Source organism: Streptomyces sp. NPDC020490 (genome assembly GCF_044335305.1).
Lineage (GTDB): Bacteria > Actinomycetota > Actinomycetes > Streptomycetales > Streptomycetaceae > Streptomyces.
In genome coordinates this window covers 1-114,112 of the sequence record NZ_JBIRUY010000013.1, presented here as the reverse complement: position 1 = coordinate 114,112, position 114,112 = coordinate 1, and the positions used below count along the sequence as shown (strand labels likewise).

General features: G+C 71.9%; 100 protein-coding genes, 4 pseudogenes, 1 CRISPR repeat array and 1 riboswitch (1 of these 106 cut by a window edge). Of the genes and pseudogenes, 64 read left to right on the top strand and 40 right to left on the bottom strand.

All coding sequences use genetic code 11. The annotated features are described in order from the left end of the window. Both frr and ACH4ZX_RS16245 read left to right on the top strand, forming a co-directional pair. Positions 1–316 carry the 3' portion of a ribosome recycling factor gene (frr, locus tag ACH4ZX_RS16250; protein WP_324788892.1) on the top strand. Its footprint begins 242 nt before the window's first position, so only the last 316 of its 558 coding nucleotides appear in the window; its start codon lies off the left edge, out of view; it ends in the stop codon at positions 314–316. Beyond that, a complete protein-coding gene (locus ACH4ZX_RS16245) occupies positions 316–1,428 on the top strand; it encodes a phosphatidate cytidylyltransferase (RefSeq protein ID WP_398272629.1) in 1,113 nt (370 codons plus the stop codon). Before frr ends, ACH4ZX_RS16245 begins: the two co-directional genes overlap by 1 nt. Here ACH4ZX_RS16245 and ACH4ZX_RS16240 read toward each other — a convergent pair. The 13 genes from ACH4ZX_RS16240 to ACH4ZX_RS16180 all read right to left on the bottom strand — a co-directional run bounded on the left by ACH4ZX_RS16240 (position 1,349) and on the right by ACH4ZX_RS16180 (position 9,583). Then, complete coding sequence (locus ACH4ZX_RS16240; protein WP_398272628.1) at positions 1,349–2,665, bottom strand: PP2C family protein-serine/threonine phosphatase; 1,317 nt, start codon at positions 2,663–2,665, stop codon at positions 1,349–1,351. The two genes, ACH4ZX_RS16245 and ACH4ZX_RS16240, sit on opposite strands and share 80 nt — an antisense overlap. Before the next feature lie 331 nt (positions 2,666–2,996). Next, complete coding sequence (locus tag ACH4ZX_RS16235) at positions 2,997–4,259, bottom strand: tyrosine-type recombinase/integrase (RefSeq protein ID WP_398272627.1); 1,263 nt, start codon at positions 4,257–4,259, stop codon at positions 2,997–2,999. After that, positions 4,259–4,456: an AlpA family transcriptional regulator gene (locus ACH4ZX_RS16230; protein ID WP_109202808.1), complete on the bottom strand. Its 198-nt coding sequence runs from the start codon at positions 4,454–4,456 to the stop codon at positions 4,259–4,261. The genes ACH4ZX_RS16235 and ACH4ZX_RS16230 overlap by 1 nt, the downstream gene beginning before the upstream one ends. Before the next feature lie 2 nt (positions 4,457–4,458). Further along, positions 4,459–5,847, bottom strand: coding sequence for a replication initiator protein RepSA (gene repSA / locus ACH4ZX_RS16225; RefSeq protein ID WP_398272626.1), 1,389 nt, complete (start codon positions 5,845–5,847; stop codon positions 4,459–4,461). Further along, on the bottom strand, positions 5,844–6,014 hold the full coding sequence (locus ACH4ZX_RS16220; RefSeq protein ID WP_398272624.1) for a hypothetical protein: 171 nt from the start codon (positions 6,012–6,014) through the stop codon (positions 5,844–5,846). The genes repSA and ACH4ZX_RS16220 overlap by 4 nt, the downstream gene beginning before the upstream one ends. Positions 6,015–6,019: 5 nt before the next feature. Continuing rightward, positions 6,020–6,202 carry a hypothetical protein gene (locus ACH4ZX_RS16215; RefSeq protein WP_398272622.1) on the bottom strand — a complete coding sequence of 61 codons (183 nt, stop codon included), beginning with the start codon at positions 6,200–6,202 and terminating at the stop codon, positions 6,020–6,022. 93 nt (positions 6,203–6,295) lie between these two features. After that, the gene (locus ACH4ZX_RS16210; RefSeq protein WP_398272621.1) at positions 6,296–6,532 is read right to left on the bottom strand and encodes a hypothetical protein; all 237 of its coding nucleotides are present in this window, start codon (positions 6,530–6,532) and stop codon (positions 6,296–6,298) included. Between the two features lies 1 nt (position 6,533). Continuing rightward, positions 6,534–6,824, bottom strand: coding sequence for a hypothetical protein (locus tag ACH4ZX_RS16205; RefSeq protein WP_398272619.1), 291 nt, complete (start codon positions 6,822–6,824; stop codon positions 6,534–6,536). A gap of 15 nt (positions 6,825–6,839) precedes the next feature. Further along, complete coding sequence (locus tag ACH4ZX_RS16200; protein ID WP_398272617.1) at positions 6,840–7,022, bottom strand: mobile element transfer protein; 183 nt, start codon at positions 7,020–7,022, stop codon at positions 6,840–6,842. 21 nt (positions 7,023–7,043) lie between these two features. Continuing rightward, positions 7,044–7,709, bottom strand: coding sequence for a DUF2637 domain-containing protein (locus tag ACH4ZX_RS16195; RefSeq protein ID WP_398272615.1), 666 nt, complete (start codon positions 7,707–7,709; stop codon positions 7,044–7,046). A 5-nt stretch (positions 7,710–7,714) separates the two neighbouring features. Continuing rightward, on the bottom strand, positions 7,715–7,894 hold the full coding sequence (locus tag ACH4ZX_RS16190; RefSeq protein WP_398272614.1) for a hypothetical protein: 180 nt from the start codon (positions 7,892–7,894) through the stop codon (positions 7,715–7,717). Positions 7,895–7,910: 16 nt separating this feature from the next. Next, on the bottom strand, positions 7,911–9,251 hold the full coding sequence (locus ACH4ZX_RS16185; RefSeq protein WP_398272612.1) for an FtsK/SpoIIIE domain-containing protein: 1,341 nt from the start codon (positions 9,249–9,251) through the stop codon (positions 7,911–7,913). Between the two features lie 2 nt (positions 9,252–9,253). Continuing rightward, entirely contained in the window at positions 9,254–9,583 is a 330-nt protein-coding gene (locus ACH4ZX_RS16180) for a hypothetical protein (protein ID WP_398272610.1), read from the bottom strand. A gap of 157 nt (positions 9,584–9,740) precedes the next feature. Here ACH4ZX_RS16180 and ACH4ZX_RS16175 point away from each other — a divergent pair, with 157 nt between their 5' ends. Both ACH4ZX_RS16175 and ACH4ZX_RS16170 read left to right on the top strand, forming a co-directional pair. Beyond that, on the top strand, positions 9,741–10,535 hold the full coding sequence (locus tag ACH4ZX_RS16175) for a GntR family transcriptional regulator (RefSeq protein ID WP_398272608.1): 795 nt from the start codon (positions 9,741–9,743) through the stop codon (positions 10,533–10,535). After that, positions 10,532–11,197, top strand: a complete 666-nt coding sequence (locus ACH4ZX_RS16170; RefSeq protein ID WP_398272606.1) for a YdcF family protein — start codon at positions 10,532–10,534, stop codon at positions 11,195–11,197. Before ACH4ZX_RS16175 ends, ACH4ZX_RS16170 begins: the two co-directional genes overlap by 4 nt. Before the next feature lie 8 nt (positions 11,198–11,205). Here the strand turns inward: ACH4ZX_RS16170 and ACH4ZX_RS16165 are convergent, their stop codons facing one another. After that, on the bottom strand, positions 11,206–11,775 hold the full coding sequence (locus ACH4ZX_RS16165; protein ID WP_398272604.1) for a nuclease-related domain-containing protein: 570 nt from the start codon (positions 11,773–11,775) through the stop codon (positions 11,206–11,208). Between the two features lie 918 nt (positions 11,776–12,693). On the opposite strand from ACH4ZX_RS16165, the gene ACH4ZX_RS16160 reads away from it, so the two are divergent. Next, positions 12,694–12,951 (top strand): hypothetical protein, encoded by a 258-nt coding sequence (locus ACH4ZX_RS16160; protein WP_398272603.1) that lies wholly within the window; start codon positions 12,694–12,696, stop codon positions 12,949–12,951. Between the two features lie 793 nt (positions 12,952–13,744). Here ACH4ZX_RS16160 and ACH4ZX_RS16155 read toward each other — a convergent pair. Beyond that, positions 13,745–13,930, bottom strand: coding sequence for a hypothetical protein (locus ACH4ZX_RS16155; protein WP_398272601.1), 186 nt, complete (start codon positions 13,928–13,930; stop codon positions 13,745–13,747). A 207-nt stretch (positions 13,931–14,137) separates the two neighbouring features. On the opposite strand from ACH4ZX_RS16155, the gene rlmN reads away from it, so the two are divergent. The 4 genes from rlmN to ACH4ZX_RS16135 all read left to right on the top strand — a co-directional run bounded on the left by rlmN (position 14,138) and on the right by ACH4ZX_RS16135 (position 19,224). Beyond that, positions 14,138–15,244 carry a 23S rRNA (adenine(2503)-C(2))-methyltransferase RlmN gene (gene rlmN / locus ACH4ZX_RS16150; protein WP_398272599.1) on the top strand — a complete coding sequence of 369 codons (1,107 nt, stop codon included), beginning with the start codon at positions 14,138–14,140 and terminating at the stop codon, positions 15,242–15,244. 34 nt (positions 15,245–15,278) lie between these two features. Continuing rightward, positions 15,279–15,386: riboswitch (TPP riboswitch) on the top strand. A gap of 80 nt (positions 15,387–15,466) precedes the next feature. Then, entirely contained in the window at positions 15,467–16,540 is a 1,074-nt protein-coding gene (locus ACH4ZX_RS16145; RefSeq protein WP_398272597.1) for a thiamine ABC transporter substrate binding subunit, read from the top strand. Continuing rightward, positions 16,516–18,204 (top strand): ABC transporter permease, encoded by a 1,689-nt coding sequence (locus tag ACH4ZX_RS16140; protein WP_398272595.1) that lies wholly within the window; start codon positions 16,516–16,518, stop codon positions 18,202–18,204. The genes ACH4ZX_RS16145 and ACH4ZX_RS16140 overlap by 25 nt, the downstream gene beginning before the upstream one ends. Then, entirely contained in the window at positions 18,205–19,224 is a 1,020-nt protein-coding gene (locus ACH4ZX_RS16135) for an ABC transporter ATP-binding protein (RefSeq protein WP_398272593.1), read from the top strand. A 104-nt stretch (positions 19,225–19,328) separates the two neighbouring features. Here the strand turns inward: ACH4ZX_RS16135 and ACH4ZX_RS16130 are convergent, their stop codons facing one another. From ACH4ZX_RS16130 to ACH4ZX_RS16100, 7 genes are all read right to left on the bottom strand, one after another. Further along, a complete protein-coding gene (locus tag ACH4ZX_RS16130) occupies positions 19,329–20,030 on the bottom strand; it encodes an LAETG motif-containing sortase-dependent surface protein (protein ID WP_398272591.1) in 702 nt (233 codons plus the stop codon). Between the two features lie 159 nt (positions 20,031–20,189). Beyond that, entirely contained in the window at positions 20,190–21,311 is a 1,122-nt protein-coding gene (locus ACH4ZX_RS16125; RefSeq protein ID WP_398272589.1) for an LOG family protein, read from the bottom strand. 78 nt (positions 21,312–21,389) lie between these two features. After that, the gene (locus ACH4ZX_RS16120) at positions 21,390–21,797 is read right to left on the bottom strand and encodes a VOC family protein (protein ID WP_398272587.1); all 408 of its coding nucleotides are present in this window, start codon (positions 21,795–21,797) and stop codon (positions 21,390–21,392) included. Between the two features lie 94 nt (positions 21,798–21,891). Beyond that, entirely contained in the window at positions 21,892–23,412 is a 1,521-nt protein-coding gene (locus ACH4ZX_RS16115) for a hypothetical protein (protein ID WP_398272585.1), read from the bottom strand. Further along, positions 23,394–24,134, bottom strand: coding sequence for an ABC transporter ATP-binding protein (locus ACH4ZX_RS16110; RefSeq protein ID WP_398272583.1), 741 nt, complete (start codon positions 24,132–24,134; stop codon positions 23,394–23,396). The genes ACH4ZX_RS16115 and ACH4ZX_RS16110 overlap by 19 nt, the downstream gene beginning before the upstream one ends. Before the next feature lie 192 nt (positions 24,135–24,326). After that, on the bottom strand, positions 24,327–25,709 hold the full coding sequence (locus tag ACH4ZX_RS16105; RefSeq protein WP_360749899.1) for an aspartate aminotransferase family protein: 1,383 nt from the start codon (positions 25,707–25,709) through the stop codon (positions 24,327–24,329). Next, positions 25,694–26,209: an Lrp/AsnC family transcriptional regulator gene (locus tag ACH4ZX_RS16100; RefSeq protein WP_360749902.1), complete on the bottom strand. Its 516-nt coding sequence runs from the start codon at positions 26,207–26,209 to the stop codon at positions 25,694–25,696. Before ACH4ZX_RS16100 ends, ACH4ZX_RS16105 begins: the two co-directional genes overlap by 16 nt. Positions 26,210–26,378: 169 nt before the next feature. Between ACH4ZX_RS16100 and ACH4ZX_RS16095 the strand changes: the two genes are divergently transcribed. The 6 genes from ACH4ZX_RS16095 to ACH4ZX_RS16070 all read left to right on the top strand — a co-directional run bounded on the left by ACH4ZX_RS16095 (position 26,379) and on the right by ACH4ZX_RS16070 (position 30,943). Further along, positions 26,379–27,818, top strand: coding sequence for a gamma-aminobutyraldehyde dehydrogenase (locus ACH4ZX_RS16095; RefSeq protein WP_398272581.1), 1,440 nt, complete (start codon positions 26,379–26,381; stop codon positions 27,816–27,818). A gap of 254 nt (positions 27,819–28,072) precedes the next feature. Continuing rightward, positions 28,073–28,552 (top strand): sortase-dependent protein, encoded by a 480-nt coding sequence (locus ACH4ZX_RS16090; protein WP_398272579.1) that lies wholly within the window; start codon positions 28,073–28,075, stop codon positions 28,550–28,552. Then, on the top strand, positions 28,549–29,163 hold the full coding sequence (locus ACH4ZX_RS16085; protein WP_398272577.1) for a class F sortase: 615 nt from the start codon (positions 28,549–28,551) through the stop codon (positions 29,161–29,163). The genes ACH4ZX_RS16090 and ACH4ZX_RS16085 overlap by 4 nt, the downstream gene beginning before the upstream one ends. Further along, the gene (locus ACH4ZX_RS16080; RefSeq protein WP_398272575.1) at positions 29,160–29,651 is read left to right on the top strand and encodes an RNA polymerase sigma factor; all 492 of its coding nucleotides are present in this window, start codon (positions 29,160–29,162) and stop codon (positions 29,649–29,651) included. The genes ACH4ZX_RS16085 and ACH4ZX_RS16080 overlap by 4 nt, the downstream gene beginning before the upstream one ends. Next, the gene (locus ACH4ZX_RS16075; protein WP_398272574.1) at positions 29,635–30,168 is read left to right on the top strand and encodes a hypothetical protein; all 534 of its coding nucleotides are present in this window, start codon (positions 29,635–29,637) and stop codon (positions 30,166–30,168) included. Before ACH4ZX_RS16080 ends, ACH4ZX_RS16075 begins: the two co-directional genes overlap by 17 nt. Before the next feature lie 253 nt (positions 30,169–30,421). Beyond that, the gene (locus tag ACH4ZX_RS16070) at positions 30,422–30,943 is read left to right on the top strand and encodes a hypothetical protein (protein WP_398272572.1); all 522 of its coding nucleotides are present in this window, start codon (positions 30,422–30,424) and stop codon (positions 30,941–30,943) included. On the opposite strand, the gene ACH4ZX_RS16065 is transcribed toward ACH4ZX_RS16070, so the two are convergent. From ACH4ZX_RS16065 to ACH4ZX_RS16055, 3 genes and pseudogenes are all read right to left on the bottom strand, one after another. Then, complete coding sequence (locus ACH4ZX_RS16065; RefSeq protein WP_398272570.1) at positions 30,936–32,120, bottom strand: serine hydrolase domain-containing protein; 1,185 nt, start codon at positions 32,118–32,120, stop codon at positions 30,936–30,938. The genes ACH4ZX_RS16070 and ACH4ZX_RS16065 overlap by 8 nt on opposite strands. 190 nt (positions 32,121–32,310) lie before the next feature. Then, complete coding sequence (locus tag ACH4ZX_RS16060) at positions 32,311–32,997, bottom strand: glycerophosphodiester phosphodiesterase (RefSeq protein WP_398272568.1); 687 nt, start codon at positions 32,995–32,997, stop codon at positions 32,311–32,313. Between the two features lie 19 nt (positions 32,998–33,016). Further along, positions 33,017–34,179, bottom strand: a pseudogene (locus tag ACH4ZX_RS16055) (adenosine deaminase). A gap of 55 nt (positions 34,180–34,234) precedes the next feature. On the opposite strand from ACH4ZX_RS16055, the gene ACH4ZX_RS16050 reads away from it, so the two are divergent. After that, positions 34,235–35,005 (top strand): DUF4190 domain-containing protein, encoded by a 771-nt coding sequence (locus tag ACH4ZX_RS16050; protein ID WP_398272566.1) that lies wholly within the window; start codon positions 34,235–34,237, stop codon positions 35,003–35,005. Positions 35,006–35,443: 438 nt separating this feature from the next. On the opposite strand, the gene ACH4ZX_RS16045 is transcribed toward ACH4ZX_RS16050, so the two are convergent. Beyond that, positions 35,444–36,055, bottom strand: coding sequence for an NADAR family protein (locus ACH4ZX_RS16045; RefSeq protein WP_398272564.1), 612 nt, complete (start codon positions 36,053–36,055; stop codon positions 35,444–35,446). 209 nt (positions 36,056–36,264) lie between these two features. Here ACH4ZX_RS16045 and ACH4ZX_RS16040 point away from each other — a divergent pair, with 209 nt between their 5' ends. From ACH4ZX_RS16040 to ACH4ZX_RS16015, 6 genes are read left to right on the top strand one after another with little or no spacing between them, the layout of a single operon-like run. Further along, positions 36,265–37,800: a gamma-aminobutyraldehyde dehydrogenase gene (locus ACH4ZX_RS16040; protein WP_398272563.1), complete on the top strand. Its 1,536-nt coding sequence runs from the start codon at positions 36,265–36,267 to the stop codon at positions 37,798–37,800. Positions 37,801–37,859: 59 nt separating this feature from the next. Beyond that, complete coding sequence (locus ACH4ZX_RS16035; protein WP_398272561.1) at positions 37,860–39,107, top strand: spermidine/putrescine ABC transporter substrate-binding protein; 1,248 nt, start codon at positions 37,860–37,862, stop codon at positions 39,105–39,107. After that, a complete protein-coding gene (locus ACH4ZX_RS16030) occupies positions 39,104–40,270 on the top strand; it encodes an ABC transporter ATP-binding protein (RefSeq protein ID WP_398272559.1) in 1,167 nt (388 codons plus the stop codon). The genes ACH4ZX_RS16035 and ACH4ZX_RS16030 overlap by 4 nt, the downstream gene beginning before the upstream one ends. After that, the gene (locus ACH4ZX_RS16025; protein WP_398272557.1) at positions 40,270–41,205 is read left to right on the top strand and encodes an ABC transporter permease; all 936 of its coding nucleotides are present in this window, start codon (positions 40,270–40,272) and stop codon (positions 41,203–41,205) included. Before ACH4ZX_RS16030 ends, ACH4ZX_RS16025 begins: the two co-directional genes overlap by 1 nt. After that, positions 41,206–42,006 (top strand): ABC transporter permease, encoded by an 801-nt coding sequence (locus tag ACH4ZX_RS16020; protein ID WP_398272555.1) that lies wholly within the window; start codon positions 41,206–41,208, stop codon positions 42,004–42,006. A 31-nt stretch (positions 42,007–42,037) separates the two neighbouring features. Continuing rightward, positions 42,038–43,456, top strand: coding sequence for an NAD(P)/FAD-dependent oxidoreductase (locus ACH4ZX_RS16015; protein ID WP_398272553.1), 1,419 nt, complete (start codon positions 42,038–42,040; stop codon positions 43,454–43,456). Here ACH4ZX_RS16015 and ACH4ZX_RS16010 read toward each other — a convergent pair. Continuing rightward, positions 43,453–44,301: a phosphatase PAP2 family protein gene (locus ACH4ZX_RS16010; protein ID WP_398272552.1), complete on the bottom strand. Its 849-nt coding sequence runs from the start codon at positions 44,299–44,301 to the stop codon at positions 43,453–43,455. The genes ACH4ZX_RS16015 and ACH4ZX_RS16010 overlap by 4 nt on opposite strands. A gap of 203 nt (positions 44,302–44,504) precedes the next feature. Continuing rightward, complete coding sequence (gene gabT, locus ACH4ZX_RS16005) at positions 44,505–45,839, bottom strand: 4-aminobutyrate--2-oxoglutarate transaminase (protein ID WP_398272550.1); 1,335 nt, start codon at positions 45,837–45,839, stop codon at positions 44,505–44,507. Between the two features lie 409 nt (positions 45,840–46,248). On the opposite strand from gabT, the gene ACH4ZX_RS16000 reads away from it, so the two are divergent. The 6 genes from ACH4ZX_RS16000 to ACH4ZX_RS15975 all read left to right on the top strand — a co-directional run bounded on the left by ACH4ZX_RS16000 (position 46,249) and on the right by ACH4ZX_RS15975 (position 51,605). Continuing rightward, positions 46,249–48,375 carry an ATP-binding protein gene (locus tag ACH4ZX_RS16000; RefSeq protein WP_398272548.1) on the top strand — a complete coding sequence of 709 codons (2,127 nt, stop codon included), beginning with the start codon at positions 46,249–46,251 and terminating at the stop codon, positions 48,373–48,375. A gap of 163 nt (positions 48,376–48,538) precedes the next feature. Next, a complete protein-coding gene (locus ACH4ZX_RS15995) occupies positions 48,539–50,203 on the top strand; it encodes a PucR family transcriptional regulator (protein ID WP_398272546.1) in 1,665 nt (554 codons plus the stop codon). Positions 50,204–50,422: 219 nt separating this feature from the next. Next, positions 50,423–50,629: a hypothetical protein gene (locus tag ACH4ZX_RS15990; RefSeq protein WP_398272544.1), complete on the top strand. Its 207-nt coding sequence runs from the start codon at positions 50,423–50,425 to the stop codon at positions 50,627–50,629. Positions 50,630–50,781: 152 nt separating this feature from the next. Beyond that, a complete protein-coding gene (locus tag ACH4ZX_RS15985) occupies positions 50,782–50,910 on the top strand; it encodes a hypothetical protein (RefSeq protein ID WP_398272542.1) in 129 nt (42 codons plus the stop codon). 57 nt (positions 50,911–50,967) lie between these two features. Beyond that, entirely contained in the window at positions 50,968–51,231 is a 264-nt protein-coding gene (locus tag ACH4ZX_RS15980) for a hypothetical protein (protein ID WP_398272540.1), read from the top strand. Continuing rightward, a complete protein-coding gene (locus ACH4ZX_RS15975; protein ID WP_398272538.1) occupies positions 51,228–51,605 on the top strand; it encodes a PIN domain-containing protein in 378 nt (125 codons plus the stop codon). The genes ACH4ZX_RS15980 and ACH4ZX_RS15975 overlap by 4 nt, the downstream gene beginning before the upstream one ends. Before the next feature lie 19 nt (positions 51,606–51,624). Further along, positions 51,625–51,897: direct repeats of the CRISPR family, unit length 29 nt; unit sequence CTGCTCCCCGCACCCGCGGGGATGGTCCC. Between the two features lie 27 nt (positions 51,898–51,924). Here the strand turns inward: ACH4ZX_RS15975 and ACH4ZX_RS15970 are convergent. After that, positions 51,925–52,392 (bottom strand): ATP-binding protein, encoded by a 468-nt coding sequence (locus ACH4ZX_RS15970; RefSeq protein ID WP_398272536.1) that lies wholly within the window; start codon positions 52,390–52,392, stop codon positions 51,925–51,927. Positions 52,393–52,560: 168 nt separating this feature from the next. Here ACH4ZX_RS15970 and ACH4ZX_RS15965 point away from each other — a divergent pair, with 168 nt between their 5' ends. The 3 genes from ACH4ZX_RS15965 to ACH4ZX_RS15955 all read left to right on the top strand — a co-directional run bounded on the left by ACH4ZX_RS15965 (position 52,561) and on the right by ACH4ZX_RS15955 (position 55,264). Then, the gene (locus tag ACH4ZX_RS15965; RefSeq protein WP_398272535.1) at positions 52,561–53,472 is read left to right on the top strand and encodes a helix-turn-helix transcriptional regulator; all 912 of its coding nucleotides are present in this window, start codon (positions 52,561–52,563) and stop codon (positions 53,470–53,472) included. Next, the gene (locus ACH4ZX_RS15960; protein WP_398272533.1) at positions 53,472–53,657 is read left to right on the top strand and encodes a DUF397 domain-containing protein; all 186 of its coding nucleotides are present in this window, start codon (positions 53,472–53,474) and stop codon (positions 53,655–53,657) included. Before ACH4ZX_RS15965 ends, ACH4ZX_RS15960 begins: the two co-directional genes overlap by 1 nt. Before the next feature lie 161 nt (positions 53,658–53,818). Continuing rightward, positions 53,819–55,264 (top strand): aldehyde dehydrogenase family protein, encoded by a 1,446-nt coding sequence (locus ACH4ZX_RS15955; RefSeq protein ID WP_398272531.1) that lies wholly within the window; start codon positions 53,819–53,821, stop codon positions 55,262–55,264. A 79-nt stretch (positions 55,265–55,343) separates the two neighbouring features. Here the strand turns inward: ACH4ZX_RS15955 and ACH4ZX_RS15950 are convergent, their stop codons facing one another. Next, positions 55,344–58,208, bottom strand: coding sequence for a glycoside hydrolase family 3 C-terminal domain-containing protein (locus tag ACH4ZX_RS15950; protein WP_398272529.1), 2,865 nt, complete (start codon positions 58,206–58,208; stop codon positions 55,344–55,346). Positions 58,209–58,590: 382 nt separating this feature from the next. On the opposite strand from ACH4ZX_RS15950, the gene ACH4ZX_RS15945 reads away from it, so the two are divergent. The 6 genes from ACH4ZX_RS15945 (at position 58,591) to ACH4ZX_RS15920 (ending at position 67,321) form a co-directional block, all read left to right on the top strand. Beyond that, on the top strand, positions 58,591–60,270 hold the full coding sequence (locus ACH4ZX_RS15945) for an extracellular solute-binding protein (RefSeq protein ID WP_398272527.1): 1,680 nt from the start codon (positions 58,591–58,593) through the stop codon (positions 60,268–60,270). Next, positions 60,270–61,325: an ABC transporter permease gene (locus ACH4ZX_RS15940; protein ID WP_398272525.1), complete on the top strand. Its 1,056-nt coding sequence runs from the start codon at positions 60,270–60,272 to the stop codon at positions 61,323–61,325. Before ACH4ZX_RS15945 ends, ACH4ZX_RS15940 begins: the two co-directional genes overlap by 1 nt. Then, the gene (locus tag ACH4ZX_RS15935; RefSeq protein WP_398272523.1) at positions 61,322–62,248 is read left to right on the top strand and encodes a carbohydrate ABC transporter permease; all 927 of its coding nucleotides are present in this window, start codon (positions 61,322–61,324) and stop codon (positions 62,246–62,248) included. Before ACH4ZX_RS15940 ends, ACH4ZX_RS15935 begins: the two co-directional genes overlap by 4 nt. Before the next feature lie 161 nt (positions 62,249–62,409). After that, complete coding sequence (locus ACH4ZX_RS15930) at positions 62,410–64,401, top strand: beta-galactosidase (protein ID WP_398272521.1); 1,992 nt, start codon at positions 62,410–62,412, stop codon at positions 64,399–64,401. After that, on the top strand, positions 64,398–66,584 hold the full coding sequence (locus ACH4ZX_RS15925; RefSeq protein ID WP_398272519.1) for a glycosyl hydrolase family 95 catalytic domain-containing protein: 2,187 nt from the start codon (positions 64,398–64,400) through the stop codon (positions 66,582–66,584). The genes ACH4ZX_RS15930 and ACH4ZX_RS15925 overlap by 4 nt, the downstream gene beginning before the upstream one ends. 35 nt (positions 66,585–66,619) lie before the next feature. Then, positions 66,620–67,321, top strand: coding sequence for a hypothetical protein (locus ACH4ZX_RS15920; protein ID WP_398272517.1), 702 nt, complete (start codon positions 66,620–66,622; stop codon positions 67,319–67,321). A gap of 66 nt (positions 67,322–67,387) precedes the next feature. Here ACH4ZX_RS15920 and ACH4ZX_RS15915 read toward each other — a convergent pair whose 3' ends face one another. Both ACH4ZX_RS15915 and ACH4ZX_RS15910 read right to left on the bottom strand, forming a co-directional pair. Beyond that, positions 67,388–69,427: a TIM-barrel domain-containing protein gene (locus tag ACH4ZX_RS15915; RefSeq protein ID WP_398272515.1), complete on the bottom strand. Its 2,040-nt coding sequence runs from the start codon at positions 69,425–69,427 to the stop codon at positions 67,388–67,390. Between the two features lie 53 nt (positions 69,428–69,480). After that, on the bottom strand, positions 69,481–70,533 hold the full coding sequence (locus tag ACH4ZX_RS15910) for a LacI family DNA-binding transcriptional regulator (protein ID WP_398272513.1): 1,053 nt from the start codon (positions 70,531–70,533) through the stop codon (positions 69,481–69,483). Between the two features lie 425 nt (positions 70,534–70,958). Between ACH4ZX_RS15910 and ACH4ZX_RS15905 the strand changes: the two genes are divergently transcribed. Further along, the gene (locus tag ACH4ZX_RS15905; protein WP_398272511.1) at positions 70,959–72,893 is read left to right on the top strand and encodes an acyl-CoA dehydrogenase family protein; all 1,935 of its coding nucleotides are present in this window, start codon (positions 70,959–70,961) and stop codon (positions 72,891–72,893) included. Positions 72,894–72,912: 19 nt separating this feature from the next. On the opposite strand, the gene ACH4ZX_RS15900 is transcribed toward ACH4ZX_RS15905, so the two are convergent. Next, complete coding sequence (locus ACH4ZX_RS15900; protein WP_398272510.1) at positions 72,913–73,362, bottom strand: lamin tail domain-containing protein; 450 nt, start codon at positions 73,360–73,362, stop codon at positions 72,913–72,915. Between the two features lie 185 nt (positions 73,363–73,547). Between ACH4ZX_RS15900 and dxr the strand changes: the two genes are divergently transcribed. The 6 genes from dxr to ACH4ZX_RS15870 all read left to right on the top strand — a co-directional run bounded on the left by dxr (position 73,548) and on the right by ACH4ZX_RS15870 (position 80,923). Continuing rightward, a complete protein-coding gene (dxr, locus tag ACH4ZX_RS15895) occupies positions 73,548–74,804 on the top strand; it encodes a 1-deoxy-D-xylulose-5-phosphate reductoisomerase (RefSeq protein WP_398272508.1) in 1,257 nt (418 codons plus the stop codon). Between the two features lie 8 nt (positions 74,805–74,812). Further along, entirely contained in the window at positions 74,813–76,105 is a 1,293-nt protein-coding gene (locus tag ACH4ZX_RS15890; RefSeq protein ID WP_398272730.1) for a M50 family metallopeptidase, read from the top strand. Between the two features lie 240 nt (positions 76,106–76,345). Continuing rightward, complete coding sequence (gene ispG / locus ACH4ZX_RS15885; protein ID WP_398272506.1) at positions 76,346–77,503, top strand: flavodoxin-dependent (E)-4-hydroxy-3-methylbut-2-enyl-diphosphate synthase; 1,158 nt, start codon at positions 76,346–76,348, stop codon at positions 77,501–77,503. A gap of 149 nt (positions 77,504–77,652) precedes the next feature. Continuing rightward, on the top strand, positions 77,653–78,501 hold the full coding sequence (locus tag ACH4ZX_RS15880; RefSeq protein ID WP_398272504.1) for a GNAT family N-acetyltransferase: 849 nt from the start codon (positions 77,653–77,655) through the stop codon (positions 78,499–78,501). A 53-nt stretch (positions 78,502–78,554) separates the two neighbouring features. Continuing rightward, positions 78,555–79,127 (top strand): GNAT family N-acetyltransferase, encoded by a 573-nt coding sequence (locus ACH4ZX_RS15875; RefSeq protein WP_398272502.1) that lies wholly within the window; start codon positions 78,555–78,557, stop codon positions 79,125–79,127. 95 nt (positions 79,128–79,222) lie between these two features. Then, positions 79,223–80,923, top strand: coding sequence for a proline--tRNA ligase (locus tag ACH4ZX_RS15870; protein WP_398272500.1), 1,701 nt, complete (start codon positions 79,223–79,225; stop codon positions 80,921–80,923). A gap of 549 nt (positions 80,924–81,472) precedes the next feature. Here the strand turns inward: ACH4ZX_RS15870 and ACH4ZX_RS15865 are convergent. From ACH4ZX_RS15865 to ACH4ZX_RS15855, 3 genes are read right to left on the bottom strand one after another with little or no spacing between them, the layout of a single operon-like run. Next, positions 81,473–82,372 (bottom strand): aminoglycoside phosphotransferase family protein, encoded by a 900-nt coding sequence (locus ACH4ZX_RS15865; RefSeq protein ID WP_398272498.1) that lies wholly within the window; start codon positions 82,370–82,372, stop codon positions 81,473–81,475. A gap of 27 nt (positions 82,373–82,399) precedes the next feature. Then, positions 82,400–82,858, bottom strand: a complete 459-nt coding sequence (locus ACH4ZX_RS15860) for a ferritin-like domain-containing protein (RefSeq protein WP_360758502.1) — start codon at positions 82,856–82,858, stop codon at positions 82,400–82,402. Next, the gene (locus ACH4ZX_RS15855) at positions 82,855–83,424 is read right to left on the bottom strand and encodes a hypothetical protein (RefSeq protein WP_398272496.1); all 570 of its coding nucleotides are present in this window, start codon (positions 83,422–83,424) and stop codon (positions 82,855–82,857) included. The genes ACH4ZX_RS15860 and ACH4ZX_RS15855 overlap by 4 nt, the downstream gene beginning before the upstream one ends. A 731-nt stretch (positions 83,425–84,155) precedes the next feature. On the opposite strand from ACH4ZX_RS15855, the gene rimP reads away from it, so the two are divergent. The 9 genes from rimP to ACH4ZX_RS15810 all read left to right on the top strand — a co-directional run bounded on the left by rimP (position 84,156) and on the right by ACH4ZX_RS15810 (position 96,153). Then, on the top strand, positions 84,156–84,662 hold the full coding sequence (gene rimP / locus ACH4ZX_RS15850) for a ribosome maturation factor RimP (protein ID WP_398272494.1): 507 nt from the start codon (positions 84,156–84,158) through the stop codon (positions 84,660–84,662). Positions 84,663–84,664: 2 nt separating this feature from the next. Then, positions 84,665–85,654: a transcription termination factor NusA gene (gene nusA / locus ACH4ZX_RS15845; protein WP_351897543.1), complete on the top strand. Its 990-nt coding sequence runs from the start codon at positions 84,665–84,667 to the stop codon at positions 85,652–85,654. 101 nt (positions 85,655–85,755) lie between these two features. Next, positions 85,756–86,052, top strand: a complete 297-nt coding sequence (locus tag ACH4ZX_RS15840; RefSeq protein WP_398272492.1) for a YlxR family protein — start codon at positions 85,756–85,758, stop codon at positions 86,050–86,052. Positions 86,053–86,197: 145 nt separating this feature from the next. Continuing rightward, positions 86,198–89,296 carry a translation initiation factor IF-2 gene (gene infB, locus ACH4ZX_RS15835; protein WP_398272490.1) on the top strand — a complete coding sequence of 1,033 codons (3,099 nt, stop codon included), beginning with the start codon at positions 86,198–86,200 and terminating at the stop codon, positions 89,294–89,296. Between the two features lie 153 nt (positions 89,297–89,449). Beyond that, positions 89,450–89,743 (top strand): DUF503 domain-containing protein, encoded by a 294-nt coding sequence (locus ACH4ZX_RS15830; protein WP_324790263.1) that lies wholly within the window; start codon positions 89,450–89,452, stop codon positions 89,741–89,743. A 38-nt stretch (positions 89,744–89,781) separates the two neighbouring features. Further along, the gene (rbfA, locus tag ACH4ZX_RS15825; protein ID WP_324790264.1) at positions 89,782–90,228 is read left to right on the top strand and encodes a 30S ribosome-binding factor RbfA; all 447 of its coding nucleotides are present in this window, start codon (positions 89,782–89,784) and stop codon (positions 90,226–90,228) included. Continuing rightward, positions 90,225–91,130, top strand: coding sequence for a tRNA pseudouridine(55) synthase TruB (gene truB / locus ACH4ZX_RS15820; RefSeq protein ID WP_398272488.1), 906 nt, complete (start codon positions 90,225–90,227; stop codon positions 91,128–91,130). Before rbfA ends, truB begins: the two co-directional genes overlap by 4 nt. Positions 91,131–91,464: 334 nt before the next feature. After that, positions 91,465–95,076, top strand: a complete 3,612-nt coding sequence (locus tag ACH4ZX_RS15815; protein WP_398272486.1) for a trypsin-like peptidase domain-containing protein — start codon at positions 91,465–91,467, stop codon at positions 95,074–95,076. A gap of 129 nt (positions 95,077–95,205) precedes the next feature. Beyond that, positions 95,206–96,153: a bifunctional riboflavin kinase/FAD synthetase gene (locus ACH4ZX_RS15810; protein WP_398272485.1), complete on the top strand. Its 948-nt coding sequence runs from the start codon at positions 95,206–95,208 to the stop codon at positions 96,151–96,153. 79 nt (positions 96,154–96,232) lie between these two features. Here ACH4ZX_RS15810 and ACH4ZX_RS15805 read toward each other — a convergent pair whose 3' ends face one another. Next, on the bottom strand, positions 96,233–99,814 hold the full coding sequence (locus ACH4ZX_RS15805) for an SCO5717 family growth-regulating ATPase (RefSeq protein ID WP_398272728.1): 3,582 nt from the start codon (positions 99,812–99,814) through the stop codon (positions 96,233–96,235). 494 nt (positions 99,815–100,308) lie between these two features. Here ACH4ZX_RS15805 and ACH4ZX_RS15800 point away from each other — a divergent pair, with 494 nt between their 5' ends. Next, positions 100,309–101,805, top strand: a complete 1,497-nt coding sequence (locus ACH4ZX_RS15800) for a PQQ-binding-like beta-propeller repeat protein (protein WP_398272483.1) — start codon at positions 100,309–100,311, stop codon at positions 101,803–101,805. A gap of 204 nt (positions 101,806–102,009) precedes the next feature. On the opposite strand, the gene ACH4ZX_RS15795 is transcribed toward ACH4ZX_RS15800, so the two are convergent. Continuing rightward, positions 102,010–102,303 (bottom strand): DUF397 domain-containing protein, encoded by a 294-nt coding sequence (locus tag ACH4ZX_RS15795; protein ID WP_324790270.1) that lies wholly within the window; start codon positions 102,301–102,303, stop codon positions 102,010–102,012. Between the two features lie 266 nt (positions 102,304–102,569). On the opposite strand from ACH4ZX_RS15795, the gene rpsO reads away from it, so the two are divergent. The 5 genes from rpsO to ACH4ZX_RS15770 all read left to right on the top strand — a co-directional run bounded on the left by rpsO (position 102,570) and on the right by ACH4ZX_RS15770 (position 108,098). Further along, positions 102,570–102,857: a 30S ribosomal protein S15 gene (rpsO, locus tag ACH4ZX_RS15790; RefSeq protein WP_004982702.1), complete on the top strand. Its 288-nt coding sequence runs from the start codon at positions 102,570–102,572 to the stop codon at positions 102,855–102,857. A gap of 335 nt (positions 102,858–103,192) precedes the next feature. Then, the gene (locus tag ACH4ZX_RS15785) at positions 103,193–105,427 is read left to right on the top strand and encodes a polyribonucleotide nucleotidyltransferase (protein ID WP_398272481.1); all 2,235 of its coding nucleotides are present in this window, start codon (positions 103,193–103,195) and stop codon (positions 105,425–105,427) included. Then, complete coding sequence (locus ACH4ZX_RS15780; protein WP_398272479.1) at positions 105,424–106,803, top strand: M16 family metallopeptidase; 1,380 nt, start codon at positions 105,424–105,426, stop codon at positions 106,801–106,803. Before ACH4ZX_RS15785 ends, ACH4ZX_RS15780 begins: the two co-directional genes overlap by 4 nt. 76 nt (positions 106,804–106,879) lie before the next feature. Further along, positions 106,880–107,632 carry a 4-hydroxy-tetrahydrodipicolinate reductase gene (dapB, locus tag ACH4ZX_RS15775; protein ID WP_398272477.1) on the top strand — a complete coding sequence of 251 codons (753 nt, stop codon included), beginning with the start codon at positions 106,880–106,882 and terminating at the stop codon, positions 107,630–107,632. A 13-nt stretch (positions 107,633–107,645) separates the two neighbouring features. Then, the gene (locus ACH4ZX_RS15770) at positions 107,646–108,098 is read left to right on the top strand and encodes a hypothetical protein (protein WP_398272475.1); all 453 of its coding nucleotides are present in this window, start codon (positions 107,646–107,648) and stop codon (positions 108,096–108,098) included. Positions 108,099–108,395: 297 nt separating this feature from the next. Here the strand turns inward: ACH4ZX_RS15770 and ACH4ZX_RS15765 are convergent, their stop codons facing one another. Next, a complete protein-coding gene (locus ACH4ZX_RS15765; RefSeq protein WP_398272474.1) occupies positions 108,396–108,950 on the bottom strand; it encodes a hypothetical protein in 555 nt (184 codons plus the stop codon). 226 nt (positions 108,951–109,176) lie between these two features. Between ACH4ZX_RS15765 and ACH4ZX_RS15760 the strand changes: the two are divergent. The 5 genes and pseudogenes from ACH4ZX_RS15760 to ACH4ZX_RS15740 all read left to right on the top strand — a co-directional run. Continuing rightward, positions 109,177–109,467, top strand: a pseudogene (locus ACH4ZX_RS15760) (FAD-dependent thymidylate synthase); the annotation flags it as partial. Beyond that, positions 109,447–110,373: pseudogene (locus ACH4ZX_RS15755) on the top strand (HNH endonuclease); the annotation flags it as partial. The pseudogenes ACH4ZX_RS15760 and ACH4ZX_RS15755, both read left to right, overlap by 21 nt. 3 nt (positions 110,374–110,376) lie before the next feature. Beyond that, positions 110,377–110,826 (top strand): annotated as a pseudogene (thyX, locus tag ACH4ZX_RS15750) (FAD-dependent thymidylate synthase); the annotation flags it as partial. Between the two features lie 211 nt (positions 110,827–111,037). Continuing rightward, on the top strand, positions 111,038–111,937 hold the full coding sequence (dapA, locus tag ACH4ZX_RS15745) for a 4-hydroxy-tetrahydrodipicolinate synthase (RefSeq protein ID WP_398272472.1): 900 nt from the start codon (positions 111,038–111,040) through the stop codon (positions 111,935–111,937). A gap of 125 nt (positions 111,938–112,062) precedes the next feature. Next, positions 112,063–113,748 (top strand): ribonuclease J, encoded by a 1,686-nt coding sequence (locus ACH4ZX_RS15740; protein WP_398272470.1) that lies wholly within the window; start codon positions 112,063–112,065, stop codon positions 113,746–113,748. A gap of 154 nt (positions 113,749–113,902) precedes the next feature. On the opposite strand, the gene ACH4ZX_RS15735 is transcribed toward ACH4ZX_RS15740, so the two are convergent. Then, on the bottom strand, positions 113,903–114,112 hold a 210-nt coding region (locus ACH4ZX_RS15735; RefSeq protein ID WP_365262315.1), incomplete at its 5' end, for a hypothetical protein.

Sequence of the window (114,112 nt, the reverse complement as noted above, 5' to 3'; positions counted from 1 at the left end):
GATCCGCGACTCCGACCTGGGCGTCAACCCGAGCAACGACGGCAACATCATCCGCGTGGTGTTCCCCGAGCTGACCGAGGAGCGCCGCCGCGACTACATCAAGGTCGCCAAGCACAAGGCGGAGGACGCGCGCGTGTCCATCCGCTCCGTGCGCCGCAAGGCCAAGGACGCCATCGACAAGCTGATCAAGGACGGCGAGATCGGCGAGGACGAGGGCCGGCGCGCGGAGAAGGAGCTCGACGACACCACGCACAAGTACGTCGCCCAGGTGGACGAGCTCCTCAAGCACAAGGAAGCAGAGCTGCTCGAGGTCTGATGAACGACTCTTCCTGGGGGGCGCCGCCACAAGCCGGGTACTGGGGGCCCTCCGAGCAGGGGGCTGCCCCGGCGGGTCCCGCGTACGATGCGCCTGAGACGCAGCAGACCCGCCCCATGCCCATCGTGCCCGACGTACCCGCCCATGGCGGACACCAGGATGACGACCGGGGGGCCGCTCGGCTGAGCGGCCCCTTGTTCCGCGACGAGACCACGTCGGCGCAGCCGCGAGCGGCGGCGCCGCAGAATCCGGAGCCCATGCCCGACGCCCCTCAGCCCGCACCCCGGCGGCAGAAGAAGAGCGCGGGGCGCGACCTGAGCGCGGCGATAGGCGTCGGCCTCGGGCTCGGCGTGGTGATCATCGCGTCGCTGTTCGTCGTCAAGGCCGCCTTCGTGGGCGTGATCGCGGCCGCCGTCGTGGTGGGCCTGTGGGAACTGACGAGCCGGCTGGCGGAACGCAAGCAGATCAAGGCGCCCCTGGTGCCGCTCGCGGTCGGCGGCGCGGCGATGGTCGTCGCCGGGTACCTCAAGGGCGCCGAGGGCGCGTGGGTGGCGATGGCGCTGACCTCGCTGGCGGTCCTGGTCTGGCGCATGACGCAGCCGCCGGAGGGCTATCTCAAGGACGTCACGGCGGGCGTCTTCGCCGCCTTCTACGTGCCGTTCCTGGCGTCGTTCGTCGCGCTGCTGCTGACCGCCGCCGACGGCCCGTGGCGCGTCCTGACCTTCCTGGTGCTGACCGTGGTCAGCGACACCGGCGCGTACGCCGTCGGCTGGCGCTTCGGCACGCACAAGCTGGCCCCGCGCATCAGTCCCGGCAAGACCCGCGAGGGCCTGCTCGGGGCGGTGTCGTTCGCGATGGTGGCGGGCGCGCTGTGCATGCAGTTCCTGATCGACGACGGCACCTGGTGGCAGGGACTGGTACTCGGCCTCGCGGTCGCCGTCAGCGCGACCCTGGGCGACCTCGGCGAGTCGATGATCAAGCGGGACCTGGGCATCAAGGACATGGGCACGCTGCTGCCGGGGCACGGCGGCATCATGGACCGGCTGGACTCGCTGCTCCCGACGGCGCCTGTGGTGTGGCTGCTGATGGTGGCCTTCGTCGGATCCGGCTGACGGGGGACGGCCGGGTCCGACTGACGGGGGACCCGGCGGGCTCGCCGTCGAGCGAGTCCGACCGCGTGCTCGCGGGACGGCCGGCGGCCGGCGCCCGAGCCGGCTCGGGCGCCGGGGTGCGCTGGAGGGCCACCATGGCCACGTCGTCGGTGAGCGGGCCGTCCACGTGCCGGCGGAGGTCGGCGCGGACCGCGGCCAGCAGGGCCTCCGGGGGCAGGTCGGTCCAGTTCCGCAACCGGTCGGCGAGCGGGTAGAAGTCGCCGGCCGGGTTCCGTGCCTCGGTCACGCCGTCGGTGTAGAGCACCAGGGTGGCGCCCATCGGGAAGTCGGTGGTGTCGACCACTATTTCAACGCCGTTGAGGTCTTCGAGGCCCAACGGGGGCACCGGCACCGTCGGCTCCAGCGCGGTGACCTTCCCGTCGTGCAGCAGCAGGGGCTCGGGATGCCCGAGATTCACCAGGCGCATCGGCCCTTCGTCGGGCAGCTCGCACAGGACGGCGGTCACGAACGACTCGTCCGCGTACGCACCGGGACCGCAGGGGGACTCCTCGGCCGCGGCGGACAGCTCCCGGACGTCCTCCTGGAACCCCGCCGCCAGCTCCCGCACCACCGTGGGGAGCGTGCTGCCGTGCCGGACCGACTGCCGGAAACCGTTCAGCACCGAACTGACCATGTCCAGCGAGGCCAGTCCCTTGCCCTGCACGTCGCCGAGCAGGAGCCGGGAGCAGTTTCCGTGCCGGGCGATCGCGTACAGGTCCCCGCCGACGGCGGCCTCCTCGTCCGCCGACTCGTACAGCGAGGCCACGTCGAAGGACCCGACCCGGCGCGGCAGCGGATGCAGCAGCACCCGCTGGGTGACCTCCGCGACCCAGCGGGCCCGTGCCAGCTGGCGCTCCCTGTGCACCCGCACGGAGGCGGCGGCCGTGGCGGCCGCGATGATCAGGGCGGTGGTGATCATCTGGACCAGGAAGTTCTCGGTGGCCAGCTGCTGGTTGGACCAGGAGGCCAGGACCACGCACGGCAGCGTCACCGCGGACACACCGAGCACCCCCGCCGGAGCGCAGAACGCCGCCGCGAACGTGGGCGCCGCCACCATCAGCGGTCCCAGACGGACGGACGGCGTGTTGAACACGTCGATCACCAGGAGAAGCAGGGGGAAGAGCGAGATCGCCACCGCGGGGGGCGGGAGCCCCCTCCGGGTACCGGCGCGGGACCGCCTGCCGAGGATCTTTCGCATTGCGCCCACCTCCGGCCCCCACGCCCTGGTTGTCATCACGTTCGCCATCACCACGAACTGTCTCTTCAAGGGAACGGGCACCGCCCGCAGGATAAAAGGGCCTTTTGGTCCCCTAATCGGGAAATGCCCCGCAGCACTTCCCCTTCTTCGCGCACGGGCCGCACGGATGCGCGGACGCCGCAGGGATCAGGCACCGCCGGACCCGGACGGAGGGCCGGCGCCGATCTGCGACACTGGTACCACCATGCCCAAGCCCGGAGAACTCACAGTGAGCGGGCAGCAACAAGCCCCCCACCAGCGCATTCAGCGCAAGTAGGGGGCTTGGTATGGGTCATTGGGCCGTCCCTGGGCCGTCAGGCTCACGCGGGGCCGGAAGAAGGACCCGATCCACGGCCTTCCTCGTCCGTTCCTGGCTCGACGGCATCAGGTGCGCGTACACCCGCAGCGTCAGCCCAGGGTCGGAGTGCCCCAGGTACTCACTCACGGCCTTGATGCTTTCGCCAGCGTCCAGCAACACCGAGGCGTAGAAGTGCCTCAGGGCATGCATACCGTGCTCACGGGCGGAGGCGTACTTGCCGTCCTCCCCGGCTTCGGCGATCAGGCCGGCCGACGCGAGGGCGGGTTTCCACTCCTGGATGTTGAAGTTGCTGCGCCAGACGAGCCCGCTCGCGGTGTTCGTGAACAGGAGGCGGGCGGACACCTTCGGGCCGTCCGGCTTGCGCCAGGGCAAGGTGATCTCGACCGGCTTGAAGGCGTCCATGTGTGCTCGCAGAGCCTCAGCCACCGACGGCGGCAACGGTACGTCCCGCTCCTTATTGCACTTCGGCGGAGCGAACACGGCCTTGCCCCGAATCAGCTTCACCTGCCGGACCACCCGAATGATGCCACCGTCGAAGTCGAGGGCATCCTCAGCCAGCCCCACGATCTCACCCTGACGAAGCCCGCACCCAGCGCCCACGTCCACCATCGGCCGGTAGCGCTGAGGGAGTGCAGCACGAACCGCCTGAACCTGGGCAGGAAGCCACGGCACGACGCGGCGTTGCTCGGTGGCCGGCGGGCGGACGCACTTCGCGGAGCACGGGTTGCGGGGCAACAGCCCGTCGTCGACCGCCGCACTGAGTACGGCCCGCACGTCGCCGTAGATGTTCCGTGCGTAGCCGCCGCTCACGGCCGGGTCGTTCTCCAGCGCGCTCACCAGGGCGCGGATGTGCTCCGGGCGGAACGAGTCCAGCGGTCGAGAGCCGATCAGACGGAAGGCGTGCAGGCGTAAGCGCTGCTCGACCACCACCAGACTGGCCGGGTCGATGCGGTGGGTGTTGAGCCACTTCTCGGCGTAGCTCTTGAAGGTGATCCGAGCCGCACGCGGGTCGATGTACCGACCGCGGGACATGTCCGACGCGATGTCGGTCAGCCACTGCTCGGCGAGGCGCTTCTGACGGTCAGGGAAGCTCTTGGACTTCTCGGTACCGTCGGGGCCGATGTACCGGGCGCGGTAGCGCATGCCGGTGCCGTAGCGCTCGGTCTTGACCCTGACAGGCTTGCCGTTCGGCCCGGTCTCGGTCTTGTACCAGCGGTCTTGGATGTGGCCCGCCATCAGGCAGCCTCCCCGAGCTGGGAATCCACCCAGGCCCGTACGTCGTTCGGGTCGAAGCGCAGGTGCCGGCCGACGCGGAAGCCGCGGGGACCGGTGCGCTTCCGGCGCCACTGATAGACCGTCTCCACGCTGGGAAGCTCGAACATCTCGACCAGGTCCTCAGGGGTCAGGAACCGGTTCGGCAGCTCTGAGGCCATGGTCAGCAGTCCCTTTCGTCAGCGAGCAGGGCGGGTAGTTCTTCGCGGGCGATCTCGCGGTTGTGGGCGATGTCGCGGCGGATGTTGGCGGCGAGCCAGGATTCGCCGGGGGTGTGGCCGTGGCCGGCGTAGGACCAGTGGGCGAGGGTCAACGTGGTTGCCTCCGGGTCGCCGGGGTCCGGCAGGCCGAGGGCTTCGCGTTGCTGGGCCGCGCGATAGTCGGCGCGGGTCTGGCGCAGCGCGCCGAGGGTGGTGGAGTAGCGGCGGGACCGGGTGGAGAAGTGGCCGCGGAAGCCCAACATGTGAGCCCAGTCACGCAGCTTGCGGTCGGGGTAGAGCGGGTGCAGGTCGAGGCAGGCGGCGATGAGCCGGGCGGGGTGCTCGGCGACGCCGAGGAGCGCGAGCGCTTCCTTGTTGCCGATCCGACGGTCGACGGCGCCGGTGGTCTCAGCGGCCTTCGTGGCGTACTTCGCGACGTAGGAGGCGACCGCCTGCTCGGTGATGTCCTCGCCGTCGCCGAAGGCCCGGATGGGCCGGACGTCGAGCTGTTCGCCCCAGTGGAGGGTGCGCGCGGGTTGGTCACCGGACGGGGGCACGTCGACAGCGACGCGGGCGGCAGCGGCCCGGATCGCGTCGGTGAGCAGGTCGAGGGTGGCCCAGGCCGGGGGCGGGCTGTCGGGGCCATCGGGGCCGTCGAAGCGGATCACGGCGTGGAAGTGGACGGCGCCGCGCTTTTGGTATTCGGCGACCTTGCCGAAGGAGACCCGCGACTGTTCCTTGGCGTCCTTCTGGGTCAGGCCGGCGTGCTTGGCGATCTGGCGGCGGAGGTAGATCGTGAAGTAGCGCCACAGTTCGGAGGCGTGGTTGTTCCACAGCACGGCGCCCGCGTAGTCGTAGGTGTCCGGGTCGAGTGGTGTGCCCAGCTCGGGGGCGTCCTCGGGGTGGCGGGTGCCGCAGCGGCAGGGCCGGTTTCCGGGGCGATTGTGGACCGGGCCGAACGAGGGGGCGGTGAGGGTGGCGAAGACCCGCGGGTGGTCGCGGATGGTGTGCGGGGTGCCCTTGTCGGGGTCGCCGACCAGGCCGGCGCGGATCAGGTGGTAGGTGTCGCCGGCGTAAGTCCAGGCGCAGGACGGGCAGCGGGAGGCCCGCCGGTTGCCGCAGGCCACCCGCAGCACGCCGCCCGGTTCGGTGTCGGTCGAGTAGGAGTGCAGGACGTGCCCGGTGGTGGCGTCGCGGGTGACGGTGGAGCCTTGCAGGCGGATGGGGTCGGTGCAGCCGCCGGTGCGGCGGATCTGGTCTTGGATGCGGTCGAAGCCGGTGGACCCGGCCAGCCTCAGCAGATCGTTGAGGGTGGCCGGGTCCAGGCCCGCCGCGGTGGCGGGGTGGGTCACTTACCGTCCTCCTGGGGCGGGTGGCGGTCGATCCAGTCCTCGGCGCAGACCTTGTGGACGGGCTTGCCGCTGTCGGAGCGCAGCGGGGTGGGCTTGGTGCAGATCACGCACGGCTTGTCGCCGCTGTGGTCGAAGTGCTCGGGCGAGCGCCAGTCGAGGAGAGCCACCGCGCTCACCTCCCGGCGCGGGTGAGGGCAGCGGCGGGGGTGGTGTGGCCGGTGCCCTTGCAGGTCGGGCAGGCCACGGTGAGGGTGGCGCGGGTGCCGTCGGCGTGTCGGGGGCCGGTGGTGATGGCGGCGGTGGCGAAGCCGTCGCAGTCGCGGCAGACGCGCGTGTTCTGGGCGTGCTGGGGCATGATGAGGCTTCCCTTTCGGGTCCGTTGGATCTGGAAGAGGTGCAGCCGTCCGGGGCGGCGGATACTTGGCGGTTGAGGCCGCCCCGGAGGGCGTCAGCGTCGGCGGTTGCGACGCTTGGAGTACGCGGGCGGGATGGCGTCGTAGGACTCACGGCCCTGCTCGAACGATGCGCGCTCGCTGTCGCTGATGCCGGATGCGCCGATCTGCCGCTTGATCCGGTTAGCGGCCTTGCGGTCGCCGTGGCGTTTGGCGATCGCGTACTCACGGCCGAGTTCGGTCATCTCGGGATGGGCGGGGGTGTCGTTGTTCTTCCGGCTGAAGATGCCCATGTCAGGCTCGCTTCCTGGTCTTTGATGTGCGGTTGATCGTGTAGCTGAGTCCGCCGGTGGCCGACAGGACGGCGACGACCGCGCCGGCGATGACCTGGACGACGTAGGCGATCACCAGCAGGACCGCGATGGAGCCGGCGACGATGACGAGCGTCGTGACGATGGGGCCCTTGTAGGAGCGCGGGGCTTCCTGGACGATCACGACCTGTCGCATGTCGGTGCCGGGCGGGATACGCCGGTAGAGGTCGGCGGGGATGTGGCCGGCGCGGAGCTGGTCTTCGGGCAACTGCACGGCTCTGTCCTCCTCTCAGGTGCAGCGGTGGGTGCGGGCGGTCAGTTCGGCGGCCGAGCGGTCGCGGTGCTCGGTGGAGAAGCCGCAGCCGGGTGCGGTGCAGGCGGCGGTGTGCCGGGTCTGGCCCCGGCCGTTGTTGAAGCTGGCGACTTTGACCGGGCCGATGCGGAGCACGTTGTAGAAGCGGTTCGGGCGCACAGGGTTCACCTCCCTTCGCTGTCAGGTGAGTTGGAGGTGCGCGGCGATGGCCTGGCAGGTCGGCGCGGGAAGGCCGAGCCGGGCGGTCAGCGCGTCGGCGGTGATCGGCTCGCCGGTGGTGCTGTGGTGTGCGTCGGCGATCGAGCGGGCGTGGTCGAGCAGCGCCGGCGGGACGGCCGGGGCGTGGGTGGTCGGCTTGGGCGGTGCCGGGGACAGTTCCGGCGCAGACACCGCAGCCGGGGCGGGGGCCGGTTCGGGGGTGTCGGTGCGGTGCATCTCGACTTCCGGCGCCGCCGGTTCCTCGTCGTGCTCCAGCCCGGCGGTGACCGGTGCGGGGGCGTGGACCAGCAGGGTTCCGCCGAGGAAGGCGAGGGCAGGCCAGCCGGCGACGAGGATGCGCAGCCAGGCGGGCACGTGGTGCAGGTCGAGCAGTCCGGCGGTGGCGACGTTGGCGCCGAGCGAGGCGGTCAGGGCGATGGTGAACCAGGTCCAGGAGGAGCGGTCCCGGCCGGCGCGCAGCCGACGCCAGGCGGCGACCAACAGCAGGTCGACCGAGACCGGATACGCCCACGCCTTCCATCCCGACTGCCCGGCCGCCGCAGCCAGATCATGCAGGTGCGCGAACGACAGGGCACCGGCGATCACCGCTTGGATCAGAACGGCGTCGGGGCGGATCGAGCGTGCCACGGCGATCACTTCCCGTCCGCGGGCGCGTCGCCCGTTCCCAGGCAGGTCAGGCACAGGGCGGCTTGCCGGTCTTCGGTGGCCCGGCCCTTGCGTGCGCCGACCCGTACCGTCTCGGCGATCTCACCCTTGCCCCCGCAGTCCGGGCAGGTCACCGGCTTGGGCTGCGTCTTCTTGCGCGTGGCCATGACGGACCCCTTTCCTTTAGTCGGTGACGGGCCGCGGCTTGACCAGCGACGGACCCGGCTCCGGGGCGGTCGCGGGCAGATGCGGCCGGAACGGGTCAAGGGCGGGCAGCTCAGGGACGAGGTGAGCGAACTCCCGGCAGACCGCCGTCACGTCCTCGCGGGAGGTGTGCGGGGTGCGGATCTTCGCCCAGCCCCCGGAGGAATCGGCAGCGACCGCCGTTCCGGGACGCTCCGCCGGGATCAGGCCGGCCGCCATGACCGCATCCGGGGCCACGTCCGCCAGGCCCATTTCGGCGGTCTGCTTGTCGTTGACCCGGTGCACGACACGGCCGGTGAGCTGCGCGCGGAGCATGGTCGCGCCCTTGCCCAGCTCGGAGCCGAACCGCTGCCCGCACACCTCCAGATGGATCCCGACCGCGCGGGCCATCTGCGCCAGCCGGATCAACGCGGTCACGATCCGCTCCCGCCGCTCCTCGTCCTTCTTGGAGGAGATCAGGAACAGTTCCGCGACCTCGTCGACCAGGACGACGACGGGCACCGGCCGCAGGCGTTCGGGCAGGTCCCACATGTCCGAGACGCCGTGCCGGCTCAGCAGGTCGAAGCGGTCTTCCATCTCGGCCACCAGCACGTCCAGCAGCGTCGCGGAGTCGTCCGGCGTGGTCGCCAGCGCCGACAGCCGGGGTGCGTACGCGGACTGCTCGACACCGCGCTTGCAGTCGATCCCGACCAGGGCCACCGGCAGCCGCGCCAGGCCCTTGATGAGGTTGCGCTGGTAGACGGACTTGCCCGAGTTGTTCGCGCCCAGCGTCAGCGCCATGGGCATCTTGCGGTAGTCCCGGACGAACACCGTGCCGTCCTCGCGCAGCGCCACCGGCACCGCCAGACCCTCAGCACGGGCACCACGCGGGAGCCTCACCCGGCGCAGCACGTCATAGCCAGTCATGCGCAGCTCGACGTAACCGGGCTTGGTCTCGACGACGGTCACCGAGTGGACGCCCCAGGCGTGCCGCAGCCGCTCGGAAGCAGTCATCAGGTCGGCCGGTTCCAGGCCGGCGGGAAGCCGCAGCGTCACCCGCAGCCCCGTCGACGTGCCCCAGACCCGGCGGACCTTCGGCGGGACCGGCAGCACCTCACGCCGGGCCACGTTCCGCGCGAGGAACGCCCGCAGCCGCGACGGCTGCACCGTCAGCCCGCACACGTCCATCGTCGAGCGGTAGGTGAAGGTGAACCGGCCCCAGGTGACCGGCAGTCCGACCAGCGACCAGTACACGCGCGGCGCGCGGACCTTCGCGTAGCCGAGACCGCCGGCACCCGCGAGAGCGCCCGTGGCCTCCAGCACCATGGACAGGTCGGTCATGGTCAGACCGCCGGGGTGATCGCGACCGCGCGGAACGAGATCCCGTGCCGCTTCTGCCCGTTGAATTCGTTCTCCCAGTCCCGCGCCTTCAGCCCGACGACCCGCACCGGCATGCCCGGCGCCAGACCCTCCGGGAACCCCGTCTCCGGGATGGTCACCTGGTACAGGTTCCCCTCTCCCTCGTCGGAGACCAGCAGGCCCACCGTCGACAGCGCCGCACCGGTCTCCCGGTCCATCGCACGCTCACCGGTCTTGGCGTTGGCCAGCTTCGGCACCGGCGCGGTCGCCACGAACACCACAGCGGTCGAAGTGTCGATCTTGAATGACGGCATGCGTCTCTCCTTGATTGATGTTGGAGCAGCCCAAAGAAGGCTGTGCGCTTCGCTGTCCTAGGACTGCGAGCGACCCGAAGAGGCAATGGCACGCAGTCCTAGGACTGTCAATGGTCTCGGGACTGTGCTTGACTTGACCCGTCGAAAGGGGTTCTCAATGGCGCCAAAGTGGCGAGAACTGGCGGACAGGCTGGCCGAGCGGATCAAGAGGGGTGAATACGCCCCTGGCCAGCAGCTTCCGCACATCAGGGAGCTTGTAGAGGCGGGCGAGGGCTCCAAGTCCACAGTCCACGCCGCCTACAAGGCCCTTGAAGCCGAAGGGCTGGTCACCTCGTCACGGGGCCATGGCACCGTCGTCCGACAGCAGGTGCCGCTGAAGCGTCTAGGTATCGCCCGGTACGACAAAGCCAAGTGGCGGGACGGCGACGAAGTGGCGTTCATCGCCGACCGTGTGGCCTCCGGCCGCTCGTACCGCCGGAATGAGCAGACCCAAACAGTGAGCCTCGTCGAGGCCCCGCCCGCCGTGGCGGAAGCTCACGGCCTGCCCGCGGGAGCTCCGGTGTACGCACGCGCGCGCCTCGTGAAGGAGGGCGAACAGCCGACCCACACTCTGACGAGCTACTACCTGCCTGAACACGTCGAGGGAACCCGGATTGTCGACCCCACACCAGGACCCGCCGGCCGAGGCGGAGGATTCCGCGTGCTGTACGACGCTGGTTACGAGATCGACCACATGAAGGAACAACTCTTCGCCCGACAGCCCACGCAAGACGAGGTGAAGCTGCTTCAGCTATCGCCGGGCGAACCGGTGGTCGAGCTTCACCGGACGACCTACACGGCGTCAGGCACGGTGGTCGAATTTGCCATCGGTGTGCATGCGGCCTCACGCTTCGCCTGGGAGTACGACTTCAAGGTGCCGGACTCGGCGAAGGACGCGAAGGGGCAGCCGTGATCTCGGCACAGGCATGGGCAGATGCTCGGCGCCTTTGGGACTACCACCAGATGGATCATGCCCTCCGGCCGTGCTCAGTTGCGATTGGACTCGGCAGCCACGACCTGGGCGTGGCCGATACTGCGGTGGATCTCTACAAGCGCGGCATGGCGCCCTTGCTTGTGTTCACCGGGGCCACCAGCCCCACGACGCGGGAGCGGATGCCGCGCGGCGAAGCGGTCCACTACCGCGAACGGGCCCTTGAACTTGGTGTGCCGAGTTCGGCTGTGCTGGTCGAGCCCCGTGCCCGCAACACCGGCGAGAACATCCGTTTCTCCCGGCATCTGCTTGAGAAAGCCGGGGTGAAGGTCTCCTCCGTACTCCTGATCAGCAAGCCGTACGAGGAACGGCGGGCGTACGCCACGGCCTGCAAGCTGTGGCCCGAGGTCGAGTTCGTCAGCGCGTCCACGCCGATGACGCTTGAGGAGTACGTCGATTCCATCCAGGATGCTCGTCTAGTGATTGACATGTTGGTCGGCGCGCTTCAGCGATTGCTGATCTATCCGGAGCAAGGGTTCATGATCAGTCAGCCGGTCCCCCTGGACGTACTGGCGGCATACGAGCGCCTGTGCCGTGAAGGCTTCACGGGCCGGCTGCTTGCCACGGGCAGGACCACTGGCTGAGAGCGTCATCAACCGGTCCAGGTCTGCGGGCGTCGAGCCACGTTGTAGATGCTCGCCACCTGATCACCAGAGAGCACGGGTGACAGCCCTGACAGAACGCGGTCGAGGTGTTCCACCTCCAGGACGAGCACCGGGGGATTCGCGCTCTTGACGACGAGCCTCGCCGCATCCACGACCGAGATCAGCGGACGCACGGGTACCTCAGCTCCGCAGCCACGAGACAGGGCACGGGACACCCGGCGCGCTTCGGACTGACTGGCTGCGATGTGGCGGGTAGTACCGCCGTTCACCGTTATGGCAGCGTCGCCGTACCAAACGGACTTCCCGCGGTGTCGCTTGGAGTTGACGGAGAACACTCCGGCGGGACCGATGGTGAGGTGGTCGATGTCCGTGCCGTTCGTCCACTGGATGGCATGGAGGGTGTACCAGCCGTGACGTCGGAGCCTGGCGAGTCGTCTGGCGGTGAGCTGTTCGCCCTTCAGACCGTCCGCCCAACTTCGGATTTCCGAGCCTGGCCAGCGCCGGTTGATCAGCCTCAGCACGGGGTTCGGCTGTAGCTCCCGGATCTTGCGACGCACCGCGTCACCCGGCCGATTCCGTGCCAAGTCGCCCGTCAACGGCTGCACTTGCTCCCCCTCGTGTATGCCCTGCATCCAAGACCACCACGGAGGCATGAGCAGCACCAGGGCCCGTCTCGGCCATGAGCTGTTACAGGTTTCTCTACCTCATCAAGCCCCGGCTGCGCTCCGCTCCGCCGGGCGCGCTTCCCGGCTCCGCCGCGGGCGCCGCTCCTGCCTCCGGCCCGCTCCGCCCGCGCTGCGCCGACGCGCGCCCACATGTGGACAGGGCCGGAGGCCATGAGCCGATCACCGCAGAGCCCGGCCCGCAGTCAAGGCGATGCCTCCGGCGGGGGATCGGCCGGCACCGGGATGGATGGGGCGCCGTCGCCGGCTGCGGTTCCGTTGTGGCGTGTGTGGGGAGCTCCCATCCCGTCCGCCGTCGACCCAGGCAGAGCCGAGCAGACGCGGCCCAGGGGCGTCAAGGTCGTTCGTACAGTGGCGCGCTCCACCTTGACGCCCCTGAACCACGCCCGCTCCACGGTGTGTGGGTCGACGGCGGACGGGATGGGAGCTGAGGTGAGTGGTGGATTGAGGGGGAGACTCTGCTATCTGGTATGTGATTCCGGTCACTGGATAAATGGGAAATCAATCCGCGAAACGACCTGGTGCAGGGTATTAGACTAGGGGCACAAACGGGTCAGTGTCAGTGGCGTATGGTATGGGAGCCCTGTTTTCGCAGATCAGGGGCTAAGTGCGTCGAAGCAGCGGCTGACGACGAGTTGTTACGAGTACTACCCCGTATGCCGCAAGGTTGCATTGCCTTGTGGAGCCTGGGGTGTCGGCGTCGTGTCATACCGTTGGAGGACCAACAACCAAAGGGCGCGCCCACCTTTGGGAAGAGGCTCCGGGCGCGCCCTTCTGCAACCAAGGAGAGCGATGCCCATCCTGGGTCTCGGTGGACTGTCGATGCTTGACACCCACCTGCTTGCAACTCTCGCACGAGGGACTGACAGTCGCAAGAAAATCATGATCCTCCTGGCTACAGTCATGGCTTGCGTGATCAATGGCGACACGATGACTGGCGTGCTGCGTCAGGCGACTTGGCTGGTGGTTGCGGTGATCGTGCTGATCGTCGTGCAGGCGATCGCTATGCGCCTCCCGCAGTCGCGTGTCAAGCCCATCGTTACGTCCTGACATCAACGGCTGACACCAACAGTCACGTACGAGGCCGGATCAGGGCGGATCATGGCGACCTGCAACAAGCCTCTAAGTTGCCGTGTGCCGAGCCCATCGGGGCGCCTTGATCGACCTGATAAAGATGAGGCCCGACCATAAACGTTCTCGGTTGGGCCTCATCCCCGTTCCCCTGCACGACGGAAGACAGGTCTGGGCGTCGAACGCTGCGTTAGGCCGTAAGATCGCCTTGGAGCTGTGCTCAGCTCGGCACTGCCGAGTCTCGCACTGTCCCTCTCCGCGGCCGTCATCTGCAAGGTCCTGGCATCGAAGTTGAACAACGACGACCAGACCATGGAGACGAACGACGAGGAGAACCGTATGGCTGATGAACCTAAGTCGAGCAGGATGAAGCAGTGGGCGAGCGCCCTTTGTGACGTACTGGGAGACCTTGCAGTCGGCTTCGCGGGCGGGGCAGTGTCGAGTTGAGCACAGCTCCTCTGCTGTACAGCAGAGGAGTACAGCAACCGCAGGAACCGACCTCACCCGATAGCGTCCCTGAGGGCCGTAGGGCGGCCGGTACGACCGTTCGCGACCGATCCACATAGAGCTACGGATCAGAAGTTGACCGTGCCCCATCCGTGCCCGATCGGGCGGGGCATCACGGGGAACCACGGTGACGAGCGGGAACCCCGCAGCGCGACGGCCCCCGACCGATTCACCTGGTCAGGGGCCGTTCGTTCACGCGGTGGGTGTGGGATTTGAACCCACGGTGGCTTGCGCCACGACGGTTTTCAAGATTGTGTCCGTGATGTCACGAGTAGAAGTTCGCCCAGTACTCCTCGTGACTCTCGGCGAAGTCGGCTGGCCGTTCTCGTCGCAGCACCTCGTAGCGTGCGACGTAGGCGTCGAGGGCTTCATGCAAAGAGCAGCCGAGGTGATCACGTAGCGTCTTCAGCCCGAGGATGATCCGCCCGGCCACGATCTCGTCGTCGGCCACGCCTGCATCTGTCTCGCTATTTCCGGGCCCCATACGGTGATCACACCCCACGTCCACAGCCAGGTCAACGCGTTATCCCGCGCTGTCTCCGGGCCGTCCCTGGGCCGTCCGAGGGGGACCAGCGGCGACAGACGACGACCGCCGGCGACAGGTGTCCGGACCAGCAGCCGCAGGTCACCCAACTCGATCTGCGACACTGGTAGCACCATGCCCAAGCCCGGAGAACTCACTTTCGTCGCCCCCCGCGGAGCCAAGAAGCCGCCGCGGCATCTTGCCGATCTCACGCCTGCCGAGCGCAAGGAGGCGGTGGCCGAGATCGGGGAGAAGCCGTTTCGCGCCAAGCAGCTCTCGCAGCACTACTTCGCGCGGTACGCGCACGATCCGGCCGAGTGGACCGACATCCCCGCGGGGTCGCGGGACAGGCTGCGGGAGGCGCTGCTTCCCGAGCTGATGACCGTGGTCCGGCATCTGTCGACCGACCAGGGCACCACCCGCAAGACGCTGTGGCGGCTGTTCGACGGCACGCTCGTGGAGTCGGTGCTGATGCGCTACCCGGACCGGGTGACCATGTGCATCAGCTCGCAGGCGGGGTGCGGGATGAACTGCCCGTTCTGCGCGACCGGGCAGGCGGGGCTGGACCGGAACCTGTCGACCGCAGAGATCGTGCACCAGATCGTCGACGGGATGCGGGCGCTCAGGGACGGGGAGGTCCCCGGCGGGCCCGCGCGGCTGTCCAACATCGTCTTCATGGGCATGGGCGAGCCGCTCGCCAACTACAAGCGGGTCGTCCGGGCGGTCCGGGCGCTCACCGACCCCGCGCCGGACGGGCTCGGCCTGTCGCAGCGCGGGATCACCGTCTCCACGGTCGGTCTGGTGCCCGCCATCCACCGGTTCGCCGACGAGGGCTTCAAGTGCCGGCTCGCGATCTCGCTGCACGCCCCCGACGACGAACTGCGCGACACCCTCGTCCCCGTCAACACGCGGTGGAAGGTGCGCGAGGTCCTCGACGCCGGATTCGAGTACGCGGAGAAGTCGGGGCGCCGGCTGTCCATCGAGTACGCGCTGATCCGCGACATCAACGACCAGGCCTGGCGCGGCGACCGGCTCGGGCGGCTGCTCAAGGGCAGGCCGGTGCACGTCAACCTGATCCCGCTCAATCCGACGCCGGGCTCGAAGTGGACCGCTTCCCGGCCCGCGGACGAGAAGGCGTTCGTCGAGGCCATCGCGGCGCACGGGGTGCCGGTGACCATCCGGGACACCCGCGGGCAGGAGATCGACGGGGCGTGCGGCCAGCTGGCCGCCACCGAACGGTAGTCTGACCCCCGTAAGGACTCGTAAGAACATCTTCATATTCCGACAGGGGAGCGCCACAGCGCTGAGAGTGCGGCAACCGGGCCGCAGACCCTCTGAACCTCGCCCAGGTCATTCTGGGTAGGAAGTTCGGTCACCACTCAAGCTGTTGCGCCCTGCCCGGGCACCCCTCGCGGGTCCCGGGCAGGGCCGCGTCTCTTCCTGGTCAACCCCAGGAGGAATCCAGTGCACCACAAGACCCTCGTGGCCGTCGCCGCCGGACTCGGTCTCGTCGCGTTGTCGGCGTGCGGATCGTCCGGCGGCTCCGGCGCGACGGACTCCAGGACCGTCACCCTCGTCAGCCACGACTCGTGGGCCGTCTCCAAGAGCGTGCTGAAGGACTTCGAGAAGTCCTCCGGCTACAAGGTCAGGGTCCTCAAGGACGGCGACGCCGGCCAGGCCGTCAACAAGGCCATCCTGACCAAGGACAACCCGCAGGGCGACGTCTTCTTCGGCGTGGACAACACCCTGCTCTCCCGGGCCCTCGACAACGGGCTGTTCCGGCCGTACGAGGCGAAGGGCGCCGGTCAGGTCCTGCCCGAGCACCGGGTCGACCAGGCGAAGCACCGGGTCACGCCCGTCGACTACGGCGACATCTGCGTCAACTACGACAAGGCGTACTTCAGCAAGCACAAGCTGGCCCCGCCCGCGTCGTTCGACGACCTCGCCAGGCCCGCGTACAAGAACCTCCTGGTCACCGAGAACGCCGCCACCTCCTCGCCCGGCCTCGGCTTCCTGCTCGGCACCGCCGCGAAGTACGGCGACGGGGGCTGGCACGGCTACTGGAAGAAGCTCAAGGCCAACGGCGTGAAGGTCGTCGACGGCTGGGAGCAGGCCTACAACGAGGAGTTCTCCGGTTCCGCCGGCGGCCGGAAGGCGGGCGGCGACCGTCCGCTCGTCGTGTCATACGCCTCCTCGCCGCCCGCCGAGGTCGTCTTCGCCGACCCGAAGCCGGCGACCGCGCCGACCGGGGTGTCGTACGGGACCTGCTTCCGGCAGACCGAGTACGCGGGGCTGCTGAGCAATGCGAGGAACGCCGCGGGCGGCAAGGCCCTCATCGACTTCCTGCTCACCGAGAAGTTCCAGCAGGACATGCCGCTGAACATGTTCGTCTACCCGGTGCGCGAGGGCGCGCAGGTGCCGCCGGAGTTCGCCGAGTACGGCAAGCCGGCCGCGGACCCGCGGACCCTGGCCCCCGGCAAGATCGCCGCCGACCGCGACCAGTGGGTCAAGTCGTGGACGTCGCTCGTACTGAAGTAGCGGTCCGCCCCGAGGCAGCGGTCCGCCGCACCCGTGCGGGGAACGCGGCCAGGCTCGCGCTGATGGCCGGGCCGGCCGCGTTCTTCGCGCTGTTCTTCGCCTACCCCGTCGCCGCGATCGTCGCCCGCGGGCTGAAGTCGGACGGGGTGTGGCACCTCGGCCGGATCGTGGACGTGCTCGGGCAGGACGGCATCCGGCACGTGCTGTGGTTCACCACCTGGCAGGCGTGCGCCTCCACCGCGCTGACGCTGGCGGTCGCGCTCCCCGGCGCCTACGTCTTCGCCCGGCTCGACTTCCCCGGCAAGCAGGTGCTGCGGGCCGTGGTGACGGTGCCGTTCGTGCTGCCGACGGTCGTCGTCGGCACGGCGTTCCTCGCGCTCGTCGGACGCGGCGGACTGCTCGACGCGTGGTGGGGTGTGCGGCTGGACACCACCGTGTGGGCCATCCTGCTCGCGCACGTCTTCTTCAACTACGCGGTCGTCGTCCGCACGGTGGGCGGGCTGTGGGCCCAGCTCGACCCCCGGCAGGAGGAGGCGGCGCGGGTGCTCGGCGCCTCCCCGTTCGCGGCCTGGCGGCGGGTCACCCTGCCGGCGCTGGCGCCTGCGGTGGCCGCCGCCACGCTGATGGTGTTCCTGTTCACCTTCACCTCCTTCGGCGTGGTGCAGATCCTGGGCGGCCCGGCCTTCTCCACCCTCGAAGTGGAGATCTACCGGCAGACGTCCGAGATCTTCGACCTGCCGACGGCCGCCGTCCTCACCATCGTCCAGTTCGCGGCGGTGGGCGCGATCCTCGCCGTGCACGCCTGGACCGTACGGCGGCGGGAGACCGCGCTGCGGCTGGTGGACGCCTCGGTGACCGCGCGGCGGCCGCGCGGCGCCGGGCAGTGGGCGCTGCTGGCCGGGGTCCTCACCACGATCGCGGTCCTGCTCGTGCTGCCGCCGGCCGTCCTGGTGCAGCGGTCCCTCACCGCGCCCGGCTTCGGCTACTACCGGGCGCTGACCGGTCAGGCCGGCAACGTCTTCCTCGTCCCGCCCATCGACGCGGTCGGCAACTCCCTCGAGTACGCCCTCGCCGCCACCGCCATCGCCGTGCTGATCGGCGGCCTGGCCGCCGCCGCGCTCGCCCGCCGGGACGCGGGCCGGCTGGTCCGCGGCTTCGACGCGCTGCTGATGCTGCCGCTCGGGGTGTCCGCGGTGACCGTCGGGTTCGGGTTCCTGATCGCGCTCGACGAGCCGCCGCTGGACCTGCGCGGCTCGTGGATCCTGGTGCCGCTCGCGCAGGCGCTGGTCGGCGTCCCCTTCGTGGTGCGGACCATGCTGCCGGTGCTGCGGGCCGTGGACGCGCGGCTGCGGGAGGCGGCGGCCGTGCTCGGGGCGTCGCCGTGGCGGGTGTGGCGGGAGGTCGACCTGCCGATGGTGCGGCGGGCACTGCTGGTCGCGGCCGGGTTCGCGTTCGCGGTGTCGCTCGGGGAGTTCGGGGCGACCGTGTTCATCGCGCGGCCGGACAACCCGACGCTGCCGGTCGCCGTGGCCCGCCTGCTGGGCAGGCCCGGCGACCTCAACTACGGGCAGGCGATGGCCCTGTCGACGATTCTGATGGTGGTGTGCGCGGTGGCGCTGCTGGTGCTGGAACGTCTCCGCATCGACCGGACCGGGGAGTTGTAGATGCTGCTCAGCCTGCGGGGCGCGACCGTGCGGTTCGGGGGGCGGGCCGTGCTCGACGCGGTCGACCTGGACGTCGCCGAGCACGAGACCGTGTGTGTGCTCGGGCCCAGCGGCAGCGGCAAGTCGACGTTGCTGCGGGCGGTGGCGGGGCTGCAGCCGCTGGACGCCGGGCGGGTCCTGCTCGGCGGGCGGGACCAGGCCGGCGTGCCCGCGCACCGGCGCGGGGTCGGGCTGATGTTCCAGGACCACCAGCTGTTCCCGCAGCGGGACGTGGGCGGCAACGTCGCCTTCGGGCTGCGGATGCGCGGGGCCGCGAAGCGGGAACAGGCGGACCGGGTGAGGGAGTTGCTCGACCTGGTCGGCCTGCCGGGGGCCGCCGGCCGGGCCGTGGCCTCGCTGTCCGGCGGGGAGCAGCAGCGGGTGGCGCTGGCCCGCGCGCTCGCGCCCCGGCCGAGCCTGCTGATGCTCGACGAACCGCTCGGCCAGCTCGACCGCTCGCTGCGGGAGCGCCTGGTCGTCGAACTGCGGGAGTTGTTCGGCGTGTTGGGCACGACCGTGCTCGCCGTGACGCACGACCAGGGTGAGGCCTTCGCGCTGGCCGACCGGGTGGTGGTGATGCGCGACGGGCGCATCGCGCAGTCCGGGACGCCGCTGGAGGTGTGGCAGCGGCCGGCGGACGCCTTCGTGGCACGCTTCCTCGGCTTCGAGAACGTCGTCGAGGTCACCGTGAGCGGCCAGGCCGCGGACACGCCGTGGGGCAAGGTGCCGGTGGCCGAGGGCGCCCCGCAGGGCACCCGGACCCTGCTGGTGCGGCCCGCCGGGGTGCGCCTGGTGCCGGCCGACGAGGGGCTGCGCTGCACGGTCGCCGCCCGCACCTTCAAGGGCACCCATGTCGCCCTGCACCTGCAGCCGCGGGACGCCCCGCGTCTGGAGGCGGCGTGCGCGCTGCGGGAGGCGCCGGAGGCCGGGGCGAGGGTGGGAGTGCGGTTCGACGCGGCGGACGTCGTCGTGCTCGGGTGATCCGCGCGGGCCGTCGAGCCCACGGAGGAGGACCGTCCGGACGGACGACCGTGGCCCGCCCCCGGATACGGGGACGGGCCACGGCGGTGGTAGCGGGCGGGGCGTCAGCGGTTGCTGTCGGCTCCGCGGCGGCGCATGCCGAAGAAGACGGCACCGCCGCCGACGACGACCAGCGCGCCCGCGATGCCGACGATCAGGCCGGTGTTGGAGTTCGCACCGGTCTCGGCGAGGTTGGAGTCACCGGCGGCCGGGGACGGCTCGTTGTCGGCGGTGTCGGCCGGAGCGGTGCTGCTCTCCGAGGCCGACGGGGTCGAGGTCGGGGTGGGAGACTCCTCGGCCGGGGTCGAGGCGGACTCCGACGGCGACGGGGTGGCCGGCGGCGTCGACTCGTCCTTCGAGCAGCCCTCGGACGGAGTCGTCAGGTTCGGCTTGATGTCCTCGTCGACGAGGTTGCGGTTGCCGTTGTTGGCGGTGACGTGGATGCGGTACTCGGCGTTCGGCTTCCAGTCCTCGTCGAAGGTGATGACGGTGCCTTCGCGGGAGCCCTTGACCTCCTGCTCACCGATCTTCTGCTCGTCGGCGCCGTTGTTCTCCAGGAACACGGTGATGACGGCCGGCACCCCGGAGGGGTCCTTGTCGGTGACGGTGATGACGCCCTTGGCGCCGTCGCACTTGGCTTCGGCCGAAAACTCCTTGATGTTGCAGGCGAGAGCGTTGCCTGCGACACCCAGCGTGAGCGCGGTGGTCGCGGCGGCGACGCCGAGGACTCGCGCGGAACGACGGGCGGTACGGCGGGTTATGGACACGTTTGCCCTTCACGGGATGCACAACTGCGGGGGGTGGCGGAGACAATGACGCCCCAGTGGCTGAGGCTTCAGGATCCCCAGGAGGCTCACAGGTCTATAAGCGCTCCATAAGGAGTGTCAATCCGTAAGCTCATCCTACGTGTTGGCTTTACGGTCTCATTAACCGCAGAGACGTTTCAACGCCTCCGGGGCCTCCTCGATCCGGTCAACGAGGGCGATACGGGACTCCATCGAACGTTCCCGGGCGAGTGCCTGCAAGAGAGGCCAGGCTGGCAGCCGCTCGGTCCAGTGGGCGCGGTCGACGAGCACCATCGGCGTCGGTTCGCCGCGGGACTCGTAGTAGTTGGGGGTCGCGTTGTCGAAGATCTCCTGCACGGTCCCCGCGGCGCCCGGCAGGAAGACCACGCCCGCGTTGCAGCGGGCCAGCAGCCCGTCCTCGCGGGTGGCGTTGGCGAAGTACTTGGCGATGTGGGCCGCGAAGGGGTTCGGCGGCTCGTGGCCGTAGAACCAGGTCGGGATGCCGATCGAGTGGTTGCCTTTCGGCCAGCGGGTGCGCACCTCGAAGGCGCAGCGGGCCCAGTCGGTGATCGAGGGTGTGAACGACGGCACCTTGCCGAGCAGCCGGCATGCCTCGTCCAGCATGTCGTCCTCGTACGGCGCCGCGTACGCGCCCAGGTTCGCCGCCTCCATCGCACCCGGGCCGCCGCCCGTCGCGACGGTGAACCCGATACGGCTCAGCTCGCGGCCCAGCCGGGCGGCACCGGCGTACTCCCGCGTCCCGCGCGCCATGGCGTGGCCGCCCATCACGCCCACCACCCGGGCGCCGCGCAGGAGTTCGTCGAGGGCGTCGGAGACGGAGTCGTCGTGCACGGCGCGCAGCATCGAGGCGAAGATGTCGCCGTCGGCCCTGGTCTGCTGGAACCAGGCGTAGGACAGGGCGTCGGGCGTCCGCTCGTATCCCCGCTCCAGCGAGGCGAACAGTTCGTCGGCGGTGTAGAGGCGCCCGCGGTAGGGGTCGAAGGGCAGATCCGGGACCGGCGGGAAGACCAGGGCGCCGTCCGCGCGGACCTTGGCCTCGGCCTCGTGCCGCATCGGGCAGCCGAGGAAGACGGCCCCCGCCGTGTCGGTGGTGAGCAACTCCCGCGTACGGTCCGTCAGATCGACGCCCTGCAGGCGGTGTCCGGCGAGGGTGCCGCCGGCCGAGACGGCCGCGTCGAAGTCCTCGAGCGTCTCTATCTCGTGTCGGTCGTGGTGGGCCGCATGGGCCGGGCTCGTCTGCACCGGCCCATGCTAGGGGGTGTCTGACACATGCCCGCGGCGTCGCTCATTTGTCAGACACCCCCTAGGCATGCGCGTCCCTCAGCCCTGCACCGCCGCCGGATCCATCCACACGACCTCCCAGGTGTGTCCGTCGAGGTCGTCGAAGGCACGGCCGTACATGAAGCCGTGGTCCTGCGTCTCCCCGGCGATGCTGCCGCCCGCGGTGATCGCCCGGTCGACCAGCTCGTCGACCTTCTCGCGGCTCTCGGCGCTCAGGCAGACCAGCACCTCACTGGTCTTCCTGGAGTCGGCGATCTCCTTCTTCGTGAACGTGGCGTAGTGCTGCTTGCTGAGCAGCATCGCGATGATCGTGTCGCTGATCACCACGCAGGCGCAGTCGTCCGTGCTGAACTGCGGGTTGATGGTGTAGCCGAGCTCCGTGAAGAACTTCTTCGACGCCTCTACGTCGTCGGTGGCCAGGTTCACGAAGATCATCTGCTGGTACATGGGACCTCTCCCGTGGGTGTCGTGCCGTTCGTCGGGGTAGACCGGGGGCCGTCGCGGAACTCATCGGCGTCCCGGATTCTTCTCGCGGGGTTCTTCAGCGGGCCAGGGGGAGCGCCGCCAGCTCGGCGACGACCAGGGTCAGCGGGCCGAAGAGGGCGAGCAGGGCGCCGGTGCGCAGCGCCGCCGCGCCGCGCAGCAGTGTGGCCGGGGCGCCCAGGCGCAGCAGGGTGGCGGTGATCTCGGCGCGGGCGTGCCTGGCCTCGGCCGCGGCGGTGAGCAGCGTGGCGCAGGCGCAGCCGGCCACGAGCAGCGTGCCGAGGGTGGTCAGCGGGCCGAAGGCGAGGGGCCCGGTGCCGCCGTACAGGGCCGTCATGGCGTACGAGCCCGAGACGACGGCGCAGACGATGCCGAGGGGACGGCCGATGCGGGTGGCCTCCGCCATCAGGACCCGGCCGGCCAGGAGACGCAGGGCGCCGGGGCGGACGGCCTGGACGAGCAGGCCGGTGAGGTGGGTGAGCGCGGGGGCGGCGAGTGCGAGACCGAGGGCGGTGAGGGCCCAGCCGGCGAGCACGGCGGGGGCCGAGCCGGTCACGGCGCCGGTGAGGGAGGCGGCGGTGGACTCGGTGCGGCTCGCGTACGCCTCCACGGCCAGGCCCGCGGCGAGGACCGCGATGCCCCAGGGCAGGCCGGTGGGCGGCTGTTTCGGTGCGGGGACGACGGCGTGGATGCCCGGTGCCGGTGCCGGTGCCGGTGCCCCCGCCGCGCCGCCCGGCCGCTGCGGGGCGCCGTCGGCCGCCGTGCCGGCCGCCGTGTGGAGTTCCGCCCGGAGTTCCGCGTCGAGGTCGGTATCGAGGTCGGTATCGAGTCTCGCGTCGATACCCGCGTCGATACCCGCGTCGATACCCGCGTCGAGTTCCGGGACGGTCGCCGTCGGTGCGGTGCGCCGGGCGGCGGCCGCGCGGGCGGGCCGGCCGCCGGCCTTTGGGCCGGACGCGCGTGCGCCGAACCAGTCGTACGCACCGAAGGCGGCCGGCCTGCCCCGCCCCGCGCGTGCGCCGGACCGGCCGGCCGCCCGCGCGGTCCCGCGGGCCGCCGCCGGCCGCAGGTCCCGCGGCCTGAGCACCACCGCCACGGCCACCGAGGCGATCCCCGGCACCAGCGCCAGCAGCGTCAGCGTCGCCGGCAGCGGCAGCGGCCGGTCCGCGGCCAGGGACCGCGCCGCCGCGCCGTCGAAGGGCAGGCCGGTGAGGTCGCCGCGCAGGTGGAGGAAGACCAGCAGCGCCAGCATCGAGCCGAGGGCGGTGGACAGGGCCGTGGTGGTCGCCGAGACCGCCATCAGACGGGCCGGGCCCAGGCCGATCGCCGACAGGCCGGAGCGGGGCCGGGTGCCGGGGTCGGTGCGGGCCGCCGCGACCGCGAAGTGCACGGTGGCCGCCAGCGGTGTCAGGCACCAGGCGAGGCGCAGCAGCGAGGTGCCGGGCGTGTCCGGGTGGCCCAGCGCGTGGCCGAGGGTGCACAGCAGGAGGAAGCCCGTGCCCGCCGAGGCCACCGCCACCAGCAGCCGGCGCAGTTGGACGGCGGGGTGGGCGCCGCGGGTCAGACGGAGAGCGAGCACGCGGCCCGGCCTTCCGCCTCGGTGACCGGCGGCAGGTGCACGGTCTTCACGCGCCGTCCGTCCAGCAGCGACACCGTGCGGTCGGCCTGGGCCGCGGTCCGCGGGTCGTCGGTGGCCAGCACCACGGTGATGCCGTGCGAGCGGGCGGCGGTGGTGAGCGTGCGCAGCACGTGGACGCGGTCGGCGCGGTGCAGGGGAGCGGTCGGCTCGTCGGCGAACAGCACCGTGGGTTCCGGGGCCAGCGACCGCGCGATGCACACGCGCTGCCGTTCCGCCTGGAGCAGCTCGTGCGGCCGTTTGCGCGCCTTGGCGCCGATGTCGAGGCGCTCCAGCCACTCCAGGGCGGCCGTCTTGGCGCGGCGGCGGCTCGTGCCGCGCAGCATCAGGGGCAGCGCGGTGTTCTCCCAGACGTTCAGCTCGGGCACGAGGACGGGAGCCGGATCGATCCAGCCGAAGCGGTCCCGGCGCAGTCGTTCCCGGCTCAGGGCGCCCATGGTGTGCACGGGCGTGCTGTTGAACCACACCTCGCCGCGCTGTGCGGGCAGCAGTCCGCACAGGCAGCGCAGCAGGGTCGTCTTGCCGCTGCCCCGCGGGCCGCTGACGGCGAGGATCTCGCCCTCCCGGACGCCCAGCGAGACACCGCTGAGCGCGGGCGAGCCGTCGTTGTGCTGGTAGTGCAGGGCGCGGGCCCAGAGCACGTCGTTGTCCGGCGGGGCCACCATGGGCGTACACCTCGGTTCAGATCCGTGATTGCCGTGCCAATCCCCCGTCCGGGGGAACGAAGACAGCGCCGATCGGTCACTGGGCACGCTAGGCAGCTCGCGGTGGGAGGCCGGACAGCACGCGGCCCCGGGCGCCCGTTTCTCACTCGAACGGGCGGCACCGGGGCCGTGGATGATCTTCTTGGCGGACGATCAGAGCTTCGTCCACGCCTCCGTCAGCGTCGCGCGCAGGATCTGCTCGATCTCGTCGAACGTCTCCTGGTTGGAGATCAGCGGCGGGGCGAGCTGGATGACCGGGTCGCCACGGTCGTCGGCACGGCAGTACAGGCCGTTGTCGAAGAGGGCCTTCGACAGGAAGCCGTACAGCACCCGCTCGGTCTCCTCGTCGTTGAAGGACTCCTTGGTGGCCTTGTCCTTCACGAGCTCGATGCCGTAGAAGAAGCCGTTGCCGCGGACGTCGCCGACGATCGGCAGGTCGTGCAGCTTCTGCAGGGTGGACAGGAACGCGCCCTCGTTGTCGAGCACGTGCTGGTTGAGGTTCTCGCGCTCGAACAGGTCGAGGTTGGCGAGGCCGACCGCGGCGGAGACCGGGTGGCCGCCGAAGGTGTAACCGTGCAGGAAGGTGTTGTCGCCCTTGTAGAACGGCTCGGCCAGCCGGTCGGAGACGATGCACGCGCCGATCGGGGAGTAGCCCGACGTCATGCCCTTGGCGCAGGTGATCATGTCCGGGACGTAGTCGAACTTGTCGCAGGCGAACATCGTGCCCAGGCGGCCGAAGGCGCAGATGACCTCGTCCGACACCAGCAGCACGTCGTACTGGTCGCAGATCTCGCGCACCCGCTGGAAGTAGCCGGGCGGCGGCGGGAAGCAGCCGCCGGCGTTCTGCACCGGCTCCAGGAAGACCGCGGCGACGGTGTCCGGGCCCTCGAAGAGGATCTGCTGCTCGATCTGGTCGGCGGCCCAGCGGCCGAACGCCTCCGGGTCGTCGCCGAAGATCGGGGCGCGGTAGATGTTGGTGTTCGGCACCTTGTGCGCGCCCGGGACGAGGGGCTCGAAGGGGGCCTTCAGGCCCGGCAGGCCGGTGATGGACAGGGCGCCCTGCGGGGTGCCGTGGTAGGCGACCGCGCGGGAGATGACCTTGTACTTGGTCGGCTTGCCGACGAGCTTGAAGTACTGCTTGGCGAGCTTCCAGGCGGTCTCGACGGCCTCGCCGCCGCCGGTGGTGAAGAACACCTTGTTCAGGTCGCCCGGGGCGTGGTCGGCGAGGCGCTCGGCCAGCTCGACGGCCTTCGGGTGGGCGTAGGACCACACCGGGAAGAACGCCAGTTCCTGGGCCTGCTTGAAGGCGGTCTCGGCGAGCTCCGTGCGGCCGTGACCGGCCTGCACCACGAACAGGCCCGCGAGACCGTCGAGGTAGCGCTTGCCCTTGTCGTCGTAGATGTAGGTGCCCTCGCCGCGCACGATGGTGGGCACGGGCGAGTTCTCGTACGAGGACATGCGGGTGAAGTGCATCCACAGGTGGTCGTACGCGGTGCGGCTGAGGTCCTTTGAGCTCACGGTTATCGGGTTCCCCACATGTAGGTCTGCTTCTTGAGCTTGAGGTAGACGAAGCTCTCGGTGGAGCGCACGCCGGGCAGGGCCCGGATGCGTTTGTTGATGACGTCCAGCAGGTGGTCGTCGTCCTCGCAGACGATCTCGGCGAGGATGTCGAACGAGCCCGCGGTCATCACCACGTACTCGACTTCCGACATGTCGGTCAGCGCGTCGGCCACAGGGTCGAGGTCGCCTTCGACGTTGACACCGACCATCGCCTGGCGCCGGAAGCCCACGGTGAGCGGGTCCGTGACGGCGACGATCTGCATCACGCCCTGGTCGAGCAGCTTCTGGACGCGCTGGCGCACGGCCGCCTCGGACAGGCCGACGGCCTTGCCGATCGCGGCGTACGGCCGGCGGCCGTCCTCCTGGAGCTGCTCGATGATGGCGAGCGAGACGGCATCCAGATGAGGGGTGCCGTTCCTGGACTCGCGGGAGTCCCTCTGGTCTGCGCTTCGACTGGCCACCAGGTCACTGTGCACGACGTCTCGACAGTTCCGCAAGGGCGAGGCGATGAAATTCGTTGTTTACGTGACTGAGACCTGCGGATTTCGCAGCGATGATGCGATCGGGGGTGTTGAAAACGTCGGCCCGCCGATTAGTGTGTGGGTCTCAGCAATCGGACATCAGAAACCCGACAGGAGGCCGGCAGTGAGCACCGAGCTGCGTCGTCTGCGCAACTACATCGACGGTGAGTTCCGGGACGCCGCCGACGGACGGACCACCGAGGTGGTCAACCCCGCGACGGGCGAGGCGTACGCGACCGCCCCGCTGTCCGGTCAGGCGGACGTGGACGCCGCCATGGCGGCCGCCGCCGCGGCCTTCCCGGGCTGGCGCGACACCACGCCGGCCGAGCGTCAGAAGGCTCTGCTGAAGATCGCGGACGCGTTCGAGGAGCGCGCCGAGGAACTGATCGCGGCCGAGGTGGAGAACACGGGCAAGCCGATCGGGCTCACGCGGTCCGAGGAGATCCCGCCGATGGTCGACCAGATCCGCTTCTTCGCGGGCGCGGCCCGGATGCTCGAAGGCCGGTCGGCCGGCGAGTACATGGAGGGGATGACCTCGATCATCCGCCGCGAGCCGGTCGGCGTCTGCGCGCAGGTCGCGCCGTGGAACTACCCGATGATGATGGCCGTGTGGAAGTTCGCCCCGGCGATCGCCGCCGGCAACACGGTCGTGCTGAAGCCGTCGGACACCACCCCGGCCTCGACCGTCCTGATCGCCGACATCCTCGGCTCGATCCTGCCCAAGGGCGTCTTCAACGTCGTCTGCGGCGACCGTGAGACCGGCCGCATGATGGTCGAGCACCCGACCCCGGCGATGGCCTCCATCACCGGCTCCGTCCGCGCGGGCATCCAGGTCGCCGAGTCCGCCTCCAAGGACGTCAAGCGCGTCCACCTGGAGCTGGGCGGCAAGGCGCCGGTCGTGGTGTTCGAGGACACCGACATCGCCAAGGCCGTCGAGGACATCTCGGTGGCGGGCTTCTTCAACGCCGGCCAGGACTGTACGGCGGCCACCCGCGTCCTCGTCCAGGAGTCCGTCCACGACGAGTTCGTCGCCGCGCTCGCCAAGGCCGCGTCCGAGACGAAGACCGGTCAGCCGGACGACGAGGACGTCCTCTTCGGCCCGCTGAACAACCCCAACCAGCTCAAGCAGGTCTCCGGCTTCATCGAGCGGCTGCCCGCCCACGCCAAGGTCGAGGCCGGCGGTCACCAGGTCGGCGACAAGGGCTACTTCTACGCCCCGACCGTCGTCTCCGGCCTGAAGCAGGACGACGAGATCATCCAGAAGGAGGTCTTCGGCCCGGTCATCACCGTCCAGTCCTTCCGGGACGAGGACCAGGCGGTGGAGTGGGCCAACGGCGTCCAGTACGCGCTGGCCTCCTCCGTGTGGACCAAGGACCACGGCCGCGCGATGCGCATGTCGAAGAAGCTGGACTTCGGCTGCGTGTGGATCAACACGCACATCCCGCTGGTCGCCGAGATGCCGCACGGCGGCTTCAAGCAGTCCGGCTACGGCAAGGACCTGTCGGCGTACGGCTTCGAGGACTACACGCGGATCAAGCACGTGATGACGTCGCTGGACGCGTAAGGCCTCCGGCGCCTCGGCGTCCGCCCACGGCCCCTGGACGGGACTCGTCCCCGGGACTTTTCCCCGGGACCTTTCCCCGGGACTTGTCCCGTCCAGGGGCCGTGCTGTTTCCGGAGGGCCTCCTCCAGGGGCCCTCGCGCCCGTCGGCTTTGCCTGCTCTTTACAACCCCTCCGGGTGCTGTCTCGTCTCTCCGCTCGATCCGTGACCATCCCGCCGGTCCACCGGCGGGCGGACCGACGAAAGAGAGCGATCCATGCGCCGAACCGGCCTCAGTGCCCTGGTACTCGCGTGCACCGCCGTCCTGGCGGGCGCGGTGCCCGCGTTCGCCGACGGGGCGACGGCGGCCGCCTCGCCCACCCCCCGCCAGCCCATCAGCGCCCCCTCGACCGGGTCCACCGTCGCCCCGTCGACCCGGCCCACCGACGCCCCGTCGACCCGGCCCACCGGCGCCCCGTCGACCCGGCCCACCGGCGCCCCCTCGACCCGGCCCACCGGCGCCCCCTCCCCGGTGCCGAGCGCCACCGACCGCACGCGGAAGAGCCCGGCTCCGTCCCGGAGGCCCTCGGACCAGGTCACCGTCGTGCCCAGCGGGGCGCCGGACACCGGCCGGGTGACCGCCTCGCCGGAGTCCGGCGGCGTGGCCGGGCTGATCGGCGGGGGCGCCGCCGCGGCGGTCGTCGCGGGCGGCGGCGCGGTCCTCCTCGTACGGCGTCGGCGGGCGACGGGGGAGTGACCCCGCTCGCCAGGCGCGCCTTCCTCACCTCGACGGCGGCCGTGCTGCTCGCGGGCTGCGGTGGCCCCGGGCCCGCGAAGGTCTCGCCGGAAGGGACGGCGGGAACCGGGAGGACCGGTTCCGCCGCAGCGGGGCACGCCTCCGCGGGTTCGGCTCCGGTGCGGCTGCGCATCCCCGCCATCGGCGTCGACACCCCCGTCCTGCGGCTGGGACTGGCCGCCGACGGCACCGTGCAGGTCCCCCCGATCACGGCGCACGACCGGGCGGGCTGGTACCGCCACTCGCCGGCGCCGGGACAGACCGGTCCCTCGGTGATCCTCGGTCATGTCACCGTCGGCGCCTACGGGGACGGAGTGTTCCGGCACCTCGCGGAACTGCGCCGCGGCGACCGGATCGCGGTGCGCCTGGCGGACGGCGGGACGGTGCGGTTCGCCGTCACCGCCGTGCGCACCGTCGCCAAGGCGGACTTCCCGACCGACGACGTCTACGGGAACGTGGACCGGCCGGAGTTGCGTCTCGTCACGTGCGGCGGACCGCGCAGCGGCGACGGCTACCGCGACAACGTGATCGTCTTCGCCGCACCGGCACCGAGTGCTGCGGGAGAACGGTGAAACGGTCCCGTGAGAGGGCGGCGTCCGAGCTGTTCGCCGCCCTCTATCCGCGCCTGGCCGGCTGGTGCCGCCGTCTCGTCGACGACGACGAGACGGCGCACGAGATCGCCTCGGAGGCGTTCACCCGGCTCTGGTCCCGCTGGACGGCGGTGGCCGAACCCCAGGGCTTCCTCTACGTGACCGCCGCCAACCTGGTCCGCGACCACTGGCGCAAGCTGGAGCGCGAGCGCCGGGCGGTGCGCCGGGCCACCGTCGAGGCCGCCGTGCGTCCGCCCGCCGAACCGGCCGACCCGTCGGTGCGGCTGCTCGTGCAGTCCCTGCCGGACCGGCTGCGGGTGCCGATCCTGCTGCACTACTACGCTGACATGCCGATCCGGGAGGTGGCCGTGCTGACCGGGCGCAAGGAAGGGACCGTCAAGGCCGATCTGCACACGGCTCGCGAGCTGCTCCGCGCCCACCTGAGGAGAAGCCTTGATCACACACGCTGACGACGGTCCGGACTTCGACCCCGACGACCCCCTGGCCGTCCTGCTGCGCCCCCCGGCCGGCCATCTCGGTCCGCCCCCGGGCCGCTACGAGGCGATCCGCCGCGGTGCGGCGCGCCGCAGGCTGCTGCGTGCCGCGGCCGGAGCGGGCGCCGTCTGCGCCGTCGTCGTGCTCGTCGCGCTGCCGCTGCGGTCGTTCGGCCCCGGGACGCCCGCGCCCCCGGCGGTCCCGCTCGCCCCGCCGCCCGCGAGCGGCCCCGCGACCGGGCCGGACCCGTCGACCTCGCCCCGGCCGGCCGTGACCGGCGCCACCCGCCCCGCAACCGTCGTCCCGACCCCGGCCCCCGACGGGACCGACCGGACCGGCCGCACCGGTCAGACCGGGACGGATCCGACCGGCCCGACCTCCCGTACGCCCTCGACGGGCTCGACCAGCTCGACGGGCTCGCGCAGGGCCGCGCCGTCGACGTCCCCGAGCCGGGGCCCCGTCCCGTCCTCCACCGCGGAACCACGGGGATGAGCCGGGCGAGGCACGACCCGCCGGGCGGCGAACGTGCCCGCGGCGCTGACGCCTTGGGGACGCCGACGGCCTGGTCCCGCACGCCGCCCGTGAGTTGGCCGCGCTGACGGGGTGCCGCGGCGCGAACTGCCCGCGTCACGCGCGCGGTTCCCGGCCGCGCCGGAAGCGGTGTGGCGGCGCGCCGAGGGGATCGACGCGCGTCTCTTCCGGGGGTGCTTTTGAACACGTTCAAATGCAGGGCTACGCTGCCGTCATGAGCGACAGAGCCGCCCTGCTGAAGGGCATACGCGCCTGGTTGGTCCTCTTCGTCGTCTGCCTGGTGCTCAGTGGCGCCACGGCCTTCCCCCTCGTCCACGAACTCCACTGGACCGAGGACCTGTTGCGGTCGCTGTCCGTGTCCGACCACCTGCCCGCGCTCACCGACTGGATCGAGCGGGTGCGGGCCGGAGTCGACACCGCCGACGCCGACTACCCCTTCCTGCTCTACGGCACCGACTGGCTGGCCTTCGCCCACCTGGTGATCGCGGTGGCCTTCTACGGCCCCTACCGCGACCCCGTCCGCAACATCTGGGTGGTCGAGTTCGGGATGATCGCCTGCGCCGGGATCGTCCCGCTGGCGCTGGTGTGCGGGCCGATCCGCGGTATCCCCTTCTGGTGGACGGTGATCGACATGTCGTTCGGCGTCTTCGGGGTGATCCCGCTGTACGTCGTGCGCCAGAAGATCAAGCGGCTGGCGGCGCTCACCCCGGACGCCGCCCCCGTACCGGCTACTTGAGCGCCGCCGCGGCGATCCGCCGCGCGACCGGGTTCATCGCCTCGCCCTTGGCGTCGGTGGCGCCGACGCCAAGGGCGAGGGTGCGGCTCAGGTCGCGGGTCGCGGCGACCACGGTGCTGTAGCCGTACCGCGCCCCCGACTTGAGCCAGTAGACCCGGCCCTCGTACACGAAGCGCTGCAGACCGGCGCTGTAGGTCGCCCCGTCGATGCCCGCCGGGACCGTGAACATCTCCCGCAGTTGGGGGCCCGGCACGATCCGCCCCGTGAACAGCTCCGTGACCAGGCGTTCCAGATCCGCGGTCGTCGAGATCATGTCGCCGGCCGCCCAGCGGTCCGCCTGGTTCCACTCGGTCACGTCCACGAAGGCGGTCGTGCCGTCGGCCTTCCGGACCGCCTGGTAGCCGTGGTTGTGCGGGCCGCGGATGCCCGGGTCGGTGCCGGGGAAGTACGTGTCGCGCAGGCCGGCGGGACGCAGGACGAGCCGCGCGGCCTCGTCGGCGTACGAGCGGCCCGTCACCTTCTCCACGAGCAGGCCGAGGACCGTGTAGTTGACGTTCAGGTAGTGCTGCCGCTCGCCGGGGCGGAACTCCGGGCCCTTCGCCACCGCCGACGCGACGACCTGACGGGGCGTCAAGGTGTTGAAGCGGTGGGCGTACTGCTCCTCGAAGGAGTCGCCGAAGCCGTCACCGGCCGGGATGCCGCTGGTGTGGTTCAGCAACTGCCGTACGGTGACCGGCTCGAAGGCGTCGCCGAGCAGGCCGGGGAGGTAGCGCTGAACCGGCGCCGACAGGTCGATCCGGCCCTCGGCCGCGAGCCTGAGCACGACGGCCGCCGTCACCACCTTCGTCGTCGAGCCGGCCCGGAAGCGGGCGTCCGGGTCCGCCGCCCGGCCGCTCGCCAGATCGTGCACGCCCGCACTGCCCCGCCAGGCGCCGTCGCCGCCGCCGACCCGCACCTGGGCCGCGGTCGCGTCCGTGTCCGGGAGCCCGGCGATCGCGGCGCGCAGGGCGTCGGCGTCGGGAGCGCCGGGGGAGGCCGTGCCGCGGCCGGCGGCCGGTGCCGGTGCGGCCGGTGCCGGTGCGGCCGGTGCGGCGAGGGCGGGGGCGGCCAGCGGGCCGGCGGCCAGGGCGAGGACGAGACAGGCGGTGAGGGCGGAGCTGCGGCTGCGTGCGCGCATCGACTCTCCTGAGATCGGCGGAAGGGGCCGGGAGCGACCGGGGGAGCTCGTGATCATCCTCCGGCCGCCCGCGCCCGCCCGGATCGTCGGCGAGGAGGGTGCCCGACCCTGGGGAAACCCCGACCGAGTGCCCGCCGCAGCAGGGGTGTTGTCAGGGGCCGTCCCTAGGGCCTGTCGGGTCGCGCCACAACTAGAGCGGGATGCGCAGGGGGCTGAGTACGTCGACGCGGTTGGTGGTGATCGAGTCCACGCCGACGTCGATCAGCCGGCGCATGGAGCGGCGGGTGTCCGGGGTCCAGACGGACAGCAGGTAGCCGTCACGGTGGACGCGGGCGGCGAGGGCGCGGTCGACCAGGGAGAAGCGGTAGTTCAGCCAGCGCGGGCGGATCGCCTCCAGCAGGACCGGCCGCGGGGGCGCCAGCGTGCTGCGGGTCAGGGCGATCTCCGCGGACGAATCGGCCGCGCGGACGGCGAGCATGGCGGCCGCGTCGGCGCAGTAGTACACCCGCTCCCGCGCCCCGGCCTCGCGTACGACGTCCACGACCCGGCGAACCGCCCGCACGTCCGGCTCGCCGGGCAGGTCCAGCATCACCCGGGTGCCGTCGGTCGCGGCCAGCGCCTCCGCCAGCGTCGGCACCCCGCCGTCCGTCAGCTCACGCACCTCGCCGGCCGTCAGCGACCGCAGCGGCCGGTCCCGCTCCCACAGGCGCTTCAGCGTCGCGTCGTGCAGCAGCACCGGCACGCCGTCCTTCGTCAGCCGTACGTCGATCTCGACGGCGTCCGCGCCCATGACGAGCGCGGAACGCAGCGAGTCGACGGTGTTCTCGCGGACGCGGTAGGGGTCGCCGCGGTGGGCCACGGCGGTCACGTTCTGCATGACCCCCATTGTGGCGGGATCAGGGGGCGAGCCACGCCGTGGTGTACGCGTCGATCTCGTCCCGGATCCGTGCCTTGCCCGCCTCGTCGAGGAAGGAGGCGTCGACGGCGTTCTTCGCCAGGTCCGCGAGGCCCCGCTCGTCCAGCTCCAGCAGGCGGGCGGCGACCGCGTACTCGTTGTTCAGGTCGGTGCCGAACATCGGCGGGTCGTCGGAGTTGATCGTCACCAGGACGCCCGCCTTCGCGAACTCCTTGATCGGGTGTTCGTCCAGGGCGCGCACTGCGCGGGTGGCGATGTTGGAGGTCGGGCACACCTCCAGCGGGATCCGCCGCTCGGCCAGGTGCGCGAGCAGTTCCGGGTCCTGGAAGGAGTTCGTGCCGTGCCCGATGCGCTCGGCCCGCAGGTGGGTCAGCGCGTCCCACACCGTCTGCGGGCCGGTGGTCTCGCCGGCGTGCGGCACCGACCGCAGCCCGGCGGAGATCGCCCGGTCGAAGTACGGCTTGAACTGCGGTCGCGGCACACCTATCTCGGGTCCGCCGAGCCCGAAGGAGACCAGGCCCTCGGGGCGCACCCGGTCGTCGGTGGCCAGCCGGGTCGTCTCCTCGGCGGCCTCGAGACCGGCCTCGCCCGGGATGTCGAAGCACCAGCGCAGCACGGTCCCGAAGTCGGCCTCGGCCGCCTTGCGGGCGTCCTCGATCGCGTCCATGAACGCGCGCTCGTCGATGTTGCGCCGGGTCGAGGACCACGGGGTGACGGTCAGCTCGGCGTAGCGCACCTGCTGCCGGGCCATGTCACGGGCCACCTCGTACGTCAGCAGCCGTACGTCCTCCGGCGTGCGGATCAGGTCCACGACGGACAGGTACACGTCGATGAAGTGGGCGAAGTCCGTGAAGGTGAAGTAGTCGGCCAGGGCCTCGGGGTCCGTGGGCACCTTCGAGTCGGGGTGGCGGGCGGCCAGTTCGGAGACGATCCGGGGGGAGGCGGAGCCGACGTGGTGGACGTGCAGTTCGGCCTTGGGCAGTCCGGCGATGAAGGCGTGCAGGTCGTTCGGGACGGCGGTGGACGCGTCGAGACGGTCGGTCAAGGGTTCCTCCCCGGGAACGGCGTCCCGCGGCGGTCGGCCGGTGGGACGCGGGTGATCGGCTGATCGGTGACTCGGGGATCATCGTAGGCCGAGCCCACGCGTGGCCGGGCCGGGCCGTAGAGTGACGGGACGTCCAGAGAGGGGACCCGCCGCATGTCCGACGACGCGCAGACGCCGGCGGCGCCGGACAACGGCGCCGGTCACTGGCCGGCCGCCCCCGGCGACGGGACCGGCCGGGTCCCCCTGGACAAGCCGCAGCCGGCGCCGGAGCCGAACCCGTGGGCGCCGCCCGCCGCCGACGCCCCGGCGGGCCCCGGTCGGCACGCCGGGGCGGGGCAGTTCCCGGCGGCGCCCTCCGTGCACGACCAGCGGACGGACGTCTCCATGCCCGGCGCCGGAGCCGGCGGCACGCCGCCCCCCTCCCAGCCCTGGGCCGGCCCCTTCGCCCCGCCGACCCCGATGCCTCAGACGCCCGGCCCCGTCCCCTCGCTCGGCGAGCCGGTCCCCCCGCCGCCCATCGCCCCCGACGGCCCCGGCCAGGTCCCCTACGGCTATCCCGGCAGCCCCTCCGGCTACCCGGCCGGCAGCCCCTCCGGCTACCCGGCCGGCAGCCCGTCGGGCTATGGCGCCTCGGGCTACGGCAGCCCCGGCTATTACGGCTGGCCCGGCATGACGCCGCTGCCCAGCAACGGCATGGGCACCGCCTCGATGGTGCTCGGGATCGTCGGGGCCGCCGGCTTCTGTCTGTGGCCGATCGCCATCATCGTGGGGGTGCTCGCCCTGATCTTCGGCTTCATCGGCCGCGCCAAGGCCGCCCGGGGCGAGGCGACGAACCCGGGCCAGGCCCTGACCGGCATCATCTGCGGAGCCGTCGGCATCGTGCTCGGCGTGGGCATGATCGCCTTGCTGATCGCCAACCCGTGACCTTCCGGTCCAGGCCGGACACCTGATCACGTCGTCGGCCCACAGTCCTGCCTGCCTCCCGGCCCGGCCTCCGACCGGCGCCTCGCGGGCGGCCCCCACCGTCCTGCCCCGGACCCCGCCCTCCGTCGGCGTCCGGCACCGGAAACGGTGTCCGCCGACAGCCTGCCCGCCGGGCCATGGTCGGGGAAGTGGGGGAGGACCGAGCCGGCCGTCGCCGGTCACCGGCCCCGGCCCGCACGAGCGCTTCGGGCGTCCGGCCTCCCGAGCCCTGCCGGGTCCGCCGCCGAGGCGACGGTGTCCGCCGTCGTCGGCGGCGACGCCCGTTCCACCGCGGCGGCCCGAGTCCCCGGCCCGAGTCCGCGGCAAGGCCGGGCCCGCCTGTCCAGCCACGGCGCCGCGACCGTCCCGCGACAGTTGGCCCGAGTCCCCGCCCGCCCCTCACCCGCCCCCGGCCAGTCGCTCCCGGGCCTCCATCAGGGCGAAGCCCAGCAGGTTCGCGCCGCGCCAGCGCTCGGGGTCCGTCGCCGCCTCGTCGGTCGCGGCGAGGCCGATGCCCCACACCCGGTCCACGGGACTCGCCTCCACCAGCACCCTCCCCCAGCCTTCGGCCGGGGGGACCCCCATCTCGCTTCGCTCGCCCGTGTTCAGCAGGAACTCCCGCAGATCGGCGTGGGCGGCGAACTTGTGGACGTTGCCCTCCACCACGATGCCGAACCGCTCGCGCTCCCAGACCGCCTCGTCGAAGCCGCGCACCAGGCGCCCGGCCTTCTTCGCCTGCGAGGGATGGTCCGCGGCCAGTGCCTGCCGCTCCGCCTCCAGGTCGCCGAACAGCCGCGCCTTGCGTGCCATCATCCAGTGCTCGGCGGTCGCATAGGTCACCGAGTCCACGGTGAACGGCGACGGCCACCACTGGCTCAAGCAGCCCGGCCCCACCCGGCCGTCGGCTCCCGGCCGATGCCCCCAGAAATGCAGATACTTGATTCCGGCCCCCGCGCGGGCCGCCCTGACCAGGGACTCCCTGGAGTCGATCTTCCCCGTCACCCGTTCCATGCACGCGAGTGTCGCAGCCGCCACTGACACTCCGTCCCCCCTTTTTCGGGGCGACTCGACACCTGGTCGACAGATTCCGTCGCGTAACCGAAAGGCAACAACGGAATCACTTGTAGGAGTCCCATTGCTCTGTCAGGATCGGCACTCAAATCGGACTGGAGCCACGCCACCCGCCCCATGAGCCGGGTGCCCCGGCGGAGGAGAGCGACATGCACAACCCGGGCATCGCCACCCCGGAACGATTCCCCGCCCAGGACCGTTTCGCGGACGGCGCGCAGTACATCGCGGGCCGCCCGGCGAAGGGCACCTCGGGCCACACCTACGCGGTCGTCGACCCCGCGACCGGCGAGGACGTGTACACGTACGACCTGGCCGGCGCCGACGACGTGGACGCGGCGGTCGCCGCGGCGCGCGAGGCGTTCCCGGACTGGGCGGCCGCCACCCCCGGCGAGCGTTCCGACGCCCTGCACCGGCTGGCCGCCGTGCTCGCCGACCGCGCGGAGGAGTTCGCCCGCGCCGAGGCGCTGCAGTGCGGCAAGCCGCTGAAGCTGACCCGTGAGTTCGACGTGCCGGGGACGATCGACAACACCGCCTTCTTCGCCGGCGCCGCCCGCCACCTTCAGGGGCAGGCCGCCGGCGAGTACTCCGGCGACCACACGTCGTACGTGCGCCGCGAGGCCATCGGCGTCGTCGGCTCCATCGCGCCGTGGAACTACCCGCTGCAGATGGCGGCGTGGAAGATCCTCCCGGCGATCGCGGCCGGCAACACCGTCGTGCTCAAGCCGGCCGAGCTCACCCCGCTGACCTCGCTGCTGTTCGCCGAGGCCGTCACCGCCGCCGGCATCCCCGACGGCGTCGTCAACATCGTCACCGGCACCGGCCGGGAGGCGGGCGAGCGTCTGGTCGGCCACCCCGACGTGGCGATGACCTCCTTCACCGGCTCGACCGCCGTCGGCAAGCGGGTCGCCGAGATCGCCACCGGCACCGTCAAGCGCCTCCACCTGGAGCTGGGCGGCAAGGCGCCGTTCGTGGTCTTCGACGACGCCGACCTGGAGGCCGCCGTCAACGGCGCGGTCGCGGGCGCGCTCATCAACACCGGCCAGGACTGCACCGCCGCCACGCGCGCGTACGTGCAGCGGCCCCTCTACGAGGCGTTCGTCGAGCGGACGGCCGCCCTCATGGACACCGTCCGGCTCGGCGACCCCTTCGCGCCGGGCACCGATCTCGGTCCGCTGATCTCCCACGTCCAGCGCGACCGCGTCGCCGCCTTCGTCGACCGCGCGCGCTCCTACGCACGCGTGGTCACCGGGGGCGAGGCCCCGCAGGGAGATCTCAAGAACGGCGCGTATTATCGGCCCACCCTCATCGCCGACGCGCCCCAGGACAGCGAGGTCGTGCAGTCCGAAATCTTCGGCCCCGTGCTGGTGGTCCTGCCCTTCGACAGCGACGACGAAGGAATCAGGCTCGCCAACGACACCCCGTACGGGCTCGCGGCCTCCGCCTGGAGCCGCGACGTCTACCGGGCAGGCCGCGCCACCCGCGAGATCAAGGCGGGCTGTGTGTGGATCAACGATCACATCCCGATCATCAGCGAGATGCCGCACGGCGGCTACAAGGCGTCCGGCTTCGGCAAGGACATGTCTGCCTACTCCTTCGAGGAGTACACGCAGGTCAAGCACGTCATGTTCGACAACACGGCGGTGGCCCGGAAGGACTGGCACCGCACCGTCTTCGGGGACCGATAGACAGCAGAACCGGCCGCCTCACCCGCGGCCCCTCACCCTCCCGAAAGGGCACCACGCGCATGGAGCAGTACGAGCCCGACCGCCTGTCCCCGGCCCAGGTGGCCGCCATGCGGCGCAGCTTCCGCAACGGCAGGGCCTCCCTCACCCGCCGTTCGCTGCTGCGCGCCTCCGCGGGCGGCGCGCTCGCGGTCGGCGGTCTCGGGGCACTCAGCGCCTGCGGGATCCCCGCGGCGGGCAACACCAAGGGCGGCGTCTCCGCGGAGGACCACTCGGCCAAGGAGAAGATCGTCAACTTCTCCAACTGGACCGAGTACATCGACGTGGACGACAGCGAGAAGCACCACCCCACGCTGGACCTGTTCACCAAACGCACCGGCATCAAGGTCAAGTACACCGAGGACATCAACGACAACGTCGAGTTCTTCGGCAAGATCAAGCCGCAGCTGGCGGCCGGCCAGGACACCGGGCGCGACATCATCGTGCTCACCGACTGGCTCGCGGCCCGCCTGATCCGCCTCGGCTGGGTCCAGAAACTGGACCCGTCCAACCTGCCGCACGCCTACGCCAACCTGTCGCCGCAGTTCCGCAGCCCCGACTGGGACCCCGGCCGCGCCTACAGCTACGTCTGGCAGGGCATATCCACCGTCGTCGCGTTCAACAAGAAGGCGCTCGACGGCATCGAGGTCAAGTCGATCTCCGACCTGCTCGACAACCCCAAGCTCAAGGGCCGCGTCGGCTTCCTGTCGGAAATGCGCGACAGCGTGGGCATGACCATGCTGGACATGGGCATCGACCCGGGGAAGTTCACCGCCGACGACTACGACAAGGTGATCGCCCGGCTGCAGAAGGCCGTCGACAAGGGGCAGATCCGCCGCTTCACCGGCAACGACTACACGTCCGACCTCACCAAGGGCGACCTGGCGGCCTGTGTGGCCTGGGGCGGGGACATCGTCCAGCTCAAGGCGGACAGCCCGGACGTCGACTTCATCATCCCGGACAGCGGCTACATGACGTCGACGGACAACATGCTGATCCCGAACAAGGCGCGTCACAAGACCAACGCCGAGCGGCTCATCGACTTCTACTACGAGCCCGAGCAGGCCGCGGCGCTCGCCGCCTACGTCAACTACGTGTCCCCGGTCGACGGTGTGAAGCCCTACCTCACCAAGATCGACAAGACGGCGGCGGACAACCCGCTGATCCTTCCGGACAAGGCCACGGCCGCCAAGTCCCGCGCCTTCCGCTCGCTGAGCTCGAAGGAAGAGACCGAGTTTGAACAGAAGTTCGCGAAGCTGACTGGGGCGTGATCACCGTGACGAACAAGAACGACACCGGCGGCGACGTCCGACTGACGGGCGTCAGCAAGACCTACGGCTCCTTCACCGCCGTCCACCCGCTCGACCTGACCGTGCCGCAGGGCTCCTTCTTCGCCCTGCTCGGCGCCTCCGGCTGCGGCAAGACCACCACCCTGCGCATGATCGCCGGCCTGGAGGAGCCCACCACGGGCACCGTCCACCTCGGCGACCAGGACGTGTCGCACCTGCCGCCCTACAAGCGGCCGGTCAACACGGTCTTCCAGTCCTACGCCCTCTTCCCGCACCTCGACATCTTCGAGAACGTCGCCTTCGGTCTGCGCCGGCGCGGCATCAAGTCGGTGAAGAAGCAGGTCGAGGAGATGCTGGAGCTCGTCCAGCTCGGCGAGCAGGCCCGCAAGAAGCCGCACCAGCTCTCCGGCGGCCAGCAGCAGCGCGTCGCCGTGGCCCGCGCGCTGATCAACCACCCCAAGGTGCTCCTGCTCGACGAGCCCCTCGGCGCCCTCGACCTGAAGCTGCGCCGCCAGATGCAGCTGGAGCTCAAGCGGATCCAGACCGAGGTCGGCATCACCTTCATCCACGTCACGCACGACCAGGAGGAGGCCATGACCATGGCCGACACCGTCGCCGTGATGAACGGGGGCCGCGTGGAGCAGCTCGGCTCGCCGGCCGACCTGTACGAGAACCCGCAGACGACCTTCGTCGCCAACTTCCTCGGCACCTCCAACCTCATCCAGGCCGAGGTCGACACCATCAGCGGCGACGACATCGTCCTGAGGGCCGGCGGCGGCAAGCTCGTGCTGCCCGGGACGCGCTGTTCGGCGCCCACCACGACCGGCGGCAAGGTGCTGGTCGGCGTACGCCCGGAGAAGATCTCGCTGGTCCCCGCCGCGGACGCCGGAGAGATACCCGCCGGCCGCAACCGGATCACCGGCACGATCGCCGACTCCAGCTTCATCGGCGTCTCCACGCAGTTCGTCATCGACAGCCCGGTCTGCCCCGACTTCGAGGTCTACGTCCAGAACATCGACCGCGACCCCCGGCTCGCGCCCGGCGCCGAGGTCGTCCTGCACTGGAACCCGGCCCACACCTTCGGCCTGGACGCCACGCAGGACATCGACGCCGGAGTCGAGACCGTCGAGGAAGAGGCGGCCTGATGACGACGATCACCGAGGCGGAGGCACCTCCGCCGCTCGCCCCCGTCACCCCCGCGAAGAAGCCCCCGCGCAAGCGGGGCCGCCTGGTGCCGTACTGGCTGCTGCTGCCCGGCATCCTGTGGCTGCTGGTCTTCTTCGCGCTGCCGATGGTCTACCAGGCGTCCACGTCCGTGCAGACGGGCTCCCTGGAAAAGGGCTACCAGGTCACCTGGCACTTCGCGACCTACTGGGACGCGCTGTCCGAGTACTGGCCGCAGTTCCTGCGCTCGGTGCTGTACGCCGGCTCGGCGACGATCCTGTGCCTGATCCTCGGTTACCCGCTGGCCTACCTGATCGCGTTCCGCGCGGGCCGCTGGCGCAATCTGATCATGGTCCTGGTGATCGCGCCGTTCTTCACCAGCTTCCTGATCCGCACGCTCGCCTGGAAGACCATCCTCGCGGACAGCGGCCCGGTGGTCGGCGCCCTGGACTCGCTGCACATCCTGAGCGTCACCAACTGGCTCGGCATGACGGCCGGCGACCGGGTGCTCGCCACCCCGCTCGCGGTGGTGTGCGGTCTGACGTACAACTTCCTGCCGTTCATGATCCTGCCGCTGTACACCTCGCTGGAGCGCATCGACGGACGGCTGCACGAGGCGGCGGGCGACCTGTACGCACGCCCGGCCACCACGTTCCGCAAGGTCACCTTCCCGCTGTCGATGCCGGGCGTGGTCTCCGGCACGCTGCTGACCTTCATCCCGGCGGCCGGCGACTACGTCAACGCGGACCTGCTCGGCTCGACCGACACCCGCATGGTCGGCAACGTCATCCAGACCCAGTTCCTGCGGATCCTGGACTACCCGACGGCGGCGGCGCTGTCGTTCATCCTGATGGCCGCGATCCTCATCATGGTCACGTTCTACATCCGCAAGTCCGGCACGGAGGATCTGGTTTAAATGGCCTTCGTCAACTGGCTCAAGCGCCACCTCGTCGTCATCGCGGGACTGCTGACCCTCGGGTACCTGCTGCTGCCGAACGTCATCGTGACGGTGTTCTCCTTCAACAAGCCGAAGGGGCGCTTCAACTACGAGTGGCAGCAGTTCTCCACGGACGCCTGGAAGGACCCGTGCGGAGTCGCCGACATGTGCGGCTCGCTGTCGCTCAGCCTCCAGATCGCGTTCTGGGCGACGGTCGGCGCCACGATCCTCGGCACGATGATCGCCTTCGCGCTGGTCCGCCACCGCTTCCGGGCGCGCGGCGCGGTGAACTCGCTGATCTTCCTGCCGATGGCGATGCCCGAGGTCGTCATGGCCGCCTCGCTGCTCACCCTGTTCCTCAACATGGGCGCCCAGCTGGGCTTCTGGACGATCCTGATCGCCCACATCATGTTCTGCCTGAGTTTCGTGGTGACGGCGGTGAAGGCGCGCGTGATGTCGATGGACCCGCGGCTGGAGCAGGCGGCCCAGGACCTCTACGCCGGTCCGGTGCAGACGTTCCTGCGGGTCACGCTGCCCATCGCGGCCCCGGGCATCGCGGCGGGCGCCCTGCTCGCCTTCGCGCTCTCCTTCGACGATTTCATCATCACCAACTTCAACGCCGGCTCGACCGTCACCTTCCCCATGTTCGTCTGGGGTTCGGCGCAGCGCGGTACGCCCGTCCAGATCAACGTCATCGGCACGGCCATGTTCCTCATCGCCGTACTGCTCGTCCTGGCCTCGATGGTCGTCGGCAACCGCCGCAACAAGCAGAAGGCGTGATCCACCGCAACCCTGTAGGGAGTTGAAAATCATGGCCCCGAGCGCCATGAGCCGTTGGACAAGAGCACTCTCCGACATCCAGCCGGTCCCGTACTGGCTGGACGACCCCGGCAAGCCCCGTCCCGAGCCCGCCCTCACCGGCGCCGAGACCTGCGACCTGCTGGTCGTCGGCGGCGGGTACAGCGGACTGTGGACCGCGCTGATCGCCAAGGAGCGCGACCCCGGGCGGGACGTCGTCCTGCTGGAAGGCCGCGAGGTGGGCTGGGCCGCCTCCGGCCGCAACGGCGGCTTCTGCGCCGCCTCCCTCACCCACGGCCTGGCCAACGGGCTGACCCGCTGGCCGGACGAGATCCACAAGCTGGAGGAGCTGGGCGCCCGCAACCTCGACGAGATCGAGGCCGCGGTCGCCCGGTACGGGATCGACTGCGACTTCGAGCGCACCGGCGAGATCGACGTCGCCACCGAGACGTACCAGGCGTGGGAGCTGCGCGACTGGTACGAGGAGATGGAGCGCCGCGGCCTCGCCGACGGCGTCGAGTTCCTGGACGCCGAGGCGGTGCGCGGTCACGTCGACTCGCCGACCTTCCAGGCCGGCCTGCACGACCGCAAGGGCGTGGCCATGGTCAACCCGGCCCGGCTCGCCTGGGGCCTGAAGCGGGCCTGCCTGCGGCTCGGCGTCCGGGTGCACGAGCACACGCCCGCGCTCGACCTCAAGCCGTACGGCGCCGGCCTGGCCGTACGCACCCCCTACGGCCGCGTGCGCGCCCGCAAGGTCGCGCTCGGCACGAACGTCTTCCCGAGCCTGGTCCGGCGGGTGCGCCCGTACACCGTCCCGGTCTACGACTACGCGCTGATGACCGAGCCGCTGACCGACGAGCAGCTCGCGTCGGTCGGCTGGAAGAACCGCCAGGGCCTCGGGGACAGCGCCAACCAGTTCCACTACTTCCGGCTGTCCGCCGACAACCGCGTCCTGTGGGGCGGCTACGACGCGGTCTACCCCTACGGCGGCCGGGTGCGCGCCGAGTACGACGACCGCCCGGAGACCTACGCCAAGCTCGCCGAACACTTCTTCACCTGCTTCCCGCAGCTGGAGGGGGTCCGCTTCACGCACGCGTGGGGCGGCGCGATCGACACCTGCTCGCGCTTCTCGGCGTTCTTCGGCACCGCGCACCGGGGGAAGGTGGCGTACGCCGCGGGCTACACGGGCCTCGGCGTGGGCGCGACCCGGTTCGGCGCCGAGGTGATGCTGGACCTGCTGGCGGGGGAGACCACCGAGCGCACCTCGCTGGAGATGGTCCGCAAGAAGCCGCTGCCCTTCCCGCCCGAGCCCTTCGCCTGGACCGGCATCGCGCTCACCAAGTGGTCCCTGGCCCGCGCCGACGCGCGCGACGGGCGGCGCAACCTGTGGCTGCGGACGATGGACCGGCTGGGCCTGGGCTTCGACAGTTAGCGATCTCGGCCTGTGGTCTCCCGCGCCCAGCGGGAGACCACCAGCGTCAGGCAGGTCAGCAGCACCGTGCCGAGGCACCAGCTGGCCAGGACGTCCAGCGGCCAGTGGTAGCCGCGGCGGACCAGGCCGAAGGCGACGGCGAGATTGACGGCGGCGCAGGTGACGACGACCACGCGGCGGGCGGCCGCCGAAGCCAGCCAGGGCAGCAGGAGCACCGCCGCCGCGCCGTAGGCGACGGCGGCGGTCGCCGTGTGGCCGGAGGGGTAGTAGCCGGTGCCCGGCGGCACGGCCGGGGTGCCCGGGCGGGCGGTGAACTCCTTGAGCGGGACGACCAGCGCCGGCACCAGTGCCATGACGAGGGCCGCGGCGAGCGGCGGCAGCCACCAGCGCCGGGCACCCGCCCGACGGCCGCGCCGGGCCGCATCGGCCAGCACGAGGGCGAGGACCGGGAGCGCCACCCCGACACCGCCGAGGTCGGACAGCAGTTCCGAGACGCGGTCCGGGTGTACCAGAACGCGGCTGACCCGCTCGTCCACGCGCACCAGCGGGCCGTCGGCCACGACCTGCCAGGTGATCAGCGCGAAGAGGAGAGCGGGGAGCCCGAGAAGGAGGAAGGAGAGGAAGGAGGCCGGCCGCCCCGGAACAGGGGGGGTCGTTCCGGAGCGGCCGATCGGATCGGATGGACGCCCACCCCGGGGGGTTTGGGGCGGGCGACTGTCCGACCGGTGAGGAGATCCGGAGCCAGAGGCCCCGGTTGTGTGCGCGAGGGCACGACCAGGTCGAAGCTGGGGAGGCCCCGGCCTGAGTTCGTCCGCAGTCCCCTGCGGACGGGGTGTTTCTCTCATCTGCGTAGAACCTACGGCAGTGCCGGGGGCGACGACAGACGGAATCGCACCCCGACATCCACCTCGCACACGTTCTTCACACGCTCTGCCGTTGGCCGCCCCAGCCCTGGGATCAGCTGTGCGGGCGGGCGCTCAGATGCCTGCGGGAGCCTGCCCGCTGAGCCTGCGGGAGCCTGCCCGCGGACGGCTGCGGGAGCCTGCTCTCAGACGCCCGCGAGAGCCTGCTCGATGATGTCGAGGCCCTCGTTCAGCAGGTCCTCGCCGATCACCAGCGGGGGCAGGAAACGCAGCACGTTGCCGTAGGTGCCGCAGGTGAGGACGAGCAGGCCCTCGGCGTGGCAGGCCTTGGCGAGCGCGCCGGCCGCCTCGGGGTTCGGCTCCTTGGTGGTGCGGTCCTTGACCAGCTCGATGGCGATCATGGCGCCGCGGCCCCGGACGTCGCCGATGATGTCGAACTTCTCGGCCATGGCGGTGAGGCGGCCCTTCATGATCGCCTCGATGTTCTTCGCCTTGGCGTTGAGGTCCAGCTCCTTCATCGTCTCGATCGCACCGATCGCGCCGGCGCAGGCGACGGGGTTGCCGCCGTAGGTGCCGCCGAGGCCGCCCGCGTGCGCGGCGTCCATGATCTCGGCGCGGCCGGTCACGGCGGAGAGCGGCAGACCGCCCGCGATGCCCTTGGCCGTCGTGATCAGGTCGGGGACGATGCCCTCGTCCTCGCAGGCGAACCACTGGCCGGTGCGGCAGAAGCCGGACTGGATCTCGTCCGCGACGAAGACGATGCCGTTGTCCGAGGCGAACTGGCGGATCGCGGGCAGGAAGCCCTTGGCCGGCTCGATGAAGCCGCCCTCGCCGAGCACCGGCTCGATGATGATCGCGGCGACGTTGTGCGCGCCGATCTGCTTGGTGATCTGGTCGATGGCCTGCGCGGCGGCCTCGGGGCCGGCGTTCTGCGGACCGGTCGGCCAGCGGTAGGCGTAGGCGACCGGCACGCGGTAGACCTCGGGCGCGAACGGGCCGAAGCCCTGCTTGTACGGCATGTTCTTCGCCGTCAGCGCCATCGTCAGGTTGGTCCGGCCGTGGTAGCCGTGGTCGAAGACGACGACCGCCGGGCGCTTGGTGTACGCACGCGCGATCTTCACCGCGTTCTCGACGGCTTCGGCGCCGGAGTTGAACAGGGCGGACTTCTTGGCGTGGTCACCCGGCGTGAGCTCGGCGAGGGCCTCGGCGACCGCCACGTAGCCCTCGTACGGGGTGACCATGAAACAGGTGTGGGTGAAGTCCGCGAGCTGCGCGGACGCCCGGCGTACGACGGCCTCGGCGGAGGCGCCGACGGTCGTCACCGCGATGCCCGAGCCGAAGTCGATGAACCGGTTGCCGTCGACGTCCTCGATGATGCCGCCGTCGGCCCGCGCGGCGAAGACGGGCAGCGTGGAGCCCACGCCCTGCGCCACCGCGGCGACCCGGCGGGCCTGCAGTTCCTGCGACTTCGGACCGGGGACGGCGGTGACGAGGCGGCGCTCCTGCGGAAGTGCGCTCATGGGGGCTCCTGTGGGGTTTTACGGCCTTACGAACTCTTTCCTCGCAGGCTAGGACGGTGAGCGGGGGGTGGGCATGCTCCATGTGGGCGTTGTAGGAACGGCGGATTGTCCGCGGTGGCCATAGCGGGTGGTCGTGGGGGTGGCCGGCGGTCTTCCGGTGCTCGTCCGGTGGTCCTCCGGTGGTCGTCCGGCGCTCGTCCGGTGCTCGTCCGGTGGTCGTCCGGCGGTTCCCTGGCGGCCACCCAGCGGCCCACCCGGCGGCCCGCGGACCGTCCCCGTCCGGGGTGCCCGCCCGCCCCCGGCCCGGCCCGGCCCGTCCCCTCGGCCGCGCAATCGGTGAACTCCCCTTGCCGGGGCGTTAGATTGACCGCTGATGGAGCACCAAACGGCTGGTCGGGGAGCGAGGGCGATGGACAGCGACGGGACGCAGGACGCGCGGGGCACGCATGCGAACCCTGTGCCGCGTCCGGCAGGTCCGCCGGAGGTTCCGGCGATGCCGCCGCGGCCTCCCGCGGCGCCGGGCATGCCGCCGCGGCCGGACGGGCAGGCGTTCCTGGCCTGGCTGCGGGCCCCGCGGCCCGAGGCGCCGCCCGGCGTGTGGCGGTTCGGGCACCGGCCGCGGCCGCAGGAGGAACCGGAGCTCACCCCCGCACGCCAGCTGCTGAGCGGGGCGCTGATCGCCTTCCTCGTCGGCTGGCTGGTCTGGTCCCTGCTGTGGAACGGCTACCTCGGCGACTGGTGGCTGCTGCCGCTCTGGGCGATGATCCCGGACTCCTGGGCCCAGCCGCACAGCTTCGCCGCGGTCGTGGTCGTCTACGCCTACTACGTGGTCATCGCCCTGGTCATCATGGTCGGCGTGGGCCGCCTCGGCCGCTGGGGCGAGATCTGGCGCCGCTACGGACCGCCCGCCTGGCGCCCGGCCGCCGCCCCGCGCACCGAACGCCCTCCCGTCCCCGAGCAGGACCCCGCCGAGTGGCCCCAGCTGCGCGCCGCCGGAGCCGTCGACGCCGCCGAGCGGCTCGCCGCGGAGGCCAGGGCGGGCCTGATGCGGGACGTCGACCACGCCCGCATCACCCGCGCCTGGCAGGGCGTGCGCAGCGGCCGGCACAGCCTCGCCGCGTTCACCGGCGCGGTGCTCCAGGAGGGCGCCGCCGCCTGCCTGCACCCCTCCGGGGAACGTGACCTGCCCGCCCGGCTCGCCCGGCACGACCTGCTGACCGGGCAGGTGCGGCTCGGCGCCGCCGCCGACGACCCCCGCAACCCCTACGCCTACCGCGGGGCCGGCCTCGGCCTCGGCCCCGACCTGCTCGGCACCTCCCTGCTCGCGGTCGGCCCGGCCGGCTCCGGCAAGACCGGCACCCTGGTGCGGCCGCTCGCCGAGTCGCTGTGCCTGCACGCGCTCGCCGGTCGGGCCGCCGTCGTCGTGGTCGGCGCCGCGGGCGCGGGCCTCGGACCGGCCGACGCCTACGACGTCGTCGTACGCGTCGGGCAGCCCGACTCCGTCTACGACCTCGACCTGTACGGCGGGACCACCGACCCCGACGAGGCCGCCGCGGTGCTCGCCGAGGCGCTCGTCGGAGACCTCGCCGACCCGCACCCCGGCAGCGACAGCCGCCGGTCGACGACCGTGCTGGTGCAGCTGCTCGGCCCGTTCCGGGCCGTCCACGGCCGCTTCCCCTCCGTACCGGAGCTGCGGCAGCTGCTCGACGCGGCCCCCGGCCCGCTGGGCGAACTGCGCACGGCACTGGAGGCCTCCGGGCAGGACTCGCTGCTGCGTGAACTGGACGCGCGGCAGCGGCAGGCGGGGCACCCGGGCGACGTGGCCGGCGTCCTCGCCGACCGGGTCGCACTGCTCGACCGGCCCGCCTTCGCCGGGTTCTTCGACACCTCCGGGCAGTCCCGTCCGTTCTCCCTCAAGGCCCTCGACCACCCGGTGCGGGTGCGCATCGACCTGCCCGAGCGCGGGCACGCCGACGCCTCCCGGATGCTGGCGCGGCTGGTGCTCGCGCAGTTCACGGCGAGCGTCGCGGTACGGGAGGACCGGTCGCTGTTCGCCTGCCTGCTGCTGGACGACGCGGCGGGCGTCGTGACCCCCGAGGCGGTGCGCGGCATCCAGCGGCTGCGGTCGGCGAACGCGGGCGTCGTGCTGACGTTGCGGACCCTGGACGACGTACCCCGTCCCCTGCGCGGGCCGCTGCTCGGCGCGACCGGCTGCCGGATGGCGCTGTCCGGACTGACCCCCTGGGACGGGCAGGACTTCGCCGAGGTGTGGGGCAAGGAGTGGACCGAGGCCCGCGACGTCACCGACCGGCAGATCATCGCCGAGACCCCGGCCGGCAAGGCGGTGCACATGCTGCGCCGGGTGATCACCGGCAAGGCGCCCACCGCGCGGGCCGTGACCGTGCGCCAGGTCGAGCGGGAGCGGTGGTCGGCGTCCGAACTCGCCCACGGGGTCCCGCCGGGCCACGCGGTGCTGTCGCTGACCACGGTGAAGGGCGAGCACGCACCGCCGCTGCTGGTGGATCTGAGGGGCTGAGTTCCGGCCGTACGAGGAGACCGGTCGACCGTACGAACGGGAGGCCGGTCGACCGTACGGTGAGGCAGAATCGACACAGGCCGTCTGTACGCGACGGCCAAGTGATCACCTGGATCGCGCCGTCCTCCCCGACCGGCCGTCCTCCCCGACCCTGAAGGGCCTCATGCCCCCGACGCTCGCCTCGCTCGTCCACCACTCGGCGCTGAAGCTGACCGTGCGCGCGGGCGAGGACCGCCTGGACGTGCCCGTCCGCTGGGCGCACGTCAGCGAGCTCGCCGACCCCGTGCCGTACATGGAGGGCGGGGAGCTGCTGCTGACCACCGCGCTCAAGCTGGACGCCGAGGACGGCGAGACGATGCGGCGGTACGTGCGGCGACTGGCCGGCGCCGGCGTCGTCGGGCTCGGCTTCGCCATCGGCGTCAACTACGACGAGATCCCCGAGGCCCTCGTCGACGCGGCGCGGGCGGAGGGACTGCCGCTGCTGGAGGTGCCGCGCCGCACGCCCTTCATCGCCATCAGCAAGGCCGTCTCCGCGGCGATCGCGGCCGAGCAGTACCGGGCGGTGACGGCGGGGTTCGCCGCGCAGCGCGAGCTGACGAAGCAAGCCCTGACGGACGGCCCGGAGGGGCTGCTCGCCGCGCTCGCCTCGCAGGTCGACGGCTGGGCGGCGCTGTACGACGCCTCGGGCGCCGTCGTGGCCGCCGCGCCGGAGTGGGCGGGCCGCAGGGCGGCGCGGCTCAGGGCGGACGTGGAACGGCTGCGGGAGCGGCCGGCGCCCGCGTCCTCGGTGGTGGGCGGGCCGGACCACGAGGACCGCGTCGAACTGCACTCCCTGGGCACCGGGCGGCGCCCGCGGGCCGCGCTGGCGGTGGGCACCGCCGCCGCCCCCGGCACCGCCGAGCGGTACGCCGTCCACTCGGCGATCGCGCTGCTGACCCTGACCACGGAACGCTCCCGCTCCCTGCACGCCGCCGAACAACGCATCGGCACGGCGGTACTGCGCATGCTGCTCGCGGGGGAGCCCGAGCACGCGCGCACCGTCGCCGGCGACCTGTACGGCGGGCTGCTGGACGCCCCCTTCCGGATCATCGTCGCCGAGTGCGCCTCCGCGTCGGCCGCGCGGGCGGCCGGCGAGCCGGCCGCGCGTACACCGGCCGCCCGGGGCACCGCCACCGCATCCGCGGACGGCACGGACGGCGACCCGCCGGCCGCGCTCGCCGAGGTCGTGGAGTCGGCGGCGGCCCGCGCCGGGGAGGCCGTGCTGGCGGTGCCCGAGGGGGACCGGCTGGTGGTGCTGGCCACGGACGGGGGCGCGGCGGTCGCCGCCTGCGCCCGGTACGCGGCGACGCTGGAGACGGCGCGCGAACGGGCGGCGGGAGCGGGGGACCGGCCGGCCGACGGTCACGAACTGGTCGTCGGCCTGTCGGCCCCGGCCGGGCCGACCGCGGCCACGGTGGCGTACAAGCAGGCCGAGCAGGCACTGTCGGTGGCGCGGCGGCGGGGCCGGGTGTGCGTGGAGCACGAGCAGCTGGCGGCCGGGTCGATGCTGCCGCTGCTGGCCGACGACGCCGTGCAGGCGTTCGCCGACGGCCTGCTGCGCGCGCTGCGCGACCACGACGCGACCGGCCGCGGCGACCTGGTGGCCTCCCTGCGGGCCTGGCTCTCCCGCCACGGCCAGTGGGACGCCGCAGCCGCCGACCTCGGCGTCCACCGCCACACCCTCCGCTACCGCATGCGCCGAGTGGAGGAGATCCTCGGCCGCAGCCTGGACGACCCGGACGTACGGATGGAACTCTGGCTGGCCCTGAAGGCGACTTCGGGCGACTGAGGGGCCACGCGCCGGACGATGACTGGGAGTTGCAGTCGTGCCGAGGCGTGTGCTCGTTGCCAGGCTCGACGTTGATCGTTATCCGGTCGGCAAGACCGGGCGCCCGCAGCGGTGCGCGGCGCAACGGTCAGATTGGTACCGCCGGTCGATTCCGCTGGCGAGGTGCGCTACACACAGTGGCTGACTCACCTGGAACAACGGCGCGAAGGAGAGTGAGCAATGGACACGTTCCACTCCTGGGACGAGGTGAGGGACGAGATTTTCGACGAGGACGATCTCGACGAGATCAGGGCGAGCGCCCAAAAGCTGGTCGCGCAGGAACCGGCCCCGGAACTGACCGAGCAGGAACGCCACGAGGCCGAGGAGGCCCTGGGCCTTACTCACGGACGGGACCGGCACGTCCGCCGTCCGGGACACGCCCTGTGAGCCCACGGGTGCGGCTCCACGACACGGCATGCTCATTGCACTCGCGGACCGCAAGGTGAGGATCGCGCGACAGACCTGGACATCGCGGACTGCGGAGCATCGGCGCCGCTCTGCGGCGGGCGGCCCTGCCGACGAAGAAGCGGCCGGACGCGGTGGACGCCTGGGTGGCGCCGGCGGCGGCCCGGCACATCAGCGCGGTGGTCCTAATCGCCGACCCGGTGGACGTCCACGCCTGCCTGACGGCCCTCGCACCGACGGATGTGCACGTGGTCGCCGTCTGACGACCGATCGGCTGCATTCCGCAGCCCGGTCGTTCTACTGGCGGTAGAATGCTCGCCATGGGAGAACAGGACACCAGCATCAAGACCACCAAGGACGTCCGCGACCGCCTCAAGGTTCTGGCCGGCGAACGCGGCACCACCATGAACGATCTCCTGGCCGAACTGGTGGCCCGTGAGCTCACTGAGGGGGAGAAGGAACAACGGGCGCAGCAGGCCCTTGAGGAGATCCGGCGGACGACCGGTGTGAATGTCTCCGACGAGGCACGCACCCGAGCACGCGCCTTCTTGCAGAGCCTCGGACGGGAGCGCCACGCCGCGTGATCCGCGTCCTGCTCGACCACACCTGCATCCAGGCCCTCGCCGAGGGCGACGAATTCCTCAACGGCCTCTACGTCGAGGCCAGCTACGGCTACGCCGAGATCGTGATCCCCGCCCTGTCCGCCACGGTCGCCGAGCGCGAGAAGCCTGGTGCGGGCCAGCACATCCTGAGCCGCCGCTTCACGACCGTCGCCGACTTCACCCATGCCCAGGCCCTGGTGGCCGGGACATGGCGGCAGGCGGACTGGCGGATCCTGCACCCCGCAGCCGCCGCACTCGTGGGACAGCAGGCCGGCGACGACGCCACGCTGCTGTCCCTGAAACCCGACCTGTACGCAGGTACGGGAGTCAGCCCCCTCAACCCGCTGGAGCCGTAACGGGGCACACAGCCGGGACCTGCTCCCCGCACCCGCGGGGATGGTCCCAGTGGCTGGACCCGGGCCAGCCGCCCGCCCAGCTGCTCCCCGCACCCGCGGGGATGGTCCCCCAACAGGTTCGGGCCGCCGTTCTCCCGGGTGCTGCTCCCCGCACCCGCGGGGATGGTCCCGCATCCGCGATCCGCTGCGGGTCGCGGAGGTTCTGCTCCCCGCACCCGCGGGGGTGGTCCCGGCACCACCGACGTGGAGATCTGGCGAACCTGCTGCTCCCCGCACCCGCGGGGATGGGGTCGTGCCGGAGAGGCCGCGCATCTGTGCGTCACCGCGTGGCGACCGGGCTTGAGGCTGGGGCCTTGGCGTCGCACTCCGCCCAGACCGTCTTGCCGGCGGGCGGGTACGGGTCCGTGCCCCAGCGGTCGGCGAGGGTGGCGACCAGGAGCAGGCCGCGGCCGGATTCGCCGACCAGCGCATCCCCGGAGTCTGTGCATGGTGAGGGGAGTTGGTCTCCGCGTGCGTCGGTGACGGCGATGCGGAGGATGCCCGTCTCGGTGTCGAGGGTGAGGGCGAGGCGGAAGTCGCGTCCCCGGACGCTGCCGTGCAGGGCCGCGTTGGCGGCGAGTTCCGCGACGATCTGTTCGGCGCGTTCGATTACGTCGGGTGACACGTCCCAGGCGCGGAGCTGTTCGGCGGCGAGTAGGCGGGCGAGGCGGGCTCCGCGGCGGGTGGACGACAGGAGCTGGGCGAACGTGCGTACGGTGGCGGTGAATTGGGGTGCGGTTGTGCTCATGGGGCCACGGTGACCGGCGCGCGGGGGTGCTTTCCAGGGGGCCGGTCCGTACGTTAAGTCAGCGTACGGACACATTCTGTGGACGGTACGCCGCTTCGTCCGTCACTCTGGGTGTCGTCGCGCGCGGGGCGACGGACAGCGGGTGCACGGAAGCGGAGGTGGCCGCGTATGACGAGCGGCATCGGCAGCGTAGGCAACGGCCACAGCGGCGGCAAGGACTGCGACGACGGTCACTACGGCGGCCCGGCCGACTGCGCGACGGACCGTGAGCCCGATCCCTCGGACAGTCTGCGCACCTGGGGTGCCTTCCAGCAGGCGTTGCGCGAGCACGCCGGTTACAGCAGAGCCGAGTTCGCGGACCTGGTGCGCTTCTCCAAGCACACCGTGGAGTCGGTGGAGCGGGGGCGCAGGATGCCCGACGCGGCGTTCGTCCAGCGCGCCGACGAGGTACTGGGGAGCACCGGGGCGCTGCTGAAGTCGTCGAAGTACGTCACGCGGGGGCGGGGTGATGTGGGGCTTGCGGCGTGGTTCTGGGAGTGGGCTCGGCTGGAGCGCGTGGCGGTGAGTCTGTGTACGTACGAGTGCAGGCTGGTGCCGGGGTTGTTGCAGTCGGAGGGGTATGCGCGGGCCCTCTTCGAGAATCGCATTCCGCTGCTGACCGACGAGCAGTTGGAGGCCCAGGTGGCGGCGAGGCTGGACCGTCAGCGGATGCTGTCCGAGCGGCCTACCGTTCCCTTCCACTTCATCGTGGAAGAGGCGGTGTTCCTCCGCAGGCTGGGCGGGCATGACGTCTGGCGAGGCCAGTTGGACTACGTGCTGGAACGGACAGCGCCCCGCAACGTCACTCTCCAAGTCGTGCCGACGGGTGCGGAGTTCCATGCCTGCATGGACGGTCCCATAAGGCTCCTGGAGACCCCGAAGGGGCGACGGCTGGCGTACTCCGAAGGACAGGAGAACGGTCGGTGGATCTCTGACCCGAAAGAGGTGAGCCTCCTCTGTCAGCGCTATGACACACTGCGCTCGCAGGCCCTGAATGCCAAAGACTCGCGGGGTCTGTTGGAGCGACTCCGAGGAGAGTGATGAGCACGATGGAACTGGCTTGGTTCAAGTCCAGCTACAGCGGCAGCTCGGGCGACGACTGTGTCGAGGTCGCCGTCACAGAGCAGGCCGTGTGCGTCCGCGACTCCAAGGACGTAGTGCGCCCCCACCTCGCCGTCGGCCGCGCCGAGTGGTCGCGGTTCGTGGGGTTCGTGGCGGAGGCGTAAGCGGCACCGGTACCGAGGGGGCTGGCTGCGCCCAGGACAATCCGGCGCACCCCCCGCCCCCACTTCTCCATCCCGGACAAACGCCCCCCGGCCGCCCCGCCCCTACCGTGGTGGCGAAAGCCATGCACACATCCCCAACGCGGAAGGGCCGGGACTCGACTATGACTTCCACCCACGCCTTCTGGCTCGCCGGCCGCCAGGTCACCGGCGAGGACAGCTTCGACGTCACCTCGCCGTGGGACGGCCGGGTCGTCGGCAAGGTGAGCGTGCCGGCCGACGCGCAGGTCGAGGAGGCCGTGGCCGCCGCGTACGCCGTACGGGACGAGTTCGCCGCCACCCCGGCCCACGCCCGCGCCGCCGCCCTCGACCACGTCAGCCGGCGGCTCGTCGAGCGCACCGAGGAGATCGCGCAGCTCATCTCCGCGGAGAACGGCAAGCCGATCAAGTGGGCCCGCGGCGAGGTCGGCCGCGCGGTGTCGGTGTTCCGGTTCGCCGCCGAGGAGGCCCGCCGCTTCAACGGCGGCGAGGCCCAGCGGCTCGACACCGACGCCGGCGGCCAGGGCCGGCTCGCCCTCACCCGCCGCTTCCCGAAGGGCGTCGTCCTCGGCATCGCGCCCTTCAACTTCCCGCTGAACCTGTGCGCCCACAAGATCGCCCCGGCGATCGCGGCCGGCGCGCCGATGATCCTCAAGCCGGCGCCCGCCACCCCGCTGTCCGCGCTGGTCCTCGGTGAGCTGCTCGCCGAGACGGACCTGCCGGCCGGGTCGTGGAGCATCCTGCCGGTCGCCAACGACCGCATGCCGGGCCTGGTCCAGGACCCGCGCCTGCCGGTGATCTCCTTCACCGGCTCCGAAAAGGTCGGCTACGCGATCATGGACTCGGTGCCGCGCAAGCACTGCACACTGGAGCTGGGCGGCAACGGCGCGGCCGTCGTGCTGGCCGACTGGGCGAGCGACGCCGACCTCGACTGGGCGGCGAACCGCATCGCCACCTTCTCCAACTACCAGGGCGGCCAGTCCTGCATCTCCGTGCAGCGCGTGATCGCCGACGCCGCGGTGTACGACCGGCTGCTGCCGCGCATCGTCGCCGCCGTCGAGGCCCAGGTCACCGGTGACCCGAACGACGACAAGACCGACGTCGGCCCGCTGATCAGCGAGGACGCCGCCAAGCGCGTCGAGTCCTGGGTGGACGAGGCGGTCGCCGCCGGGGCGCAGCTGCTGACCGGCGGCAAGCGCGACGGCGCCTCCTACGCGCCGACCGTCCTCGCCGACGTGCCGGCCGACGTGACGATCTCCTGCGAGGAGGTCTTCGGGCCCGTCCTCACCGTGCGCAAGGTGGACGGGGAGGCCGAGGCGTTCGCCGCCGTCAACGACTCCAAGTACGGCCTTCAGGCGGGCGTGTTCACGCACGACGTCCAGGTCGCCTTCCGCGCCCACCGCGCCCTCGAGGTCGGCGGCGTCGTCATCGGCGACGTCCCGTCCTACCGCGCCGACCAGATGCCCTACGGCGGCGCCAAGCTGTCCGGTGTGGGCCGTGAGGGCGTGAAGTACGCGATGGACGACTACACCTACGAGCGGGTGCTGGTGCTCACCGGTCTCGCGCTCTGATCCGTCCGAGCGACCCCGAAGGGGCCCGGCGCCGATGTTTCCGGTGCCGGGCCCCTTCTCGTCGGCCTGTTCCGGACCCTCAACCGGAGAAGCCGACGTGCGCGAGCCGCAGCGGGCCGCGCAGCCTGATGTGCACGTCGTGCACGCCCTGTACTCCCTCGGCGGCGATCTCCGCGCCGACCGGGACGTAGTCGTACGGGCTCTGCGTGGGCGTGCCCAGGGTCAGTTCGGCGAGTGCCGGGCCGCCGTCCAGGGAGAGTTCGAGGGTGCCCTCGCCCGCCAGGTCGGCGGTCACCGTCGTGATGCCGCCGTCGCCGAAGTCGCAGGCGCGGTAGATCAGTTCGCCCGCGGTGTGCTGCGCGGGCGTCACCGCGTCGCCGGAGGTCTTCGTGCGGTCGACGATGGCGATGCCGCTCTGTTCGTCGAAGTCGGCTGCCGCCAGGCCGCGTTCGAGGACGGGGCGCGGGGCGGCGGGCTCGCCGTCGAGGGTGACCGTGGTGCGCAGGCGGATGTCCTCGCTGGAGGCGCCGGCCAGGATGTCGTAGGCGCCCGGCTCCAGGCGCCACCTGCCGTGTGCCACGTCCCAGAACTCGAAGGCGCGGGAGGGGACTTCGAAGGAGAGATCCGCCCGCTCGCCCGGCGCGAGCGTGATCCGGCGGTGTGCCACCAGCTCGCGGCGCGGGCGCGGCACCGACGGCTCGACCGCGCGCGTGTACAGCTGGGCCACCTCGTCGGCCGTGACGGCACCGGTGTTGGTGACCGTGAAGGAGACGCGCACCGCCTCGCCGTCGGTCCGGACCGCCAGGCCGTCGTAGGCGAAGGACGTGTACGACAGGCCGTGCCCGAAGGGGAACAGCGGCGTCCCCTCGAAGTAGAGGTACGTCTGCCGGGCGCCGACGACGTCGTAGTCCAGCAGGTCGGGCAGGTCGGCGTCGTCCTCGTACCAGGTCTGCGGCAGCCGGCCCGCCGGTGAGACGTCGCCGGCCAGCACCCGGGCCAGCGCGGTGCCCGCGGCCTGCCCGCCGTGCGCCGTCCACAGCACCGCGGGCAGACCGGCGGTCTGGAACGCGTACGGGTACGCCGAGACCAGGGCCAGCACCGTGCGCTCGTTCGCGGTGCGGGCGGCCCGCAGCAGGCGCTCCTGGTGGAGCGGCAGGCGCAGGGTCGTGCGGTCCTCGGTCTCGCGGCCGTTGATGTGCGGGTCGTTGCCCGCGACCACCACGACCACGTCGGCCCGCGCCGCCGCCGCGGCCACCGCGTCCTCGCCGCGCTCGACGACGACCAGTTCGAAGACCTCCGGGAGCTCCGGGATTTCCTGGTCCGCGTCGGCAACCTTCACGCCGTCGGCGGCGACAGAGACGTGGCGACCCGTGCCGATGTGCCTGAGGAGGTGCCCGCTTTCATGCGGTTCGAGGCGGAACGTCTCCTGCACGACCCAGCCGCCCGGCTGGTCGGCGGAGGCGCGCAGGTAGCCGTCGCCGGCGACCGAGAGGTAGCGGCCGTCGGGGGCGCGCAGGGTCAGCACGCCCTCACCCCAGTCGACCAGCGCGAGTTCCGTGCCGGCGGCGTCCACGGTGAGCGGCGGCAGGTCGGTGCGGCCCGCGAGCTGGGCGGGGTCCAGCGCGCCCTCGGCGCCGCGCACCTCGTCGTCGGCGTCGGCTTCGGGGACGCTCAGGAAGGCGCCCGCCGAGGTCTTCAGGCGGACCCGGTCCACGCCCTCCGCGAACTCCACGCGCTGGGTGCCGAACCGCTCGTACAGGCCCTCCAGCGCGGTGGAGCGGTGGATCAGCGTGCCGCTGTACCAGTCGAGTTTGCACTCGTCGGCGAGCAGGCCGACGACGGCGATCCGGGCGGTGGCGGGCAGCGGCAGCAGCCCGTCGTTCTTCAGCAGCACGATCGCCTGCTCGGCGGCCTCCTGGGCGAGCGCCCGGTGCGCCGGGGTGTCGAAGTCGGCGGCGCCGGCGTGCGGGTCGTGCTCCGGGTCGAACTCGCCCAGGCGGAAGCGGATCGCGAGCTGGCGGCGCACGGCCGTGTCGACGTCGGCCTCCGTCAGCAGGCCCCGGGTGAGGGCGCCGTGCACGCGGGCGGTGATCTTCGAGCCGTCCGTGCCGTGGTCGGTGAAGCTGTCGACGCCGGCCAGCAGCGCGGCGGCGGTGGCCTCCTCGTGGGTGTCGAAGTAGTGCTCGGAGTCGACCAGGTTGGAGGGCGCGCCCGCGTCCGAGCAGACCAGCAGCTCCTCGTCCGTCCAGCGGCGCAGGTGTTCGCTCAGGTAGGGGGAGACGTGGTTGGGGCGGCCGTTGACCAGGTTGTAGGCCGGCATCACCCCGGACACCGCGCCCGCCTCGACCGTCTCGCGGAAGGCGCGCAGGTCGTACTCGTGCAGCACGCGCGGGCGGACGGAGGACGACGTGACGTCCCGGCCCGTCTCGTTGTTGTGGGCCAGCCAGTGCTTGAGGACGGGGGCGGTGCGCCAGTACGCCGGATGGTCGCCGCGCAGGCCGTGGGTGTACGCCGTGGCGATGGCGGACGTCAGTTTCGGGTCCTCGGAGTAGCCCTCCTCGTTGCGGCCCCACAGGGGATGACGCAGCAGGTTCACCGTGGGCGCCCAGACGTTGAGGCCGACGCGGTCGTCGCGGGCGCGCATCGCCCGGACCTCCCGGGACACCGCCTCGCCGATCCGCCGCACCAGGCCGGGGTTCCAGGTCGCGCCGAGGCCGACGGCCTGCGGGAACACCGTCGCCGGGCCCATCCAGGCCACGCCGTGCAGGGCCTCCTGCCCGGTGCGGAACGCCGCGACGCCCAGGCGGTCGACGGCGGGCGCGAACTGGTGCAGGAAGGAGACCTTCTCGTCGAGCGTGAGCCGCTGCAACAGGTCGTCGATGCGCTTCGCGAACGGCAACTGCGGATCGCGGAACGGCGGTGCGGGCGGCGGGTGAGCGGTCACGTGTGGTTCCCCTTGCGATGGAGCGGCGGAGCTCTTTCGAAGCGCTTCGATGCTGGTTCGACGACCGGGTGGGTGTCAAGACACCTCGGGGCGGCAGATCCGGCTCCCGGGCGCGTTCTCAAGCAGCGTATGCGTGCGGGCGGTTGCTGGAAACCTCCGAGGAATCTCGGGATCGACCCTTGTGCACCCCCTGTCGTTCACTTAACCTCGCAGCAACATCGAAGCGCTTCGACTGTTTCGATCCGAAGAGGGCCACACCGGGACGGTGCCCAGCCCTCCGACGACCGGGCGGCCACCCGCTTCGGCTCAGCCAGTTCCACTCGAGACACCACAGCCGACGGCCACCGCCGGGTGTCCTGGTGCGCCATGAAGGGTTGACGCAATGACGCCGAACACCGCTTCCGCCTCCTCCGGGCCAAGCCGGAGAAGCTTCCTCGCCTCCACGGCGGTTGCCACCGCAGCGGTGGCGGGCGGGATGCCGCTGCTCGCCGCCTGCGGGGGGCCGGACAGCGGGTCACGCGAGGGCACCACGTCGGGCAAGGCGGCGGACAAGCTGCTGCCCGCGTACGTCGCCGCCAAGCTCGCCCAGCCGGACCTTCCCTCGAAGAACGGTTCGGCGGCCGGCTACACCGGCAAGGTCGACCTCTCGGCCCTCGAGACCTCCGTGCCGAAGAAGCTCGGCACCGGGGCCCCCATCAAGATCATGTCCCCCTTCTGGGGCTCTCCGCCCAAGGGTGACTGTGCCTACTACAAGGCGCTCGACTCCGCCGCGGGCACCAAGATCACCTGGCAGAACCAGGACGGCAACACCTACGGCCAGAAGCTCGGCGCCGTCCTCGCCTCCAGCTCCATACCCGACATGGTCGTGGTGCCGAGCTGGGAGCTGGTCGGCAAGATCGCGAACGCGGTCACCGCGAAGTTCATGGACCTCGGCCCCTACCTCGCGGGCGACAAGGTCAAGAAGTACCCGAACCTGGCCGCGATCCCCTCCGACTCCTGGCGCATGGGCATCTTCGGCGGCGCGCTGCGCGGCATCCCGATGCCCTCGGCCGCCGCGACCTTCATCGTGCCCTACTACCGCAAGGACATCTTCGACAAGAAGGGCTACACGGTCCCGAAGTCGCCCGACGAGTTCCTCAGCTGGGCCAAGGACGTCACCAGCGCCAAGGCGAAGGTGTACGCCTGCGGCGACATGTCCTGGACCGCCTTCAACATCTTCGGCGTGCGCGGCTCCGGCCCGCTCGGCTGGAACATCGGGTCCGACGGCAAGCTGACGTACCGCATCGAGCAGCCCGAGTACCTCGAGGCCCTGGAGTGGACCCGCAAGCTGTTCGACGCGGGCGTGGTGCACCCCGACGACAAGGCGCGCTCGGGCGACGCCGGCCAGCGGTTCACCGCCGGGCAGATCCTGGTCTTCAACAGCGACACCTCCGCGTGGTACGGGAAGACCGCCGAACAGGCCAAGGCCAACCCGGACTTCCGGATCGAGGGCATGGACATCTTCGGCGCCGACGGCGGCAACCCGAAGCTGTGGGCCTCCTCGCCCGCCACCATCTGGTCGCTGATCCGCAAGGGCGCCTCGAAGACGACGATCGAGAACGCCCTGGCCGCCGCCGACTTCTCGGCCGCCCCCTACGGCACCAAGGAGCGGATGCTCGTCGACTACGGCGTCGAGGGCACCCACTACACGGTCAAGGACGGCGTCCCGGTCAAGACCGACCAGGGCAACAGCGAGGTGATCAACGCCTGGGTGATGCTGGCGGCCCCGGCTCCCTACTTCGCCCACCCCGACTACCCCGACGTCGCCCGCAAGCAGGTCGAGTGGCAGCAGCGGATGGGCGCCTTCATGAAGAAGTCGTCCACGTACGGCATGAACATCGTCGAGCCGAGCCGCTTCGCCAACCTCTCCAGCCAGTTCGAGCAGATGGAGATCGACTACGTGCGCGGCAACAAGAAGCTGTCCGACGTGCAGGCCGCCATCTCCACCTGGAAGTCCTCCGGCGGCGAGAAGCTGCGCGACTGGTACAAGCAGCTCATCGACAAGAACGGCAGCGCCAACTGATGTCTCTCACCGCCGGGAGCAGGCCCGACGGGACTCGTCCCCCCGCGGCCGTCGAGGAACCGACGGCCGCGGTCACCGCGGCCGCGGCGAAGGGGCGGGTGCTGCCCCGCGAGGCGGGCACGGCCGGCCGGATCCCCTTGCGGGTCCGGTGGCGCCGGGACCGCGCGCTCGTCCTGATGACGCTGCCCGTCATCGTCCTGCTCCTGCTCTTCAACTACGTTCCGCTGCTCGGCAACGTCGTCGCCTTCCAGGACTACGACCCGTACGTCTCCAGCAACGGCGTCACGGCGATCTTCCACAGCCCCTGGGTCGGCGTGGAGCAGTTCTCCCGGATGCTGGACGACCCGCTGTTCTGGGACGCCGTCAAGAACACCATCGTCCTGTTCGTGCTCCAACTGGTGCTGTTCTTCCCGGTCCCGGTGGCCCTCGCGCTGGTCATCAACAGCGTGATCCGGCCCCGGGTCCGGGCCGTGGCGCAGGCGGTCATGTATCTGCCGCACTTCTTCTCGTGGGTCCTCGTGGTCACCGTGTTCCAGCAGATCTTCGGCGGCGCGGGCGTCATCGCCCAGACCCTCGAGAACCACGGCTGGAGCGGCTTCGACCTGATGACCAACGCGAGCCTGTTCAAGTACCTGGTCACCGCGCAGGCCGTGTGGAAGGACGCCGGCTGGGGGATCATCGTCTTCCTCGCCGCGCTGGCCGCCGTCAGCACCGATCTGTACGAGGCCGCCGCCATGGACGGCGCCGGGCGCTGGCGGCGCATGTGGCACGTGACGCTGCCCGCGCTGCGCCCGGTGATCGCCCTGCTGCTGGTGCTGCGGGTGGGCGACGCGCTGAGCGTCGGCTTCGAGCAGTTCCTGCTCCAGCGGGACGCGGTCGGCGTGGGAGCCAGCGAGGTCCTCGACACGTACGTGTGGAACATGGGTATCCAGAACGGCGACTTCAGCTACGCGGCCGCGGTGGGCCTCGTCAAGGGAGCCATCGGACTGTGTCTCGTCCTGGCCGCGAACAAGTTCGCGCACCTGCTGGGCGAGCAGGGGGTGTACCAGAAGTGAGCCTCAACACCCAGCTCATCCGCAGCCTCAAGGCTCCGGCCCGCCCCGTGTGGGAGGAGCCGCCGGGCAAGGCGGGTCTCACCGCGAAGGGCGCGTTCCTCGCCCTGTGCTGCCTGGGAGTGCTCGGGCCGCTGTGGATCGTGATCGTCACCAGCCTGTCCCCGAAGCCCGTGATCGACCGGGTCGGCGGTCTCGTCGTGATTCCGCAGGGCATCACCTTCATCAACTACACGGAGCTGCTCAGCGGCGGCCAGGTCAGCCGGGCCATCATGGTCTCGGTCGGCGTGACGCTCGTCGGCACCCTGTTCTCGATGACGGTGTCGGTGCTCGCTGCCTACGGCCTGTCCCGGCGGGGCACTCTGGGCCACCGGGTGCTGCTGATGATCATGATGGCGACCATGTTCTTCGGGGCCGGCCTCATCCCGACGTACCTGCTCGTGCAGTCCCTGAGACTCACCGACACCTACCTGTCGCTGATCCTGCCGAGCGCGGTGAGCGTCTTCAACATCCTCGTGCTGCGTGCCTTCTTCATGGGGATCTCGCCGGAACTCACCGAGTCGGCCCGCATCGACGGCGCCAGTGACCTGCGCATCCTGCTCACCATCATCCTGCCGCTGTCGCGGGCGGTGCTGGCCGTCATCTCGCTGTTCTACGCCGTCGGGTACTGGAGCGCCTGGTTCAACGCGTCCATCTACCTCTCCGACCAGGACATGATGCCGCTGCAGAACGTGCTCATCCAGCTGGTCCAGAAGAACAGCGAGGCGCCGACCGGCCTCCAGCAGGCCGTCCGTACCGGGCAACTCTCCTCTCTGGGGCTGCAGATGGCCGTCATGGTCCTCGCCCTGATACCGGTCGCGGTCGCTTCCCCGTTCGTCCAGCGGCACTTCAAGAAGGGCATGCTCACGGGAGCGGTCAAGGGCTGAACCGCGCCCTTTCCGGTCCGGGCGGCGCACCGCCCGGACCGGCTCCCCGCGCCCCGGACCGGTTCCCCGCGCCCCCGAGCAGGGGGCGCGCACCCCTCTGAGCAAGAGCGCGCACCGCCCCCTCACCGCTCCGCCAACCCACCACGCCCAGCGAGGCTCCCATGTCATCCACCCCCCGGCGGCCGACGCCCACCCTCGCCGGCGCCACCCGCGGCCGCGTCCTCTTCGGCGGCGACTACAACCCCGAGCAGTGGCCGGAGGAGACCTGGCACGAGGACGTCCGCCTCATGCGGGACGCCGGCGTCAACTCCGTGACCCTCGGTGTCTTCTCCTGGGCGAGGATCGAACCCCGGCCGGGAGAGCGGCGGTTCGGCTGGCTGGACACGCTCATGGACCTGATGCACGAGGGCGGCATCGGCGTCGTCCTCGCCACCCCCACCGCGTCGCCCCCGCCCTGGCTCGGCCGCCTGTACCCCGAGACGCTGCCCCGCGACGAGGACGGCCGTACCGAATGGTGGGGCGGCCGCCAGCACTTCTCCCACTCCAGCGCCGCCTACCGCCGCCACGCCGCCGCGGTCACCGAGGACCTCGCCGCCCGCTACGCGAGTCACCCCGCGCTCACCATGTGGCACATCAACAACGAGTACTGCACCTACGACTGGGGCGACGAGGCCGCCGCCCGCTTCCGCACCTGGCTGCGCGACAGGTACGGCGACCTGGACGCCCTCAACACCGCCTGGGGCACCGCCTTCTGGAGCCAGGGCTACGGCGACTGGGCGGAGGTCCTGCCGCCCCGCCACGCCCACTACCTGAAGAACCCCACGCAGGTGCTGGACTTCAAGCGGTTCACCTCCGACATGCTCCTGGAGTGCTACACCGCCGAGCGCGACATCGTCCGCCGGCACACCCCGCACCTCCCGGTCACCACCAACTTCATGCCGCTGTGGGCCGGCCAGGACGCCTGGCGCTGGGCCGAGGAGGAGGACGTCGTCTCGGTCGACCTCTACCCCGACCCGCGCGATCCGTTCGCCGCCCAGCAAGCGGCTCTCGTACAGGACATGACCCGCTCCCAGGCGCGCGGACCCTGGATGCTGATGGAGCAGGCGGCCGGCGCGGTCAACTGGCGCGGCGTCAACCACCCCAAGCCGCAGGGCCTCAACCGCCTGTGGTCCTTCCAGGCCGTCGCCCGCGGCGCCGACGCCGTCTGCTACTTCCAGTGGCGCCAGTCCCGGCAGGGCGCGGAGAAGTTCCACTCCGGGATGGTCGGCCACGCCGGAGAACACGGACGCACCTTCCAGGAGGTCAAGCGGATCGGCGCGGAACTGGCCGCGGTCGGCGCCGAGGTGGCGGGCCGGCACAGCGCCGCCGGCATCGCCGTCCTGCACGACTGGCACTCCTGGTGGGCCGGCGCGCACGAGGCCCGGCTCTCCACCCGCGTCGACTACGCCGACGTCCTCACCGCCTGGCACCGCGCCCTCTGGCAGGCCGGCCTCGCCACCGACTTCGCCCACCCCGAGCACGACCTCTCCGCCTACCGGATGGTCGTCGTCCCCCAGTTGTACGCGCTCACCGACGCGGCGGTCGACAACCTCCTCGCCCACGTACGCGGCGGAGGCGTCCTGGTCAGCGGCTTCCTGACCGGCGTCGCCGACCAGGACGACCGGGTGCGGGCCGGCGGCATGGACGCCCGGCTGCGCGAGCTGTTCGGCATCCGCACGCTGCACGAGTGGTGGCCGCTGGAGGCCGGGGAGACCGTCCGGACCGACGGGTTCACCGGGACGCTGTGGTCGGAGGAGATCGAGGAAACCGAGGACGCCTCGGTCGAGGCCGCCTACCGGGGCGGCGAGCTCGACGGCCGGCCCGCCGTCCTGCGCAACGGCCGCGCCTGGTACCTCTCCACGCTGCCCGAGCCCGACGCGCTGCGCCGCGTCCTCACCGGCATCGCGGCCGAGGCCGGCGTCCGCCCGGTCCTGGACGGCCTGCCCGGCCAGGTCGAGGCGGTCCGCCGCGGTGACCTGCTCTTCGTGCTCAACCACGGGCGCGAGCCGGTGACCGTGGAGGTGCCGGGCACCCACCAGGACCTGCTGACCCGGGCCACCGTCACCGACCGGCTCACCCTGGAGCGTTACGGGGTGGCGGTGCTGCGGCCATGAGCGTCGTCCACGGCACCTGGGAACCCGCGCCCGCCACCCGCTGGGAGGACGGCTTCCTCAGCGGCAACGGCCGCCACGGCGCCCTCGTGTTCGGAACGCCGGACGACGAGCGGGTCGTCGTCACCCACCACACCCTCGTCCGCCCGGGCGACGGCGTCCCGCCCCGCCCGCCCGAGCTGGCCGACCGGCTGCCCGGCCTGCAGGACCGGCTGCTCGACGGCGACCTGCACGCGGCGGAGGACTTCACCGACGGACGCGGCCTGCAGTGGGTGCGGCCCTTCCACCCGGCCTTCCAGATCCGCGTCCGCCGCCCGGACACCCCGGCCGGCCCTTACCGCCGCGAAGTCGACTTCACCACCGGCGTCGTCGGCACGCGCTGCGAGGGCGCCGAAGCCCGGGTGTTCGTCTCCCGCGCGGACGACGTGATCGTCCAGCACCTCACCGGCCCCGACCTGCTGATCACCCTCGACCACCGGCTGCCCGGCGCGCCCCTCGGGCTCGCCGTCGGCGAGAGCACGGTGCTCACCGCCGAGGGCGCCCTGCTCACCCTGCGCGTCCGCTACCCCGGCAGCGACACCGCCTACACCGGCGTCACCCTGGTCGCGGTCACCGGCGGCCGGGCGACCCTCACGCCGCCCGCCCTGCGGATCACCGGCGCCGCGTCGGTGCTGCTGCTGACCCTGGTCGTGCGGCACACCGCCGAAGCGGACGTGGCCGCCCTCGCCGCCGAACTGCGCGCGCTGCTGCCCGAGGACGCGGACCCCTGCGCCCGCCTCCTGGAGCGGCACACCGCCCTGCACCGCACCGCCTACGCCCGGGTGACCCTGGACCTGGACGCCGACCCCGCCGAACGCGCCCTGCCCGGGTCGCAGTTGCTCACCAGCCCGGACAGCCCCGCCCTGCTGGAGCGGCTCTTCGCCGCCGGGCGCTACCACCTGCTCTCCGCCAGCGGCCTCTTCCCGCCCCGCCTGACCGGCCTGTGGACCGGCGACTGGGACACCGCCTGGTCCGGCGCCTTCACCAACGACGCCAACCTCAACCTCCAGACCGCCTCCGCGGCCGCCGCCGCCCTTCCCGAAGTCACCGAGGCGCACGCTGCCCTGATCGCACGTCAGCAAACCGACTGGGCCGAGAACGCCCGGACCGTCTTCGGCTGCCGCGGAGTCGTCGCCCCCGCCCACACCGACGGCGAGTCCGGGCTGTCGTACCACTTCAGCCGCGAGTACCCGCTGCACCTGTGGACGGCCGGCGCCGACTGGCTGCTCAAGCCGCTCGTCGACCACGACGAGACCCGCGGCACCCGCGACCCGCGCACCGCCGCCGTGCTCGCCCAGGTCGCCCTGTTCTACGAGGACTTCCTCACCCGCACCGGCCCGGACGGCCGGCTGGTCGTCGTCCCCTCCTACTCGCCCGAGAACCGCCCCGCGAACGGCAGCTGGGGCGCGATCGACGCGGCCATGGACCTCTCGGCGGCCCGGCACGCGCTGCGCACCGCCGCCGACTACCACCCCCGGCACGCCGAGCGGTGGCGCGCCCTCGCCGACCGGCTGCCGCCGCACCGGATCAACGCCGACGGCGCCCTCGCCGAGTGGGCCTGGCCCGGCCTGGAGGACAGCTACGACCACCGGCACCTCAGCCACCTCTACGGCGTCTGGCCGCTCGACGAGATCAACCCCTACGACACCCCGGACCTCGCGGCCGCCGCCCACCGCGCCCTCGAACTGCGCGGCGCCGAGAACGACTCCGCCCACGGGCACCTCCACCACGCCCTCGTCGCCGCCCGGCTGCGCGACGGCGAACGGGTCGCGCACGCCCTGGGCCGGGTCCTCGGCGGCGACTTCTTCCACGCGTCGCTGATGAGCGCCCACTATCCGCGCCGCCACGTCTACAACGCGGACGCCGCGCACACCCTGCCCGCCGTGCTGATCGAGACGCTCGTGCAGTCCACCCCTGACCGGCTGGTGCTGCTGCCGGTGCTCCCGGCGGCGTACCCGACGGGCCGGCTGTGCGGCGTCCGCACCCGGTTCGGCGCCGAACTCGACCTCACCTGGAGCCCCCACGAAGTGACCGCGGTGCTGCGGCCGAGCCGCACCCACCGCGTCGAACTCCGGACTTCCTCCGGCGGCCGGCCGCTCGATCTGGTCGCCGGAGAAGACCACGTCCTCACCCTGGGGGCGTGGTAACTCCCCGCAATCCCCCCACCCATGGAAGGGACACCATGGCAACACGCACGCTGAAGAAGAGGGTCGCGACCGCGCTGGCGGCACCCGCCCTGGCCCTCGGCATCACCGTCGGCGCCGCCTCCGCCCCCGCCTCCGCGGCCGTCTGGAGCTCCTGCGACCAGTGGGGCAACACCACCCTGAACGGCTACACGCTCTACAACAACATCTGGGGTTCCGGCGCCGGCAGCCAGTGCATCTGGGCCAACTCCGGCACCAACTGGGGCGTCAACGCCAACCACCCCAACACCGGCGGCATCAAGTCCTACCCCAACGCCAAGAAGGTGATCAACAAGTCGATCACCTCCCTCGGCTCGCTCTCCAGCAGCTACAACGTCACGGTCCCGTCGTCCGGCGCCTACAACACCTCGTACGACATCTGGGACACCGGCTACAAGTACGAGATCATGCTCTGGGTCAACAAGACCGGGGCGGTCGGCCCGCTCGGCACCTCGCAGGGCACCCTGACCCTGGGCGGTCACACCTGGACCGTCTACAAGGGCAACAACGGCTCCAACGACGTGTTCTCGTTCGTGCGCACGTCCAACTCCACCTCCGGCACGGTGAACATCCTGCCGATCCTGAAGTGGATCAAGGACACCAAGGGCTGGTTCGGCAACGTGACCATCGGTGACGTGCAGTTCGGCTTCGAGATCACGTCCTCCTCCGGCGGCCTGGACTTCACCGTCAACAGCAGCTGAGCACCGGGAAAAGGGGGAGCCGCCGCGGCCCGCGGTGGCTCCCCCGTCCGTTCCGGTCCCGCGCGGCTACTCCGCCACCGGCAGGCTCGCCCCGTCCCGCAGGAACAGCGGGATGCGGTCCAGCGGAGCGTCGACCGTGACGGACGCGCCGCCCTCGTACGTCTCACCCGTCCACGCGTCCGTCCAGCGCGCGCCCGCCGGGAGGTACGCCGTGCGGGTCGTCGCGCCCGCGTCAAGCACCGGGGCGACCAGCAGGTCCGGGCCGAAGAGGTAGGCGTCGTCGACCGACCAGGCGCCGGGGTCGCCGGGGAACTCCAGGAACAGCGGCCGCATCACCGGCAGCCCCTCCTCGTGCGCCTCCCGCATGACCCGCAGCACGTACGGCCTCAGGCGCTCGCGCAGCCGCAGGTACTTCTCCAGGACCGCGCCGGCCTCCTCGCCGTAGGACCACACCTCGTTGGGGCCGCCGGTCATGTCCGGGCCGAGCGGCATGCCCGGGTCGCGGAAGCCGTGCAGCCGCATCAGCGGGGACAGCGCGCCGAACTGGAACCAGCGGACCATCACCTCGCGGTAGGCCGGGTCGTCCGGGTCGCCGCCGTGGAAGCCGCCGATGTCGGTGTTCCACCACGGGATGCCCGACAGCGCGGTGTTGAGGCCGGCCGCGATCTGGCGGCGCAGGGTCGCGAAGTCGGTGCCGATGTCGCCGGACCACAGGGCCGCGCCGTAGCGCTGACTGCCCGCCCACGCCGACCGGTTGAGGGTGATCACCTCCTCGCCCTCGGCGCGCAGGCCCTCGTGGAAGGTGCGGGAGTTCTCCGCCGGGTAGATGTTGCCGACCTCCAGGCCGGGGCCCGCCCAGTAGCGCAGGTTCTCCTGGAAGCCCGGCTTCAGCTCCGGCTCGCAGGCGTCCAGCCAGAACGCCGTGATGCCGTACGGGTCGAGGTAGTTCTCCTTGACCCGCGACCACACGAACTCCCGCGCCTCGGGGTTCGTGGCGTCGTAGAAGGCGACCTGGACGGTGGAGGCGACCTCCTTGTCCGGCCAGTCGGCGTGCGCCATCGGACCGTACTGCGTGCCGATGAAGTAGCCGCGCTGCTCCATGAGCTGGTGGTTCTCGCTCAGCGGCGACACCGACGGCCAGACGGAGACGACGAGCTTGATGCCCAGCTGCTCCAGCTCGCGCACCATCGCCGCCGGATCGGGCCACTCGCGGGGGTCGAACTTCCACTCGCCCAGGTGCGTCCAGTGGAAGAAGTCGCACACGATCGCCGAGATCGGCAGCCCGCGCCGCTTGTACTCGCGGGCCACGGCGAGGAGTTCGTCCTGCGTGCGGTAGCGCAGCTTGCACTGCCAGAACCCCGCCGCCCACTCCGGCAGCATGGGCGTGCGGCCGGTGACCGCGCTGTAGCGGCGCTGGCCGTCGGCCGGGGTGCCCGCGGTGATCCAGTAGTCGATCTGGCGGGCCGAGTCCGCCACCCAGCGCGTGCCGTTGTGGGCCAGCTCCACCCGGCCGATCGCCGGGTTGTTCCACAGCAGGGTGTAGCCGCGGCTGGAGCTGAGCACCGGGATGCCGACCTCGGCGTTGCGCTGGATCAGGTCGAGGACCAGGCCCTTCTGGTCGAGCCGGCCGTGCTGGTGCTGGCCGAGGCCGTACAGCTTCTCGTCGTCGTAGGGGGCGAACCGCTGCTCCAGGCGGTGGTGGCCGTTGCCGACGGCGGTGTAGAGGCGGGGGCCGGGCCACCAGAAGTGGGCGCGTTCCTCGGCGAGCAGTTCCGAGCCGTCGCCGGTGCGCAGGAAGCGGACCAGGCCCTCGGCGTCCATCTCGACGGTGAGGGCGCCGACGGTCAGCCGCCCCCGCCCGTCCTCGATCTTGACGGTGGACGGCGCGGCCGGTGGGTCGTCGAGCAGGGCGCCGGGCAGGCCGTCGAGGACCGGGCCGCCGAGCCGGGCACGGACGCGCACGGCGTCCGGACCCCACGGCTCGACGCGCACGGTCTCCTGACGGCCGCTCCACTCCAGCGCGCCGTCCCGCTCGCGGAAGGTGCCGACGGTGGGCGCGGACTGGGCCAGGCTCACCTGGGGCTGATTCGGGGCAGGCTGATTCACGTGGGGTGCTCCTGAAGGACGTGAAGGTGCCCCGGAGGGCAGCGAGAGCTGGGTCAGGAGGTGGCGGAGGGCGCCGGTCCCGTGCTCGCCCGTACCGTCAACTCGGGTGCGAGCAGCACCACTTCGTCCGAGCCGTGGCCGTCGAGCTTGGCGACCAGGCGTTCCACGGCGTGCCGGCCCATCTCCTGGGCGGGGATGGCGACGGACGTCAGCCGCACCGAGGCCTGGACGGCGACCTGCTCCGGGCAGATCGCCACCACCGACACGTCCTCGGGCACGGCGCGGCCCTGCTGGCGCAGCAGGGCGAGCAGCGGTTCCACGGCCGACTCGTTCTGGACGACGAAGCCCGTGGTGCCCGGGCGCTCGTCGAGGATGCGGGCGAGGGTGACGGTCATCGCGCCGTACCCGCCCTCGCACGGGCGGTGCAGCAGCCGGATGCCGAGCTCCCGTGCGCGCGAGCGCAGCCCGTCGAGGGTGCGTTCGGCGAACCCGGTGTGCCGCTCGTAGACCGCGGGGGCCTCGCCGATGACGGCGATGTCGCGGTGGCCGAGCATCGCCAGGTGCTCCACGCACAGCGCGCCGGTCGCCCGGAAGTCGAGGTCGACGCAGGTGAGTCCGGCGGTGTCGGCGGGCAGCCCGATCAGCACCGACGGCTCGGCGTCCCCCACTCTCGACTTCGCTCGACCGGGGGCGCCCCCACCCCGCAGCAGCGGCAGCCGCTCGTCGTCGAGTTCGACGTCCATCAGGATCATGGCGTCCGCGAGCCCGCTGCCGGTGACGCGGCGGACGGCGTCGGGGCCCTCCTCGCCGGTGAGCAGCAGCACGTCGTACCCGTGCGTGCGGGCGGTGGTGGCGACCGCGATGGCGATCTCCATCATCACCGGCACGTACATGTCGGTGCGCAGCGGGATCATCAGCGCGATGATGTTCGACCGGTTGCTCGCCAGGGCCCGCGCGCCCGCGTTGGGGTGGTAGCCCAGCTCGCGGATGCTCCGCTCGACCCGCTGCCGGGTGGTCGCGGAGATGGACCGCTTGCCGCTGAGGACATAGCTCACCGTGCTGGCCGAGACTCCGGCGTGCTGGGCGACCTCGGCGAGGGTGACCATCCGGCTCTCCAAGCGGTGTGAAGCGCTTCGACAGTGCGCAGTGCGAACAGGGGCGGGTGAGGGGTGGTTCGACCCTAGCTCCAGCGAGATCGAGTGTCCATAGGTTGTCGAAGCGCTTCGACAGCTTTTCCCGGGCGAGTCCCCGCCTGATCCTCCGCGCCGGCGTTCCGCTGCCCCGGAGCCCGGGCTCCCCGGCGGGCGGCGGACGCCCGCCGGCCGTCCGTACCCCGAACGGTCCCCCGGAAGCCGCCCCGGTGCAACTCCGCCACCGGCGGCGTCCGTCCGGCCCAGCGGTCCCCTCACATCGGCTGAACGATTGCACGAAGGGTGGTGCCCGCCCCCCGAATCGGGTACATACGATCGCGTAGAACCCGTCGGTAACCAAAACGGACCAAGATCCCCAATTCGCGGCGAGGTGAGCCTCGATGTCCGCACCAACACCACCCCGGCCGAACGTCACGGAACGTGAGGCCCGGCAGGTGGCGGAGGAAGCCCGGGAGCAGGACTGGCGCAAGCCCAGCTTCGCCAAGGAACTGTTCCTCGGCCGCTTCCGCCTCGATCTCATCCACCCCCACCCACGGCCCGCCGACGAGGCCGCCCAGCGCGGCGAGGAGTTCCTCGCCAAGCTGCGCGACTTCACCGAGACGAAGATCGACGGCGCCCTGATCGAGCGCGAGGCACAGATCCCCGACGAGGTCGTGAGCGGCCTGAAGGAGATCGGCGCCTTCGGCATGAAGATCGACACCAAGTACGGCGGCCTCGGCCTCACCCAGGTGTACTACAACAAGGCCCTCGCCCTGGTCGGCTCCGCCAGCCCCGCCATCGCGACCCTGCTCTCCGCCCACCAGTCCATCGGCGCACCCCAGCCCCTGAAGCTCGCCGGCACCGACGAGCAGAAGGAGATCTTCCTGCCGCGCTGCGCCCGCACCGACATCTCCGCCTTCCTGCTCACCGAGCCCGACGTCGGCTCCGACCCGGCCCGCCTGGCCACCGTCGCGGTCCCCGACGGCGACGACTACGTCATCGACGGCGTGAAACTGTGGACCACCAACGGCGTGGTCGCCGACCTCCTCGTCGTCATGGCCAAGGTCCCGAAGTCCGAGGGCCACCCCGGCGGCATCAGCACCTTCATCGTGGAGGCGTCGTCGCCCGGCATCACCGTCGAGAACCGCAACGCCTTCATGGGCCTGCGCGGCATCGAGAACGGCGTCACCCGCTTCCACCAGGTCCGGGTCCCCGCCGCGAACCGCATCGGTCCCGAGGGCGCCGGCCTGAAGATCGCCCTGACCACGCTCAACACCGGCCGGCTCTCGCTGCCGGCGATGTGCGCGGGCGCCGGCAAGTGGTGTCTGAAGATCGCCCGCGAGTGGACCGACGCCCGCGCGCAGTGGGGCAGGCGCATCGCCGAGCACGAGGCCGTCGGCTCCAAGATCTCCTTCATCGCCGCGACCACGTTCGCCCTGGAGGCGGTCGTCGACCTGTCCTCGCAGATGGCCGACGAGAACCGCAAGGACATCCGCATCGAGTCCGCCCTCGCCAAGCTGTACGCCAGCGAGATGGCCTACCGCATGGCCGACGAACTCGTCCAGATCCGCGGCGGACGCGGCTTCGAGACCGCCGCCTCCCTCGCCGCCCGCGGGGAGCGCGCCGTGCCCGCCGAGCAGTTGCTGCGCGACCTGCGCATCAACCGCATCTTCGAGGGCTCGACCGAGATCATGCACCTGCTCATCGCGCGCGAGGCGGTCGACGCCCACCTGTCGGTCGCCGGCGACCTGATCGACCCCGAGAAGTCCCTGTCGGACAAGGCGAAGGCGGGCGCGAACGCCGGCGCCTTCTACGCGAAGTGGCTGCCGAAACTGGTCGCAGGCCCGGGGCAGCTCCCCGGCGCCTACGCCGAGTTCCGGCACGGGGTCGACCTCTCCCGGCACCTGCGCTACGTCGAGCGCAGCGCCCGCAGGCTGGCCCGCTCCACCTTCTACGGCATGTCCCGCTGGCAGGGCCGGATGGAGACCAAGCAGGGCTTCCTGGGCCGCGTCGTCGACATCGGCGCGGAGCTGTTCGCGATGAGCGCCTCCTGCGTCCGGGCCGAACTCCTGCGCAGCGAGGGCGACCACGGCCGCGAGGCCTACCAGCTCGCCGACGCCTTCTGCCGCCAGTCCCGGGTCCGTGTCGAGGAACTCTTCGGCCGGCTGTGGACCAACACCGACGACATCGACCGCCGGGTCGTCAAGGGCGTCATGTCCGGCACGTACACGTGGCTGGAGGAGGGCGTCGTCGACCCGTCGGGCGAGGGCCCGTGGATCGCCGACGCGTCTCCCGGACCGGCGAAGAAGGAGAACGTGCACCGGCCCATCCGGTGAGGCCGGGCGGGGCGGCGGCTCAGCAGTACTTGTAGCCGCTGCCCCGCGACGACCAGGTGCACGAGTCGGCCTTCGTGCCGCCGGCCCGGTAGAGCTTCGCGGTGTCGCCGGTGTTGTTCCACACGTACCAGGCACGGCCCCAGTACTTGTCGGTCCCGGTGTTGGTGCCCTTGCCGGTGTGCACCTTCTTGCTGCTGCCCGGGCCGATCTTCACGTCGCCGAAGGTGTACGTGTGGCCCGTCGCGTCCTTGATCTTCCAGTTCTTCAGGGAGACCGTCGACGACGTGGAGTTCTTGATCTTGACCCACTCGGCGTTGAGGCTCGTGTTGGAGCCGGTGTCCGAGCCCGGGCTGTCGTAGTACACCTCGTAGATGTGGACGCTCCCGGCCGCCTCGGCCGGAGAGCTGAGCAGCGTGCCGGTGAGCAGCGCGGCGCCCGCGAGCGCGGGCAGGGCGGCGCGTGTCCGCATGGAATTCCCCCCAGGGTCTTCGTCTGCCGGCCGGTCGTCCACGGCCGGTGAAGAAGTGTTATCACATGATCTTCACGTGGGTTTCACAAAGGGCGTTTTCGCTCCGATCCGCGCAGTGCGCGACAACCCGCCCGCGCGAGGGACGCCCTGTCCTTCTCGGGGCCCGCCTCGGCAACAATGGGGGGATGAGCGACAGTCCAGCCCCACTCGCCGATCCCCACCTCGTCTACGACCCCGTAGCGGGCGACGGCCCGAAGGACGTGGTGATCCTCGGCTCCACCGGCTCGATCGGCACCCAGGCCATCGACCTCGTACTGCGCAACCCCGACCGCTTCCGGGTCACCGCCCTGTCCGCCAACGGCGGCCGGGTGGCCCTCCTCGCCGAGCAGGCGCACCGGCTCAGGGCGCGGACCGTCGCGGTGGCCCGCGAGGACGTCGTACCGGCCCTGCGCGAGGCGCTCGCCGCCCGCTACGGCGCGGGGGAGCCGCTCCCCGAGATACTCGCCGGACCCGACGCGGCCGCCCAGGTCGCCGCCTCCGACTGCCACACCGTGCTCAACGGCATCACCGGCTCGATCGGCCTGGCCCCCACCCTCGCCGCCCTGGAGGCGGGCCGCACCCTCGCGCTCGCCAACAAGGAGTCGCTCATCGTCGGCGGCCCGCTGGTCAAGGCCCTCGCCAAGCCCGGGCAGATCATCCCGGTCGACTCCGAGCACGCCGCCCTCTTCCAGGCGCTGGCGGCCGGCACCCGCGCGGACGTCCGCAAGCTCGTCGTCACGGCCTCCGGCGGCCCCTTCCGCGGCCGCACCAAGGAGCAACTGGCCCACGTCACCGTCGAGGACGCCCTCGCCCACCCCACCTGGGCCATGGGACCGGTCATCACGATCAACTCCGCGACCCTGGTGAACAAGGGCCTGGAGGTCATCGAGGCGCACCTGCTGTACGACATTCCCTTCGATCGGATTGAGGTGGTCGTGCACCCGCAGTCGTATGTCCACTCGATGGTCGAGTTCACGGACGGATCCACGATGGCCCAGGCGACGCCCCCCGACATGCGGGGGCCGATCGCCATCGGTCTCGGCTGGCCCGAGCGCGTCCCCGACGCGGCGCCCGCCTTCGACTGGAGCAAGGCCTCGACGTGGGAGTTCTTCCCGCTCGACAACGACGCGTTCCCGTCGGTGAACCTCGCCCGGCACGTGGGCGAGCTCGCGGGCACCGCCCCGGCGGTGTTCAATGCGGCCAACGAGGAGTGCGTGGAGGCGTTCCGCGGCGGCGCGCTGCCGTTCAACGGGATCATGGAGACCGTCACCCGGGTGGTCGAGGAGCACGGCACCCCGCGCACGGGAACCTCACTCACCGTGTCGGACGTCCTCGAAGCGGAAACCTGGGCCCGGACCCGGGCCCGGGAACTGGCGGCACAGACGGCGGAGGCCGGTGCATGACGACCCTGATGTTCTTCCTCGGCATAGTGGTCTTCGCGTTCGGCCTGCTGGTCTCGATCGCGTGGCACGAGCTGGGGCACCTGTCCACGGCCAAGCTCTTCGGCATCCGCGTGCCGCAGTACATGGTCGGCTTCGGCCCGACCATCTGGTCGCGCAAGAAGGGCGAGACCGAGTACGGGATCAAGGCAGTCCCGTTCGGCGGGTACATCCGCATGATCGGCATGTTCCCGCCCGGCCCCGACGGCCGGCTCGAAGCCCGCTCCACCTCGCCCTGGCGCGGCATGATAGAGGACGCCCGCTCGGCGGCCTTCGAAGAGCTGCGGCCGGGCGACGAGACCCGCCTCTTCTACACCCGCGCCCCCTGGAAGCGGGTCATCGTGATGTTCGCGGGCCCCTTCATGAACCTGATCCTGGCGGTGGCGCTGTTCCTCACCGTCCTGATGGGCTTCGGCATCTCGCAGCAGACCACCACCGTCAGCTCGGTGTCCCAGTGCGTCATCGCGCAGAGCGAGAACCGCGACACCTGCAAGAAGAGCGACCCCGCCTCCCCGGCGGCGGCGGCCGGCCTGAAGGCGGGCGACAAGATCGTCTCCTTCGACGGCGTCCGGACCGACGACTGGAACCAGCTGTCGGACCTGATCCGCGCCAACCCCGGCAGGAACGTGCCGATCGTCGTCGAGCGCAAGGGCGCGGAGATCACCCTGCACGCGAAGATCGCCAGCAACCAGGTCGCCAAGAAGGACTCCAGCGGCCAGATCGTCCAGGGCAAGTACGTCACCGCCGGCTTCCTCGGCTTCAGCGCCGCCAGCGGCATCGTCCGGCAGGACTTCGGCGAGTCGCTGACCTGGATGGGCGACCGGGTCGGGGACGCCGTCGACTCCATCGCGAGCCTGCCCGCCAAGATCCCCGGCCTGTGGGACGCGGCCTTCGGCGACGGCAAGCGCGCGGCGGACTCCCCGATGGGCGTGGTCGGCGCGGCCCGGGTCGGCGGTGAGATCTTCACCCTCGACATCCCGGCCAGCCAGCAACTGGCGATGTTCGTCATGCTGGTCGCCGGCTTCAACCTCTCCCTGTTCCTGTTCAACATGCTTCCGCTGCTGCCCCTGGACGGCGGCCACATCGCGGGGGCCCTGTGGGAGTCGCTGCGCCGCAACACGGCGAAGCTGCTGCGCCGCCCGGACCCGGGACCGTTCGACGTGGCGAAGCTGATGCCGGTGGCGTACGTGGTGGCGGGGATCTTCGTCTGCTTCACCCTGCTCGTCCTGGTGGCCGACGTCGTCAACCCGGTCAGAATCTCCTAGCCATCGGGAGTTCACGACGGCCCGGCACGCTGTGTGCCGGGCCGTCGTGCGTCGGGCGGCGGCGCGGAGCGTGATGTGCCGTCGCGCGTCGGGCTGGGCACCGGGCGTGATGTGCCGTCGTGCGTCGGGCGGGGCACGGGCGTGATGTGCCCGGGGCCTCGCCGGTGCCGTAATCTCGGAGCCCGGAGCCCGGTGTTGACGGGACCGGACCTTGGATCACGACTTGGGGTTGCACAGCAGATGACTGCGATTTCTCTCGGCATGCCGTCCGTTCCGACCAAGCTCGCCGAGCGCCGCAAGAGCCGGCAGATCCAGGTCGGCTCCGTGCCGGTGGGCGGCGACGCCCCGGTGTCGGTGCAGTCGATGACGACGACGCGTACCTCCGACATCGGTGCCACGCTCCAGCAGATCGCGGAGCTGACGGCGTCGGGGTGCCAGATCGTGCGGGTGGCGTGTCCGACGCAGGACGACGCGGACGCGCTGGCGACGATCGCGCGGAAGTCGCAGATCCCGGTGATCGCGGACATCCACTTCCAGCCGAAGTACGTGTTCGCGGCGATCGAGGCGGGCTGTGCGGCGGTGCGGGTGAACCCGGGCAACATCAAGCAGTTCGACGACAAGGTCAGGGAGATCGCGAAGGCGGCGAAGGACCACGGCACGCCGATCCGGATCGGGGTGAACGCGGGTTCGCTGGACCGGCGGCTGCTGCAGAAGTACGGGAAGGCGACGCCGGAGGCGCTGGTGGAGAGCGCGCTGTGGGAGGCGTCGCTGTTCGAGGAGCACGACTTCCGGGACATCAAGATCTCCGTGAAGCACAACGACCCGGTGGTGATGATCGAGGCCTACCGGCAGCTCGCCGCGCAGTGCGACTACCCGCTGCACCTCGGCGTGACGGAGGCGGGCCCGGCGTTCCAGGGCACGATCAAGTCGGCGGTGGCGTTCGGGGCGCTGCTGTCGCAGGGGATCGGGGACACGATCCGGGTGTCGCTGAGCGCGCCGCCGGTGGAGGAGATCAAGGTCGGCATCCAGATCCTGGAGTCGCTGAACCTGCGGCAGCGTGGTCTGGAGATCGTCTCCTGCCCGTCCTGCGGCCGGGCCCAGGTGGACGTGTACAAGCTGGCCGAGGAGGTCACGGCGGGGCTGACCGGTATGGAGGTCCCGCTGCGGGTGGCGGTCATGGGCTGTGTGGTCAACGGTCCCGGTGAGGCGCGGGAGGCCGATCTGGGTGTCGCCTCCGGCAACGGCAAGGGGCAGATCTTCGTCAAGGGCGAGGTCATCAAGACGGTCCCCGAGTCGAAGATCGTCGAGACCCTGATCGAAGAGGCCATGAAGCTGGCGGAGCAGATGGAGGCCGAAGGCGTCGCCTCCGGCGAGCCCTCGGTGTCGGTCGCCGACTGACCACGGCACATGCGCGGCCGACCTGGTGGAACGCCCCCGGGGCCACGGCCGCCGCACCCGTCCCACCGTGCCGCCCCACGGGGCGGCGCCCCACAAATTCGCCAGGTACAGTGCGGAGATCAGCGAAACCTCAGGGTGAGGCCCCGCACGTGTTGACGCAGACCACCTCCAGAGTGCTCGAACCGGGCGACCTGGACGCCGCGCTCGCCGTCCTGGACCGCGAGCCGGTCGCGAACGCCTTCGTGACCTCCCGCGTCCAGGTCGCCGGCCTCGACCCGTGGCGGCTCGGCGGCGAGATGTGGGGCTTCTACGAGGACGGGATACTCACGTCCCTGTGCTACGCCGGCGCCAACCTCGTCCCCATCTGCGCCACCCCGCGTGCCGTGCGGGCCTTCGCCGACCGTGCCCGCCGGGCCGGCCGCCGCTGCTCCTCCATCGTCGGCCCCGCCGAGCCCACCGCCCAGCTCTGGCGCCTCCTCGAACCGAGCTGGGGCCCGGCCCGCGAGGTCCGCAGGCACCAGCCCCTCATGGTCACCGACCGCATGCCCGCCGACATGGCCCCGGATCCCTACGTCCGCCGCATCCGCAAGGACGAGATGGACACGATCATGCCGGCGTGCGTGGCGATGTTCACCGAGGAGGTCGGCGTCTCCCCGCTGGCCGGCGACGGCGGGCTGCTCTACCAGGCCCGGGTCGCCGAACTGGTCGGCTCCGGCCGCTCCTTCGCCCGCCTCGACGAGCACGGCAAGGTCGCCTTCAAGGCGGAGATCGGCGCGGCGACGCCGCAGGCCTGCCAGATCCAGGGCGTGTGGGTGGCCCCCGAGTACCGCGGGAAGGGCCTGGCGGCCCCCGGCATGGCGGCGGTCCTGCGGTACGCGCTGGCCGACGTGGCGCCGGTCGTCAGCCTCTACGTCAACGACTTCAACACCGCCGCGCGCAGGACGTACCGGAGAGTGGGCTTCCGCGAGGTCGGCGCGTTCATGAGCGTGCTGTTCTGACCCAGGTCCGGCTCCGGGACCCGTCGCTGTCACGAGCCCTGTAGTCTCCCCGCATGCTGCGCTTTCCCGGTCACGGTCACTCCCAGCCCGACGACGTGGTGATCGGCCCGCTCGACCTTCCGGCCCGGGTCGACGAAGCGCTCGCCGTCCAGGCCGTCGCCTTCGGACTCGGCGCGGAAGAGGTCGCCGTACGCCGTCAGATCGTCCTGCGCCACATGACCTTTCCCGGCGCGAGGGCCCTGGGCGCCACCACCGCCCGGAACGACCTCGTCGGATTCGTGTACGGCATGCCCAACGACCGCACTCACTGGTGGTCCACCGTCGTCGAGCCGTACCTGCGGGCGCAGGGCCACGACGACTGGCTCGACGACTCCTTCGTGATCACCGAGCTGCACGTCCACCCGCGCTACCAGAACCGCGGCATCGGCCGCTCCCTCATCACCACGATCACCGACGGCGCCACCGAGCCCCGCTCGATCCTGTCCGCGATCGACATCGAGAGCCCGGCGCGCGGCCTCTACCGCTCCCTCGGCTACCGGGACCTGGCCCGCCAGGTCCTCTTCCCGAGCGCCGCGAAGCCCTACGCCGTGATGGGCGCCCCCCTGCCCCTGCTCCGCCGTCGGTAGGCCCGTCGGCCCGCCCCAACCGATTTCCGCCGCCCCCGGCCGCCCGGCTAACCTCCTAGGCATCACCCTTACGCCGCAGCAGGAGTACGAGAACCATGGCGAACACACCGGTCCAGCGCATGTCCCAGTTGATGGCGAAGACGCTGCGCGACGACCCGGCGGACGCCGAGGTGCTCAGCCACAAGCTGCTCGTCCGCGCCGGTTACGTCCGCCGGACCGCCGCCGGCGTCTGGAGCTGGCTGCCGCTGGGCCGGAAGGTCCTCGCCAACGTGGAGCGGATCGTCCGCGAGGAGATGGACGCCATCGGCGCGCAGGAGGTGCTGCTGCCCGCCCTGCTGCCGCGGGAGCCGTACGAGGCGACCGGCCGCTGGGAGGAGTACGGCGCCGAGCTGTTCCGCCTGAAGGACCGCAAGGGCGGCGACTACCTCCTCGGCCCGACGCACGAGGAGATCTTCACGCTGCTGGTGAAGGACCAGGCGTCCTCCTACAAGGACCTGCCGGTGATCCTCTACCAGATCCAGCACAAGTACCGCGACGAGGCCCGCCCGCGGGCCGGCATCCTGCGCGGCCGCGAGTTCCTGATGAAGGACTCCTACTCCTTCGACCTCACCGACGAGGGGCTCGCCCAGTCGTACGCCCTGCACCGCGAGGCCTACCGCCGGGTCTTCGACCGTCTCGGGCTCGACTACCGCATCTGCGCGGCGACCGCCGGCGCGATGGGCGGCTCGAAGTCGGAGGAGTTCCTCGCCCCGGCCGACGCCGGCGAGGACACCTTCGCGGACTGCCCGAACTGCGACTTCGCGGCCAACACCGAGGCGATCACCTACGAGCTGCGCCCCCAGGACGCCTCCGGCGTGCCGGCCGCCGAGGACATCCCGACCCCGAACACCCCCACCATCGAGACCCTCGCCGCCTCCCTCGGCGTCCCGGCCTCCGCCACCCTGAAGAACCTCCTGGTGAAGGTCGACGGCGAGATCGTCGCCGTCGGCGTCCCCGGCGACCGCGAGGTCGACCTGGACAAGGTCGAGGCGCACTTCGCCCCGGCCGTCGTCGAGATGGTCACCGAGGAGGACTTCACGGGCCGGCCGGACCTGGTACGCGGCTACGTCGGCCCGCAGGGCCTGGAGAAGACCAAGTACATCGCCGACCCGCGGGTCGCCCCGGGCACCGCGTGGATCACCGGCGCCAACAAGCCGGACCTGCACGCCAAGAACGTGGTGGCCGGCCGTGACTTCGAGGTCGACGAGTACGTCGACGTCGTGGTGGTGCAGGAAGGCGACCCGTGCCCCAAGTGCGGCACCGGCCTGAAGCTGGACCGCGCCATCGAGATCGGCCACATCTTCCAGCTGGGCCGCAAGTACGCCGACGCCCTCAAGCTCGACGTCCTCGGCCAGAACGGCAAGCCGGTCCGCGTGACCATGGGTTCCTACGGCATCGGCGTCTCCCGCGCCGTCGCCGCCCTCGCCGAGCAGTCCGCCGACGAGCAGGGCCTGTGCTGGCCGGCGGAGGTCGCCCCGGCCGACGTGCACGTGGTGGCCGCGGGCAAGGCCCTGCAGATCGAGCTGGCGCTCGACGTCTCCGAGCGGCTGCGCGCCGCCGGCCTGCGCGTCCTGGTCGACGACCGGGCCGGGGTCTCCCCGGGCGTGAAGTTCACGGACTCCGAGCTGATCGGCGTACCGAAGATCCTGGTGGCGGGCCGCCGCTCCGCCGAGGGCGTGCTGGAGCTGAAGGACCGTAAGACCGGCGAGCGCGAGGAACTGACGGTCGAGGAGGCCATCGCCCGCCTCACCGCGTGAGCGGGGCCTTACGGACCGTTCCTCCGGAGACGTTCCGGGCCTTTCCCCGGAGGGGTTTCGGGCCGTTCCCTGGCGGGGTTCCGGGCCGGCCCCCAGCGGGATTGCGGCCAGCCCCAGTGGGGTTTCGGTCCGTTTCCCGGCGGGTTTCGGTCCGTTTCCCGGCGGGTTTCGGGCCGTTCCCCTTGCGGGGTTCCGGGCCGGCCCCCAGCGGGGTTTCCGGTCGGTTCCCCCGCGGGATTTGGGGCTTTCCTTCGGCGGACTTCCGGGCCGCCGTTCCCCGGCGGGCGGCCCGGGGCCGCCCCGGCCGCAGGGGGCGACCCGGGCCCGGTGGCGCTGGTCGGCGGTGGCTGAGCAGCGCAGCAGGTGCCGCGGCCGGGCGGTGCGGAGCGCGCCGCGCGGGCCGGGCCGGTGCTCGCCACCCCCGTCTCCCGCGACAACCGGGCCACCGGGCAGACGTCCTCTCGTCGCGCGCGTCGGCAGCGTGCTCGTGCTCCCGGCCCCGCACCGCACCGCACCGCGCATCCGGCCCGGCGCCGGCGTGGGCCGGGGTCAGAGCCAGCTCGCGAACTCCAGCAGCAGCTCGGCGTCCCGTTCCCGCCCGACCCTGCGCGCCCGCACGCCGGATTCCACGGCCCTGAACAGCGTCCAGCCGCGCAGCCGCTCCCGGTCGACCTCCAGCGCCTCCGCGAGCCGCTTCACGCGCCGCCGGGTCGTGGTGGCCCCGGACGGCGAGGCGATCAGGTCCTCCACCCGGTCCCGTACCAGCCGTGCCAGGTCGAAGGCGCACTCGCCGACCACCGGGTCCGGGCCCACCGCCAGCCACGGCATCCGCTCCCCGGCGAGCACCTTGCTCTGCCGGAAGGTCCCGTGCAGCAGACGCTGCTCGGGCGGCGCCGCCAGCAGTTCCTCGCGGGCCGCGAGCGCCGCGTCGACCAGCGGGGCCAGCTCGGGGGCCGCCGACGCGCTCGCCCGCATCGCCTCCGCCTGCCGGCCGGTCCGCTCGGCCACCGTCTCGAAGGAGTGTCCGGCGGGCGGCCCCACCCACAGCCGCCGCAGCGTGCCCGCCGCCTCCAGCTGGGCCCTCGCCTCCGGCAGCGACCGCACCGAGACGTCCGGGTGCAGCCGCTCCAGCAGCAGCACGCCCTCGGTCACGAACGGCTCCAGCAGCTGCACGGCGCCCAGACCGTCCCAGTGCGCCAGCGCGGCCCGCTCGCTCTCCGGACGCGCCCGGGGCGGCGCCAGCTTGAGCACGGCGGGGGTGCCGTCCGGCCGCCGCACCAGCACCACCAGACTGCTGCGCCCGCCCGGCACCTGGACCCGCTCGACGGTCAACTCACGCAGAGCAACGGCCTGTTGGACCGCCCGGGGCAGCTGCTCCAGCCAGTCGTCACCGCCCGGCGCGCTCTCACCGAGCGCCCTGACCAGGCGTCGCGGGGGTTCCAAGGCCATGCGCGAGTCGTCCCCTTCCAGTCCCGGTCACGCCGTCGGCGTCGCCGACGGGCCGGCGTCGGCCGCCCGCTCGGCGAGACCAGGGAAGGCTACGCTCTCCCCGCGCCAGCGCACCGCGCGCACCGCCGCCTCGCGCAGCGCCTCGGCTGCACCGCGCCGCAGCTCGCCTCCGGACGCCCGCACCAGGTCGGAGTACACCCCGGCCACCCGGTCCTCCAGTTCGGCGGCCAGCCGCACCGCCGCGGCCGAGTCCGGCACCGGGAAGGGCAGCGCGTACGCCGCCGCGGCGGCCGCCGGGGTGCCGCCCAGGTCGCGCACCTCGCGCACCAGCGTGTCCCGCCGGGCCCGGTGGGCGTCGTACGCGGACCGGGCCTCCGCCCGGCGCCGCTCACCGATCCGCCCGCCGACCACCCCGTACCCGTACACGGCGGCGTGCTCGGCCGCCAACGCCGCCTGAAGGGCCTGCAACCGCCTCTGCTCGCTCACCGGGCGCCTTCCGTCAGCAGGTACGCGTGCGCGGCGCCCGCCGCCGCCACCGAGGCGAGCAGGCGTGCCAGTTCGCCCGGCAGGCCGTCGAGCGCGGCCGTGCGGCGGTCGGCCAGGGCGCGCTCCGCGGCGGCGAGCCCGGCGAGGGCGGACTTCTCGTCGGCGGGCGCGGCGGCCGACGCGGAGGCGGTCACCGACGCGGACGCGGAGGCGGTGGCCGACGGGGCCGAGGCGGACGGCGGGACCGAGGGGGACGGCGACATCGTCCCGCCCCTGCCCCCGAACGCCTCCGCATGCCGCGCGACCTCGGCCCGCAGCGGTGCCAGCCGCTCCGCGAGCCCGGGGAACGCGGCGATCACACCGTCGTACCGCTCCAGCAGGCCCGCGCTGTCCCGGGCCGCACGCGCGCGTGCCCGCTCGGCGGCCGACGGACGGCCGCCCCCGCTCTCCTCCGACGGGCCGGCTCCGGACGAGCAGCCCGCCAGCAGGGCCGCCCCGGCGGCCGAGGCGAGCAGGGATCTTCTGCGCGGCGCGGACAGGGCGCGCGACGGCGGGGGGTACGGCACGGCAGACGTCCTCGGAGGCTCGTACGAACACACGGGCGGGAAGGGCGGCCCGCCGTGATCACGGTACCCGCGCCCCCGCCCGCCGCCAGGCACCGGCACCGTCCGTTCCGGACGCCGGCGCCTGGCCCTGTCTCCGCGCGCCGCCGGCACCGACCCCGTCTCCGCCCGCCGCGCGCCGCCGACACCGGCCGCGCGCCACCGGCACCGCCGCGCCCCGCGCCCCCTCGGGCGCCTCCGCCCGCCGCCAGGCACCGGCGCCGGCCGTGTCCCGTCCGCCGCGCGCCGCCGGCTCCGGCCGCGGCTCCGCGCGCCGTCGGTAGCCGGGTCCGGTCCTGCCTCCGCGCGCCGCCGGGCGGCGGCACCGGCCGTGCCTGTGTCCGCCGGGGTGCGTCGGCACCGTCCCCGCCTCCGCCCGCCGTCAGGCGCGGGAATCGCCCGTGTCTCCGTCCGCCGCGCGTGCCGGCGGCACCGGCCGTGCCTGTGTCCGCCGGGGTGCGTCGGCACCGTCCCCGCCCCGTCCCCGCCGGCCGCCGGCCGCCGGCCGCCGGGCACCGACCCCGCCCCCGTCCCCGCCCGCCGCCGGGCACCGGCACCGCCCGCGCCCCCGCCGCCGTCAGGCACCGGTGTCCGCCCGTGCCGGCGTGGACGGCAACACCCTCCGCGACCCGATACCCTTTGACCAGACACGCGACCCATCCCACAACAGCACACGCGGCCGAGGAGTCACCCGGATGAGCACCACCCACAGCGAGAGGCTGCGAGAGCTCCTGGAACCGCTCGTCAGCTCCCAGGGCCTGGATCTCGAGGAGATCGCGGTGGACTCGGTCGGACGCAAGCGGGTGCTGCGCGTGGTCGTCGACTCCGACACCGGTGCCGACCTGGACCAGATCGCCGATGTGAGCCGCGCGCTCTCGGCGAAGCTCGACGAGACGGACGCGATGGGCGAGGGCGAGTACACCCTCGAGGTCGGCACCCCGGGCGCGGAACGCCTCCTCACGGAACACCGGCACTACGTCCGCGCGATCGACCGGCTGGTCAAGTTCCAGCTGGCCGAGGGCGGCGAGCTGGTCGCCAGAATCCTCCAGGTCGACGACGAAGGACTCGACCTCGAGGTGCCCGGGGTCAAGGGTCGCAGGGCCACCACGCGCAGGATCGCCTTCCCCGAGATCGAGAAGGCCCGCGTGCAGGTGGAATTCAGCCGCAAGGACAAGCACGAAGAGAACGCAGAGGAGGCGTAGCCGTGGACATCGACATGAGTGCCCTGCGGGGCTTGGTACGGGAGAAGGAGATCTCCTTCGACCTGCTGGTCGAGGCGATCGAGTCGGCCCTCCTCATCGCCTACCACCGCACCGAGGGAAGCCGCCGCCACGCGCGCGTGGAGCTCAACCGGGAGACCGGGCATGTGACCGTGTGGGCGAAGGAGGACCCCGAGGACCTCGAGGAGGGCCAGGAGCCCCGCGAGTTCGACGACACCCCGTCCGGTTTCGGCCGCATCGCCGCCACCACCGCCAAGCAGGTGATCCTGCAGCGGCTGCGCGACGCCGAGGACGACGCGACGCTCGGCGAGTACGCCGGCCGCGAGGGCGACATCGTCACCGGCGTGGTCCAGCAGGGCCGCGACCCGAAGAACGTGCTCGTGGACATCGGCAAGCTGGAGGCCATCCTGCCGGTGCAGGAGCAGGTGCCCGGCGAGACGTACCAGCACGGCACGCGCCTGAGGTCGTACGTCGTCCGGGTGGCGAAGGGCGTCCGCGGCCCGTCCGTGACGCTCTCCCGCACGCACCCGAACCTGGTGAAGAAGCTGTTCGCGCTCGAGGTGCCGGAGATCGCCGACGGGTCCGTCGAGATCGCCGCGATCGCACGTGAGGCCGGTCACCGCACGAAGATCGCCGTCCGGTCCACCCGATCGGGCCTGAACGCCAAGGGCGCCTGCATCGGTCCGATGGGCGGACGTGTGCGCAATGTCATGGGCGAGCTGAACGGCGAGAAGATCGACATCGTCGACTGGTCGGACGACCCCGCGGAGATGGTCGCCAACGCGCTGTCACCCGCCCGGGTCTCCAAGGTGGAGGTCGTGGACATGGCCGCCAGGTCCGCCCGGGTCACCGTGCCGGACTACCAACTGTCCCTCGCCATCGGCAAGGAGGGGCAGAACGCCCGGCTCGCCGCCCGGCTCACCGGATGGCGTATCGACATCCGCCCGGACACCGAACAGGCCACCGGGGAATAGTTCCAAGCCGCAGGTCGCTTAGATCACGACAGTTATCTGCGCAGCAACGTTCGATCTCAGCCCCAAAGGGGTGAGGTCGGTACGGGGAGGTAGACTTAAGAGTGTCTGGCCGGACGCGCGCCCGAACATGCCCTGAACGCACGTGTGTGGGATGCCGGGAGCGAGCGGCCAAGGCCGACCTACTGCGCATCGTGGCGATCGAGGACGAGTGTGTCCCCGATCCTCACGGTACGCTGCCCGGCCGGGGTGCCTATGTGCACCCCGCCTCGGTCTGTCTCGACCAGGCGGTACGCCGCCGGGCGTTCACGCGGGCACTGCGCGCCCCGGGAGCGCTCGACACAAAGGCGTTGCGCCGATACGTCGAGCAGTCGACAGTTGCCGATCGGGCAACACCGTAAGTCGTGCCGCACGGAACCCCGTGCGGCCTGGTACCTCGCGAGTCGAAAGCAGGTCGAGATTGCGATGAGCACTCGATGAGTACGCGATGAGTACGCCCATGAACTAGCGACGGTCCGGCCGCAACCCGGACCTCAAAGGAGCGAAGTGGCTAAGGTCCGGGTCTACGAACTCGCCAAGGAGTTCGGTGTCGAGAGCAAGGTCGTCATGGCCAAGCTCCAGGAACTCGGTGAATTCGTCCGTTCGGCGTCTTCGACCATCGAAGCGCCCGTAGTACGCAAACTGACTGACGCCTTCCAGGCGGGCAGCGGCAACGGCAAGTCCGGCGCCAGGCCCGCACCCCGGAAGGCCGCCCCCAAGCCCGGCGCGCCCTCTCCGGCGCAGGCTGGGGGTCCCTCCCACGGCGTTAGGCCAGTGGGTGAACGTCCGGCTGCCCCGAGGCCGCCGGCCGCGCCCAGGCCCGCCGCGGCTCAGCAGCCCGCGGCCCCGTCGGCCCCCGCGCCGGCTCCGGGACCGCGCCCGACGCCGGGCCCCAGGCCCGCACCTCGTCCGGCTCCGGCCGCGCCCACCACGCCGGAGTTCACCGCTCCGCCGTCGGCGCCGGCTCCGGCCCCGTCCGCGCCGGCCTCCCAGGGCCCGCGTCCCGGCGCCCGTCCCGGTGCCCCCAAGCCCGGCGGCCGTCCGGCCGGCGGTCAGGGCCAGGGTCAGGGCCGTCCCGGTCAGGGCGCCCCGCGTCCCGGCGGTCAGGCCCCGCGTCCGGGTGGACGCCCGGCCGGTCCGCGCCCGGGCAACAACCCCTTCACCTCCGGTGGCTCCACCGGCATGGCGCGCCCGCAGGCGCCCCGGCCGCAGGGGCCTCGTCCGGGCGGTCCCGGTGCCCCCGGCGCCGGTCCCCGGCCCCAGGCGCCCGGTGGCGCCCAGGGCGGCGGTCCGCGTCCGCAGGCTCCGGGCGGTCCGCGTCCGACGCCGGCCGGCATGCCCCGTCCGCAGGGCGGTCCGCGTCCCGGCGGCGGCCCCGGCGGCCCGCGTCCGAACCCCGGCATGATGCCGCAGCGTCCCGCTGCGGGTCCGCGTCCCGGCGGCGGCCCCGGCGGCCGCGGTCCCGGCGGCGCCGGTCGTCCCGGCGGTGCCGGTCGTCCGGGCGGCGGCGGCTTCGCCGGCCGTCCCGGCGGCGGTGGTGGCGGCGGCTTCGCCGGTCGCCCCGGCGGCCCCGGTGGCGGCGGCGGTGGCTTCGCCGGCCGTCCGGGTGGTCCCGGCGCCGGCGGCGGTGGCCGTCCCGGCTTCGGCGGTCGTCCCGGTGGTCCGGGCGGTCGCGGTGGCACGCAGGGCGCCTTCGGCCGTCCCGGCGGTCCCGCGCGCCGCGGCCGCAAGTCGAAGCGGCAGAGGCGCCAGGAGTACGAGGCCATGCAGGCCCCGTCGGTCGGCGGCGTGATGCTGCCTCGCGGCAACGGCGAGAGCATTCGCCTGTCGCGCGGTGCGTCGCTCACCGACTTCGCCGAGAAGATCAACGCCAACCCGGCGTCGCTCGTCGCGGTGATGATGAACCTGGGCGAGATGGTCACGGCCACGCAGTCCGTCTCCGACGAGACGCTGCAGCTCCTCGCCGACGAGATGAACTACACGGTTCAGATCGTCAGCCCCGAGGAGGAGGACCGCGAGCTGCTCGAGTCCTTCGACATCGAGTTCGGCGAGGACGAGGGCTCGGAGGAGGACCTGGTCGTCCGTCCGCCGGTCGTCACCGTCATGGGTCACGTCGACCACGGCAAGACCCGCCTGCTCGACGCCATCCGCAAGACGAACGTCATCGCGGGCGAGGCCGGCGGCATCACCCAGCACATCGGTGCCTACCAGGTCGCGACCGAGGTCAACGACGAAGAGCGCAAGATCACCTTCATCGACACCCCGGGTCACGAGGCGTTCACCGCCATGCGTGCCCGCGGTGCGAAGTCGACCGACATCGCGATCCTGGTCGTCGCGGCCAACGACGGCGTCATGCCGCAGACGGTCGAGGCGCTCAACCACGCCAAGGCGGCCGACGTCCCGATCGTCGTCGCGGTCAACAAGATCGACGTCGAGGGCGCGGACCCGACCAAGGTGCGCGGTCAGCTGACCGAGTACGGCCTGGTGGCCGAGGAGTACGGCGGCGACACCATGTTCGTCGACATCTCCGCCAAGCAGGGTCTGCACATCGACTCGCTGCTGGAGGCCGTGATCCTCACGGCCGACGCCTCGCTCGACCTGCGGGCCAACCCGAACCAGGACGCGCAGGGTATCTCGATCGAGTCCCGTCTCGACCGCGGCCGCGGTGCCGTGGCGACGGTCCTCGTCCAGCGCGGCACGCTGCGGGTCGGCGACACGATGGTCGTGGGCGACGCCTACGGCCGGGTGCGCGCCATGCTCGACGACAACGGCAACAACGTCGCCGAGGCGGGCCCGTCGACGCCGGTCCAGGTCCTGGGCCTGACCAACGTCCCGGGCGCGGGTGACAACTTCCTGGTGGTCGACGAGGACCGTACGGCCCGTCAGATCGCCGAGAAGCGCGCCGCCCGCGAGCGCAACGCGGCCTTCGCCAAGCGCACGCGTCGCGTGTCCCTCGAGGACCTGGACAAGGTGCTCAAGGCCGGCGAGGTCCAGCAGCTGAACCTGATCATCAAGGGTGACGCTTCCGGTTCGGTCGAGGCGCTCGAGTCCTCCCTGCTCCAGCTGGACGTCGGCGAAGAGGTCGACATCCGGGTCCTGCACCGCGGCGTCGGTGCGGTCACGGAGTCGGACATCGACCTGGCGATGGGCTCCGACGCCATCGTGATCGGCTTCAACGTCCGCGCGGCCGGCCGCGCGGCGCAGATGGCCGAGCGCGAGGGCGTGGACGTCCGGTACTACTCGGTCATCTACCAGGCGATCGAGGAGATCGAGGCGGCCCTCAAGGGCATGCTCAAGCCGGAGTACGAGGAGGTCGAGCTCGGCACGGCGGAGATCCGCGAGGTCTTCAAGTCGTCCAAGCTGGGCAACATCGCCGGTGTCCTCATCCGGTCCGGCGAGGTGCGCCGCAACACCAAGGCCCGCCTCATCCGCGACGGCAAGGTGGTCGCGGAGAACCTCACCATCGAGGGCCTGCGTCGCTTCAAGGACGACGTCACCGAGATCCGCGAAGGCTACGAGGGCGGTATCAACCTCGGAAACTTCAACGACATCAAGGTCGACGACGTCATCGCGACGTACGAGATGCGGGAGAAGCCGCGCGCGTAAGCGCCCGGCCTTCCGAGACGGTCCGGTCCGGGGCCGGTCGACGGAGAGTAATTTCCGTCGATCGGCCCCGGCCGTTCGTTGTACGGTGCTGATGTTCCCGCCGGTGGTCCGGCGGGCCCCTCAATCCCGTACCGGCGGGTCATCCGGGCACACATGTATGTGGGGACTCTGTCCTTCGACCTGCTCCTCGGCGACGTACGGTCGCTGAAGGAGAAACGCTCCGTCGTCCGTCCGATCGTCGCCGAGCTGCAGCGGAAGTACTCCGTGAGCGCGGCCGAGGTCGACCACCTGGACCTGTACCGCAGGGCCGGCATCGGCCTGGCGGTCGTCGCAGGCGACGCGGGCCACGTCACCGACGTACTGGACCGGTGCGAGCGGCTGGTCGCCGGGCGCCCCGAGGTGGAGCTGCTGTCGGTGAGACGGCGCTTCCACGGCGACGACGACTGACCACAGAACGCAGAGAAAGAAAGAACGGGAGACGACCAGTGGCCGACAACGCGCGGGCTAAGAGGCTGGCGGACCTCATCCGAGAGGTGGTGGCCCAGAAGCTGCAGCGCGGGATCAAGGACCCGCGGCTCGGCTCGCACGTCACCATCACGGACACCCGGGTCACCGGGGACCTCCGGGAGGCGACCGTCTTCTACACGGTGTACGGGGACGAGGAGGAGCGCAAGGCCGCGGCCGCCGGTCTGGAGAGCGCCAAGGGCGTGCTCCGCTCGGCGGTCGGCGCGGCGGCGGGCGTGAAGTTCACCCCGACCCTGACCTTCGTGGCGGACGCGCTCCCGGACACCGCCCGGACCATCGAGGACCTCCTCGACCGGGCGCGCGAGTCCGACGCCAAGGTGCGCGAGGCGTCCGCGGGCGCCGCGTACGCCGGCGGCGCGGACCCGTACAAGAAGCCCGGTGAGGACGAGGACGACACCGCCGAATGACCCAGAACAACCGGACGCCCGACGGCCTCGTCATCGTCGACAAGCCGTCGGGCTTCACTTCGCACGACGTGGTCGCCAAGATGCGCGGCATCGCCCGGACCCGGCGCGTCGGCCACGCGGGCACCCTCGACCCGATGGCGACGGGGGTCCTGGTCCTCGGCGTCGAGAAGGCGACCAAGCTCCTCGGCCACCTGGCGCTGACCGAGAAGGAGTACCTGGGCACGATCCGGCTCGGCCAGACCACGGTCACCGACGACGCCGAGGGCGAGATCACGGCGTCCACCGACGCCTCCAAGGTCACCCGCGACGCCGTCGACGCCCAGATCGCCAAGCTGACCGGCGACATCATGCAGGTGCCGTCCAAGGTCAGCGCCATCAAGATCGACGGCGTGCGGTCGTACAAGCGGGCCCGGGACGGCGAGGACTTCGAGATCCCGGCCCGCCCGGTCACCGTCTCGTCCTTCGCCGTGTACGACGTCCGGGACGCCGTCGCCGAGGACGGCACCCCGGTCCTCGACCTGGTCGTGTCGGTGGTCTGCTCCTCCGGCACCTACATCCGGGCCCTGGCCCGCGACCTGGGCGCCGGCCTGGGCGTCGGCGGTCACCTCACGGCGCTGCGCCGCACCCGCGTCGGCCCGTACAAGCTGGACGCCGCCAGGACGCTGGACCAGCTCCAGCAGGAGCTGACCGTGATGCCGATCGCCGAGGCGGCCGCCGCCGCGTTCCCCCGCTGGGACGTGGACACCCGCCGGGCCCGGCTGCTCCTCAACGGCGTACGCCTGGAGATGCCGGACGTGTACGCCGGCGCCGGAGCCGTGGCCGTCTTCGACCCCGAGGGCCGGTTCCTCGCGCTCGTCGAGGAACAGAGGGGCAAGGCCAAGAGCCTGGCCGTCTTCGGCTGAGCCGGCGGCCTTCGGCCGGGCTCCCGTCCGTGGGGCGGGCTTCGGCCCGGCCTGTCCGTGGAGCGGCGGTCACGGGGTTCGATGTGCCCGCCGCTCCACGGTCCCCCCTCGGTTCCCCCACCCCTAGGGTGTCCAACCCACCCCGTCGATTCACCCGTCCGGGCAGGCGCTCGGAGTGAACCGGGGGAGTGCGAGGGGGCGCGTTCCCGCCGCGCTCTGTGCCGCCGATCATGCCGTGCCTACCGTCGAGGTCGGTGCACAGATGTAGTGCACAGATGTAGTGCACAGATGTAGTGCACAGATGTACGGCGGACGTACGGCGGAAGGTTCGACCATGGCGGGAGAGGCCCCTCGGCACGAACGGGCTCCCTGGAGCGCCCGGCCGGCCCCCGACGCCGCCCTGGCCCGCGTCCATGACCTGGCCGGCCGTCCCCGGGGCACCGCATTCGCGGCGGACCGCCACGGCACCCTGATCACCGCCCACGAAGCGGTCGACGGCCTGGCCGGGCTGGTGCTGCACGGCGCCGGTGACCGCCGCTGCCGGGTGACCGCCGACGCGGTGACCGCGCTGCCCGCGCTGGGACTGGCCCTCGTCCGCACCGAGGGCCTGGGCCTCGAGCCGCTGCCCGTCACCGTGCGGGACCGCGTCGAGAGCGGCACGTACGTCAGCGTCGCGGCCGGCTGCTGGCGCGAGGCGCGGGTGCTCGGCGCGACCCCGGTGACGTACCCGACGGGCGACCGCCTCCATCATCTCGGCGACGCGCTGGAACTCGCCGTCGGCACGGCGGGCCGGGACGCGCTGCGGCCGGGCGGCGGGGCGGCCGGGGGACCGGTCCTCGACGCCGCGACCGGCGCGGTGGTCGGCGTCCTCGGCACCGTGCTGCAGTCCGGCCACCGCGACACCGGCTTCGCCGTACCGCCGCGCGCCGCCGAGGGCCCGCTCGCCGCGCTCCTCGCCGAGAACGCCGCCACGGTGCCCGCGTACGGCGCCGACCTGAACCTGGCCGGAGTCCTCCACCTGACGGCCGCCTCGTCCGGCCCGGACGCACCACCGGACGTACCGGATGTGCCGGATGTACCGGACGCACCGAGGGTGCCGTCGGGGGCGCCATCATGGTCGCCGTCGCCGTCGCCGTCGCCGTCGCCGTCGCCGTCGTGGTCGCTGTCGGGGCGGCCGGTCGAACGCGCCGTGATCTCTCGGGAGTTCGCCGCGTTCACCGCCGGTCCGGCCGCCGTTCTCGCGCTCGTCTCACCGCCGGGCAGCGGCCGCACGACGGAACTCGCGGCCCTCGCCGCCCGCCGCACCCGCGGCGCGCAGCCCGCGCCCACGCTGTGGCTGCGCGGCGCCGACCTGCGGGACACCGACGCGTCGGTCGCGGACGCGGCCCACCGGGCGCTGGTCCGGGCGGTGGGCCCCGGACTCGGCGACGCCACCCCGGCCCGCCTCGCCCACGTCGCCCGCACGGCAGGCCGGCCGCTGCTGATCCTGCTCGACGACCCCGAGGGGGCGCCTCCCGCGTCGGCCCGCCGGCTGTCCGAGTGGGCGGCGGGGACGGCGCGGTGGCTGCGGGAGACGGGCGCGCGGCTGGTGGTGGCGTGCCGGGCGGAGTACTGGGAGGAGGCGGGCACCCGGTTCCCTCAGGACCTGCTGCACCGGGCCGCGCCTCCCTCCGCCGGTGACCGGACCCCGGCGGCTCCCGCGGGGCTGCCGCCCTGCGTGCACCTGGGCGACCTCACCGAGGACGAGGCCCGCCGGGCCCGCGCGCATCACGGCATCCCCGAGGGCGCCCTGCGCGGCGCCGACGCCCGGCACCCGCTCACCATCCGGCTCCTGTCCGAGGTCCGCGCCGCCCTGCCCGACGCCGCCGACGCCCCCCGTACCCGAGCGGATCGCGACGACGTCCTCGCGGCCCACCTGGACCTGATGTGCCTGCGCGTCGCCGGACGCCTCGCCGCCGCGAACGGGCTGCGCGGCTCCGCCGTACGCCGGCTCGCCGCCAGGGTCGCCGGCCAGGTCCATGAGGCCGCCCGCCGCAGCCTCGGCTCCGGCCGGGGCACGCTCGACCGGGCGTCGTTCGAGGCGGTGTTCCCTCCGGACCGGGCCCCCGCACGGCTCGGCGGCGGCACCGGCTGGGCGTCCGCCGTCCTCACCGAGGGCCTCCTCGTGCCCGCCGGCTCCGGCTACCGCTTCGCCCACGGGGAGTCGGCCGACTGGCTCCAGGGCATGCACCTCGACCTCGACGAGGCCCTCCACCGCCTGGTCCACCACCGCACCCCGCCCGACGCCGGGCCGGACCCCGTGCCGCGCCATCGCGCCGGCCCCGTCGTCGAGGCACTGCTGTTCCTCGGCCGCCGCCACGGCGCCCGCGAACTGGCCGCGCGACTGGGGGAGTTGGCCGACGCGCTGGACGACGCCCCGGACCCGGGGCCGCACTCCTGGTGGGCCGCCCGGCTGCTCGCCGAGACCCTGCGGCGGGTGCCGGACGCCACGCCGTACGAGGAGGTGCTGCGCCGGATCGCCGACCGCATCGTGGCCGAGCGGCCCCGACAGGGCGCGTTCGCGCGGGAGTTCGGGCCCGGCTTCTGGAGCGCGCTGCCCGTCCCGGAAGCCGTCCGCTTCGGCCTGCTGCGCACCCTCGTCCTCGCCGACGGCCCCCCGCAGGACACCGGCCCGCGCTTCCTGGACACGGCCGCCCGGCTCCTCGCCGCCGACCCCACCGCCGTACAGCCGCTCCTCGTCCGCTGGTTCGACGACGACCGGCCGCTGCCCGCGACCCCGCACGCGACCGTCGCCGACGCCGCGCAGGCGCTGCTGCACACCCACCGGCGGCGCGCCCTGGACGAACTGACCGAGGTGCTCGTCGGGAGCGGGCACCGGCGGGCCGGCGAACTGCTCGGCGTGCTGGCGCAGGACGAGCCGTCCGGCCTGTGCCGGGCCGTCGGCCGGTGGGCGCACGACGAACGGCCGGCCCGGCGCGCCGCGGCGGTGACGCACGGGCTGCGCGCCGCCCCGCACGTACGCACGGAGGCCGACCGCGCCCTGCTGCGCTACGTGGCCCTCGCGCTGCTCGCCCGCCCCGCCGACCGCGCCCTGCACGGCGGCGCGCTCGCCCTCCTCGTCCGTGATCCACGCACCCGCTCCAGCCATCTCCCGCAGGCCCTGCGGCACTTCGCGGCGGGCGACCCGTCGTTCCCGCCCGACGCGCTGGCCGGTGCCCTGACGACCCACCCGGCCCCGGTCCTGGACGCCTTCCGCGCCCGGCTGCGCGGACCCGACGCGGCCGAGGCGCTGCGCACGCTCGTCCACGCGGCCACGCCCCCGGTGGCCGACCTGGTCGCCACGCTCCTCCGGCAAGCGGTGGGGCGGTGCCGGGAGGCGGCCGGGTGTCACCGGGAGACCACCGGAGATGCCTGCGCCGACGCCTGCGCCGACGCCTGCGCCTGCGCCGGTGGTGGCGTGTGTGCCGCCGTCGCCGCCCACGTCGACCGGCGTCTCGACCGGGGCCCCGCCGCCCGCGCCGCGCTCCTCCCGCTGGTCACCGGGCTGCTCGACGACGGCGCCGAGGACATGCGCGCCGCGCTCGCCGCCGTCCTCGCCGCTCCCGGGGCCCCCGCCTCCCGGCCCCTGCGCCGCGAACTGCTCGACGTCCTGCTGGCCCGCGAAGAGGACCCCGCCGTCCTGGACGCCGTGCTGCACACGGCCGTCCGCCACGGCGGCGACGACGTCCGCGCCCTGGTCCACCGCACCGGCCTGCTCCTCACCCGCACCCCGGACGGCGCGGCCCGCCTCGACCGCCGCCTGGCCGACCTGGGCCGCCGCGTACCCGGATTCGCGGGCCGCGTGCTCGGCTGGACGGCCGACGCGCCGCAGGCCTGGGCGGCCGTGGTCGGACCCGGCGCCCGCCGTACGCTCGAGAACATCGCGGGCGTCCGCGTCCCGGCCTGAGCGCAGGTGACACGTGCGTCCGGTCACAGCCTCGATGCCGGTGCGGGCAGGCCGCCCCCGGCATGGCACCCTTAGACCTGCGTAAGTGGTCAATGGTAAATACGGACACGGGTTCGAGGAGCGGTCACAGTGCAGCGCTGGCGTGGCTTGGAGGACATCCCCGAGGACTGGGGGCGCAGCGTCGTCACCATCGGTTCCTACGACGGGGTGCACCGCGGGCACCAGCTGATCATCAGGCATGCCGTGGACCGTGCGCGGGAGCTGGGCGTTCCCGCCGTCGTCGTCACCTTCGACCCGCACCCCAGCGAGGTCGTCCGCCCCGGCAGCCACCCGCCGCTGCTGGCCCCGCACCACCGCCGCGCCGAGCTCATGGCCGAGCTCGGTGTGGACGCCGTGCTGATCCTGCCGTTCACCACCGAGTTCTCGAAGCTGTCGCCGGCCGACTTCGTCGTCAAGGTCCTCGTCGACAGGCTGCACGCCAAGGCGGTCGTCGAGGGCCCGAACTTCCGCTTCGGCCACCGCGCCGCGGGCAACGTCGAGTTCCTGGCCGAGCAGGGCAAGATCTACGACTTCGAGGTCGAGGTCGTCGACCTGTACGTCAGCGGCGAGGCGGGCGGCGGCGAGCCGTTCTCCTCGACGCTCACCCGGCGCCTGGTCGCCGAGGGCGACGTCGAGGGCGCCGGGGAGATCCTCGGCCACCCGCACCGGGTGGAGGGCGTGGTCGTACGCGGGGCCCAGCGGGGCCGGGAACTCGGCTTCCCGACCGCCAACGTCGAGACGCTGCCGCACACCGCGATCCCGGCCGACGGCGTCTACGCCGGCTGGCTGCACGCCCAGGGCGAGGCGATGCCGGCCGCGATCTCCGTCGGCACGAACCCGCAGTTCGACGGCACCGAGCGCACGGTGGAGGCGTACGCCATCGACCGCGTCGGCCTGGACCTGTACGGCCTGCACGTCGCCGTGGACTTCCTGGCGTTCGTCCGCGGACAGGCGAAGTTCGAGTCGCTGGAAGCGTTGCTGGAGCAGATGGCCAAGGACGTCGAGCGCTGCCGGCAGCTGGTGGCCGCGGCCGGGTGACCGCCGCTGTGACGCCGAAGGGCGGCCGGTGCCTCGCGGGCACCGGCCGCCCTTCTCTCGCTCCCGGCCGGCCGCCGGCCTACTGCTGGGGCGGCGGAGGCGGGCTCTGCCCTTCCGGCTGCTGCGGCTGCGGCGGCTGTTGCGGGTAGCCGTAACCGGGCTGGGGCTGAGGCTGTGAGGGCTGCTGGTAGTGCTGCCCCGGCTGCGGGTAGGCCGGCTGGCCGGGCTGGGCCTGCGGGTACGGCTGCCCCGGCGCGTACGGCTGACCGGGCTGGGGCGTCTGCGGGTGCGGGTGCGGGTGCGGGTGCGGGTGCGGGTGCGGGTGCGGCTGCTGGTGCTGCGGCTGCGGTGCCTGCGGGTAGGGGCTCGGCTGGCCGGGGACCTGCTGGCCCGGGACGGGCTGGCCGGGGACGGGCTGACCGGGGATCGGCTGGCCCGGTGGCGGGAGCGGCTGGCCGGGGAACTGGCCCGGCAGCGGCGGTGCGGCCACCGGCGGCGGGTTGCCGTCGGAGGTCCACAGACCGTGCGACTGCTGGTGCCGGACGAAGTCCTCGGCGACCATCGCGGCGAGGTTGAAGTACGCCTCCCTGACCTTCGGCCGCATCATGTCGAGATCGACCTCGGCACCGGCGGAGAGGTGCTCGTCGAAGGGCACCACGACCACACCCCGGCACCGCGTCTCGAAGTGCGACACGATGTCCTCGACCTTGATCATCTTTCCGGTCTCGCGGACCCCCGAGATCACGGTGATGGACCGCGAGACGAGGTCGGAGTAGCCATGCGCGGACAGCCAGTCCAGCGTCGTGCTGGCGCTGCTCGCCCCGTCCACCGAAGGCGTCGAGATGATGATCAGCTGGTCGGCGAGGTCGAGCACGCCGCGCATGGCGCTGTAGAGCAGACCGGTGCCGGAGTCGGTGAGGATGATCGGGTACTGCCTGCCGAGCACGTCGATCGCGCGCCGGTAGTCCTCGTCGTTGAACGTCGTGGACACGGCCGGGTCGACGTCGTTGGCGATGATCTCCAGCCCGGACGGCGCCTGGGAGGTGAACCGGCGGATGTCCATGTAGGAGTTGAGGTACGGGATCGCCTGGACGAGGTCACGGATGGTGGCACCGGTCTCCCGGCGCACGCGGCGGCCGAGCGTGCCGGCGTCCGGGTTGGCGTCGATCGCGAGGATCTTGTCCTGGCGCTCGGTGGCGAGCGTCGAGCCGAGGGCGGTGGTCGTGGTCGTCTTGCCCACGCCGCCCTTGAGGCTGATGACGGCGATCCGGTAGCAGGAGAGCACGGGCGTCCGGATCAGCTCCAGCTTCCGCTGCCGCTCGGCCTCCTCCTTCTTCCCGCCGATCTTGAACCGGGACGACGCGGCGGTCGGCCGCCCGCTCTTCGCCTTCTGCTTCTTGTTGTTGAGCAGCCGGTCGGACGACAGCTCCACGGCGGCCGTGTAACCGAGCGGCGCGGCGCCGGGGTTGATGGGCTGCCGCTGGTCGTGCTGAATGGGCTGCGGCCACGCGGTCCCGACCCGGGGGTCGACGGGAGGCTGGGGCATCTGGGGCGCCTGAGCCTGCGGGGGCACGCCCTGCGGGGGCACCCCTTGCTGGGGCTGGGGCTGGGGCTGGGGCTGGGGCTGGGGCTGGGGCTGGGGCGCGGGGGCCTGGGGGAAGCCGTAGCCGCCGCCCGGGGCGGGGGGCGCGGGTGCGGGTGCACCGGGGTGGGGGAAGCCGTACCCGTCCTGCGGTGCCGGGGCAGGTGCCGGCGGGGCGGCCGGGTGCTGGGCAGCGTGCTGTGGGGGAGTGGGTGCCGGGGCCGGTGCGGGCGCGCCGGGGTGCGGGAAGCCGTACCCGTCCTGCGGTGCCGGGGCAGGTGCAGGCGGGGCGGCCGGGTGCTGGGCAGCGGGCTGCGGGGGAGCGGGTACCGGGGCCGGTGCGGGTGCGGGTGCGGGTGCGCCGGGGTGGGGGAAGCCGTAGCCGTCCTGCGGGGCAGGTGCCGGCGGGGCGGCCGGGTGTTGGGCAGCGGGCTGTGGGGGAGTGGGTGCCGGGGCCGGTGCGGGTGCGGGTGTGGGCGCGCCGGGGTGGGGGAAGCCGTAGCCGTCCTGCGGGTCGGGGGGCTGCGGGGCGGCGGGAGCCGGTGCTGCCTGGTGCGGGAAGCCGTAGCCGTCCGGTGCGGGCGGTGTGGGCGCGGCCGGTGGCTGCTGGGTCCAGGCCGCCGGGGCCGGCTGCGGAGCCTGCGGCTGGAACGGCTGCGGCGGCACGGGCTGCTGGCCCTGGACGGGCGCCGGCTGCGGCTGCGGCTGCAGGGGCGTCGGCGGCTCCGCCTGCTGCGGCTGCGTCGGCCACTGGGCCGCCGGTGCCGGGGCGGCTGGCTGGTATGACGGCGGCAACGGCGGCAGCCCAGGCTGCGGCGCGGAAGCCGCAGCCGGAGGCGCGTCCTGCGGGGCGTCCTGCGAGGCGTCCTGAGGTACGTCCGAAGCGGCCTGAGCGGCGTCCTGGGGCCCACTGTCCTGATGAGGCACGGCGTCCGCAGGCACGGCGTCGGAGGGCTCGATGTCAGCGACCACCGCGTCCGAAGGCTCAGCGTCCGGCTGCCCGGCCTCCTCGCTCACGGCGTCGGAGGGCTCGGCCGCCTCGGGCGCACTGTCCTCGGGCTCCGCCTCGTCGCCGGCGTCTGCCTCAGCCTCCGCCGCTTCCTCGACCTCGGTCTCTTCCTCGGCCTCCACCTCGGCGTCGCCCGGTGCGGTGTCCTCCACCGCGTCCTCGGGCCGGGCGTCCTCCGTCTCCGGAGCAGCGGGCAGGCCCCCGGACTCGCCGCCGTCCTCACCGGACGTCTCACCCGCCGGGCTCTCCGCGACCGGCTCCTCGGCCGACTCCGGCTCCGGCTCCGGCTCCGGCGCGGCAACGACCGCGGCGTCGGCGCGCTCCGCCAATTCCCGCTTCACCGAGACGGCGGAGATCCGCATGGTGGCGCCGCTCTCCAGGTCACCGTTCCCGGACTCCTCCGCGACCTGCGGCTCAGGCCGCGGGGGCTCCGGCTGCGGGAGCTGCGGCTCGAATCCACTGCCCACCGGAAGCCTCGGCACCGCGACGGGACCGCCGACCGGCGGCGCGGGCGGCACGGGAGGCGCGAGCGGCGCGGGAGGCGTGAACGGAGCACCGGGCGCGGGAGCCGGCGGCGTGAAGGGCGCCCCGGGCGCAGGCGCGGGCGGCGGCGTGAACGGTGCCCCCGGAGCCGGAGCCGGAGCCGGAGCCGGAGCCGGAGCAGGCGGAACGGGCGCGGGATCCGCGGCCGGGGGCCGGGGATGCACATGAGCCGGCGGGGTCAGCCCGGGCAGCGACGACAACGAGAAACCGGAGGGCGAGCCGGCCGCAGGAACGGACGTCCCGGAACCCGCACCAGGACCGGCACCAGGACCGGCGTCGGCCCCGCCGGAAGCCGCGCCAGCACCCTGCCCCGGATCCTGCGCGGCCCCGGACTCCTGCGACGGCGGCGCCGAAGCCTCCGCGGCACGCGAACCGAAACCGGAACCAGAACCGGAACCAGAACCTCCGGAGGCGTTCTGCGTGTACCAGGCGGGCGGCGCGTAGTCGATGGTGAACTCGCCCGTCGTCTCGATGGCGGACTCCGCGTCGGGCTGGTCATCGCCGGGTGTGGCCCAGCCCCCGCGGATCCCGTCCCGATCGCTGCTCACAGTTCCTCCTGGTGTGGTCGAGCACCCTCATGCCGTGCTGGGGCGACCATTGCTTGTCGTCCTGAGTCGTTCGAGGTCGTCCGACGCGCCGGCTCTCCCCCTCGGACGCCACCGCCGGGTCCACGGGTTCTGGCGACGCGCCCTGTCCCAGCCTAATCACCACAAGCCCCGCCCCGGCAGGCCTGTCCGTCTCCGAGAGCCCGCCCGCTGCGTCACAACCTGCCCGTAAGTGCCTTATGCAGCCAGCGTATTGGCGAACAAAGCGGGCCATGTACCGGAATGCCCCGCACGGGGGCCAACCGACAACGCCCGCAGTCCCGTTCACACCGCCGTCACGACGCACCTCCTCTCTTCGACGCGCGGACCGGCGGGCATAGTAGGGGCCGCTCCGAGCCGTCTCCCCCACTGCCCCGACTACAGCCGACCACCCCTGACTGCATTCAACTGAACCCGATCGAAAAGGACTTCTTCGCGTGAGCTTCGGCCCACCTCCCTCGATCTACACCCAGTCCACACTCGCGGCCGACCGTGCCCGCAGGCGCCGTCGTCTCCAACTCCTCGGCGCCCTGGCGGCCGTGGCGGCCGTCGTCGGCTGCGTGGGCGGCTGGCTCGCGCTCTCCGACGGCGACGCCCCGGACCACCGCGCCCCGGCCGCCGCCGTCCAGAAGCCGGACGAGATCAGGGACACGGTGGAGAAGGACCCCGTCTCGCCCGAGGGTCAACCGGTGATCGAGCACAAGGAGACGGACCTCGCCGCGAACTCCGACACCAACCCGCGCTACGCGCCCGGAACCTGGGCCACCAAGAAGATCCTCGCCAAGGGCGTCGCCAACCGCATCGAGGGCTACCGCATCGAGCCCGGCTACGACGACGTCGCCTGGAAGCTGAAGTTGAGCGGCCACCTGTGCGCCACCAGCCGCCATGTCACCGCCGACGGCCGCACCGCGGTCGTCGTCCAGCCGCCGGCCCCCGCCGGAGCGAAGACCGAGGGCGTCTGCGACCAGGTGGTCTTCGTCGACCTCGACACGGGCAAGAAGCTGTGGCAGGCCAAGATGCCGAACGCCGGCTCCGCCTTCGTGACGAACACGAACCTGACCCTGACCGAGGGCGTCGTCGCCGTCGCCTGGGGAGAGGGCTCGGTGTCGTACGACATGAAGACCGGCAAGCAGCTGTGGAACAGCACGAGCGTCTCCCGGTGCGAGGACAAGGGCTTCGCCGGCGGCGGCGCGCTGCTCGCGCTCGAGGCATGCGGGCCGCTGCCCGACACCCGGTACCGGGTGCAGAAGCTCGACCCGCGCACCGGCCGGGCCGAGTGGACGTACCGGCTCGCGGCCGGGGTGCAGGACGTCTACGTCCCCTCCTCCGACCCGCCGGTCCTCGCCGTGGCGGCCGGCGACACCCTGGTCACCGACATCATCACGCTCGACGACCACGGCAGGCACCTCGCCACGATCTCGACGAGCGGCTACGACCCCAAGTGCGAGGACCGCTACTTCGGGGCGGGCTACTTCGGCGTGGTGGAGAACTGCGACGGCGTGGTCGCGGGCCGTACCCAGGTGTACGTCATGAGCAAGGAGAACTTCGACGCCGGCCAGGCACCGGACTGGATCGTGGCGTTCGACCGGAAGACCGGCCGGACGGCCGGCAAGTTCGAGGGACGCGAGCGGCAGATGGTGTATCCGCTGCGGATGAGCGGCGACGACCTGCTGGTCTACCGCCGCAGCGGCGACCCCGTCCAGCCCGCGGCCGTGGTGCGCTGGAACCCCCTCACGGACAAGGAGACCCCGCTCCTGCTGTTCCAGCTGCCGGAGGACGAGGAGTACGACCTCAGCGACCCGGAGCAGTCGGACATGGTCTACGAGCAGGGCCGGATGTTCTTCGCCAAGCGCGAGCTGGTCCGGGACGACAAGGCCCCGAAGGACCCGGTGCTGCTGGCCCTCGGCATCGGAAGCGCCGGGCTGAAGCACTGACCCCGATGAACCCGTCCCGATGAACCCGTCCCTATGAACTCAGGCCGATGAGCCGATCCCGATGAACCCAGTGCGATGAACCGATGCACCGGAAGCCGGGCCGCCGGACACGTGAGACCGGACACGGGAGACCGGACACGGAAGAGGGGCGGCACAAGCGTGTGCCGCCCCCTCCGGTTCTTCGACGCCCGTGCGTCCCGCGCCTCACTCCGCGGCGGGCTCCCCGCTCCCCGGCGCCGGCTCCAGGTCGAACTCCCCGTCGCGGGCGCCGAGCACGAAGGCCCGCCACTCCGCCTCGGTGTACCGCAGCACGGTGTCCGGGTCGAGCGAGGACCGCATGGCCACGGCACCGTCGGGAAGGTAGGCGATCTCGACCCGCTCCTCGTGCTCCTCCGTGCCTGGCGCGCTGTGCCACTCGACGCCGGAGATGTCGAGGGCGTAGAGCTCGTCCCGCTCGCGTTCCTTGCGCGCCTTGATCTCCTGCTCCGTCTCCGCCATCCCGCAGCGACCCCTTCCCTACGTTACGTAACGGTCCGCGCTCACCTTAGTGGCCCCGCGGGCCCGCCCCGGGCGGTTCGGTGACCGCGGTCAAGGGGCCCGCCACCTCCTGGTACCCTGAGTGACGGCCGTTCGTGTACGCGCCCCCGGAGCCCCTCGCCCTGGAGGCCGCGCCCAGCGGATCCCCGCCTTCCGAGTCACGGAAGCTCCCCCGAGAAGCAGACCGGGGGCACTCGGTGGCCGTTCACAGACTATGAGGAGTACGCGTGTCGCTCGACGCCGCCACGAAGAAGCAGATCATCTCCGAGTTCGGTACCAAGGAGGGTGACACCGGCTCCCCCGAGGTCCAGGTCGCTCTGCTCTCCCGTCGGATCTCCGACCTGACGGAGCACCTCAAGACCCACAAGCACGACCACCACTCCCGCCGCGGCCTGCTGATCCTCGTCGGTCAGCGCCGCCGCCTGCTGCAGTACCTGGCGAAGAAGGACATCCAGCGCTTCCGCGCGCTCGTCGACCGCCTCGGCATCCGCCGCGGTGCGGCGGGCGCCAAGTAAGACGCCGTGAAGGGAGCGGTTCCCGGGGGATCGGGGACCGCTCCCTTTGCCGTACGTACGGAAACCTTCACCGTGCGTGCGGAAACATGCGGAGTGTCACCCGCGCTTTGTAGTGTGGTAGCAAAACGCACAACGCGAAACGCGCAACGCACGACCTACGACACAGCGAGAAGCGCACCTCGCCGCCGCCGGTCCTCGGTAGTGGCCCCCGGGCGTGAGCCCCGGGTGCTTCGATCGAAGACCGGCCCGCACCAGACGGCGCGCTTCTCCGTGACGGTCCCCCTGTCACACGGGCAGGCGGGGACAAAAGACGAAAAGTATCGGAGAAAACGCTAGTGGAGAACGAGACCCACTACGCCGAGGCCGTCATCGACAACGGTTCCTTCGGCACCCGCACCATCCGCTTCGAGACGGGCCGCCTGGCCAGGCAGGCCGCCGGTTCCGCAGTGGCGTATCTGGACGACGACACCATGGTGCTGTCGGCCACCACCGCGTCCAAGAACCCCAAGGACCAGCTCGACTTCTTCCCGCTGACGGTGGACGTCGAGGAGCGGATGTACGCCGCCGGCAAGATCCCCGGCAGCTTCTTCCGTCGTGAGGGCCGGCCGAGCGAGGACGCGATCCTCACCTGCCGCCTCATCGACCGCCCGCTGCGCCCGTCCTTCAAGAAGGGCCTGCGCAACGAGATCCAGGTCGTCGCCACGATCATGGCCCTCAACCCCGACCACCTGTACGACGTCGTGGCGATCAACGCCGCGTCCGCGTCCACGCAGCTGGCCGGTCTGCCCTTCTCCGGCCCGATCGGCGGCGTCCGCGTCGCGCTGATCCGCGGTCAGTGGGTGGCCTTCCCGACGCACACCGAGCTCGAGGACGCCGTCTTCGACATGGTCGTCGCGGGCCGCGTCCTGGAGGACGGCGACGTCGCGATCATGATGGTCGAGGCCGAGGCCACCGAGAAGACCATCCAGCTGGTCAAGGGCGGCGCCGAGGCGCCCACCGAGGAGGTCGTCGCCGCCGGTCTGGACGCCGCGAAGCCCTTCATCAAGGTCCTGTGCAAGGCCCAGGCCGACCTCGCCGCGAAGGCCGCCAAGCCGACCGCCGAGTTCCCGATCTTCCTCGACTACCAGGACGACGTCCTGGAGGCGCTGGCCGCCGCGGTCAAGCCCGAGCTCGCCCAGGCGCTCACCATCGCCGGCAAGCAGGAGCGCGAGGCCGAGCTGGACCGCGTCAAGACCCTCGCCGCCGAGAAGCTCCTGCCGGAGTTCGAGGGCCGCGAGAAGGAGATCTCCGCCGCGTACCGCTCGCTGACCAAGTCCCTGGTCCGCGAGCGCGTCATCAAGGAGAAGAAGCGCATCGACGGCCGCGGTGTCACCGACATCCGCACCCTGGCCGCCGAGGTCGAGGCCATCCCGCGGGTCCACGGCTCCGCGCTGTTCGAGCGTGGCGAGACCCAGATCCTGGGCGTCACCACCCTCAACATGCTGCGCATGGAGCAGCAGCTGGACACCCTCTCCCCGGTGACCCGCAAGCGCTACATGCACAACTACAACTTCCCGCCGTACTCCACCGGCGAGACCGGCCGCGTCGGCTCCCCCAAGCGCCGCGAGATCGGCCACGGCGCCCTCGCCGAGCGCGCCCTGGTGCCGGTCCTGCCGACGCGCGAGGAGTTCCCCTACGCGATCCGCCAGGTCTCCGAGGCCCTCGGCTCCAACGGCTCGACGTCCATGGGCTCGGTCTGCGCCTCCACCATGTCGCTGCTGAACGCCGGTGTGCCGCTGAAGGCCCCCGTCGCCGGCATCGCCATGGGCCTGATCTCCCAGGAGGTCGACGGCGAGACGCACTACGTCACCCTCACCGACATCCTCGGTGCGGAGGACGCCTTCGGCGACATGGACTTCAAGGTCGCCGGCACCAAGGAGTTCGTGACCGCCCTCCAGCTCGACACCAAGCTGGACGGCATCCCGGCCTCGGTCCTGGCCGCCGCCCTGAAGCAGGCCCGTGACGCCCGACTCCACATCCTCGACGTGATGATGGAAGCGATCGACACGCCGGACGAGATGTCCCCCAACGCGCCGCGGATCATCACCGTGAAGATCCCGGTCGACAAGATCGGCGAGGTCATCGGCCCCAAGGGCAAGATGATCAACCAGATCCAGGAGGACACCGGCGCCGAGATCACCATCGAGGACGACGGCACCATCTACATCGGTGCCGCCGACGGTCCCGCCGCGGAGGCCGCCCGCGCCACGATCAACGGCATCGCCAACCCGACGATGCCCGAGGTCGGCGAGCGCTACCTCGGCACGGTCGTGAAGACGACCACCTTCGGCGCGTTCGTCTCCCTGCTGCCCGGCAAGGACGGCCTGCTGCACATCTCGCAGATCCGCAAGCTGGCCGGCGGCAAGCGCGTGGAGAACGTCGAGGACGTGCTCGGCGTGGGCCAGAAGGTCCAGGTCGAGATCGCCGAGATCGACTCCCGCGGCAAGCTCTCCCTGATCCCCGTGATCGAGGGCGAGGGCGACTCCGGCAACGGTTCCGACGAGACCAAGAAGGACGACGCCGACCAGTGACGTCCCGTGGCTCCGAGGCGACGGCCCGCACCTCTTCGGAGGCGCGGGCCGTCGCCCGTACCCAAACCCTCATCAAGGGCGCGAACGGCATCGGCACCGTCCGCAAGACCACCCTCCCCGGTGGCCTGCGCGTCGTCACCGAGACCCTGCCCTCCGTGCGCTCGGCGACCTTCGGCATCTGGGCGCACGTCGGCTCCCGCGACGAGACCCCGGCCCTGAACGGCGCCACGCACTACCTGGAGCACCTGCTCTTCAAGGGCACCTCCCGGCGCAGCGCGCTCGACATCTCCTCCGCCCTCGACGCGGTCGGCGGCGAGATGAACGCGTTCACGGCGAAGGAGTACACGTGCTACTACGCGCGCGTGCTCGACACCGACCTGCCCCTCGCCATCGACGTCGTCTGCGACATGCTGACCGGCTCCCTGATCCTCGAGGAGGACGTCGACGTCGAACGCGGCGCCATCCTCGAAGAGATCGCCATGACCGAGGACGACCCCGGCGACTGCGTGCACGACCTGTTCGCGCACACGATGTTCGGCGACAACCCCCTCGGCCGTCCCGTCCTCGGCACCGTCGACACCGTCAACGCCCTCACCGCCGACCGCATCCGCCGCTTCTACAAGAAGCACTACGACCCCACCCACCTCGTGGTCGCCTGCGCCGGCAACGTCGACCACAACAAGGTCGTACGACAGGTCCGCGCGGCCTTCGAGAAGGCGGGCGCCCTCACCGACGGCCACGCCACACCCATCGCCCCGCGCGCCGGGCGGCGCACCATCCGCACCGCGGGCCGCGTCGAGCTGATCGCGCGCAAGACCGAGCAGGCGCACGTCGTCCTCGGCATGCCCGGCCTGCCCCGCACCGACGACCGCCGCTGGGCCCTCGGCGTGCTCAACACCGCCCTCGGCGGAGGCATGTCCTCCCGGCTGTTCCAGGAGGTCCGCGAGAAGCGCGGCCTGGCCTACAGCGTGTACTCGTACACCTCCGGCTTCGCCGACTGCGGCCTGTTCGGCGTGTACGCGGGCTGCAGGCCCTCGCAGGTGCACGACGTGCTCAAGATCTGCCGCGACGAACTCGACCACGTCGCCGAGCACGGTCTGTCCGACGAGGAGATCGGCCGCGCCGTCGGCCAGCTCCGGGGCTCCACGGTGCTGGGCCTGGAGGACACGGGCGCGCTGATGAACCGTATCGGCAAGAGCGAACTGTGCTGGGGCGAGCAGATGTCGGTCGACGACATGCTGGCCCGGATAGCGTCGGTGACCCCGGACGACGTGCGCTCGGTGGCCCGCGACATCCTGGGACAGCGGCCGTCCCTGTCGGTCATCGGCCCGCTGAAGGACAAGCAGGCGTCCCGCCTGCACGACGCCGTCACCTGACCCCTCCCGTTTGAGTCCGTAGTCCCCGTAGTCCCGTCGTCCCGTAGTCCCGTAGTCCCGTTAAGGAAGCAAGAACATGAGCAAGCTGCGCGTGGCGGTCCTCGGCGCCAAGGGCCGGATCGGCTCGGAGGCGGTACGGGCCGTCGAGGCCGCCGAGGACATGGAACTGGTCGCCGCCCTCGGCCGGGGCGACCGGCTGGAGACGCTCGCCGGGACCGGCGCCCAGGTCGCCGTCGAACTCACCACCCCCGACTCGGTGATGGCCAACCTCGAGTACTGCGTGGGCCACGGCATCCACGCGGTCGTCGGCACCACCGGCTGGACCGACGAGCGCCTCGCCCGGCTGCGCGGCCTGCTGGAGCGGTCCCCGGAGACGGGCGTGCTCATCGCGCCCAACTTCTCCATCGGCGCCGTGCTCACCATGAAGTTCGCGCAGATCGCGGCGCCGTACTTCGAGTCCGTCGAGGTCGTCGAGCTGCACCACCCGAACAAGGTGGACGCCCCGTCCGGCACCGCCACACGCACCGCCCAGCTCATCGCCGCGGCCCGCGCGAAGGCCGGCTCGCCCCCCGCGCCGGACGCCACGGCGACGGGCCTGGACGGCGCGCGCGGCGCGAACGTGGACGGCGTCCCCGTCCACGCGGTCCGGCTGCGCGGCCTGCTGGCCCACCAGGAGGTCCTGCTGGGCGGCGAGGGCGAGACCCTCACCATCCGGCACGACTCCCTCCACCACAGCAGCTTCATGCCGGGCATCCTGCTGGGCGCCCGCCGGGTGGTGACGGCCCCCGGCCTCACCTTCGGCCTGGAACACTTCCTGGACCTGGGCTGAGCCCGGCGACATCATGCGCGCGAAGATCTCCTACACCGTCACGGCCGCCGTCCTGGTCTTCTACTTCGTCCTGGTCGGCAGCCGCGGCGTCATGCTCATCCAGTCCGGCACCCTGCTGACCGTCACCTTCGGCGTGGCGGTGCTGATCCTGCCGGTCATCGGCGTGTGGTTCCTGTGGAAGAACACCCAGTTCGTCCGCAAGGCCAACCGGCTCGCCGCCGAACTCGAAGCCGAGGGCGGCCTGCCGGTCGACGAGCTGAAGCGCACCCCGGCCGGCCGCATCGACCGTGACTCAGCCGACGAGGTCTTCGCCCGGCGCAAGGCCGAGACGGAGGCCGCGCCGGACGACTGGCGCAGCTGGTTCCGCCTGGCCGTCGCCTACCACGACGCCCGCGACACCCCACGGGCCCGCAAGGCCATGCAGCGCGCCATCGCCCTCCACGACGGCCGCACCGCCGACGTCTGAGCACACACCTGCACGGCACGCCCGAGCGCCCGCCCGCACGTGCCTCAAGCGCGCCTGAACCCGCCCCGCCCTCGCCCCGCTGCCCTCGCCCCGCGCCCGCGCCTGCACACGAGCCCGAAGCACCGCCCGGCCGCACACACGGGGCACGGAAAGCCCACGCGGCGCCCGCCCCCTGCCACCGGCTGCTCCGGCGCGGACGGGACGCGGTTCTCCACGGGTTGCGCTGCGGCGACCGGACGCGGACGCGGAAGGGGCCGCCCGCACCCGGACGGCCCCCTCCGCACGATGCTCCCGGCCTCAGCCCCGCCGGTTCTCCGCGGCCCACGCCTCGATCGTGTCGGCCGCCCGGTCGAACGCCTCGAAGCGGCCGAGGAAGTCGGCGTTGTGCGTGGTCATCAGCGGCGGCGCGCCGCCCGCGGAACGGTCCCGCCGCACGAGCGTCAGCGCCTGACCCTGCACGGTCCGCGGCAGCCCCAGCCAGCGCACCGGCTGCTGCACCGTCCGCACCGCCACGACCCGCTCCCAGGGCGTGGTACGGGTCCCGGCGAAGCCGACCTGGCGCAGGCCCCGCGGGCTCACCCACACGCCCATGCGCAGCAGCCGCAGGGCGCCCACGATGACGGCCAGGGCGACGCCGAAGACCACGCCGGCCTGCGCCGGGGGCGCGGTGAACGCGATGGCGACCGCCGCGAACAGCACGAACGAGGCGAGCAGCAGCAGGATCGCCGCCGCCCCCACCCGCCACGGCCCGGGCCGGTAGGGACGCCGCCAGCGCTCCCGGTCGTCGAACGGCAACGCGACGTCGTCGGTCGCCTCGAAAGCACGGTCGGCCGTCAGGAAGGGCAGGGGCACGACTGGTCCTCACTCGATCCATGCGTGGGCTGTACTGACCGGTGAGGCTATCCGCCCGTGCCCCCGCCCACCAGCATCGGTGCCCGGAGGAGTCAATGCTCCCGGGGGAGGCCTGGCGGCTGATTTGCCCGGAGATGTCGTACCCCGACACCGAGCGCCCCGATGTCGGTGTCGGGCCGTAGAGTGGGCGCCGCCCGAGAGATGTGATGGAAGGACCCTGCAAGCCGTGACCGACACCCCCGCCGACGACCTCAAGCCCAGTTTCCGGAGCGATGTCACCGTCGAGCTGGTCAAGCACAGCGCGGCCGACTCCGACGTCGTGTGGGCCGCACGCGTCTCCACCGCCGGCGAGCAGTCCCTGGACGAGCTGCGGAAGGACCCTGAGCGCTCCAAGGGCCTGATCAACTACCTGATGCGGGACCGGCACGGCAGCCCCTTCGAGCACAACTCGATGACCTTCTTCATCAGCGCCCCGATCTTCGTCTTCCGTGAGTTCATGCGACACCGTGTGGGCTGGTGCATCGCCGGTGACACGGAGATCACCCTGGAGAGCGAGGCCGGTCAGCTGCGCCGCCGCCCGATCGCCGAGTTGTACGAGCTCTGGCACCTGGGCGTGGAGGACCGCCTGCCGCATTCGGCCGGCGGTGTCACCTGGCACAGCCGGGCGGGCAAGTGGATGGCGCAGGTGCGGCACGGCGACACCGACCACTACCTGGGCCTGTACGAGAACCGTGAGGCTGCCGAGTCGGCCGTCGCCGAGTTCCGGGAGTCGCACCCCGGCACCCGCATCCGCAAGCTCGAATCAGTGCGCCGCAGCCACGTTCGCTGTTACGACGAGGAAACCCTGCTCGCCCAGCGGGCCAGGATCGCCGATGTGATCGAGTCGGGTGTCAAGCCGCTCATCAAGATCACCACCGCCTCCGGCAAGACGCTCCGCTGCACCGTCGACCATGCTCTGTTCACCCCCGAGGGCTGGTGCAAGGCGGGGGAGCTCACCGTCGGGGACGCCGTACTCGTCGCCGGCACGGCGCCGCGCCCGTCACAGGCTCCGATCCCGCCGAGTCTGCGCCGTGGCATCGGCGTATGGACCTCGATGCAGCGCGAGAGGCTCATCAAGGAGGTCGACGTCTGCCACCTGTGCGGCCAGGACTTCCCGCGAGAGCGTCTCGCTCTGGACCACGTCGTGCCGGTGACCGGTGACCTGCTCCAGGCCCTCGACGAGCGGAACCTCGCTCCCGCGTGTGAGCCGTGCCACGCCATCAAGAGCGCGGGTGAGCAGGCGCCGGCCCAGCGAGCCGGAGAGGTCGCCAAGGCGGTGCCGGACCCTGTCGTCGCCATCGAGGCCGCCGGCGAGGAGATGACGTACGACCTCTCCGTGGAAGGCCCCTGGCACAACTTCCTGGCCGACGGCTTCGTCGTCCACAACTCGTACAACGAGGAGTCGGGCCGCTACCGGGAGCTCCAGCCGGTCTTCTACGTCCCGGGCGAGGACCGCAAACTGGTGCAGCAGGGGCGTCCCGGCAAGTACGAGTTCGTGCCGGGTACCGAAGCCCAGCAGGAGATCGTGGAACGCTCGATGCAGGAGTCGTACATCCAGGCGTACAAGCACTACCAGGAAATGCTCGCCGCCGGCGTCGCCCGCGAGGTGGCCCGTTCCGTCCTCCCGGTCGGCCTGTTCTCCTCCATGTACGCCACCTGCAACGCCCGCTCCCTGATGCACTTCCTCGGCCTGCGCACCCAGCACGAGGCGGCCAGGGTGCCGTCCTTCCCGCAACGGGAGATCGAGATGGTCGGCGAGAAGATGGAGGCGGAGTGGGCCCGGCTCATGCCGCTCACGTACCAGGCGTTCAACGCGAACGGGCGAGTGGCGCCGTAACGCGTCCGCACTCCCCGATGGCGCACACCTGTACGTCTCAGCCGGGTGAAGTGTCCGTATTGCGGCATTTGTGGAAGTTCATCTAGCCTGATCAACGGACCCGGTACTGCTTGAACCCCCGAGCAGGCAGTACCGGGCTCCATCTTTGTCCGGACTTTTCGCGCCGACCCGAGGGCAGACCCCGCCGTGAGCAACGAGTAGCGTGTTACCCATGGCTCCGACCTCCACTCCGCAGACCCCCTTCGGGCGGGTCCTCACCGCCATGGTCACGCCTTTCACGGCGGACGGCGCACTCGACCTCGACGGCGCGCAGCGGCTCGCCGCCCACCTGGTGGACGCAGGCAACGACGGCCTGATCATCAACGGCACCACCGGCGAGTCCCCCACCACCAGCGACGCGGAGAAATCGGATCTGGTACGGGCGGTCCTGGAGGCCGTCGGCGACCGCGCCCACGTCGTCGCCGGCGTCGGCACGAACGACACCCACCACAGCATCGAACTCGCCCGCGCCGCGGAGCAGGCCGGCGCCCACGGCCTCCTGGTCGTCACGCCGTACTACAACAAGCCCCCGCAGGAGGGCCTCTACCGGCACTTCAAGGCCGTCGCCGACGCCGCCGACCTGCCGGTCATGCTGTACGACATCCCGGGCCGCAGCGGCGTCCCCATCAGCACCGAGACCCTGGTCCGGCTCGCCGAGCACCCGCGGATCGTCGCCAACAAGGACGCCAAGGGCGATCTCGGCCGGGCCGGCTGGGCCATCGCCCGCTCCGGACTCGCCTGGTACTCCGGCGACGACATGCTGAACCTGCCCCTGCTCTCGGTGGGCGCGGTCGGCTTCGTCTCCGTCGTCGGCCACGTCGTCACCCCGGACCTGCGCGCCCTCGTGGAGGCGTTCGTCTCCGGGGATGTCCAGAAGGCGACGGAGATCCACCAGAAGCTGCTCCCCGTCTACACGGGCATGTTCCGCACCCAGGGCGTCATGACGTCGAAGGCCGCACTCGCCCTCCAGGGCCTGCCCGCCGGCCCCCTGCGCGCACCCATGCTCGAGTGCACGCCCGAAGAGATCGAGCAGCTCAAGATCGATCTTGCCGCGGGCGGGGTACAGCTCTGACATCGGACTTCACAACTGAATAGGCGGGCCACCGGTGCCCGCACCACAACGACAACTGCTCATGCACGAACGTCACGCGCGCCACGTGCCCACCGGTACGTGGCGTGTGTGGTGAGGAGAGTCTTTTGAGTCATCCGCATCCTGAACTCGGCTCGCCCCCGCCGCTCCCCGAAGGCGGCCTGCGAGTCACCCCGCTCGGCGGTCTCGGCGAGATCGGCCGGAACATGACGGTCTTCGAGTACGGCGGCCGCCTGCTGATCGTCGACTGCGGAGTGCTCTTCCCCGAGGAGGAGCAGCCCGGAATCGACCTGATCCTGCCGGACTTCTCGTCCGTCCGGGACCGCCTCGACGACATCGAGGGCATCGTCCTCACCCACGGCCACGAGGACCACATCGGCGGCGTCCCGTTCCTCCTGCGGGAGAAGCCGGACATCCCGCTGATCGGCTCCAAGCTGACCCTCGCCCTGATCGAGGCCAAGCTCCAGGAACACCGCATCCGCCCCTACACCCTCGAGGTGGCGGAGGGGAACCGCGAGCGCGTCGGCCCCTTCGACTGCGAGTTCATCGCGGTCAACCACTCCATCCCGGACGCCCTGGCGGTCGCGATCCGCACCCCGGCGGGCATGGTCGTCCACACGGGCGACTTCAAGATGGACCAGCTCCCGCTGGACAACCGCCTCACCGACCTCCACGCCTTCGCGCGCCTGAGCGAGGAGGGCATCGACCTCCTCCTCTCCGACTCCACGAACGCCGAGGTCCCGGGCTTCACCCCGCACGAGCGGGACATCTCCAACGTCCTGCGCCAGGTCTTCGCGAGCGCCCGCAAGCGGATCATCGTGGCGAGCTTCGCCAGCCACGTCCACCGCATCCAGCAGATCCTGGACGCGGCGCACGAGTACGGCCGCCGGGTCGCCTTCGTCGGCCGCTCCATGGTCCGCAACATGGGCATCGCCCGGGACCTGGGCTACCTGAAGATCCCGCCGGGCCTGGTGGTGGACGTCAAGACCCTCGACGACCTGCCGGACCACGAGGTGGTCCTGGTCTGCACGGGCTCCCAGGGCGAGCCGATGGCGGCCCTGTCCCGCATGGCCAACAGGGATCACCAGATCCGCATCGTCGACGGCGACACCGTGATCCTCGCGTCGTCCCTGATCCCCGGCAACGAGAACGCGGTCTACCGCGTGATCAACGGTCTCACCCGCTGGGGCGCCAACGTCGTCCACAAGGGCAACGCCAAGGTGCACGTCTCGGGTCACGCGTCCGCGGGCGAGCTCCTGTACTTCTACAACATCTGCCGGCCCAAGAACCTGATGCCGGTCCACGGCGAATGGCGCCACCTCAGGGCCAACGCCGAACTGGGCGCCCTCACGGGCGTCCCGCACGACCGCATCGTCATCGCCGAGGACGGCATCGCCGTCGACCTCATCGAGGGCAAGGCGAAGATCTCGGGCAAGGTCCAGGCGGGATACGTCTACGTCGACGGCCTCTCGGTGGGAGACGTCGGCGAGCCGGCGCTGAAGGACCGCAAGATCCTCGGCGACGAGGGCATCATCTCGGTCTTCGTGGTGATGGACTCGACGACCGGCAAGATCACGGGCGGCCCGCACATCCAGGCCCGCGGCTCCGGCATCGACGACTCGGCCTTCGGCGCGGTGATCCCGAAGATCACGGAGGCACTGGAGCGTTCGGCCCAGGACGACGTCGTGGAGCCCCACCAGCTGCAGCAGCTCATCCGCCGCACCCTGGGCAAGTGGGTCTCGGACACCTATCGGCGCAGGCCGATGATCCTCCCGGTCGTCGTGGAGGTCTGACGGCCCGACGGACCCTCGTCCGTGCGAACCGGCAGCGGGGCGCCTCGATTTGCATCGGGGAGCCCCGCTCCAGTACGTTTACGGCTCCGCCTGAACGGGAACCCGGTCGCTTCGTGCCCCGGGAGCCAGTCCCGGGAGGGGCGGGAATTCCGACTCAGAACTTCTGATAAAGTCGGAACCGCCGGAAAGGGAAACGCGAGAGCGGGAACCTGGAAAGCACCGAGGAAATCGGATCGAGAAAAGATCTGATAGAGTCGGAAACGCAAGACCGAAGGGAAGCGCCCGGAGGAAAGCCCGAGAGGGTGAGTACAAAGGAAGCGACCGTTCCTTGAGAACTCAACAGCGTGCCAAAAATCAACGCCAG

Bases quoted from the DNA above. Each gene is read 5' to 3' on its own strand.
- ACH4ZX_RS16245 (WP_398272629.1), top strand. From the start codon at position 316: ATGAACGACTCTTCCTGGGGGGCGCCGCCACAAGCCGGGTACTGGGGG.
- ACH4ZX_RS16240 (WP_398272628.1), bottom strand. From the start codon at position 2,665: ATGCGAAAGATCCTCGGCAGGCGGTCCCGCGCCGGTACCCGGAGGGGG.
- ACH4ZX_RS16235 (WP_398272627.1), bottom strand. From the start codon at position 4,259: ATGGCGGGCCACATCCAAGACCGCTGGTACAAGACCGAGACCGGGCCG.
- ACH4ZX_RS16230 (WP_109202808.1), bottom strand. From the start codon at position 4,456: ATGGCCTCAGAGCTGCCGAACCGGTTCCTGACCCCTGAGGACCTGGTC.
- ACH4ZX_RS16215 (WP_398272622.1), bottom strand. From the start codon at position 6,202: ATGCCCCAGCACGCCCAGAACACGCGCGTCTGCCGCGACTGCGACGGC.
- ACH4ZX_RS16210 (WP_398272621.1), bottom strand. From the start codon at position 6,532: ATGGGCATCTTCAGCCGGAAGAACAACGACACCCCCGCCCATCCCGAG.
- ACH4ZX_RS16190 (WP_398272614.1), bottom strand. From the start codon at position 7,894: ATGGCCACGCGCAAGAAGACGCAGCCCAAGCCGGTGACCTGCCCGGAC.
- ACH4ZX_RS16185 (WP_398272612.1), bottom strand. From the start codon at position 9,251: ATGACCGACCTGTCCATGGTGCTGGAGGCCACGGGCGCTCTCGCGGGT.
- ACH4ZX_RS16180 (WP_398272610.1), bottom strand. From the start codon at position 9,583: ATGCCGTCATTCAAGATCGACACTTCGACCGCTGTGGTGTTCGTGGCG.
- ACH4ZX_RS16175 (WP_398272608.1), top strand. From the start codon at position 9,741: ATGGCGCCAAAGTGGCGAGAACTGGCGGACAGGCTGGCCGAGCGGATC.
- ACH4ZX_RS16160 (WP_398272603.1), top strand. From the start codon at position 12,694: ATGCCCATCCTGGGTCTCGGTGGACTGTCGATGCTTGACACCCACCTG.
- rlmN (WP_398272599.1), top strand. From the start codon at position 14,138: ATGCCCAAGCCCGGAGAACTCACTTTCGTCGCCCCCCGCGGAGCCAAG.
- ACH4ZX_RS16135 (WP_398272593.1), top strand. From the start codon at position 18,205: ATGCTGCTCAGCCTGCGGGGCGCGACCGTGCGGTTCGGGGGGCGGGCC.
- ACH4ZX_RS16120 (WP_398272587.1), bottom strand. From the start codon at position 21,797: ATGTACCAGCAGATGATCTTCGTGAACCTGGCCACCGACGACGTAGAG.
- ACH4ZX_RS16110 (WP_398272583.1), bottom strand. From the start codon at position 24,134: ATGGTGGCCCCGCCGGACAACGACGTGCTCTGGGCCCGCGCCCTGCAC.
- ACH4ZX_RS16090 (WP_398272579.1), top strand. From the start codon at position 28,073: ATGCGCCGAACCGGCCTCAGTGCCCTGGTACTCGCGTGCACCGCCGTC.
- ACH4ZX_RS16070 (WP_398272572.1), top strand. From the start codon at position 30,422: ATGAGCGACAGAGCCGCCCTGCTGAAGGGCATACGCGCCTGGTTGGTC.
- ACH4ZX_RS16065 (WP_398272570.1), bottom strand. From the start codon at position 32,120: ATGCGCGCACGCAGCCGCAGCTCCGCCCTCACCGCCTGTCTCGTCCTC.
- ACH4ZX_RS16060 (WP_398272568.1), bottom strand. From the start codon at position 32,997: ATGCAGAACGTGACCGCCGTGGCCCACCGCGGCGACCCCTACCGCGTC.
- ACH4ZX_RS16050 (WP_398272566.1), top strand. From the start codon at position 34,235: ATGTCCGACGACGCGCAGACGCCGGCGGCGCCGGACAACGGCGCCGGT.
- ACH4ZX_RS16045 (WP_398272564.1), bottom strand. From the start codon at position 36,055: ATGGAACGGGTGACGGGGAAGATCGACTCCAGGGAGTCCCTGGTCAGG.
- ACH4ZX_RS16040 (WP_398272563.1), top strand. From the start codon at position 36,265: ATGCACAACCCGGGCATCGCCACCCCGGAACGATTCCCCGCCCAGGAC.
- ACH4ZX_RS16035 (WP_398272561.1), top strand. From the start codon at position 37,860: ATGGAGCAGTACGAGCCCGACCGCCTGTCCCCGGCCCAGGTGGCCGCC.
- ACH4ZX_RS16025 (WP_398272557.1), top strand. From the start codon at position 40,270: ATGACGACGATCACCGAGGCGGAGGCACCTCCGCCGCTCGCCCCCGTC.
- ACH4ZX_RS16020 (WP_398272555.1), top strand. From the start codon at position 41,206: ATGGCCTTCGTCAACTGGCTCAAGCGCCACCTCGTCGTCATCGCGGGA.
- ACH4ZX_RS16015 (WP_398272553.1), top strand. From the start codon at position 42,038: ATGGCCCCGAGCGCCATGAGCCGTTGGACAAGAGCACTCTCCGACATC.
- ACH4ZX_RS16010 (WP_398272552.1), bottom strand. From the start codon at position 44,301: ATGAGAGAAACACCCCGTCCGCAGGGGACTGCGGACGAACTCAGGCCG.
- gabT (WP_398272550.1), bottom strand. From the start codon at position 45,839: ATGAGCGCACTTCCGCAGGAGCGCCGCCTCGTCACCGCCGTCCCCGGT.
- ACH4ZX_RS16000 (WP_398272548.1), top strand. From the start codon at position 46,249: ATGGACAGCGACGGGACGCAGGACGCGCGGGGCACGCATGCGAACCCT.
- ACH4ZX_RS15995 (WP_398272546.1), top strand. From the start codon at position 48,539: ATGCCCCCGACGCTCGCCTCGCTCGTCCACCACTCGGCGCTGAAGCTG.
- ACH4ZX_RS15990 (WP_398272544.1), top strand. From the start codon at position 50,423: ATGGACACGTTCCACTCCTGGGACGAGGTGAGGGACGAGATTTTCGAC.
- ACH4ZX_RS15980 (WP_398272540.1), top strand. From the start codon at position 50,968: ATGGGAGAACAGGACACCAGCATCAAGACCACCAAGGACGTCCGCGAC.
- ACH4ZX_RS15970 (WP_398272536.1), bottom strand. From the start codon at position 52,392: ATGAGCACAACCGCACCCCAATTCACCGCCACCGTACGCACGTTCGCC.
- ACH4ZX_RS15965 (WP_398272535.1), top strand. From the start codon at position 52,561: ATGACGAGCGGCATCGGCAGCGTAGGCAACGGCCACAGCGGCGGCAAG.
- ACH4ZX_RS15960 (WP_398272533.1), top strand. From the start codon at position 53,472: ATGAGCACGATGGAACTGGCTTGGTTCAAGTCCAGCTACAGCGGCAGC.
- ACH4ZX_RS15955 (WP_398272531.1), top strand. From the start codon at position 53,819: ATGACTTCCACCCACGCCTTCTGGCTCGCCGGCCGCCAGGTCACCGGC.
- ACH4ZX_RS15945 (WP_398272527.1), top strand. From the start codon at position 58,591: ATGACGCCGAACACCGCTTCCGCCTCCTCCGGGCCAAGCCGGAGAAGC.
- ACH4ZX_RS15940 (WP_398272525.1), top strand. From the start codon at position 60,270: ATGTCTCTCACCGCCGGGAGCAGGCCCGACGGGACTCGTCCCCCCGCG.
- ACH4ZX_RS15930 (WP_398272521.1), top strand. From the start codon at position 62,410: ATGTCATCCACCCCCCGGCGGCCGACGCCCACCCTCGCCGGCGCCACC.
- ACH4ZX_RS15925 (WP_398272519.1), top strand. From the start codon at position 64,398: ATGAGCGTCGTCCACGGCACCTGGGAACCCGCGCCCGCCACCCGCTGG.
- ACH4ZX_RS15920 (WP_398272517.1), top strand. From the start codon at position 66,620: ATGGCAACACGCACGCTGAAGAAGAGGGTCGCGACCGCGCTGGCGGCA.
- ACH4ZX_RS15910 (WP_398272513.1), bottom strand. From the start codon at position 70,533: ATGGTCACCCTCGCCGAGGTCGCCCAGCACGCCGGAGTCTCGGCCAGC.
- ACH4ZX_RS15905 (WP_398272511.1), top strand. From the start codon at position 70,959: ATGTCCGCACCAACACCACCCCGGCCGAACGTCACGGAACGTGAGGCC.
- ACH4ZX_RS15900 (WP_398272510.1), bottom strand. From the start codon at position 73,362: ATGCGGACACGCGCCGCCCTGCCCGCGCTCGCGGGCGCCGCGCTGCTC.
- dxr (WP_398272508.1), top strand. From the start codon at position 73,548: ATGAGCGACAGTCCAGCCCCACTCGCCGATCCCCACCTCGTCTACGAC.
- ACH4ZX_RS15890 (WP_398272730.1), top strand. From the start codon at position 74,813: ATGTTCTTCCTCGGCATAGTGGTCTTCGCGTTCGGCCTGCTGGTCTCG.
- ispG (WP_398272506.1), top strand. From the start codon at position 76,346: ATGACTGCGATTTCTCTCGGCATGCCGTCCGTTCCGACCAAGCTCGCC.
- ACH4ZX_RS15875 (WP_398272502.1), top strand. From the start codon at position 78,555: ATGCTGCGCTTTCCCGGTCACGGTCACTCCCAGCCCGACGACGTGGTG.
- ACH4ZX_RS15870 (WP_398272500.1), top strand. From the start codon at position 79,223: ATGGCGAACACACCGGTCCAGCGCATGTCCCAGTTGATGGCGAAGACG.
- ACH4ZX_RS15865 (WP_398272498.1), bottom strand. From the start codon at position 82,372: ATGGCCTTGGAACCCCCGCGACGCCTGGTCAGGGCGCTCGGTGAGAGC.
- rimP (WP_398272494.1), top strand. From the start codon at position 84,156: ATGAGCACCACCCACAGCGAGAGGCTGCGAGAGCTCCTGGAACCGCTC.
- ACH4ZX_RS15830 (WP_324790263.1), top strand. From the start codon at position 89,450: ATGTATGTGGGGACTCTGTCCTTCGACCTGCTCCTCGGCGACGTACGG.
- truB (WP_398272488.1), top strand. From the start codon at position 90,225: ATGACCCAGAACAACCGGACGCCCGACGGCCTCGTCATCGTCGACAAG.
- ACH4ZX_RS15815 (WP_398272486.1), top strand. From the start codon at position 91,465: ATGGCGGGAGAGGCCCCTCGGCACGAACGGGCTCCCTGGAGCGCCCGG.
- ACH4ZX_RS15795 (WP_324790270.1), bottom strand. From the start codon at position 102,303: ATGGCGGAGACGGAGCAGGAGATCAAGGCGCGCAAGGAACGCGAGCGG.
- dapB (WP_398272477.1), top strand. From the start codon at position 106,880: ATGAGCAAGCTGCGCGTGGCGGTCCTCGGCGCCAAGGGCCGGATCGGC.
- ACH4ZX_RS15770 (WP_398272475.1), top strand. From the start codon at position 107,646: ATGCGCGCGAAGATCTCCTACACCGTCACGGCCGCCGTCCTGGTCTTC.
- dapA (WP_398272472.1), top strand. From the start codon at position 111,038: ATGGCTCCGACCTCCACTCCGCAGACCCCCTTCGGGCGGGTCCTCACC.